Source organism: Actinoplanes sp. NPDC051513 (assembly GCF_044454685.1).
In the GTDB taxonomy this organism is placed as follows: Bacteria; Actinomycetota; Actinomycetes; order Mycobacteriales; family Micromonosporaceae; genus Actinoplanes.
Map to the genome: position 1 here is coordinate 259,345 of NZ_JBITDW010000004.1, position 113,265 is coordinate 372,609.

A 113,265-nucleotide genomic window follows, 5' to 3' on the forward strand; every position below is an offset into this window, starting at 1 on the left:
TTCCCCCCCCCCCCAAATCACCCTTCGGTCGGGGCCGGGGGGGGGGGGCCGCCGGGGGGGCGCCCCCCCCCCCCCCCCCCCCCCCCCCCCCCCACTCGAAGACGACGGAGGAAGTCGATGCGGCGAGTTCTGGCTCTGGGCGTGGCGGCCGCGGCGGCCGGCGCGGGAATGGTCGTGGCCTTCGCGCCGGCGGCCACCGCGGCGGCGGCCTGCCAGGTGGACTACAAGGTCAACCAGTGGTCCGGCGGGTTCACCGCGGACGTGAAGGTGACCAACTTCGGCACCGCGATCACGTCGTGGACGGTGTCCTGGGGCTACGCCGGCGACCAGAAGGTCACCAACGCCTGGAACGCGACCGTGACCCAATCGGGCAGCGCCGTGACGGCGACCAACGTGGCCTGGAACGGGACCCTTGCCAGCGGCGGCTCGACCAGCTTCGGCTTCCAGGGCACCTACGCCGCCGCCAACCCGGCGCCGGCCGCCTTCACCCTCAACGGCGTCGCCTGCGGGCCCGACGTGACGCCGACGACGAGCGCACCCACGACCACGCCGACGACGCCACCCACGACCACGCCACCCACGACCACGCCACCCACGACCACGCCACCCACCACCGTCCCGACCACGCCACCCACCACCGGCCCCACCACGCCGCCGGCCCAGAACTGTGTCGCGACCGCGATCTGCGACGGCTTCGAGAACCAGACCGGCGCCGCGCCCAGCGGGAACTGGGCCGTCACGTACCCCGACTGCTCCGGCGCCGGCACCGCCGCGATCGACAAGACTCTCGCGCACAGCGGCGCCACCTCGTTGCGGGTCAACGGGGCCGAGGGCTACTGCAACCACGTCTACGTGCGCAACACCGCGATCCTCGGCACGACCAGCAACGTCTGGTACGTCCGCTACTGGGTGCGGCACACCACCGCCCTGCCGGCCGCGCACGTCGCCGCGGTCGCCATGCGCGACGCCAACGACGGCGGCAAGGACCTGCGCTTCGGCGGCCAGAACGGCGCGCTGCAGTTCAACCGCGCTTCCGACGACGCCACGCTGCCCGAGCAGAGCCCCGCCGGTGTCGCCCTCTCCGCCCCGCTGCCGGTCAACACGTGGAACTGCGTCGAGTTCAAGGTCGACGGCCGCGACGGCACCATCGAGACCTGGCTCAACGGCACGTCGGTGCCCGGACTGCTCGAGGACGGCGTCGCCACCCACGACATCGACGGCCAGTGGCTCAACCGCACCTGGCGGCCCAGCCTCACCGACCTCAAGCTCGGCTGGGAGAGCTACGGCTCCGGCGCCGACACCCTCTGGTACGACGACGTGGCCGTGAGCGCGATGCGCAACGGCTGCTGAGATCCGGTTGCCGGGCCGGTCGGTGCCAACCACGATGGACCCATGCGCATCGTGCACGTGGGGCTCGGCAACTTCTTCCGGGCGCACCAGGCGTGGTACACGTCGGTCGCGCCGGACGCCGGGGAGTGGCCGATCGCGGCGTTCACCGGCCGGTCCCCGGGCGCGGCCGCGGCCCTCAACGCCCAGCACGGGCGGTACACGCTGCTGGTCCGGGGACCCGAGCACGACGAAGCCGAGATCATCGGCGCCGTGCACACGGCGTACGCGTCGAACGACCACCAAGCCTGGCGTGACCACCTGGCCTCGCCAGGCACGGCCGTCGTGTCGCTGACGGTGACCGAGGCGGGCTATCTGCGCGGCGCCGACGGCGGCCTGGACGAGAGCCGGGCCGCCGCCGACGTGAGCGCGTGGCTGCGCGGCGACCCCGTGCAGACCGTGCCGGGCCGGCTCATGGCCGGTCTCGCCGAGCGACGCCTCTCGGGCGCCGGTCCGATAGCGATCGTGCCGTGCGACAACCTGCCGGCCAACGGCGAGGCGGCCGCGAGGGTGCTGCTCGACTTCACCACGCTCGCCGAGCCCGCCCTGGTGCCCTGGATCAGGGACAACGTCTCGTTCGTGACCAGCATGGTCGACCGCATCACGCCCCGCACGACCGATGAGGACGTGCGCGCGGCGGTGACGCTGACCGGTTTCGACGATGCCGTCCCCGTGGTCACCGAGCCGTTCACCGAGTGGGTGCTCAGCGGCGTCTTCCCGTCCGGGCGGCCGCGCTGGGAGGCCGGGGGAGCGCGGTTCGTCTCCGACATCACCCCGCACGAGCAGCGGAAACTCCTGCTGCTCAACGGGGGTCACTCTCTTCTCGCGTACGCCGGGAGCGCGCGCGGCCATGAGACGGTGGCCGACGCGGTCGCGGATCCCGAGTGCCGCGCCTGGCTGGCGCAATGGTGGGACGAGGCGGCCCGCTACGTGCCGCTGCCGCCGGCGGAGATCGCGGCGTATCGGGAGGCGCTGCTCACCCGGTTCGGGAACCGGCGCATCCGGCACACGCTCGCGCAGATCGCGGCGGACGGCTCGCAGAAGGTGCCGATCCGGGTGCTGCCGGTGCTGCGGGGCGAGGTGGCGGCCGGCCGGATCCCGCCGGGCGCGGTACGGATCGTGGCCGCGTGGATCGATCATCTGCGCGGGGTGGGCGCGCCGGTTGCCGACGCGGGGGCCGCGCCGTTCCGGGAGCGTGCGGGCGACGTACGCGATGTGCTGTCGCTTCTGGCTCCTGATCTTGCTGGGGACGAGGTGCTGGTGGGGGCGGTCGAGAAGGCTACGCTCGCAGCCTGACCTCGGTGAACGCGCGCAGCACGAAGGTCGGGCGGTGGATGGGGTCGGCGGTCAGCTCCAGGTGCGGCGCGTGATCGAGCAGGGCGGCCAGGGCGGCCTGGAGCTCGATGCGGGCCAGGGGCGCGCCGAGGCAGAAGTGGAGGCCGGCGCCGAAGCCCAGGTGAGGGTTGGGGTCCCGGGCGATGTCGAAGGTGTCGGGTTCGCGGAAGACTGCCGGATCGCGATTGGCGGCGCCCAGGAGCGCTGCGATCTGCCCGCCGGCCGGAATCGTCGTGCCAGATATTTCCGTATCTGTCGCTGCTGTCCTGACGAAAAGGTGCAGGGGCGGATCGTAACGGATCATTTCCTCCGCCGCGGTGGGGACCAGCGCGCGGTCCTGCTGGAGGCGCTCGAGCTGAGCGGGATGGCGAACAAGGGCGACCACGCCGCCACCGAGGGCGTTGACCGAGGCCTCGTGGCCGGCGTTGAGCAGCAGGATCGCGGAGGCCAGCAGCTCGTCGGCATCGAGGCGGTCGGTGCCGTCGCGCACGGCGACGAGGTGGCTGATCAGGTCGTCGCGGGGGTTCGCGGCGCGTTCGGCGGCCAGGTCGCGCAGGTAATCGGCGAACTCGCGGCACGCCGTGCGGGCCGCGGCCTCCTTCTCGGGGGTGCGGGAGACCTCGTACATCCGCACGATCGCCGCCGACCAGGGCCGCAGAAGGTGGCGGTCCGGCCGCGGGACGCCCAGCAGCTCGGCGATGACGGTCACGGCGAGGGGCTCGGCGACGGCGGTGAGAAGGTCGAACTCGGGGCCGGCCTCCTGGACCAGGCGGGTGGCCTCGGCGGCGACGGCGGGCCGCAGGCGCTCGACGTGGCCACGGGCGAAGGCCTTCGCCACCAGCGAGCGCAGGCGGGTGTGGTCGGGCGGCTCGTTCTCCATCATCTGGTTGCGGTGCAGCAGGTTGAACGGCTCCCAGACCTCGGCGGGCTCGCGGTCGGTCCAGAACCGGCCCACGCGGCGATCGCGCAGGACCGCGTCGGCGGCGGCGTGGGACGCGGCCAGCCACATGCCGGTCGGCTCGTGCCGGCTCACCGGCGCCTGCTCCCTCAGCTTTGCCAGGGCCGGGTAGGGGTCGCGGATGACATCGGGGTCCTCGAAGTCGATCGGCATCTCCGCAACCTAACGTCCCCGGACGTTGCTCGTGGCTTCTAGGCTTCCCGCCATGATCGAGAAGGTGCGGGTCGCGGTGGTCGGGGTCGGGAACAACACGTCGGCGCTGGTGCAGGGGATCGCGTTCTACCGGGAGACCGGGAGCCTGATCGGGGTCAACCGGGCCGAGATCGCCGGGCTGGGCGTGGGGGACGTCGACGTGGTGGCGGCCTTCGCGCTGTCGGGCGACAAGGTGGGCAGCGACCTGCACTCGGCGATCTTCGCGCCGCCCAACAACTTTCCGCGGATCGCGTCGCTCGCGCCGTCCGGGGTGACGGTCCAACGCGGGCTGGTCGACATGGCCGAGGTGGATCGGGTGGCTTCCGTTCTCGAGGGCGTCGAGGTGGTGCTGTACTCGGCGCCCAGCGGGCGTACGGATACGGCCCGGGCCTACGCCGCGGCAGCGCTGAAGGCGGGGGCGGCGTTCATCAACACCACATCGGACGCGGTCGCGCGCGACGCGGGGTGCCTGGCGCGCTTCGAGCAGGCGGGGCTGCCGCTGATCGGAGACGACCTGGCCAGCCAGTTCGGCACGTCGGTGCTGCATCGGACGCTGTTGCGGCTTCTCGAGGAGCGGGGGCTCACGTTGGTCAGCTCGTACCAGGTGAACCTCGGGGGCACCGAGGACTTCCGCAACCTCGCGGAGAACCCGAACACCAAGAAGCAGTCGAAGGTGAACGCGGTCGGGTCGGACATCGTGCAGATGGCGCCGCTGGGGTATCTGCCGCAGCTCGGGTCGGAGAAGGTCGCCCACCTCAACATCGAGGCGCGCGGCTGGGGCGGGACGGCGGTCAGCCTCGACGTGAAGCTCAAGGTCCACGACCCGAGCGGGGCGGCGGGGGTCAACATCGACCTGCTCCGGCTGGCAGCCGACGCGCTGCGGTCGGGCCGGGGCGGGTATGTCGAGGAGGCGGCGGCACTGCTGAAGTCGCCGCCCGGCACAGCCGTCTGACGGGGGAGCGCTGGTGGCAGACCGTAGGCTCCGCTCATGCGGATCTCTATCTGGCCCGGCGCCGAGCACCCCTTCGCCGAGGTGCTGTCGATGGCCCGGCACGCGGCCGACACCGGTTGGGACGGCGTCTGGTTCGCCGACCACTTCATGCCCAACGACGAGGACGACACCGGGCCGATCCTCGAGTGCGGCTCGGTGGTGGCGGCCCTCGGCGCGGTCGTGCCGCGGGTGCGGATCGGAACGCTGGTCTACGGCAACACCTACCGGCATCCGGCCGTCGTGGCCAACATGGCGGCGACCGTCGACCACATCAGCGGCGGCCGGTTCATCCTCGGGGTCGGCGCGGGCTGGCAGGTCAACGAGCACCGCGAATACGGGATCGCGCTGCCGCCGCGCACGGAGCTGATCGACCGCTTCGGGGAGGCGGTGCAGGTCATGCTGGGCTTGCTGCGGGAGCCGCGCACCACCGTCCGCGGCAAGTACTACGACGTCGCGGAGGCGGTGTGCGAGCCGAAGCCGCTGCAGAGCCCGCTGCCGCTGATGATCGGCGCGAAGGGCGAACAGCGCATGCTCGGCATAGTTGCGAAATACGCGGACATGTGGAATGCCTGGGGCCTGCCTTCGGTGATCAAGCACAAGTCCGACGTGCTGGACAGGTTCTGCGCCGAGGCCGGCCGAGATTCCAAGGCGATCTCGCGTACGGCTCAAGCACTCGTCTCCGTGGATGCCCCGATCCCGGACGACCTCGGCGCGACCCCGGTCATCGGCGGAAGCCGGGCGAAGCTGGCCGACGCGATCGCCGAGTACCGCGAGATCGGCCTCGACGAGCTGATCGTGCCGGACGAGCTGCTCGGCGCCGGAGCGGCGAAGCTGGCCGCCATGGACACGATCCTGGAGCTGGTGCGGGGCTGAGGCGGCGCTGCTCTCCCCTTACGAAATCTAGGAATTGAGCGCGACCACCGCGCGCAGCTCCTCGTCGCGCAGCGGGCCCCGCGCCTCGGCCGCCACACATTCGGCCAGCTCCTCGCGGTTCTTGACGCCGAGCACGACCGTCGCCACGCCCGGAACCGTCAGCGCGTAGCGGTGCGCCAGCGCCGCGGGCGACTCGCCGAGCTCGGCCGCCAGCTTGCGGAACGGCTCGGCCCGCGCGAAGTCGGCCGCCGCCGGGTGACCGGCCGGCACGTCGCGGTCGAGCGACGAGGTCAGCGAGCCCGCCGCGACCGCGCGGATGCCGATGACCGGAACGCCGTTGCCGTTGGCCACCCGCAGGATGGCGTCGCCGGCCGGCGCCACGTCGCCGAAACCCCACAGGTCGCCGCTCATGTCCATGGCGTTGACGACGACCTGCGCGGCCTCGGGGCGCGGGGCCTCGCGCAGCGCGTCGAGGACGGCGTCCGGATGGCCGACGGCCGTGATGCCCCACGCCCGGATCAGGCCCTCGGCGCGCAACCGCTCGAACTCCGGCACCACCTCGTCGCGGTAGCGCTGCCAGGTGATGTTGCCGGGCCACGTCGACGATCCGTCGCGCGGGAGCAGCTGGGAGTGCAGCAGGAACAGGTCGACGTGGTCGCGGCGGAGGCGGGTGAGGCTGTCGTGCAGGCTGCGGCGGATGTCGCCCTCGCCGTCGGGCAGCTGCACCTTCGTCGTGATCATGACCTCGTCCGAGGGGCGCAGCGCCTCGCCGGCGGCGCGCTCCGACTCGGCGTCGACGCCGTAGCTGGGCGCGAGGTCGAGCATGGTGATCCCGGCGTCGAGCGCGGCCCGGACGGTCGCGACGGCCTCGGCGCGGTCGGTGCGTCCCCAGACGCCCGCGATGCCGCCGCCGCCGAGCGTGAGCGCACTGACCCGGCCGAGCTGCCCGAATTCCCTGGTGTCCATGGTGGATCCTCCCCGATGTCGTCCTGCGCTCGAACTTAGAACCTGGAGCGCGCTCCACCTCAAGCCCTCGTCATCGCGCTGCCTCCGGGGTGCAACTGGTATGCCCGCCTTAAATAGACGAACTTCTATAGTCGTGGAACCCCCGACATGAGGAGGAACCATGCATCTCCGCAGGTGGGCGGCAGCACTCCTGGCCGCCTTCGCCCTCGCCGCCGCCGGCGCCACCCCCGCCCAGGCCGCGCCGCGGATCCTCTACTACGACGCCAGTCAGGCGCAGGAGTTCGTCTCCGTCGTCAACCAGGGCGCCAGCATCTGGAACGCCCGCGTCGCGAACGTGCAGCTCAGGCCGGTCCCGGCCGGCCGCACCCCGAACATCCGCGTCCTCGCCGACAACGGCTGGCCCCGCACCCAGACCACGTCGCTCGGCAACGGCCGCTGGTGGATGGGGCGCGAGGCGGTCAACGACGGCTACTACCCGCCACGGATCGCGGCCCACGAGTTCGGGCACATCCTCGGCCTGCCCGACCGGCGCACCGGCCTGTGCTCGGATCTGATGTCGGGCAGCAGCGCGGCGGTCTCCTGCACGAACGCCAACCCCAGCGCCGCGGAGATCGCGGCGGTCGAGGCCAACTTCCGGTCCGCGGTGGCCAGGGCGCCTCAGACGTACGTGTGGCAGATCGCGAGCTGATTTCACGCGGCGGGGACCGGGCGCGACGGCACCGGGTCTCCGCCGCCTTCGTCGGTGCTCGCGCCGGTCAGCGCTGCCCAGCTTCCGGTGTCGGCCCAGGTCGAGCCGGGGTCGATGATCGGCCGAAGCAGAGCGGTGAGGGAATCGTCGAGGTGGGTGACGCCGGCCAGGTGGTCGCCGGCCACGCGGCGGGCCAGGCCGGCGAGCAGGTCGGCGACCTGGACGCGTGGGTCGGTGCGGGAGTCGACCAGGGTGACCTCGACGAGGCCGGTGCCGGCGGCGATCGTGGCGATCCGCTCGGGAGTGACGGCGGACTGGTCGTCGTGGACCACCGAGAGGGTGCCCTCGGCGGGGGCCCACAGGGCGACGGCGCGGGCGAGGGCCGGGACGACCGGCTCGAGCAGGGTGGGGAGCTTGGGGTCGGCCTTGAGCGCGGCGCGGGCAGCCGCGGCGGCCGGGAGCCGATCGCGCATCGGGCGCAGGACATCGGCGACCTCGCCCGGCGTGGTGAGCAGGTCGTCGAGGGCGGCGGCGAAGGGGGCCACGGGCTCGGGCCGGGTCCAGCGGCTGTTGGTGCGCATCAGGTCGGACGCGCTCGTGAGGAAGCGCCGCCACCGGTCGGGGCCGTAGGTGGCGGGGCCGTGGGCATGCAGGACGCGCGCGGCGTGGCGGGCGGCCGGGGTGCGGCCGGGGATGTCGGTGCCGCGCGGCGCCGGGCGCGACGAGATGGGCGACATCGGCCCGGCCTCGGGCGCGGTGAGCAGGTCGGCGAGGCGGCAGAGCGCGAAGTACACGGTGTCGACGAGGTGGACGCGGGCGGCGCCGGCCAGTGGCCCGCCGGCGGCGAGCAGGTCGTGGGCGAGAGCGGGCCGGCGCAGCAGCGCGCCGGCCTTGAGCTCGCCCCGCGGGCCGCCGTCCATCCGCTCGCGCAGGCCGGCCATCACCGCGGCGGCGGTCGCCTCGTCGACCCGGACCGAGGCGTGCGCCAGCACGGGCGCGTGGCCGCCGACGAGGTTGCCGCCGGCGAAGCCCGACTCGTCGCAGGCGATCTCGACGTGTGGCACGCCGCGCGGCCGGCCGGACGCCCACCGGCGAAGAACCACGGGCGGGTCTCCCATGCCCGCCGATGCTGCCACCGCGCCGCCGCCCCGGCGACCGAATTCCCGGCCGCGCCTGATGGGCAACGAGTTCATCACCGGCACGACCCTGCACGCCGAGGGCGGGCATCGCCTGGTCCGAGCTTGTTTGGATCGGGCGTGTCACTCTTGGTGCATGTCTGATGCGAGGCAGCGCGGCGAGACCTTCGAGTACGCGGGCGCCACCGTCGAGATGATCGACGCGGCGACATTGCTGGCGGCGGCCCGGGTCAACCCGGTTGACCTGCTGCGGCGCGCCACCTGGCCCGAGCCGGTGAGGCGCGTCGACCTGAGCGTGTCGAGCGCCGAGCGGCCCGGCGGGCCGGCGCACGTGTTCTCGGCCGCGATCAGCACGGCCGACGAGCCGTACTCGAAGGAGCGCATCCGCAGGCTGGTGCTCGGCAACGATCCGGTCGGCGTGCTGCTCGCCAAGCGCATCGAGCAGGGCGACCCGATCGCCACCAGAATCGTCGACAGCGTAGGTTCGGCGGCCGTCGCCGCGTACAAGAAGCTGGGTCTCGACAAACCCACCCAGCCGCCGGCCAATCGCCGGCCCGCCACCCTCGCCGACGCCGTCGTCGGCCTGCAGGCGACCGTGACCTACGACGAGAGCGGGACCGTCGTGCGGCTGCTCGCCGAGGTGCCGCGCGACGACGTGACCCCGGCTCACCTGCAGGCCTTCGTCGGGCTCATGCTGCAGACCGTGATCGAGCTGGCGGGGCCGGAATCGCTGTCGGGCCGGCGCTACGTGGTCAGCCGCGAGGCGATGCCGGCCAAGCCGGCCACCACGCAGTCGGTCACGCTCGACATGGTGGGCGGGCTCGCCGAGATCGTGGCCGAGCTGCGCGAGATCGCGGTGTCGTTCCGGCATCCGGAGGCGATGGCGCGGTGGGGCGCCCGCCGGCCCCAGGGCGTTCTGATGTACGGGCCGCCCGGCACCGGCAAGACGATGCTGTCCCGCGCCCTGGCCAACGAGATCGGCGCCGACTTCCGCGAGATCCGCACCCCGGAGATCCTCGACAAGTGGCTCGGCGGCTCGGAGCGCAACATCAAGCAGATCTTCCGGGACGCGCGCCGCTACCGGGTGCCGACGCTGATGCTGTTCGACGAGTTCGACTCGATCGTCAGCTACGCGGGCGCGGGCGGCGACGCGGCCAGTCAGGCGCTCAACGCGGTCGCCGGCATCTTCAAGCAGGAGATGAACGACCTGATCGAGGAGAACCCGAACGTGATCGTGGTGGCGACCACGAACTTCCCGCACCGGGTCGACGACTCGCTGATCCGGTCGGGCCGCTTCGACGTCAAGCTCAGCGTGCCGAAGCCCGACGAGGCGAGCCGGGCCGAGATCTTCCGCAAGATGATCCGGGCGCTGATCGCGGCGCACGAGCTGCCCGGCTTCCAGATGTTCGCCGACGACCTCGACCTGCAGGCGCTCGCGCACGCCAGCCACGGCATGACCGGCGCCGACATCAAAGAGGTGCTCCGGCGCGTGCAGCTGGCCAAGGCCATGCAGGACGCCCGCACCGGCGGAAATGTCGCGCCGATCTCGCAGGAAGAGCTTCTTTCTAGCGTACGAGAATTGCTTGGTCCTCGGTGACGCGGCTTTTCCACGGCAGTATCGCGGCGCTGGAAAGGACGATCAGCCCGCAGATCAGCAGCGCGACGCGGACGCTGGTGAAGGCGGCCAGCGCGCCGCCCAGGACGATGCCGATCGGCTGGGCGGTGCGCGACGAGATCGACCAGCAGGCGATGACCCTCGACAGGTAACCGTCCTCGGTGTTCGTCATGCGATAGGTCGCGAAGCTCGGGTTGAAGACGCCGGAGCCGAAAAGGGCGAGAAATTCGACGGCGATGATCAACATCAGGCCGGGTACGCCGGGCGGCATGAACGCGAGAAATGGCAGCCAAAGGGCCCGCCCGGCGCCGGCGATGAGCAGGACGCGGCGCTCGCCGAATCGGTTGTTGAGCGGTTTGAGGCAGAGCGCGCCCACGATGCCCCCGATGCAGGGCAGCCCCCAGGCGAGACCGTATTGCCAGGCGGGAAAATGCAATTCGGCGAGCATCAGCACGTTGAGCAGCGGGGAAGCGGCCATCATCGCGGCGCCGAAGATCTGCGAGTTGATGAACAGTATCCGCATCCCGCGATGTTTCACGATATAGCGCCAGCCGCCCGCTATTTCCGACAATCTGCCCTTGAAATTCGTGACCTCGCGCGGTGGCGGCGCCGGTTCGGGCGCCTTGATGCGTCGTACCCCGACGGCGGAGAGCAGGAAGCTGACCGCATCGGCCGTGAGGGTCCACCAGACGCCCAGCGCCGAGGTCAGCGCCCCGCCCAGCGGCGGCCCCGCGCTGTACGCCGTCCAGAACGTCGCCTCGAACCGCCCGTTGGCCGTCGCCCGATCTTCCGGGCCCACGAGCGCCTTGAGGTGCGAGCCGCTCGCCGACGTGAAGACGATCGCCCCGGCCGCCTGCACGACCGCCACCACGCACAGCTGCGCGTAGCTGAGGAGCCCGGCCGCCGCCGCGATCGGCACGCTGAGGATCGCCAGCGACCGCGTCAGGTCCGCCCCGATCATCACGGGCCGCTTGCGCCGGAACTCGATCCACGGCCCGGCCGGCAGGGCGAGCGCCGCCGCGGCGAGCCCGCCGAGCGCCGCGAGCAGCGACACCTGGAACTCGGGCACCTCGAGCACGAGCACCGCGACCAGCGGCATCGCGCCGTAGGCCAGGCCGGTGCCGGTCTCACTGATCGCGTACGCGGCCCACAGCCGCCGGAAGTCCTTGCCCAGCGCCACCCGGGCACCCTACCGGTGATCTACTGGACCGCCACCGCCGCCGCGCGGAAGTCCGGCTCGGCCACCGGCTTGCCGAAGTGGTAGCCCTGCGCGAACTGGTAGCCGAGCCGGTGCAGCTCGGCCGCCTGCTCGGCGGTCTCCACGCCCTCGGCCACCGCGGTCAGCCCGAGCCCGTTGCTGACCTGGATGAGCGCGGTCGCGATCACCGCGTGCCGGCCGGCCATGGTGAGGTTGTCGACGAACGACTTGTCGACCTTGAGCACGTCCACCGGCACGGTCTGCAGCAGCCCCAGCGACGAGTGCCCGGTGCCGAAGTCGTCCAGCGCGATCCGCACGCCCAGCGTGTGGATGTCCTTCACCGCCTGCACCGCCGTGCCGCCGCCGAACACCGCCGTTTCGGTCACCTCGACGATGAGGCTGCCGGCCGGGATGCCGGTCTTCTCGAGGACGTCGGCCACCACCGCCACGAAGCCCGGCTCGTTGAGCTGCCGCGCCGACACGTTCACGCTGATCCGGCTCGGCGCGTACTCGTCGTGCTCGTCCAGCCAGGCCATGAACTTGGCACACGCGGTCCGCAGGATCCACTCGCCCAGCTCGACGATCAGCCCGTTCTGCTCGGCGACCGGGATGAAATCGGCCGGGCTCACGAACCCGCGCGCCGGGTGCTGCCAGCGCACCAGCGACTCGACGTAGAGGGTGCGGCCCTCGGGCAGGCCGACGATCGGCTGGTAGACCATGCGGAACTGCCCGGTGTCCAGGCCCATCCGCATCTCGACGCCGAGCCGCGCGGCCTCGCCGGCCCGTTCGTCGAGGTCGGGGGAGTAGCGCCGGTGCTGGCGGCTGCCGCCCTCCTTGGCCGCGTACATCGCCACGTCGGCGCGGCGCAGCACCTCGACCGGGTCGTCGTGGCCGGTGGCGTCCGCGATGCCGATCGTCGCCGCGACCAGCAGGTGGTGCCCGCCGACCACGAGAGGCTCACGCAGAGCGTCGGTCAGCCGCCGCACCACCGCGTCGCCGTCCTCGGCGGTGGCGGCCGGGGCGAGCACCGCGAACTCGTCGCCGCCCATCCGGGCCACCACGTCGTGCTCGCGCAGCGCGTCGGTGAGGCGGTGCGCCACCGCGACCAGCAGCCGGTCGCCGATGTGGTGCCCGTGCAGGTCGTTGACGACCTTGAAGTCGTTGAGGTCGAGCAGGCAGACCTGGGCCGAGCCGTGCGCGACCGCCTCGGTGACCGCCTGCTCGAAGCGGCGGCGGTTGGCCAGCCCGGTCAGGTCGTCGCGCATCGCCAGGGACTCGAGGCGGTCGGCCTGCTCCTGCACCTGGCCGACGAAGCCGGCGAGGCGGGCCAGCACGAGCAGGAACAGCGCGACCGCGCCGACGCCCACCGCCAGCCAGTTGATCTCGTCGTTGCGCATGCCCTGGATGAACAGGACCGCCGGCACCAGCAGCGTGCACCCGGCGAGCAGACCCAGCCGGCCGCGCCCGATGCGGTCGAGGGCGCGCGCGGTGGCCGGCGGGGGATGGGCCGACGGGTGCAGGGCGGCGGCCGCCCAGCTCACGTAGCCGAGCAGGAAGACCGCGTTGATCAGGCTGCCGGAGTAGCTGGCGAACGTCTCGGTGAGATTCCAGACGACGTCGCCGGTCAGCGTGAGGGCGCAGCCGAGGGCAAGCAGCAGCACGCTGGGGGTGCGGCCGCCGGCCCGGGTCAGCAGGATGGTGACGACCGTGCACATCAGCACGTCGAAGGTGGGGTAGGCGACCGTGACGAGGCGCTGGGCCATCGGGGTGCCGAAGTCGCCGAGAGTCGGCTGGATGAGGAACACCCAGTAGACCAGGCCCACCGCGACCGCGATCACCGCCGCGTCGATGGCCCCGGCGAGATCCATCGGGCCGCGTGCGCGACCGCGGAAGCGGCCGGTCCGCAACATGCCGAGCCAGAGCATCGGGTACGCGAGGAAGTACAGCGCGTCGTCCCAGTACGGGTACGGGTGGGTGCCGAGGACCAGGCCGCTCACCTCGTACACGATGTCGGCCGCCACGAACGTGATGACGCCCGCCGCGAACAGCAACCACGCGCCCGCGTCGGGCGGGCGGTTGCGCCGCACCCCCACCAGGATCACCAGGAACGAGATGCCCCCGAGACCGTTGTAGACGACCGTGGAGGCGACGCTCTCCTCGGGCAGCAGGGGATAGCCGAGGCAGACCAGCACCCCGACCGCAACCCACGTCCACCATGCCCGCACGTCCAGCGAATCGGCCGCGGACGGGGCGGTATGAGAGCGGTCACGTTGCTAAGCGGGTGCGGCCCGCTCGAGGATCGCCGCCGTGTCGACGCCGGCGGGCAGCGTGCCGAACGTGTGGCCCCAGTCGCCGGCCAGGCGGGTCGCGAGGAAGGCGTCGGAGACCTCGGCGGGGGCGTGCCGCACCAGCAGCGATGCCTGCAGGAGTACGGCCATCCGCTCGACGATGCGCCGGGCCTGACCCTCGTCCGGTTTCTCGTTCGCCAGCTTTTTGACGGCGTCGTCGATTCTTCCGTCCGCGCCGGTCACCTCGGCGAGCAGCGCGTCGAGGCTGTCGGGCTCGCGGCCCAGCGTGCGCAGGACGTCGAGGGCCTGCACGTTGCCGGAGCCCTCCCAGATCGAGTTGAGCGGGGCGTCCCGGTAGAGGCGGGGAAGTCCGGAATCTTCGACGTAGCCGTTGCCGCCCAGGCACTCGAGGGCCTCGCCGACCACGACGGGCTGGCGCTTGCACACCCAGAACTTGCCGACGGCGATGGCGAGGCGCTTGACGGCCTGCTCGTCGCGGTCGACGGCGCCGGCCAGGCGCATGGCGAGGACGGTCGCGGCTTCGGACTCGATGGCGAGGTCGGCCAGGACGTTGCGCATGGCGGGCTGGTCGGCGAGGAGCTTGCCGAAGGCCTTGCGGTGGCGGGCGTGGTGGATGGCCTGGTTGAGGGCGGCGCGCATGCCGGAGGCGGAGCCGGTGACGCAGTCGAGGCGGGTCATCGCGACCATCTCGATGATGGTGCGGACGCCGCGGCCCTCGTCGCCGACCAGCCAGGCCGTGGTGTTCTCGAACTCGGGCTCGCTGGAGGCGTTGCTCCGGTTGCCGAGTTTGTCCTTCAAGCGCTGGATACGGAAGATGTTCCGTTCGCCGTTCGGCAGCACCCTTGGCACCATGAAGCAGGACAAGCCCGACTTTGTCTGGGCCAAGACCAGGAACAGGTCGCACATGGGGGCGCTGGTGAACCACTTGTGGCCGGTGAGGCGGTAGGTGCCGTCGCTCTGGGCCACAGCGGTGGTGGTGTTGGCGCGCACGTCCGAGCCGCCCTGCTTCTCGGTCATGCCCATGCCGGCCAGGAGGCCCTTCTTGGTGGCCGGAGTGCGCAGTCCCGGGTCGTACTCCGTGCTGGTCAGCAGTGGTTCATAAAGGAGCGACAAATCGGGATTCGCCCTCAGCGCCGGAATGACCGCGTAGGTCATCGAGATCGGGCAGGAATGGCCCGCCTCGACCTGCGACCAGAGGAAGAGGCCGGCGGCCCGGGCCACGTGGGCGCCCGGTTTCTCCGAAGCCCACGCCGCCCCCGCGAGACCTTCGCCCACGGCGACCGACATCAGGCTGTGCCAGGACGGGTGGAACTCGACCTCGTCGACGCGATGGCCGTACCGGTCATGGGTGACCAGCCGCGGCTCGTAGCGGTTCGCCTCGTCGGCCCACCGCTGCGGCTCCGCCGTCCCGGCGAGCTTGCCGAGCCGGTGCAGGTCGCCGACCGCCCACGGCGCGCCTTCCCGCGCGACGCCCGCGAGCAGCGCGGCATCGGCCGAGACGTCGTAGTCGACCAGGGGCGGCGGCTGGTTGAACACCTCGTGGGTCGTCACACCCCGCAATCTACTCGCCGGTAGCTTCCGGGACCACGGTCGCCGTTGCCGAGAGCCACACCGCACGCCGAAAAGGCTCCGCACGCACCTCGCGGGGTGCCGTGCCGCGAGGTACGTGCGGAGGGTCTCGGGAGCCCGCCAAAGAACCGGGCTCAAGGATCGTAGTGGGCCATCGGGGTGCACGCCTACATCTCAGCCTGTGCCAGATGTGCGCGGCACCGGGAAACGACGACGTGCGGTGGCTTAAGGAGCGTTCATCAGGGTGCGAACGACCGACACATAAGGTCGCACATGGACAGGGTCTGATGAGTGTCGGATTTCTGTCCTGCGGACAGCCCATCCGGTGCGGGTATTGATCCGAATGCGGCGTGGACTCACGCTGGTCGTTCCGACCGGTTCGGGCCGCGCCGTGACGACGTGCTCGGTGGGTGGAGAATGGCCGGGTAGCCGGCGCGGGGTCCGGGCGGACCGGCGGCGGAACGGCGACGGAGGAGAGGGCGGCGGGTGGTTACCTCGGCGGCGTCGCGAGTGGGGCGGCCTGGGGGCGATGTGCTTGCCGGGCTGGGGGAGGCTCGTGCCCTCGCGGCGGCCTCGGGGCGGGGCGACCTGGTCGGGCGGCTCGATCTCGCGGCCGAGCGGCTCCGGTCGGAAGAGGCGACGGTCGCCGTCGTCGGTGAGTTCAAGCAGGGCAAGAGCACGCTGGTCAACGCGCTGCTGCGCACCGACATCTGCCCGGTGGACGCCGACATCGTGACGGCGGTCCCGACGATCCTGCGGTACGGCCGGCCGCCCTCGGCCTACCTGCGGGTCGACGGCGCCGACGAGCCGGTGCCGATCCCGTTCGACGAGCTCCGGCGGCACATCACCGAAGGGGGCGGCGACCCGGCGCCACGCGGTGTCGAGGTCCGGCTCGATCGGCGGCTGCTGGGGGCCGGCCTGTCGATCATCGACACGCCGGGGGTGGGCGGGCTCGACTCCGCCCAGGGAAACCTGACGCTGGCGGCGCTCTCGCTGGCAGGAGCCGCGCTGTTCGTGACCGATGCGGCCCAGGAGCTGACGGCGCCCGAGGTCGAGTTCCTGCGGCGGGCGCTGGAGCGGTGCCCGCGGGCGTTCTGCGTGGTCACCAAGATCGACCTCTATGGGGAGTGGCGGCGGATCGTCGAGATCAACCAGGGGCATTTCGAGCGGGCGGGGCTGGACGTGCCGATCGTGGCGGTCTCCTCGTTCCTGCGGATGCGGGCGCAGGCCCGCGACTCCACGCAGCTCAACGAGGAGTCCGGCTTCCCGCGGCTGGTCGACCTGCTGCGGCGCGACGTGCTGGGCGCGGCGGCCGCCACCAAGGTCGCGGCGGCGCGGGCCGAGCTGAGCTTCGTGGTGTCGCAGCTGCGGGAGCGCGTCGACGCCGAGCAGGCGGTCGCGGCCGCGCCGGCCAAGTCGCCCGAGGTGGTGCGGCGGTACACCGAGAAGACGCGCCGCAGCGCCTGGCTGGCCGGCGGGTCGTGGCAGACCGTGCTCGGCGACGGCATCCAGGACCTCAGCTCCGATGTCGAGCACGACCTGCGGGAGAGGCTGCGCCTGATGCTGCGCCGCGGCGAGGACCTGATCGACGAGTCCGACCCCAAGGAGACGTGGCGCGACTTCCAGGCCTGGGCGCAGCGCGAGGCCGCGTCCGCGGCGGTCGACAACCTGATGCTGCTGGTCACCCGCACCGAGCAGCTCGCGCACGACGTGGCCGAGCGGTTCGGCCTCGAGTACGACAGCCTCGACGTCGACCTCCCGGCGCCCGAGCTGGCCCTGCGCAAGGTGGACGAGCTGGACGTGAGCTTCCGCAAGTCGGGCATGCAGCAGTTCCTCGGGGCGTTCACGGCGGCCCGGGTCACCTACGGCGGCATCTACATGATCGGGGCGGTGGGGGCGTTCTTCAGCCTCGCCCTCGCCCCGATCGGGCTGCTCGCCGGCATGACCCTGGGCCGCCGCATGATCAAGAGCGAGCGGGAGCGGCAGGTCGAGCAGCGGCGGCTGCAGGCCAAGGGCGAGCTGCGCCGGTACGTCGACGACGTCGGCTTCCACGTCGGGCGCGACTGCCGCGAGGCCATCCGCCGCACCCAGCGCTTCCTGCGCGACGAGTTCGCCACCCGGGCCCAGGCCGTCGAGCGCTCCGCCGCCGCGACCGCCGCCGCCGTCCGCGAGATCGCCGAGCTCCCGCCCGAGCAGCGCCGCCGGCGCGAGGGCCAGCTGGCCGACCAGCGCCGCCGCCTCGACCAGCTGGCGGCGTGAGCGCGTGAACCTTCTCGATCAGGTGCGGGTGCTGCTCGACCGGGCTGTCGCCGGAACGCGCGATGCCCGGCTGGCGCAGGCGCGGCGGCGCGTCGACGAGCCGTTGCGGGTGGCCATCGCCGGCAAGATCAAGGCCGGCAAGTCCACCCTGCTCAACGCCCTGGTCGGCGAGGAACTGGCGGCCACCGACGCGGGGGAGTGCACCCGCATCGTCACCTGGTACGCCGACGGCCGCACCTATGAGGTCACCGCCTACCTCGCCGACGGCAGCGCCGAGCCGCGCCCGTTCACCCGGCGCGACGGCGCCGTGCAGATCAACCTCGGGCGGCCCGCCGAGCAGGTCGACCACCTCGAGGTGCGGGTGCCCAGCAGCCGGCTGCGGCAGCACACGCTGATCGACACGCCGGGGATCGCCTCGCTCTCCACCGACGTCTCGCTGCGGACCATGGCGTTCCTCGAGGCCGAGGGGGAACGGGCCGCGCAGACCGACGCCGTGATCTACCTGCTGCGGCACATGCACGGCAGCGATGTCCGCTTCCTCGAGTCGTTCCACGGCGACGGCCTGGCCAGCGGCACCCCGGTCAACGCGGTCGGCGTGCTCTCCCGCGCCGACGAGATCGGCGGATGCCGGCTCGACGCGATGGCCTCGGCGGCGAAGGTGGCCGCCCGCTACGCCTCCGACGAGCGGCTGCGGCGGCTCTGCCCGGTCGTCGTGCCCGTAGCGGGGCTGCTCGGCGCGGCGGGCGCGACGCTGCGCGAGGAGGAGTTCCGGGTCCTCGCCGGGGTGGCGGCCGAGCCGATGGACGAGGTCGTCGAGCTGCTGCTCACCGCCGACCGGTTCGCCGCCTCGGGCGAGCACCGGGCCCGCGTGCTGCAACGGCTCGGGCTGTTCGGCGTACGGCTGTCGGTGCGCCTCATCCGCGAGGGCGCCGTCACCGATTCGGGCGGCCTGGCCCGTGAGCTCACCGAGCACAGCGGCATCGAGCGCCTGCGCGAAGTGTTCGCCGCCCAGTTCGTGGGCCGCTCCGAGGTGCTCAAGGCCCGCTCCGCGCTCGCCGTGCTCGACGAGTGCATCCCGGTGGGCTCGCCGCTGGCCGCCGAGGCCGAGCGGATCCGTGCCAGCGCGCACGAGTTCGTCGAGCTACGACTCCTGCATCAGGTGCGCTCGGGCCGGTTGCCGGGCACCGACGACCAACTGGCCGAGATGGACCTGCTGCTCGGCGGGGCGGGCGCCGCCCCGTACGCGAGATTGGGTTTGCCCAAGGACGCCGCGCCGGAGCGCATCGCCGCCGCGGCGCGGGACGCCCTCGCGAGATGGCAGTCGATCGCCGAGCATCCCTTCTCGCCGCGCGAGCTCAAAACCGCGGCCCGCGCGGTGGCCCGCAGCTGCGAGGCGATCATCTTCTCGAGAGGCTAGAACCAGCAGGGGTGACCCTCGCGCGCCCCGGGCGCCGTCAGCAGCACCTCGTCCTTGCCGTCGGCCCGCACCGCCACCACGGTCGGTTCGGGGATGTCGCCGCGTACGAACGCGAACCACGTGCCGTCCGGCGACCAGGTCGGGTCCATCTCCCGCGCCGGGTTCGAGGTGACCTGGTGCGCGTTCTTCCCGTCGATGTCGACCATCCAGATGTCGGAGGTCTTGTTGCCGTCGAGCTCCCGGGTGAACAGCACCTTCTTGCCGTCCGGCGAGTAGACCGGGTCGTTCGCGGGGCCCACCTCGGGCCCGGTGATGGGCCGCCCCGGCTCCTGCGGGTCGGCGACCTGAAGCTCGTAGATCTGCTTGATCCCGTCCTGGTCCAGCCAGTACAGGATCGAGTTGCCGTCCGGCGACCACATCGCGTCGTCCTTGACGGTCGACGAGTGGGTGAGCTGCCGGAGCTTGCGGGTACCGAGGTCGAGCACGACGATCTGGCCGGTGCCGTCGATCTTCTTCATGAAGGCGATCTTCGAGTCGTCGGCCGACCACGCCACCCGCCCGCCCGCGTCGTCGGCGACCCGGTGCCGGTCGCTGCCGTCGGCGTTCATCACCACGATCTCGCTGCTCTTGCCGTCCTGCGAGGAGTGGGTGATCGCGATCTTCTCCCGGTTGTGCGACCACTTCGGCAGCACGTCGCCCACCTGCGTGTCCGGCAGCAGCGTGCGCTTCGTGCTGCCCGGCGTGAACGAGTAGATCCTGGACTTGCGTGACGGCAGCTTCTCGCCGCCGGTGTCGACCCGGATCAGCATCGTGTCGGTCGGCATGGCCCCGGCCTGCTCCTGCGCGGCGGCCGAGACGGGCGGCGTGGTAGCCGGCGTGGTCGGCGCCGCCCCGCCCGTGCTGTCGTCCTTGTTGTTGAGCAGGATCAGCGCGGCCGTCGTGCCGCCGGCCAGCAGCGCGACGGCGAGCGCGCCCACCATGACGATCCGCGCGACGTTGCGCTTGTCGCCACCCGGCGGCGCCGGAAGCGGTGGTGGCGGCCAGGGGATATTGGTTCCGCCTTGCCCGGGTACGCCCGGGGCACCGTTCCCGGGCACGCCCGGGCCGCCCCCGGGCGATGGGGAAGCCGGGGTCGTCCCCGGGATCGCGGCGGAGCCGGCCGCATACGAGACCCCGCCCGGCGCGGCGCCCTGGCCGTAGGGCGGTGCGCCCCCGCCGCTGACGGGCGCGTTGCCGCCGTAGCCGCCGCTGACGGGCGCGTTGGCTCCGTGGCCGCCGCTGACCGGGGCGTTGCCGCCGTAGCCGCCATTGACGGGCGTGTTGCCGCCGTAGCCGCCGCTGACCGGGGCGTTGCCGCCGTAGGTCGGTGTGGCCGGCGTGGCCCCCGCGTAGTTGGACGGCCCGCCGCTGACCGGCGCGTTACCGCCATATGCGGGCGCGCCGCCGCTTACCGGGTTGTTCCCGCCGTACCCGGGCGCGACCGGGATCGCCCCGTTACCGGCCGGCGCCGCCGTCGAAAGCCCCGCCGCAGCACCCGCGGCCGCCGCCCCCGCCGCCGCGGCTCCGCCTCTCTGCGGCGACGAAACCGGCGAATACCCACCGGCGGGCATGTCCACCAATGTCGCGTTGCCGGTGCGGGCCTGCTCGGGGGAGGGCCGAGGTGGCGGCGCCGCCGCCGAGAACGGCGACCCGCCGCCCAGCACCGCGGCCGTCGCCACCGCCGCGCCCATGGCGATGCTGTGCTCCGGATGTGGATCGGCCACCACCGGCCGCTGGAACTCGGTCGACAACAGCTGCGACACCAGCGGGATCCGCGACGACCCACCCGCCAGCAGGATCGCGCTGAGCTGTGACGGCTCGACCCCCGCCCCGCGCAGCGCCCGCGCCGTGGCCGCCACCGTGTCGGACAGCGAGGGCTGGATCATCGCTTCCAGCTCGGACCGGTTCAGCCGTACCCGCGTGTGCAGCCCGGGCAGCGCGACCGGAATCATCGTCTCGGTGTCGAAGGACAGCGCTTCCTTGGCCTCCACACAGTCCCGGCGCAGCCGCGAGAGCGCCGCCATCGCCTCAGGATCGGCCGGGTCCATCCCCTCGGCCTTGCTCCCGAGCACCCCCAGCACGTACCCGAACACGGCCTCGTCGAAGTCGATCCCGCCGAGCTGCTCGATGCCCTCGGGCTCGCCGAGCACCACGAACCCGTCCCCGTCGCGGCGCAGCACCGCGACGTCGAAGGTCCCGCCGCCGAGGTCGTACACCGCCACGGTCTCGCCGCCGGCGATCCGCCGGGCCGTGGCGTGCTGCAGCGCGGCCGCTTCGGGCTCGCTGCGCATCTGCACCGTCCCAGCGTCGGCGAGGCGTACGGCCTGATCGAGCTGTTCCTTCTTGTACGGCCCCCAGTTCGCCGGATGGGTGACCATGATCGCCGCCGGCGGCGCGTCTTGCAGTTGGCTCACCGTGTCGAGCACGTGCCGCAGCAGCTTCGCCGTGAGCGCGTGGGCCGAGAACGGCGCCCCGCCCACCAGGATCGGCACCGGGTCGCCCATGCGGCGCTTGAACTCGCGCGCCAGCCGGGCCGGCTCGGACTGCCCGCGCCGCTCGGCCGCCTCGCCGATCAGCAACCCGCCGTCGGGCTTCACGAAGACCAGCGACGGGATCTCGGCGCGCCGCCCACCCAGGCGCGCGACCTCGACCCGGCCCTCCGCCCAGACCGCCGCGGCGGTGTGGGTGGTGCCGAGGTCGATCCCCAACCCGTACTGCATCCTCACGCTCCCGACCCTATGACGTGACCTGGCATTTCGGCGCGACCGTGCGCCACTGCGCGCAGTAGGCGTCCGCCTGCGCCGTTCCCTGGAAACCGTCCTGCAGCAGCACCCAGAATCCACCCTGCTCGTCGGCGAGCACATCCGACGAGAGGCTGTCGATGAGCCGCAGAGGCATGCCCTGCGCCGCCAGCTTCTGTTGCTCGGCCTGCGCCGCGGCCTTGCCCCCGTCCGCGCCCTTGTGCGGGAACACCTCGATCAACGCGTACGGCCGCCCGACGGTCACCGGGGTGACGGCCGGCTGGGTCGTCGCCGCGTTCTTCCCGCGGAACGAGAACAGGCCCTTCCCTCCGCCGTTCAGAGCGATCGCCGCGGCCGCCGCCACGCACACCAGCGCCGCGACCGTGGCCAGCACGAAGGCACGCACCACCGGCTTGCTGCGCCCGGTCGCGACCTGGGTCAGGTAGGGCTCGCGCTCCGCGTCGTACACATCGGAGACCTTGACCACCAGCGCCCAGGACCGGGGCTGCCCGGTGATCGGCCGGCCGGGTTTGGCCCGCACCGTCACCTGGGCCTTCATACCTGGTTCGAGCAGCACCGCGTCCGGTTCCACGCGCGCCGAGCCGGACGGCGGGTCGAGCTGCGCGGTGATTCGCAGGGGAGCGGCCCGCTGGGTGTCGTTGGCGAGCCACAGGTCGTACGTGTGCTTCTCGCGCCGGGCGACCAGCGACCCGGTGACCGGGACCGGCAGCGCGACCTTGAGCAGCGCGGTCGCGTAGCCGGCCGGCTCGCCGGTCGACGCCTCCTCGGCGTGCACCGTGAACGGCACCAGCGAGGAGCTCGGCGGCTGCTCGGGCGGCGTCTGCAGCACCACGGCGACCTCGACGGTCTGGCCGGGCGCGAGGCTGACCGCGGGCGGGTCGACGGTGGCCCACGCGGCGGCGCGCCCGCGGGCCAGGAAGATCCGCAGGTCGAGCGGCTGCGCGTACGGGTTGCGCAGCTGGACGGGCACGCGCGTGGGCACGCCGGGCGCCAAGGCCACCGGCTCGTCGGGCAGGGTCAGCTCCACGTCCACGATCGTCGCATCAACCCACTCACTGAAGATCGGTGACGTCGGTTAGCTGACCGCCGGGTATCTGATCGGCGAGGGCCGACACGCCCGGCTGCTGGCCGAGCGGGTTCTGCTGGCCGAGCGAGTCGAGCGGCTGCCCCAAGGGGTTGACCTGCTGGCCCAGCGTGTTGACCTGCTGGCCCAGGGGGTTGACTTGCTGCCCCAGCGGGTTCTGCTGCTGGCCGAGCGGATTCTGCTGCTGGCCGGGCTGGTGCAGCAGCGGGTTGTCGTTGGGGTCGAGCGCGTTGGACCCCGAGTGGTACTCGAGGGCGTCGCTGAAGCCGTCCGAGTCGGAGTCGGCGACCTGCGCGTTGAAGCCGAGCACCCGCTCGAGGTTGTCGTCGAGGCCGTCCTGATCGGTGTCGGTCTGCGCGAGCGGGGTGAGCGCGCCGTCCAGGTGGCCGTCGTTGTCGGAGTCGGGCGAGCGCGGGTCGAGACCCTGGGCGAGCTCGAACGCGTCGTTCAGGCTGTCGCCGTCGCTGTCCGCCTTTCGCGCGTCGGTCCCGTACGTGATCATTTCCTGCGCGTCGGTCAGGTTGTCGCCGTCGGTGTCGGCGCGCAGCGGGTCCATCCCGTAGCGGCGCTCGAGGGCGTCGCTGAGCCCGTCCCGGTCGGTGTCGGGGCCGCCGAGCTGCGGCGCGGGAGGCGGCACGAAGGGCGTCGCGGGCAGCGTCTGCGGCACCAGCGTGGACAGCGGCTGCATGACCGGGTTGGCGATCGGGGTGGCGGTGCCGTCGGAGATGCCCGGGATGATCGCCGCGAACTCGAACCGGTCGCCGGCGTTGGACTCGCGCACGCCGACCCGCGGGTTGGCGGCCTCGACGACCTTGCCGTTGCCGAGGCTGATCGCGACGTGGGCGCCCGGGGTGCGGCCGTCGCCGGGGCGCGGCTCGCGGTCGAAGGAGAACAGCAGCGCGCCCGGCGTGTTCTTCGCCTGCGCCGGATCAATCAGCAGACCTTTTTCTTTGAAGTGCAGATATTGCGCGGTGGCGCCGTCCGGGATTTTCGCGCCGGCCTGGAAAGCGGCCCACTGCGTGAATTCCGAGCAGTCGAAAACACTCGGATTGGGGTCGCTCAGTTTGACCTCGGCGCCGAACACGTAACGATCACCGATTTGCGCCTTGGCGACATCGAGGAAAGTGCCGAGAGCGGCGTTGTTGCCGGCCGGCGCGGCCGCCGGCGCCGCGAACGCGGCCAGGGTCGACGACGACGGCGAGCCGGCCACGTCGTGCAGCGCCGCGCCCGCCGGGTCGTTGCCGTCGTGGGCGGGCTTGTGGTCGCCGTAGGCGCGGGTGCCGGTGAACACGCCGCGGCCGGCGCCGTCGCCGTACGCGATCGCGGCGGCCTGAGCATCCTCTTTGAACCGGACGTAAGGCGAGCTGAGGCCGCCGTGCGTCGTCGTCCACGGCGAGATGTCCTCGCCGCGGTGGGAGATCTCGAAGGCCGCCTTCGCGTTGTCGATCGGATCGAAGAGGTTGTACTTGGTCAGGAAGTCCGGGTGGGCCTTGCCGTTGATCTGCCAGAGGCCGCGCGAGTCTTCCCCGACCGCGTTGTGTGCCTTGGAGTTGCCGTTCGACTCGGCCAGCGCGATCGCGGTCATGGTGGCCGACTCGTCCGGCGAGAAGCCGGCCCGGCGGGCGAAACCGTAAATTTGCTCGGCAGAGTACCTCGGCATGTTCCGAGAGTAGACACCGCCGTCCAGTCTTGTATATGTGGGCCACTCTGTATACGTGCCGACCGGGTTGCACGAAAGGGCAGCGAAAGGGGCAACAGAGTTGGATCAACGACAGAGCCGATCGAGCTATTGTATTGATCGACTTTTCCGGGCCATCATGTCTGGGCGGCCGCCCGCACAGCGGGCGCTGACCAGGGGGAACGCATGATCTCATCACGGCCGCCTACCGTCTGGATCGATGACAGCCATGCCATCGTCCGGCGCGGCATGGCGGCCTGCCTGCAACAGGCCGACTTCGTCGTCCGCGGCGAGAGCGCGGCGCTGTCCCCCGAACCGTCCGTCAACGACCTCGACGTGCTCGTCTTCGAATACGCGGGCACCACGCTGCGCCGCGCCGTGCGCCTGGTCGACGACCGCGGCACCCGGCTGGTCGTCACCGTCCGCGACGTCACCGAGCAGGCCGTCCGCGAGATGGTCGACGCCGGTGTCAGCGCGATCCTGCCGCACCGCACGCTGACCGCCGACACCCTGGTGACCAGCCTGCGCTCGGTCGTGGCCGGCAATGTCGCGCTCCCCGCCGACATGCTGTCCCGGCTGCTGCTGCACGTCACCCAGATCTCCCACCTGGGCCCGGCCGGGCTCAACACCCGGGAACGCTCGGTGCTGCGGCTGCTCGCCGACGGCATGGACACCCGCGGCATCGCCGAAGATCTGTGCTTCTCCGAGCGCACGGTGAAGAACGTGGTGCACGATGTCCTGACCAAGCTGAACTGCCGCACCCGCGCGCAAGCCGTGGCGGTGGCCACCCGCGAGGGCGTGATCTGACCCGGTGGTCGAGCCCTGGACCGTCCTGGCCGACGCGCTCCTGCAGCGCGAGGCCCTGATCTGCCGCCTCGCCGAGGGGCGGCCCCCGCGCGACTTCGCGGGGCTCTACGTCGCCGACGACGAGGTCGAGCGGCTGCTCGGGACGCTGCCCGGCCTCGACGGCCCCGGCGCCGAACGGGTCGAGGCGGTCCGCGCCGGCGCGGCGGCCCCGGTCGTGAAGGCCCGCGCGGCGTTCGAGTCGGCCGGCCTCTTCGGCGAGGTCACCCGCAGCGCGGGCCTTTCGCAGAGCGAGGCCGAGGTTCTCGCCCTGCTGCTCGCCGTCGAGATGTCCCCGGCGAGGCAGCGGCTGGTCGCGTACATCCAGGACTCGGTGCAGCTGCCGCGCCTGACCCTGTCCACCCTGAACCGCATCTTCTTCGAGGACGACCACGTCGGCGCGCGGGCCCTCGCCCCCGGGGGCGGCCTGGTCCGCGCGGCCCTGGCCAGGCTCACCGGCGACGGCCCGTGGGCGACACAGACCGCCGAGCCGGCCGCCCGCCTGGTCTGGCATCTCCACGGCGACGACTCACCCGACCCGGCCCTGCCGCCGGGCACCTCGACCCGGCCAGGGAGCATTTCCGACAAGGCGGAATTGCTGCTCGTGCACGGCGGCGATCGCGAGTCGCGCCTGCACGCGCTCGGCGACCGTAGCCTCCTGATCGTCGCGCCCCCCGAGACCGACGTGGCCTGGCAGGCGGTGGTGCGGGAAGCGACGATCACCCGGTCCGCCGTGGTTGTCGATCTGGCCGGTCCGATCACCCCGGCGGGCAGCGATGTGGTCCTGCGGGCAACCCACCTGGGCTGGGTCCTCTCCTCCCAGGGCGAGCAGCCCCTCGAGTCCGTCCCCGACCGCCCCTGGCGCGAGATCGCCGTCCACGACGGCGCCGCGGACACCGACGACTGGCAGAAGGCGATGGGCCGCGACCCCGACCCCGCCTACCGCCTCAGCCGCGAACAGCTGCGCCTCGTCGCCGCCGCGGCCGGCGCCGACGGCGGCCTGGTCGCCCCGGCCGTACGCCGCCTCGCCGGCGGTCACCTCGACGGCGTGGCCGTCCGCATCCGCCCCCGCCGGGCCTGGGACGACCTGATCCTCCCGCCCGAGGAAGCCACCCAGCTCCGCGAGCTGGCCTCGCGCCACCGCGAGCGCGACACCGTCTACGGCCGATGGCAGTTCCGCGCCACCGCCAGCACCGGCGTCGTAGCCCTCTTCGCCGGCCCGTCCGGCACCGGCAAGACCCTGGCCGCCGAGGTCGTGGCCGGCGAGCTCGGCCTCGACCTCTACAAGGTCGACCTCTCCGCGGTGGTCAGCAAGTACATCGGCGAGACCGAGAAGAACCTGGAACGCATCTTCGGCGCCGCGGCCGCCGGCGACCTGGTGCTGTTCTTCGACGAGGCCGACGCCCTGTTCGGCAAGCGCTCCGAGGTCAGCGACGCCCACGACCGGTACGCGAACATCGAGGTCGCCTACCTGCTGCAGCGCCTGGAGACCTACGACGGCCTGGTCGTGCTGGCCACCAACCTGCAGCGCAACATCGACCCCGCGTTCCTGCGCCGCATCTCGGTGGCGATCGACTTCGTGCCGCCCGAGGAGCCCGAGCGCCGCCAGATCTGGCAGCGCACCTTCCCGCCGACCGCCCCGGTCGCCGACGACCTCGATGTCGACTTCCTGGCCCGCCAGTTCAAGATCACCGGTGGCGTGATCAGCAACGCCGCGCTCGGCGCCGCGTTCCTGGCCGCTGCCGAGGACAGTCCGATCACCATGCGTCACGCGGTCCTGTCGGTGAAGCGCGAGTTCCAGAAGTTGGGCCGGCTGCGCACCGAGAAAGAGTTCGACCGCTACTTCGACCTGGTCAAAGAGTAGGGACGCCCATGCTGCACCTGCTGGATGAGACGCTCGAGGCGTTCCTGCGCGACGTCGTGCCGCTGCCGGCCCGCGACGTCGACATCGCCTTCGAGGCCCCGGACGGCGAGTGGTCGGCCGCGCTGTCCAGCAAGCCGACCGTCGACCTGTACCTGTGGGACATCCGCCCCAACCTGGCCGAGCGGGACTTCGGCGAGCAGATCATCGAGGAGCAGGACGGGCGTCGCTTCCGGCGGGATCCGCTGCCGCGGGTGGACTGCCGGTATCTGGTGACCGCTTGGACCAGCGAGGTGCGCGACGAGCATTCGCTGCTCGGCGATGTGCTGAACGCGCTGCTGCTGCATCCGGTGATCAGCAAAGAGCATCTGACGGGTGCGTTCGCCGAGGTGCGGCCGCTTCCGTCGTTGCGCCTGCGCAGCGGCGACGGCAGCGAGAACTCGGATTTCTGGTCGGCCCTGGGCGGCCAGCTCAAGCCTGGTCTCGATCTTGTGGTGACGGTGACCGTCGATGCCGCTCTGCGGGCTGTGGCCGGGCCGCCTACTCAGACGATCACGGTGCAGGCCAAGGACCGCTGAGAGCCCTAAACCAGCACCGACATCTTCTCGTAGTGGGCGAACGCCTCCTTGCGCTGCTTCTCCTTCTCGGCGTTGGTCAGCGCGACCGGCGCGCACGAGCCCAGCTTCCACGCCGAGGCAACCGCCGCCACGTCTTCGACAGTCGTGCAGTTGGCCAGCAACTGCTTGGTCTCGCGGTCGTACCCGAAGAACGCCTTGTCCCACGAGATGAGCCGCTCGAACTCGCCGGCCACGCCCGCCAGCGACGCCGCGCAGTGGCTGCACGGGCTCAGGTTGATCTGGATCTCGACCTTGACCAGGCCGTCGGGGCGCTCGGTGCGGAACCAGTCGAGGAACTGCCGCTCGGCGTGGCTGTCGTTGGTGTCGGGGACCGGCGTGCCCGTGTTCCAGCTCGCCAGCTTCACCTTTGTCGCGCCCTCGGGAGGCTTGAGCATCAGCAGGCCGCGCCCGCCGCCGCCCATCTTTCCGCGGCCGGGCAGCATGTTCGATGGCGGCGGCGCGATCAGCGCGGCCTTCTGCTGGCCGAACTCGTCGGGAGTCTCGCTGCCGCCGCGGCCCTTGGGCACCTTGTCGTCGTAGAAGGCTTGGCCGCCGGCAAAATCGGACGCCGCCTCGACGTCGGCGAAGTGCATGGTGACGCGCAGCCGGCAGGTGGCCATGGGGGTCTTCGCGGCCGGCGGGCCGGTCTTCTTGCCGACCTTCACCTTGGGGCTGGCCGCCGCCATCAGGAAGGAGTTGCCGGCCTCGTCGTACGGCGTGAACTCCAGCATCGACAGGCCCTGCGGGGCCAGCTCGGCCCGGATCGCGGCGAGCGCCGCCTCCATCTTCGCCTCGTCGTCGAGCCCGGACAGCGCGGCGGCCGCCTTCTCGCCGGCGATCGCGCGCACGTCGTTCGGATCGGCCGCCTTCTCGTCGGCGGGCGGGCCGCCCAGGCCGAGCGCCGACAGCGCGGACTTCCCCAGCTGCACCGCCTTGGCGAACAACCAGTCGAGGGCCTTGTCGATCAGCTCGCGTAGGTTGCCGATCAGCTCGACCAGCTTCTCGGGTACGTCGCCGAGGCCGACCTGGTTGGCGAGGAACCCGATCGCGACCGGCACCGCCGACGCGAGGCCTCTCTCCACCTTCTGCGCGCCGGCCTGCACGTTGCCGGCGGCCACCGCGGCGAGGGTGGTCACGTAGTCGTTGACGATCAGGAGGATCTCGCGGACGTACTCGATCACGGACTGGACGGCCTTGAAGAACGCGATCGAGCTGTTGACCACGGCCATGATGCCGGTCGGGTCGAGCATCGAGATCAGCTTGACGGTGGCCTTCTGGACGATCTCGCCGACGATCCAGTCCTTGACCATCCCCAGCAGCATGTCCCACAGGTTGCCGAGCTGGCTCTCCACGTGCTTCCAGATCGCGCCGACGCCGTTCTCCTGCACGTCCTTGATGAAGTCGAACGCGCCCTCGGCCATCGCCACGCCCTTGCGCAGCTTGTCGGCGACGTCCGGGCCGACGTGGTCGCCGAGCTTCTTCCAGAGCTTGTCGGCGGTGACGCCGAGGACCTGCAGCACGAGGGTGAGGATCGAGCCGAACGACAGGTCGGGCGGCTTGCCGATGCCGAGCGCGCCGAGCCCGCGGAAGATCCAGTCGGCGAGGCCGGAGAGCAGGTAGCCGACGGACCGGTCGACGAAGCCGAGGAAGCCCTGTTTGAGGGCCTCGAGCATGTTCACGAGGAACGCGACCGGGTCGCGCTTGATGTCCTCGATCGCGGCCATCGCCTTGTCGATGATGCCGCCGAGCAGGTCGGGCGGGAAGTTCATGAGCCGCAGGATCAGCGTGACGACGACCTTTAGCACTTCGCCGGCGAACTCGACGATCCGTCCTAGCGGTTCCCCGAATTTCTCCAATATCCGGACGAAGGCCCCCAGCGGATTGATCAGATCCTCGAGCGACAGCGAATCCCAGATTGCCCGGAATGTTCCGACAATCATGTCGAGGCTGATCCCGAGGCGGCCGATGGCCCCCTCGATCTGCGCGGCGGCGTCGGCTATGACGCCCGCTTCCGCCAATTTCTTGTACGTCGCCTCGCCGCCCGGCAGCAGCGCGATGAACCCGCCGATCAGGTTCTCCGCGGTGCGCGGAACCGCCTTCCCGGTGATCGGGTCCTGCCCGAGGATCACGGTCAGCAGCCGGAACCCGCGCATCTTGGCGCCCTCGCGGCTGAGCCACTCCAGCAGCGCGTCCTTGATGAGCTTCACGACCTCGGTGAGCACTTCGGACGCGAACGAGCCGATCCGCGCGATCAGCCCCTTCGCCCGCGTCGCCAAGGACGACAGGTTGGCCGCGAGCTCACCGATGTTGGCCGGCTGGATCGCCTCCCACCCGGCCTGGAACAGCGCCGACAGCTCACCGAGGATCCCGAGGAACTGCGCGATCCGCGAGTCCAGCCAGTCCGCCGTCTTCTGCAGCGTCCCGCGTTCCCGCATCTGCGCGAGCGCGTCCTGCTTGCCGATCAGCGTGAGGAAGTCGGCGAGGATCTCGACGGTCGACGCCTCGACCGGCGTCCCGCGCAGCGGGTCTTGGTGCAGCACCTTCTTGGCCAGCTCCCACACCGGGGTGCCGACCAGGTGCTTCTCGGCCAGGCCGACCGCGGCGTCGCGGATCAGCTGCACGATCGCGTCGTAGATCCCCTTCACGAACGCGAGGGCGTCGGCGTAGAGCCCGCTCACGTGGCGCCGCACGATGACGATGGCGCCTTCGGGGTCGGTGAGGTCGATCTCCTTCCACGCCTGGTCCACTTCGGCCTGGATGCGTTGCAGCGTCAGGTTGTGCTGCCGCAGCCCGTCGTCGATCATGCGGAACGCGCCCTGCACGATCCCCAGCTCGATCAGCTTGCCGGCGACGACGTTCCCGAACGGCACCAGCCCCAGCACGCCGCGGGTCAGGTTCTCGGGGCTGCGATCGACGTTCCGGTTGGCGATCGGGTCGTACCCGGCGACGACCGTCAGCATGTCGTAGCCCGGCACCGTCCGCACGAGGTCGGCGATCGCCCCCGACAGGAAGCCGCCCCCATCCCTCTGCAGCTCTGTCCTCTGCAGCTCTGTGCGGTAGATGCCGACCTGCGTCTGCTGCACCACGTGCGTCGCCTCGTGCGCCATCAGCGGCAGGTCGGCCGCCGACTCGCCCGCGCCGAGGACGATGTGCCCGCCGGCCGTGAACGCCCGCGCTCCCAGCTGCGCCGCCGCCAGCTGGGCCCGCGGGTCGTCGTGAACCTGCACGTTGCGAAGCGGCACGCCCAGATAGGCCTCGATCCGCGCCCGCACATCGTCGGGGATCGCCTTGCCGGGGCCGGGCGACGCGATCGTCCGTTCCAGGCCCGGCGGCAGCTCCGGCGGTTCCCCCGCGTCCGCCGTAGGCGTGACCAGGCGCGAAATTGCCGGCGCGGGGCGGAGTGAATCGCCGTCGACGATCCCGTCTGCGACTTTGTCGGCCTGCCGCTCGTACGCGTCATGGGGTTGCGAGACGGAAAGCTTGGGTTGGGTGAAAAGCCTTGCCATCGCCTGGTTTCCGGCCGTCAGGCCAGACATTTCCTTCGGCTTGCGGGCCACCTGGCCGGCGACGGCGACGGTCGGCCGGGACGGCTGTTCATCGGGGACCGGCCCGTGCCTGTCGGACAGCTTCACCGGCCCACCTCCAGGCTCAGCATCCTGGGCTTGCTTGCCGTTGGACAAGGCTCGAACACGATCGGTGCACCTATGGCTGCACCGGCGCACCTTATGGCCACGCGCATACGCGAGGCAGGCTCATCCATGGCGGCGAATCAGCGGCATCCAAGCGGGGGTGAGGCGATGACGCGGGTCCTCATGGGGGACTTCGAGGCCCTGCACCGCCTCGGTCTCGAGCAGATCCTGCGGGTCGACGGCATCGAGCTCGTCGACACCGCCGGCGACGACGTGCTCGACCGGCTCTGCCAGGCCCTGCCCGACGTGATCGTGCTCGACCTCGACAAGAACTCGACCGGCGATCTGGTCCACGTGATCGTGCACCGGTTCCCGCGGGTCAAGGTCGTGGCCTGCTCGTCGCAGCATCCGATGATGCGCATTTTTCCGCCGTTGCACTACGGGGAGTTCTACGAATCCGACCTTGACCCCGCGCTGCTTACCAGCGCGGTGCAGGCCTGACTAGGGGGAAGACTTCATGGCCGCGTCGTACGGAGCACCGGGCGTCTACATCGAGGAGCAACCCAGCGGCTCCATGCCCATCGAGGGGGTGGGCACCGCGGTCGCCGCGTTCGTCGGTTTCACCGAGCGATACGAGGCCGATCAGGGCGACCCGACCGACCCCTCCGGCGTCAAACCGCAACTGGTCACCAGCTGGCCGCAGTACGAACGGATCTACGGCGGCTTCGTGCGCGGCGCCGTTCTGCCGCACGCCGTGCGCGGCTTCTTCGAGAACGGCGGCGGGAAGGCGTACATCTGCCGCATCCCCACCACCGACGGCGACGGTGAGGGCTTCGGCCGCGGCAAGCCGTCGCTGACCCTGCCCACCGCCGACAAGCCCGACACCCCGAGCCTGCAGCTGTCCGCGGTCGATCCGGGCCGCAACCTCGAGGTCGAGGTCGTCCCGCCGCCTCCGGCGCCCCCGCAGGAGGGCGAGGGCGGCGACGGCGGATCGGGGCACAACGGCGCCGGCGAGTACACGCTGCGCGTCTACGAGGGCGGCACGCTGCGCGAAGAGCTGGGCGGCATCCAGTTCCAGGGCCGCAGCACCCGTACGGTCGAGAAGACGGTCAACGACCGCTCCAAGTTCGTCCGCATCGAGGTGCAGCCGCTGCAGGGCGCGTCGCTCGCCGAGCGCACTCCGGCCGCCGGCCGCTACACGCTCGAGTCGCCGCCGGTGTCCGCGAAATCGGTGACCCCGGCCGACCTCGTCGGCAACGAGAGCGACCGCACCGGCTACCAGGGCCTCGCGATCGCCGAGAACGTCACCATGGTCGCCATCCCCGACCTGATCACGGTCGCCACCAAGGACGACGGCTCGGTCGACGAAGACATGTTCCTCGGGGCGCAGCAGCAGCTCATCGACTTCTGCGAGGCCAGCCACAACAAGATGGCCATCCTCGACACCCCGCCCGGGCTCAACGCGACCCGCGCCCTCGAGTGGCGTGGCCGCCTGGGCCGCGACTCCGCGTTCGCCGCGCTCTACTACCCGAACGTGGTGGTTCCCAACCCGCTCGCCCGGCCCGGCGCCACCAACGGCGAGCTCTACCTGACCGTTCCCACCTCCGGCCACGTGGCCGGCGTGTGGGCCCGCACCGACGCGGCCCGCGGCGTGTGGAAGGCGCCGGCCAACGAGGCGCTGCGCGGCATCGTCCGCCTCGAGAACAACGTAACCAGCGGCGAACAAGACCTGCTCAACCCCGACGGGGTCAACTGCATCCGCGCGTTCGGCAGCTACGGCACCAAGGTCTGGGGCGCGCGCACGCTCGCCAAGACCGATCCGAGCTGGCGCTACATCAACGTCCGGCGGCTGTTCAACTTCGTGGAGGAGTCGATCCAGCGCGGCACCCAGTGGGCGGTCTTCGAGCCGAACGACTTCGACCTGTGGCAGCGGGTCAAGCGGAACATCACCTCGTTCCTGCGCGGCCTGTGGATGCAGGGGGCGCTGGTCGGGGCGACCCCCGAGCAGGCGTTCTACGTGATGTGCGACGAGAGCAACAACCCGGCCTCCTCGGTGGACGAGGGCAAGCTCATCGTCGAGATCGGCATCGCCCCGGTGAAGCCGGCCGAGTTCGTGATTTTCCGGATCAGTCAGTGGCAGGGCGGCGGAGCCGCAACCGAGTGATGGGGGGCCTTCGTGCCTGATTTGATGGCTACTTTCAACTTCGTCCTCGAAATCGGCGGAGTGGAGATGGCGAGCTTCCGCAAGTGCTCCGGCGTCGAGTCGGAGACCGAGACGATCGAGTACAAGGAGGCCACCAAGGACGGGAGGATGCTGATCCGGAAGATGCCCGGGGCGATGAAGTGGAGCGATATCACCCTCGAGCGCCGGATCGACGAGTCCAAGGCCCTCTGGGAATGGCGCAAGCAGGTCGAGGACGGCGACATCGACCAGGCCCGCCGGGACGGCTCGATCGTCATCAAGGACTCGATGAAGGCCGAGGTCGCCCGCTGGAACTTCGAGCGCGGCTGGGTCTCCAAGTGGACCGGCGCCGAGCTCGACGCGGGCGCCAACGAGGTCGCCACCGAAAAGGTGGTCATCACCCACGAAGGGCTCCACCGGGCATGAGCGGGCTTCAGACCGAGTTTCCCTTCACCCTGCCGAAGGGGTACGTCGACGACGACGGCACCTTGCACAAGACCGGCATCATGAGGTTGGCCTGCGCGCGCGACGAGATCGAGCCGCTGCGCGACGGCCGGGTGAAGGAGAACGAGGCGTACGCGACGGTGATCGTGCTCGCCCGGGTGGTGACCCAGCTGGGCACCGTTCAGCGGGTCACCACCAAGACGATCGAGTCGCTGTTCGTCTCCGACTTCTCGTACCTGCAAGACCTGTACCGGATCGTGAACTTCCAGGACCCGAGCATCCTCGAAACCCTGGAGCCCGGCACCCCTTTCCCGCAGACATCGGTGGAGGTGGGTTAGGGCACTACGCGCACGACGAGATCTGGCAGGAGATCGCCTTCCTGGCGTACCACCTGCACTGGGATCTCGACCGGCTGCTCGACCTGGAACACGGCGACCGTATCCGCCTCCTCCGGGAGGTGGGCGGCCTCAATGAACGCGCATGGCAAGGAGTGACGGGTGGCTGACGCGCACACGATCGATCCGCCCTTCGTCGGCAAGTTCATCTTCAAGATCGGCGAGCTGCAGATCGGCGCCTTCACCGAGGTGACCGGTCTCGCCGTCTCCGTCGACGTGGAGGAACTGCCCGAAGGCGGCCAGAACGCGTACACGCACAAGCTGCTCGGCCGCATGCGCTGGCCCAACATCGTGCTCAAGCGTGGGCTGACCGATTCGGACGCCTTGTTCACCTGGATGCTCAAGTTCAGCGGCAACGGCTTCGCCAAGGCAGAGAACAAGGTCACCCCGGAGACGGGCTCGATCAGCGTCCTCAACGCGAAGGGCCAGCCGTTCCGCACGTGGTCGCTCACCGACGTCAAGCCGGTGAAGTGGACGGGTCCGCGCCTCGCGGCGTCGTCGCGAGACCTCGCGATCGAGGAGCTGGAGGTGTGCCACAGTGGCTTCACGGTCGCGAAGTGAGGGCCGCCGCCCGCTGCTGCGGGCCGCCCGCTTCGTCGCCCGCCTCCTGCCCCGGTCCCTGCGGCCGGGGCTGACCGGTTCCACGCGCCGGGGCAGCGGTTCCACCGGGCGGGGGAGCGGTTCCACCGGGCTGGGGAGCGGTTCCACCGGGCGGGGGAGCGGCCCGGCGGTCGGCGCCGGGGTGACCGACGGGCTGCGCGTGCGGGCGCCGTGGTCCCTCGTGCGGTGGTATCGCTCGCTCGTGTCGCGCACGCCCGGCGCAGCGAACGCCGCCGGTGGCGCGGCGGGTCGATCGGCCGTCGTCTCCGGCCGGGAGCGCGCGCAGCTGCCCGGACGCTTCGTCAGCGAGCGCCATGCGGCCAACGGCCCCGGAAGCGCCGCGACCGACAGGTCCGGCCGCCGAGCGGCCGACGTGCTGGGAAATCAAGCGCTTGGCAGGCCCGGAGGCCCGGTGGTCGCCGGGTCCGGGGACCGGGGCGCCGGCGGGCTCGCGGTCGGCGGATCGGCGCGGCCGCTCCGCGTGGCCCGGGCGCCGCTGACGACGCGCGGATCGCTCGTCGGCGCGCCGCCCGGCGGGCCCGACGTGCATCCCGGGCATGACCTCGCGATGGGGCCGGGCATCGGCGCGCTGTTCACCGCGGGCGAGCGCCCGGCTTCCGGCGAGACCACGACGGCGGCGCACGGGTCCGCCGCTTCCGGCGCTTCCGGCGCGAGACCGGCGCCGGGCGCGAAACAGGCGGCTTCCGGTGGGACTGCCGATGCCGGCGGCATCCGGGCCGGCGGGCTCGGCCGACTGGGCCTCGGCGGCGGAGCCCTGGCGTCCGGCGGTCCTGTCGCCCGTGCCGCCGGCGCGAGCGGGCCGACCGTCCACGGCGAGGGCCTGCCGGGCATGGTGGGGTTCGGCCCCGGCGGCTACGGCTTGGCTTCCCTCTCGAACAGCTTCCTCTCTTCGTCCTCCACTTCGGCTCGGACCGCGGCGCCGGGGGCAGCTGTGCCCTCCACCCGGTTGCGCCGCTCGGCGCTCGGTCCCGCCTCGCCCATAGCGACCGCCTCGTCCACGGGGTTCGCCTCGCCCGCGAGGCCGTCCACGGCCGCGACCGGTCCGGCCGCCGGCTCTCCGAGCGCGATGCGGGCCGCGACCGGTCCGGCCGCCGGCTCTCCGGCCGCGATGCGGGCCGCGACCAGTCCCGCTGCCGGCTCGCCGGCCGCGGGCGGCTCGGCCGGCGGGTCCCCGGCCGGTGGGTTCGCGCCGGGCCGCCTCGGCGCCGGTGGCGTCCGGGGGCACGGCCACACCGCCGGCGATCCAGCGGGGCTCGTCACCCGGCACGGCGAGCCGCTCGCCGGCCACCCGGCCGCCGGCCCGACCGTCAGCGACCCCGACGGAGCCGCCGGGCTTCGCGTTCTCGGCGCGGCGTCGCTGCCACCGGGCAACGTCCCGGATCCGTCCGGGGCCGTCGTGGCCAGCCCGGCCGTGGGGCACCGTGTCGGACCACCCACTCCCTCGTCCGCACTCGCAGGGGCGGGCCGCACGCCGCGACAGCGCTGGGAGACCGCCGTCGCGGCACGGCCGCTGGAGGCGCCCCGCGCGCTGCCGGCCGCCTTTCACGCGATGGCGTCGGCGATCACCGGACGGGCACGGCCGCCACTGTTCACCACGGGCCCCAACACGCGTCACGCGCTCGCCGCGGCCGGGGCCCTGGGCGCGACCACGGGCACCACCGTGCACCTGCCGGCCGTGCCGACATCCGGGCCCGCCGTGTCCGCGGTTCTGGCGCATGAGCTGACGCACACCAAGAGCCCGGTGCGCAGGCCGCGGTTCCTGCTCGGCGGCATGTCGGGCCTGCTCGACGACGACGAGCGTCAGGCCCTCGCGGCCGGCCGCGAGAGTCTGTCGTCGCTCGGACAGGGCGCTTCCGGGCTGGCATCGTCGGCGCTGAGCCAGGGTTCGAGCGCCGGCGCCGGCATCGTCGATTCGCTCCCGGTGGGCGGCGGTGGGCTCGGCGCGGTCAGCGAGGTGGCTACTCGCGCCGCCCGGGCGGCCGTCATCGAGGCGGCCGGCAGCCCGATGGGCAGCGCCTTCTCCGGGCTGGCGGGCTCGGGCGGAGATGCGTTCTCGGGGATGGCGGGCGGCGCGATGTCCGAGCTTCAAGGTGCCGCGGGCAACGCCTTGTCCGGGCTGCAGAACGCGGCGGGCAGCGCCGTCGGCGACGCCGCCGAGGGCGCGGCGTCCGCGGTGAGCGACGCGGCCGGCGGCGTGAGCAACGTCGTCGGCGGGCTGCCGGGCGCGGGAGCGGCGGGGGCGGGGAAGCCCCTGGACCCGGACCAGGTCGTCGAGATCGTCGAGCGTCGCCTCCTGCGCGAGATCGAGCGCCGGGGCGGCCGTTGGGCGGGGATGTTCTGATGGTGACCGAGCGAGCGAGGCGGGGATTCTGATGGCACAGCCGACGGCGCCGGCCAAGGCGGAGCTGCGGACCGAGAACAACGAAGTGATTCCGCTGTTGTTCAATCCGGCCGAGCTGACCATCACCAAGTCCGCCTCGTGGAACTCGGCCGAGAGCAAAGGCAACAACGCGCCGCTGCTGAAGTTCTCGGCGGGTCAGCCGGGCACGCTCGCGCTCAGCATCACGCTGGACACCACCGACAAGGGGACCAGCGTCACCGAGCACACCGACAAGCTGCTCAAGCTGGTGACCGTCGACCCGAAGCTGCCGGGGTCGGACAAGAGCCGCAACAAGGCACGGCCGCCGTGGGTGACGTTCCATTGGGGGCCGTTGCACTCGTTCAAGGCGGTGGTCGAGCGGCTCACGCTGAAGTTCACCTACTTCGCGGCGAATGGGATGCCGCTGCGGGCCAAGGCCGACCTGTCGCTCAAGCAGTACGAGGACGAGGCGGTCAAGCCGCTGCAGAACCCGACGTCGCACACGCCCTCGCTGCAGACCGTGCACCGGGTCAACCACGGCGAGACGCTCGACCGGCTCGCCGCGCGGCACTACGCCGATTCGACGCGGTGGCGGCTGATCGCCGAGGCCAACAACGTGGTCGACCCGCTCGCGCTGGAGCCGGGCACGCTGCTGATCATTCCCGAGCTTCCGGTGCGGCGCCGTGGCTGAGGAGAAGCGCCGCCTCGACGGGGTCGTGCTCACCTTCGACGGCAAGCCGCTCCAACCCGAGACGTACCCGCAGGTCGCGCTCGTGCGGGTGGAGGAGTCCGTGCTGCTGCCGGACTACTTCGCGATCCACTTCGACGACGCGCATTTCGAGCTGTTCGACAAGGGGCAGTTCACGATCGGCACCCGGGTGGAGATCGCGTTCCGGGCCGAGGGCGACCCGGTGGTGGTGACCACGGGCGAGGTGACCGCGATCAGCATCGAGCCGGGCGCGTCGGGGCGGCACGAGCTGATCCTCACCGGCTTCGACCTCACCCACCGGCTGGCCCGGGTCGCGAAGTCGCGCAGCTTCCAGCGGGTCACCGACGCCGACATCGCCACCCGCATCGCCGGCGAGTACGGCCTGGACGCCGAGGTCGACGCGACCGGCGCCACCCACGACTACGTGCTGCAGGCCGGCGAGACCGACTACGCGTTCCTGCGCCGGCGGGCCGCCCGGATCGGCTTCGACGTGTGGGTGAGCGAGAAGAAGTTCTACTTCAAGAAGGCGCCCCGCTCGACCGCCACGCCGCCGAAGCTCGTGTACGGCAAGAACCTCTCGCGGTTCAGCACCCGCTTCTCGGCGGCCGAGCGCAGCGACGAGGTGGAGATCCGCGGCTGGGACAACCTCGGCAAGGAGGCGATCACCGGCCGCTCGGAGACGCTCGACCCGGGCACCGACGCGCCGGCCGCCCAGGAGTTCACCGACGCGGCGAAGCGCGCGTTCGGCCGGGTCAAGCGCAACGCCGGCCAGTTCCCGGTCACCGACCAGGCCGAGGCCGACGCGCTCGCCGGGTCGCTGCTGCTGCGCGCCTCCGGCGAGGAGGTGGTGCTGCGCGGCGAGGCGGCCGGCGATCCGCTGATCGGGGCCGGCGCCAAGGTGAGCGTCGAGGGCGTCGGCTCGCGGATGACCGGCAAGTACCGGGTCACCGGCGTCGAGCACTCGTACGGCGCGACCCGGCCGTACCTGACCCGCTTCGTCTGCGGCGGCAAGGAGCCGGCCGGCCTGGCCGACCTGACCGGCGGCGGAGGCGGCGCCATGACCGAGAAGCGCGGCTGGTCCGGCCTGGTCGTCGGGATCGTCACCAACAACGACGACCCCGAGAAGCTGGGCCGCGTACGCGTGAAGTTCCCGACCCTGTCGCAGGACGACGAGAGCGCCTGGTCGCGGGTCGCCACCCCGGGCGGCGGCAAGCAGCGTGGCCTGCAGTGGATCCCCGAGGTCGACGACGAGGTCCTCGTGGGTTTCGAGCTCGACGACACGACCCGCCCGGTGGTCCTCGGCGGCCTGTGGAACCGCAAGGACACGCCGCCCGACCCCGGCGCGGTCGGCGGGGGAGTGGTCAAGCAGCGGATGCTGGTGTCCCGCAAGGACTCCCGCATGGTGTTCGACGACGAGAAGCCTTTCGTCGAGGTCACGGTGGGCGGCACGCCGTGCCTGCTGCACCTCGAGAAGCCGGAGTCCCGGCTCGCCGGCGATCAGAAACTCGTCCTGACCGCCACCAACATCGAGATCAAGGCGACCTCGAAGCTCACGCTGTCCGGCGCCCAGATCGAGATCACCGCGTCCGGCCCGCTCACCACGTCCGGCAAGCCGATCAAGCTCAACTAGGGGGGAGGGACCACCATGCCGCAACCGGCGGCCCGCCAGAACGACCCGGTCACCGGGACCGACATCCACATCCTCATGGTCCCGTCGCCCGGCGGCCCGGTGCCCACGCCCACCCCGCTGCCCTACGTCGGCCAGCTCATGCTCCAGCTCTCCACCGACGTGATGATCAACGGCCGCCCGGCCGCCACCCAGGGCAGCAAGTCCACGCAGACCCCGCACATCCCGCCGTTCCCGTTCCAGCGCCCGCCCACCAACCAGGGCACGGTGGTCATCGGCTCGCCCACGGTCCTGGTCAACGGCAAGCCCCTGGCCCGGATGGGCGACCAGGTCGCGACCTGCAACGACCCGGTCGACGCCCCGGTCAGCGTGATCAGCGCCGGCTCGCCCGACGTCCTGGTGGCCTGAACGATGGCGAGCGACGACTTCATCGGCAACGGCTGGGCCTTCCCCGCCGCGATCAACCGCAACGGCAGCGTACGTCTCGTGACCGGCACCGAGGAGGTGGACGCGGCCATCCGCATGATCCTCTCGACCGTGCCGGGCGAGCGGGTGATGCGCCCCGACTTCGGCTGCGCCATGTGGCAGTTGCTGTTCGCGCCGCTGACCTCCGGCACCCTCGGCCTGATCGAGCAGTACGTCCGCGAGTCGATCGAGCGCTGGGAGCCGAGGGTCGAGATCGAGGGCGTGCAGGCCATCGGCGAGCAGGAGACGGGCACGGTGCACATCACCGTCGCCTACCGCGTGAAGTCCACCAACGACGTACGCAATCTGGTTTTTCCGTTCTACACGATTCCGACCGAGGAGCCGGCGCCATGAGCCTCCCTGCACCCGATCTCGACGATCGGCGGTTCCAGGACATCGTCGACGAGGCGAAACGGCGGATCAACCGGCTCTGCCCGGACTGGACCGACCACAACGTCTCCGACCCCGGCGTCGCGCTGATCGAGTTGTTCGCCTGGATGACCGAGATGACGCTGTACCGGCTCAACCAGGTGCCCGACCGGCTCTACATCAAGTTCCTCGAGCTGGTCGGCGTCGAGCTGTTCTCGGCCGTGCCGGCCCGCGCCGACCTGCTGTTCCGGCTGACCGCCCCGCGCGACGAGGCGGTCCGCGTCCCGGCCGGCACCCAGGTCAGCACCGAGCGCCGCGACGACGAGGCCCCGATCGTCTTCCTGACCGACGCCGAGATGCAGGTGACCCCGCCCAAGCTGGTCGCCTGCCTCACCCACACCGGCGAGCGCTACGCCGACCACTACGAGGAACTGCGCCGCGAGGCCGCTACCGTGCAGCTGTTCCCGACGTTGCAGCCCGACGAGGCCGTCTACTTCGGACTGCAGGACTCGGCCGCCGGCAACCTGCTGCGCCTCGACGTGACGACCGGCCCCGAGGGCGCCGGCGTCGACCCTCGACGGCCGCCGCGCGTCTGGGAGGCCTGGGACGGACAGGCCTGGAAGGACGTGCGGATCCTCGACGACACCAGCGCCGGCTTCAACAGCACCGGCGAGGTGACGCTGCTGCTCCCGATGCGGCACGAGGCGCTCGCGATCGGCTCCCGCCGGGCGTTCTGGCTGCGCTGCCGGCTCATCCAGGCGGCCGAGGGGCAGCCCGAGTACACCAACCCGCCGATCCTCGAGCAGCTCTCCGCGGTCGCGCTCGGCGGCGCCGTCTCCGCGCACCACGCCGAGCCCGCCCCCGCCGAGCTGCTCGGCGGGAGCAACGGCCGCCCCGGCCAGGTGTTCCAGGTGCGCCGCATCCCGGTGCTGCCGCGCCGGTACGACGAGACCGTCCGGGTCGTGCTGCCCCGCCACGAGCGCATCGGCGAGCCCGAGGAGCAGGAGTGGACCGAGGTCGCCGACCTGGCCGACGCCGACGAGGACGACCGCGTCTTCACGTGGTCGGGCGCCACCGGCGAGGTCCGCTTCGGGCCGCGGGTGCTCGACCGCGAGGGCCGGGTCTGGCAGCACGGCGCGATCCCGCCGATCGACTCGCAGATCTACGTGACCGGCTACCGCTTCGGCGGCGGGCGGCGCGGCAACGTCCCCGCCGACCGGCTGACGATCCTGCACACGTCGATCCCGTTCGTGGCCGGGGTGACCAACCTCGACCCGTCGACCGGCGGCGTCGACGCCGAGACGGTGGAGAACGCCAAGGTGCGCGGCCCGATGCTGCTGCGCGGCGGCCGGCGCGCGGTGACGGCCGAGGACGTCGAGCGCCTCACCCTCGACGCCGCGCCGAGCGTCGCGCGCGCCCGCTGCCTGCCGCCGACCAACCCGTCCGAGCCCGCCCGGCTGCTGGTCGTGCCCCGCATCGACGTCGCGCCGGAGAACCTCATACTCGATGATCTTGCTCTTTCCGACGAGCTGGAGGAGCAGATCAAGGCCTACCTCGAGCCCCGCCGCCTGCTGACGATGCGGCTGCGCATCGACACCCCGAGGTATCAGGGGGTCAAGGTGGTCGCCGAGGTCCGGGCCGCGCCGGGGGTACGGACGGAGACCGTACGCGAGCGAGCCGAGCGCGCCCTCTACGAATACCTCAATCCGCTCACCGGCGGGCCCAGCGGCCAGGGCTGGCCGTTCGACACCGATCTGCGGCTCGGCGATGTCTACGGCGTGCTGCACGGCTCGTTCGGGGTGCAGGGCGTCGAAGCGGTGCACTTCTTCTCCGCCGATCTGCGGCGCAAGCGCACGCTCGATCAGGTGGAGCAACGGTTGCGCCTGCTGCCGGAATCGCTGTTCATGTCGTACGAGCACCGGGTGGTGGTCCAGCAATGACCGCGCGCTCCGGCTGGCTGGCCGAGCAGCTGCCCCGGGTGATGGGCAACGACCCGGTGCTGCGCGACTTCGTCGCGGCTTTCGAGCAGGTGCACGACAGCGTACGCGAGCGGATCGACGCCATCGAATACCAGGTCGACACCGGCCTCGCGAGCCCCGAGATGCTCGCCTTCCTCGGCTCCTGGCTCGGTGTGATGCTGGAGCCGACCGACCCGGCCGACTACCGCCGGTCCCTGGTCCGCGAGGTCGGCAAGCTCCTCGGCTGGCGCGGCACCCGCTTCGGCGTGGAGGCACTGCTGCAGGCCGCCACCGGCGCGCGGGTCACCGTGATCGACGCCGGCGGCGTGTACGGCGGAGACGACAAGATCCCGCCGCCCGACCCGGTGGTGACCGTCCAGATGGACCACACCGGCCACCTCACCGAGAAGCAGGTTCTGGCGTTCCTGCAGAGCGAGCTCCCGCTCGGCGCCAAGGTCCAGCTCGACGTCCGCTTCCAGCCGCAGCCGGCCCGCGGCCGCGCCCGCCCGCCGGCCGTCTCGGAGGGAGACGACAATGCCTGAGATGTACGGCTCGGTCCGCCAGCTTCCCTGCCCCGACTGCGGCAACCCGGTCCACCCCGACCGCGACCAGCTCTGCCCGAACTGCGGGTACCCGCTGATGTTCCTGCGCAAGGGCGGCGGCACCGACGACGCCCAGGCGGTCCCGCGCAGCCCTCGTGGCGGCGACGACGCCACCGGCCTGCGGGTGATGCCCCAGCCGGTCCCGCAGCCCCGCACCGACACCCGCCAGTTCCAGCCCGGCAGTTATGGCGCCCAGCGGGGCCAGCTGCAGTGCCGCAACTGCGGCTACCCCAACGAGCAGGTCCGCGTCCGCTGCGAGCGGTGCGGGTTCGAGCTGAAGCCGGCCCGGCCGCAGGCGCGGCAGCTGGGGCCGGCCTACCAGCCGCAGGCGCCCGCCCGGCGGGGCTGGAACTGGAGCTGGCTGATCATCGTCCTGATCGTGCTGGCCGTCCTCGCCATCCTGGCCCTGGCCGTGACCCTGATCTGGGTCTACCTCGGATAGCACGGTCATCCGCCGGCGGCGGGGCCGGTCCGCTCGAAGTACCGCTCGCACAACCGTTGCCGGCGGGCGTCGCGCACCATGTAGGTCCCGAGCACCAGCTGGGTGACGCTGCGGCCGACATCCTCCCAGCGGTCGCGGAGCCGGAGCCAGGCCAGCCGGGAGCCACGCAGCGGCACGCGGGCGCCGCGCGGTGTCATCAGGCAAGGTCCCCGGTTCGCCAGCGGGCGGGTGTGCGAGGCGCTGGTGGCGAAGGTGAACCGGTCGAGCAGCTCGGCGGCCACCGCCTTGACGGTGATCGGCGCCAGGTGCCAGGCCGGGCACGGGCGGTTGGCGGCGACGCCGAACGGGATGTGCCCGCCCGACCGGTGGAACTCGGGATAGTCGAAGCACAGCACCGACCCGGACGGAATGACCGGGCCGGTGGGCAGCGTGATGGCATCGGTGGTGATCCGGTGCGCGATGCCGAACAGCGGGAAGCGGCGCGACGTCTCCTCGAAGGCCTCGTCGAGGTCGCCGCCGGCCCGCGCGGCCAGCACCATCATCAGGTGCGCGGTCGCCTCGGAGCTCTGCACGACCGCGGTGTTGAAGAACGTGCCCTGCAGGTAGAACACCTGCTCGCGCCGGTCCAGCAGCGCCGGCAGGTCGTGCGGCACGCGGTCGAGCACCCGGTCGAGATGGGCGGTGAGCCGCAGCCGCCGGTCCAGGTGCCGCAGGCCGCAGCACTTCAGCGCGGTGACCACGTCGTCGGCGTTGTCGACGATCAGCCGGCGGGCCTCGGCGCCGGCGGGCTGATCGAAGACCACCCGGTGGTACAGCTCGGCCCAGACCGGCATCACGAGGTCGCGCAGCCGCACGAGTCCGGTCCGGTCCGGCAGCGCGTCCCGTACGCAGTCGGCGGCCAGGCGCTCGGCCTGGTCGCTCGGCATCGACAGGATGCGGCGGGTGCACCGGGCGACCTCGTCGTAGCGCGGCCCGCGCTCCAGGTGTTCCTGATGGACCTCGGCGCCCGGTGACAGCCAGTACCAGAACAGGTCGGACAGCGCGGCCCCCCGGCTGCGTCCGCTCGCCGCCGGATCCGAGTAGACCCGCAGGAACTGGGAGGCATCGACCAGCTCGCCCGGCACGGTGATCCCGGCCGAGCCGTTGATCCGGGCGAACAACCACATCCGGAGCGCGACGACCACGCGGGGCAGCCAGTACGGCAGGCTCGCCGCCACCAGCACCGCCGCGCCCAGGCCAAGCGATATCTCCACACCCGGTGTACCGCCCGGGACGCGGCCAAGGATTCGCCGGAATCCATTCGCGGTCATGACGGGGTATATCTGGCATGGACTATGTCGTGATCGGGGCCGGACCGGCCGGCCTTCAACTCGCGTACCTCCTCGACCGGGCCGGTCATGACTACGTGGTGTTGGAGGCCGGGCCGACCCCGGGCACGTTCTATCGCACGTTCCCCCGGCACCGTCGCATGATCTCGATCAACAAACCGCACACCGGGTGGCACGACCCCGAGAAGGATCTGCGGGTCGATTGGAACTCGCTGCTGTCCGAGGACCCGGAGCTCCGGTTCACCCGGTACACCGGCCGCTACTTCCCGGACGCCGACGACTACATCCGCTACCTCACCGACTTCGGCCGCGGGCTCGCCATCCGGTACGGCCACCGCGTCGCCCGGGTCGACCGGGCCGGCGTGGGGTTCCGGGTGCGGTGCGAGAACGGCGAGGAGCTGACCGCCCGGCGGGTCGTCGTGGCGACCGGCTTCGGCGGGATGAACGTGCCGGCCATCGCGGGCATCGAGACCGCGGAACGCTACTGGGACGTGCCGGTCGAGCCGGCCGGGTTCACCGATCAGCGCGTGCTGATCATCGGTAAGGGCAACTCCGCCTTCGAGACCGCGGACAACCTGGTCGAGCACGCCGCGGTGATCCACGTCGCCGGGCCCCGGTCGATCAACTTCGCCTGGCGGACGCACTTCATCGGACACCTGCGCGCGGTCAACAACAACTTCCTGGACACCTACCAGCTGAAGACCCAGAACATGGTGCTCGACGGCGACATCCTGCGGATCGAGCGACGCGCGGACGACTATCTGGTCACCTTCGCGTACGCCCGGCGCGACAAGGTGGCGCGGCTCGCGTACGACCGGGTCATCGCCTGTACCGGCTTCCGGATGGACGCCTCGATCTTCGCCGACGGTTGCCGGCCCGAGCTGGTCATCAGCGACCGGTTCCCGGCGCTGACCCCGGAGTGGGAGTCGGTGAACGTGCCCGGCCTCTACTTCGCCGGCACGCTGACCCAGTCGCGCGACTTCAAGAAGCACACCAGCGCCTTCATCCACGGCTTCCGCTACGGCGTCCGCGCCCTCGTGCACATGTTGGAGCAGAAGCACCACGGCGTCGAGTGGCCGCACCGGACCCTGCCCCGGGACGCACTCGCCGACGCGGTGCTCGCGCGAATCAACCGTACGTCCGCGCTGTTCCAGCAATTCGGGTTTCTCTGCGACGTCGTCACGCCGGACGGGCGCTACTACGAGGAGATGCCCCGGGACTACGTCCCCTTCGCGGACTGCTGCACGATCGACCTCGAGTACGGCGCGGGCCACGACGCGATCGACCCCTTCGACGTGCCGGCCGGCCGGCGCTGGGAGGACGACCCGGGCCACGAGGAGCGCTATCTGCACCCGGTGGTGCGCCGGTTCCGCGACCACGAGGTGGTCGCGACCCTGCGGCTGCCCGAGGAGATCTGCAACGACTGGACCGACGAGAAGCTCTACCGCGCGCCGCTATCGGCGTTCCTCGAGGAGGCGCCGCAATGACCGTGCAGGCCGGCGCCGGCCCGGTCAACCTGCGCGAGTACGAGGCGGCCGCCCGTGCCTGCCTCGACCCGGTCCACTTCGACTACTTCGCGAGCGGCGCGCAGGACGAGATCACAGTGGCCGCGAACGAGTCCGCGTTCCGCCGCCGCTCGCTCATTCCTCGGGTTCTGCGCGGCTCGGCCGCGCCACGGCTGGAGACCAGCGTGCTGGGCACGGCCGCCTCGATGCCGGTGTGGATCGCACCGACCGCGTTCCACCGGCTGGCCTGCCCGGAGGGCGAGGTCGCGACGGGCCGCGCGGCGGCCGCCGCCGGCGTTCCGATGATCGCGGCCATGCTGTCCACCGTCACCGTCGAGGAGATCGCGGCCACCGGCGCGGCCCTGTGGTTCCAGCTCTACCTCCAGCCCGACCTCGGATTCACCGAGTCGTTGGTGCGGCGGGCCGAGGCGGCCGGTTGCCGGGCGCTGGTCGTCACCGTCGACTCGCCCGCCCTGGGGCGCAACGAGCGGGGAGACCGTAACGACTTCCACGATCTGCCCCCGGGCATCTCGTGCGCGAACATGCGCGGCGACGGCAACGTGCGTCAGGTCGTGCTGTCGCCCGAGATCTCCTGGCAGCACCTGGACTGGCTGCGCGGGGTCACCACGCTGCCGATCCTGCTCAAGGGCGTCCTGCACGCGGACGATGCCCGGCTCGCGGTCGAGCGCGGGGTGGACGGGCTGATCGTGTCCAACCACGGCGGCCGCCAGCTCGACACCACCCCGGCGACCCTCGACCGGCTGCCGGTGATCGCGGACGCGGTGGCCGGCGCCGTGCCGTTGCTGCTCGACGGCGGCGTGCGCCGGGGCACCGACGTCGCCAAGGCGCTGGCGCTGGGCGCCCGGGCGGTCGCGGTCGGGCGCCCGGTGCTGTGGGGGCTGGCGGTCGCGGGGGAGCCGGGCGTCGCGCGGGTGCTGGAGATGCTGCGCGCGGAGTTGGTGAATGCCGTGACCCTGCTCGGGGTCGCGGCGCCGGCCGAGCTGACCCGGGATCAGGTGGAGCCGTGAAGGTCATCGGCGTGGGTGTCGGGCGTACCGGGACGCTCTCGCTCAAGGCCGCGCTGGAGCGGCTGGGTCTCGGACCCTGCTTCCACGGCCGGCACGTGCTCGACCACCCGGACCGGCTGCCGTTGTGGCAGGCCGCCGCGGCCGGCGAGCCGGTGGACTGGGCCGCCGTGTTCGCGGGGTATGCCGCCACGGTGGACTGGCCGGGTGCGGCGTACTGGCGGCAGCTGATCGCCGCGTTCCCGGAAGCGAAGGTCATCCTCACCGTCCGCGAGCCCGAGGGCTGGTACGACAGCGTCGCCGCCACCATCTACCGCATGTTCGGATACGGGACGCCGGACGCGCGGGTGTCGACGGCGCGGACGGTGGTGCCTGGTCTCGGCACGTTCACCGAGTTTCATCGCCGCACGATCTGGGACGGCTTCTTCGGTGGCCGCTTCGCGGATCGCCGGCATGCGATCCGGGTCTTCGAAGAGCACAACAACGCCGTACGCGAAGCCGTGGCGGCCGACCGTTTGCTGACCATCACCCCGGGCACCGGCTGGGCGCCGTTGTGCTCGTTCCTCGGCGTCCCGGCGCCGGACGAGCCGTATCCCCACCTGAACGACCCGGAGAAGTTCTGGGCCAGGGTCGCGGCGAGGATCGGCGAGGCACGGCGGTGACCCGCGATCAGCCGGCGTCGGTGTCGGCGCCGAGCACCAGCCGCAGCCGGGCCAGCCCGCGCCGGATCCGGGTCTTGGCCGTGCCCAGCGGGATGTCCTCCCGTTCCGCTATCTCCCGGGCGGTCAGGCCGTACGCCGTGGCCAGCACGATCGCCCGCGCCTGCCCGGCCGGCAACGAGCGCAGCCCGTCCCGCAGGAGCTCGATCCGTTCATGGTCGGGCTCGTCGGTGTCGACGGCCAGCTCACCGGCCAGCCGCTCGGGTGCGACCGGACAGTCACGGCGCAGCCGGGCCGCGTCGACGGAGACGTTGCGGGCGATGGTCAGCAACCAGGTGCCGGCCCGCCCGCGGCGCGCGTCGTAGCTGGTCGCGTACCGCCATGCCCGCATGAAGGCGTCCTGGGCCACCTCCTCGGCCAGCCCGGCGTCCTGGGTCACCCGCAGCGCCAGCCCGTACACCCGGGACTGATAGCGGCGAACGAAGACCGCCATGGCCATCGGGTCGCCGGAGGCCATGCCCGCGAGGAGTGTCTCGTCGGAGTGCACCACAATAGACTTCACCCACGCGGAGCCATCCCGGTTCGATGGAGCAGCGCCGTCTTGTCGGGCTTGCCACTTGGGTTCATCGGCACATCTCGGACAGCCGTGACGGTCTTGGGCACGCTGTTGGCGCTCAACCGCGACCGCACCAGCGCGACGAGACGAGCCGTATCGGGGGTCCGGTCGCCGGCCGGCACGACGAAGGCGTGGATCGCCTCGCCGGTCAGCGGGTCGGGGGCGCCTACCACGTAGGCCTGGGCCACCTGCGGATCCTCGGTCAGCACCCGTTCGATGGCGCCGGCGTAACAGACCTCGGCGTTGACCAGGATGACGTCGCGCGCCCGGCCGGTCAGGTGCAGCATGCCGCCGGCATCAAGATGCCCGAGATCACGCGTACGCACCCAGCCGTCCACGATCACCTCACCGGTCTCTTCCGGGTCGTCCCAGTAGCCGGCCATCCGATGCGGGCTCCGCACCCGGATCTCGCCGTCCACGATGGCCACGTCGACCCCGGGCAGCGGCCGGCCCACCGAGGCGAGGTGGCCGGCCGCGATGTCCTCCGGCGTGAGGATCGCGATCACCCCGGCCTCACCCTGCCCGTACCCCTGCCAGACGATCGGCCCGAGCCGTCCGGCCGCGGCCCGCAGCAGTTGCGGGCCGGCGGGCGAACCGCCCAGCATCACCGCGCGCAGGCTGCTCAGGCCGGCCCGCGAACGCAAGAGGTCGTGCAGCCGCGCCGGCGGCATGAGCGCCGCGGTGATCCGGTGCCGCTCGATCGCTTCCGGCAGGCTGGTCGATTCCGGAAGCAGCACGGCCGTCCCCCCGACCACCAGGCACCGCCCGAGATAGGTGAACATGACCGGGCTGGCCAGGCTCTCGCTGATCAGGCACCGGGAGAAGGCGGCCAGCAGCCTGGTGAGGACGGGCGCCCATCGGTCCGGCCGATAGGCCAGGCTGATCGCGCGGTACTCGTGCGCGCACGCCTTGGGCTGTCCGGTGCTGCCGCTGGTGTAGGTCAGCCGGGCGATGTCGCCGGCGCGTCCCAGCACGGGCAACGTGCCGCCGGGATCCGGCCGGGCCAGCAGCGCGTCCGGGTGGAGTGCCGGCCGGTCGACCGGCACGTCGGCCACCACCGCGTCGAGGCGGGCGCGGTCCAGCGCCTGCGTGAGCTGCCCCGGGCTCCACCCCGGGCGGGCGGCGGCGACCCGGCAGCCCAGGGCGTGCGCCGCGAGGTGCGCCGCGTACGCCTCCGGGGACAGCGACAGGACCATGCCCACGGCGCGGCCCGGGCCCAGCCCGGCCTCGCCGAGGGCGGCGGTCATCCGGCGCACCATGGACAGGAGCTCACCGCGGGTCACCGTGCGGGCCCGCATGTGCAGGGCCGGCCGGTCAGGGGCGGCCCGCAGCGACGCGAGCACCGTCGCGGGAAACATCCCGGCCACGGTCACCGCCCGCCGGGTGCGCGTGGCCGGCGCAGCAGAAGAGCGCCGACGACCAGAACCGCGATCCCGTCGGCTACCAGCAGCCCGGCGCTGACCGGATCGATGCCGTGCGCGTGCACGTCCGCGGGCGCCGGCGCGTCACCGGCCGTGCCCGCCGACCCGATGGCTCCGGACCCGATGGCTTCGGCCGTGCCGGCGGACCGGACGGTGAAGCGCAAGGAGCCGGCCAGCTCCGCGCCGTCGGCGAGGATCACGTGATAGGCGACCGTCACCTCACCGGCGGCCGGCACGACGATCGGCTGGCTGAGCCGCTCCGGCGTGGTGCTGCGCAGGCCCCCGGCGTTACGAGCCGGCCCGAGCGCGGACACGTGCGAACCCGCCGGGTCGACCGGTCCGGTGAAGGACAGCTCGACCTCGGCCGGTGCCCGGGCGAGGGTCGCCCCGTCGGCCGGGCTGGTCGACGTGACGGCGGCCCGGCTCGGGTCTGTCGACCGTCCCACCTGCGCCAGGACCAGGCCGGCCGCGAGCGCCACCGCGCCGGCGGCGATGAGCCGCGCCGGCCGGGACATCAGCGGGCCGGCGCCCGAGCCGGGCGGGCGCAGCTGCACGACATGGCCCGCCTTTCCCGGTCGTTGGGCCGCAGGTGCAGGTAGACCGCGATCACCATCGGGATGAAGACGACCGAGTTGTAGAACAGATGCAGCTCCACGCGCGGGAAGAAGACCTGGGCCACGCTCGTCGGCGCCGCGCCGCCGAAGAAGAAGGTGTGCGTCTGCGCCTGGACGAGCAGCAGCAGGTGCTCGATGTGGTGCCAGAACTGGATGACCAGCGCGATGGTCCACCAGGTCCGTGCGCGGCCCGCGAAGCCCGGCCGCAGCAGGAACAACCCGGCCAGCATCACGACGGCGTACCCGTAATGCAGCCACTCCGACGTGACCAGCCACGGAAAGAACTGGCCGAGCACGCCCCGCGCGGCGGGGCGTGGGCGGCCAAGCACCCAGATCTGGTACGCCTGCACCAGATGCTCGGCCCAGTGGGCCACCACGATCGCCATGAAAACGTTGAGCGCGACCCGGTGATATCGCTGATTGATCGCCGCGACGGAGAACCCCCGTGGCGACGCCATGCTCACTGTCGACATGCCTCGCTACCTCCCCTTCCTGATCGGCGGTGCGGCCACCGGTAGTACCCCCGGCTCCGCCGACAGGGATTCACGCCTGCGCGATCGGGCCTCCAATCAGGACGAACCTGCGTCACCGGTGTCGGTTCGTCAGCTGGAAGATCTCGGCAAGGCGCTCCCCGGCGGCGCGCGGGAACGTGGTGAATCGGGCCGGGGTCAGCTCCGTCGCCAGCTCGGCCAGACCGGGTGTGACCAGCGACTCGCCGGGATCGTCGTCGAGGAACGCCCATCCCTGGCGCAGCACCGGCCAGAAGCCGCCGACGATACCCAGGGCCTTCGGGGTTGCCGTGTGGGTCCAGGAGAATCTGCTCTCCCGTTCCGTGCGGGGCTGCCGGGCCGGTACCTCGGGGACTGTCGCGCGCAGGAGACCGCGGTGGCCGCGGACCGTTTCCAGGTCGGCGAGCAAGGCGATGTCGTACGGGATCGGCTGCATACAGGCGACGTAGGCCCACGCCATCCGACGGATGCTCTCCACGTCCCCGATCGCGTCTCGCCCAACTCGTGGCGAACCTCGATCAACCGGGGCGCGCTCGACGACCTCGGGCCCGAAATCCGCAAGAAGGTCCGGGTCTACATGACCGACTACGTGAGCAGCATCCAGGACATCTGACCCGCACCGCCGAGATCAGCCGTTGACAGGTTGGACATGGACCGTTCACAGTATTCGCATGGCAAGTCGGTCCTGAATAGATATTCATGCCGTGCGGAGGAACGCCCATGTCGCCCGCAACCCGTCGCCGCGTCATTGTCGACACCGATGCCAAGAACGAGGCCGACGACCAGTTCGCGATCGTGCACGCCCTGCTCTCGCCCACCCTCGACGTTCGCGGGCTGATCCCGGCCCACTTCGGATGGCGCCGCAGCGACCGCAGCATGGAGGAGTCCCGCGAGGAGATCGACCTGCTGCTGCGCCTCATGGACCTCGACGGCAAGGTCGTGGTGGCGAACGGGGCGGCCACCGCGATAGCCGACGAGTCGTCGCCGCGGGAAAGCCCGGGCGCGCGGCTGATCATCGAGGAGAGCCGGCAGGACGGCACGCTCTACGTCGCGTTCCTCGGGCCGCTGACCGACATGGCCTCGGCGATCCTGCTCGACCCGGCGATCGTCGACCGGGACGTCGTGGTGATCTGGATCGGCGGGGTCGCCTACGGCGGCATCGACGCGGCGTATCCCGGCCTGGAGTTCAACCTCGGCAACGACATCGCCGCCGCCAACGTGGTCTTCGGCTCCGGGATCACGGTCTGGCAGGTGCCGTCCAACGTCTACTCCCAGGTCTCGGTCGGCTACGCCGAGCTGGAGGAGAGGATCGGCGGCACCTCCGGGCTCGCCGACTACCTGATCAGGCAGCTGGTCGAGTGGAACGCGGCCCACCACCCGGAGCCGATCGAATCCCGGTCGCTGGGCGACTCCCCGGCGATCTCCCTGATGCTCTACCCGCGCGGCGGCCAGTTCCGCACCGTGCCCGCGCCGCGCTTCGGCCGGGAGGGCCACTACCTGCCCGGTACCGGAAACCCGATCCGGGCCGTCGAGACCGTCGACGTCCGGTTCCTGCTGGAGGACATGTTTGCCAAGATCCGCCGCTTCGGGCGGCAGAAGGAGCTTTAGGTGATCACCAGACGGAAATTCCTCGGCATCGGCGGCGGCACCGCGCTCGCCGCCGGCCTTGCCGCCTGCACCGGCACGAGCAGCGACAACACCGGCGCGACGAACACTGGCTCCAAGGAGCTGCGCCTGTTCACCTACGAGGACAACTCGACGATCGACCTGCTCAAGGCGCAGATCAAGAAGTTCGACGAGCAGAACGGCACCACCACGACGGTCGACTCGCTGCCGGGCTCCGGCGCCGCCGTCTACCCCGACAAGCTGCGTACCGAGCTGCTCGGCGGCAAGGGCCCCGACGTCTGGCGGATCTGGGGTGGCCAGATCGGCGCGCCCTTCGTCAACGCGAAGCAGGCCATGGACCTCAGCAAGTACTACCAGAAGTACGGCTGGGACTCGAAGCTGAACCCGGCCGCGATCGAGGGCATGACCTTCGACGGCGTGAAGGGCGGCATGCCGTTCATCGCCCTCGGGATCGGCGGCTGGTACAGCAAGGCCGCGTTCGCCAAGGCCGGCGTCACCGCGCCGCCCCAGTCCTACGCCGAGCTCGAGGAGGCCAACGCCAAGCTGCTGAAGTCCGGCATCACCCCGCTCGCCACCGCCGGCAAGTACGGCTGGCACGTCATGCGCCTTTTCGAGTACCTGCTGGAGACGAGCGCCGGCGCCGACCTGCACGACAAGCTGCTCACCGGCGACGAGAGTTGGGACCGGCCCGAGGTGGTCACGGCCTTCACGAACTTCAAGAAGTGGCAGGACCAGAAGTGGATCCCCGAGGGCGCGGTCGGCCTCGACCCGGCCGAGGTCGAGCTCTGGTACGTGCAGGGCAAGGCCGCCTACACGATCACCGGACCGTGGACGGAAGCGCAGGGCATCCAGGCCGGCGGCAAGAAGTCCGAGGACTTCGGCGTCTTCGAGTTCCCGACCGGCCACGACCCGGTGCGGCACTCCGGCTTCGTCGAGGGCTACATGATCAACGCGAAGGCCGGAAACCCGGACATGGCGGCCGCCCTGCTCGACTTCCTCAACCAGCCCGCGACCCACCAGGCCCTCAAGATCACCGCCTCGGTGGTGGCCGGCGCCGAGCCCGACAAGGCGGCGCTGCCACTTTCGTACGAGTGGTCGCAAGGCCCCGCCAAGAAGCCCTTCTACACCATCCAGGACCAGGCCTTCCCCAAGAAGGAGGCCGATCAGTACTTCGCGATCCAGAGCGACGTGCTCCAGGGCAAGACCAGCCCCGCCGACGCCGCCAAGAAGATGCAGGACGTCATCAAGGCCTGGAAGAAATGAGGCGCGGAGGGCTGGTCGCCTGGGGGTTCGCCGCGCCGGCCCTCCTGGTCTACTTCGCGTTCCTGGTGTATCCGGCGCTGTCGTCGCTCTGGTTCAGCTTCACCGACTGGGACGGCCTCAGCGCCACGTACAACGTCGTCGGGCTGGACAACTACAAGGCGATGCCGAGCGACCCGGTGGTCGTCCAGGCCGCGATCAACAACCTGATCTGGGCGGTCGTCACGGTAGCCGTACCCGTGGTGCTGGGTCTTGCCCTTGCGGTTGTCCTCAACGGAAAGGTTCGCGGCAAGCCTTTCCTGCGCCTCATCTTCTACACGCCGGCGGTGCTGCCGCTGGTGTCGGTGGCGTCGATCTGGGGCTGGCTCTACAACCCGCAGTACGGCGCGATCAACGCGTTCCTGCGTGCGATCGGCCTGGAAAGTTTCGCCCAGCCGTGGCTGGGGCAGGACTCGACGGCGCTCGGCGCGACCATGGTGGCGGCGATCTGGCTGCGCGTCGGCTTTCCCATGCTTCTCTATCTGGCCGCCCTGCAAGGCATCAATCCCGACCTGTACGAGGCGGCGACCGTCGACGGCGCCGGAAAGTGGCAGCAGTTCTGGCACATCACGATGCCCGGCCTGCGTCCCGCGCACTACGTCGTCATCGCCCTGTCGGTGATCGACTCGTTCAAGGTGTTCGACCTGATCTACGCGATGACGTACGGCGGTCCCGGCACCGCCACCCAGGTCATGGGCACGTGGATGTACTTCAACGTCTTCCAGTACAACCAGGCCGGCTACGGCACGGCGATCGCGGTCGTGATCACGGTGGTGGCGGTGCTGGTCAGCATCCCGTACGTGCGCTCCCAGACGAAGGAGCACCCAGCGTGACTTTCGCACCCGCCGTGCCCGCCACGACGCTTCCCGAGACGGCGGCGCCGGCCGCGAACCGCCAGCGGAAGGGCGGCCTCGGCACGACCGTCGTCATGACCCTCGCCGCCCTGGTGTGGATCTCCCCGCTGGTGCTGCTGGTGATCACCGCGCTGCGCCCGCTCGCCGATTTCGTCTCGCACGGCCCGCTGTCGTGGCCGGGCGAGCTCACGTTTCGCAACTTCACCCAGGCGTGGGACATCGGAAATTTCGCGACCACCTATCGCAACAGCGCCATCGTGCTGATCCTGAAGGTTCCGCTCGGCGTCTTCGTTTCGGCCATGCTGGCGTACGCGTTGGCGAAACTTCGCATCCGGTTCGGCGCGGCCATCATGTACGCGGTTTTCCTGGGCCTGACCATCCCGATCTACATCACCATCGTGCCGGTGTTCGTGATGGCCCGCAGCGCCGGCGTCACCGACAGCCTGATCGGCCTCATCGGCCCCTACCTGGCGTTCGGCATCCCGTTCGAGGTCCTGGTCCTGCAGTCGTTCATCCGCCAGATCCCCGACGAGATCATCGAGGCCGCCCGCATCGACGGCGCCGGCGCCTGGCGGATCTTCCTGACCATCGTCCTGCCGCTTTCCGCCCCCGCCCTGGTCACGGTCCTTATCCTGGACGCCGTGGCGACCTGGAACGAGTTCCTCTTCGCGCTGATCCTGCTCAACTCGGACGCGCACAAGACGATCCCGGTCGGCCTGCTCAACTTTCAGGGCCAGTTCTCCAACAACAGCACCGGCCTGGCCGCCGGGATTCTCATCGCCGTGGTGCCGATCCTCATCGCGTACACGTTCCTGCAGCGCTGGATCGTCGGCGGCCTCACCACCGGAGCGTCGAAAGGATGAGAGCGTGGGAGGAAATTTCGCTCACGCTTTCGGCCACCGCCGACCACCCTTCTCCCTACGCCGCGATCGACGTCTGGGCCACCTTCTCACACGACGACGGCACCGTTCTGCGTCGCCCTGCCTTCCACGACGGCGGCCGGACGTGGCGGGTCCGGTTCGCCTCGCCGGTCGCTCACGGCACCTGGCACTGGCAGACCAGCGCGAACGTGCCCGACCCCGGCCTGCATTCCGGCGGCGCTTTCGAGGGCGGGGCTTTCGAGGGCGGGGCTTTCGAGGGCGGGGCCGGTGAGAGCGCCAACCCGTTCCGCCGGCACGGTTTCTGGCGCATGTCGCCGGGCGGCCGCAGCCTCGTCCACGCCGACGGCACGCCCGCCCTGCTGGTGGCCGACACGGCGTGGGCCCTGCCGTGGCGCGCCACCGAGGACGAGGTCCTCGAATACGCCCGCGACCGCGCCGCAAAGGGCTTCAACGCCGTGCTGCTCATGTCGATGCAGCCCGACATGCGCGCCACCGGCCCGCGCGACCGGAGTGCCGACGAAGGCTTCGACGTGGCTTTCGAGGACCTCCCGTCGGGCCGTCTGACCCAGCCGAACTACGCCTACTTCCAGTACCTCGACCGCCTCCTGGCCATCCTGGTCGACCACCGCATCGTTCCCGTTCTGCAGCCCGTCTTCCAAGGGTTCGGCTGGAAGGGCCTGGACGTCGCCGGCACCGTCGCGCCCCCGGCCGAATACGCGCGCTATTGCCGCTACCTCGTGGCCCGCTACGGCGCCCGCCCGCTGGTGTATCTGGTGGGCGCCGACGGCGCCGGCACCGAACCCCAGATCGAGGCCGGCGGCCGGGAGATCCACGAGGCCGACTGCTACGGCCAGCCCACCGGCATCCACTACCGCCCGCACGCCCGCGCCACCGCCCACCAATCCGCGCCGTGGCTCGATTTCCAGTGGTGCCAAACCGGCCACGGCGGCGAGCACGTTCCCGAGCGGGTCGCTGACATGGCGCGTGATACCCCGGTCAAAGCGGTGGCCAACGGCGAGCCTACCTACGAGCGCACCGGCGGACCCGACGTGGCGACCGGCTGGTGGCAGGGTCACGAGGCCTGGAGCAACCTGTGCGCGGGCGGCGCCATGGGCGTCGTGTACGGCGCCGCCAACATCTGGCAGTGGGTCCACCGCGACGGCGAGCCCGGCCACGCGCCGTATTTCCTGGTCCCCGGCGGCGGCTGGCGCGAAGCCCTGCACGCTGAGGGCTCGACCTACGTGGGGCTGGTCGGCCGCATCCTCGCCGGTCTGCCCACCACCGACATGCAGCCCGACTGGGAGACGTTCATCGCGCCGCGGGCGTTGAGCGTCCCCGGCAAGCTGCACATCATCTACCAGGAGAGCGGCGGCTGGCTCCCGATGATGCAGGAGCGGGGGACACCGTCCGCGTACCGGATCGTCGACCCCCGCACCGGCGACGTGCTCGCCACCGGCCGCCTTCGTCCCGGCGAGACCCTCGAAGCCGATCCCGCCCGGCGGCCCCGCGTGATCATCTTTCAGGACGGAGAGCCTCCGCGATCGTGACGGTCCGGTGCTCGGCCGCGGAGCGGACCGCGGCCTCGACCATGGCCAGGCTGACGATGTTGCGGGCCGCCGCGGAGTCCGGCCGACTGGTGATCGGAGCCTCGGCCGGCCCGGCGCCGGCGCCCCGGCCAGGACCCCGCCTGAGGCTGAGCGGTCGTTGCGACGGCGGCTCACCCACAGCGGTCGAGTGCGCACGTATACGGTCGGACGCATGACGACATCGGTGATCATCGACTGCGACCCCGGGCACGACGACGCGCTGGCCCTGTTGCTCGCCGTGGGCGATCCCCGCGTCGACCTGCTGGGCGTCACCACCGTCGCCGGGAACCAGACTCTCGACAAGACCACGCGGAACGCGCAGAGAATCCTCGCCCTCGCCGGGGCCGAGAAGATCCCCGTCGCGGCCGGCGCCGACCGCCCGCTGGTCGGCGACCTCACCGTGGCCGAGGACATCCACGGCGCGTCGGGGCTCGACGGACCGGAGCTCGACCTGCCCGTGGCCGACGTCGCCGGCGTGCATGCGATCGAGCTGATGCGGCGGTTGATCACCGATGCGGCCGAGCCGGTCACGTTGATCGCCACCGGCCCGCTGACCAACGTCGCGCTGCTGCTGCGCACTCATCCGCGGCTCACCCGGCAGATACGCCACATCGTCTTCATGGGCGGCTCGACCGAGCGCGGCAACACCACGCCCTACGGCGAGTTCAACATCGTCACCGACCCCGAGGCCGCCGACATCGTGCTGCGGTCGGGACTGCCGCTGACGATGATCGGGCTGAACGTCACGCACCAGGCCCTGGCCACCACCGAGATCATCGCCGAGTTCCAGGGCATGGGCACCCGGCTGGGCAGCGTCTGCGCGGAGCTGATGACGTTCTTCGCGGGCGCCTACCGCCGGAATTTCGGGTTCGGCCACCCGCCCGTTCACGACCCGGTGGCGGTCGCCGCCGTGATCGACCCGGAGATCGTGCGCAGGGAGACCGTCAACGTCACCGTCGAGCTCGCCGGGGCGTACACCCGCGGCGCGACCGTCGCCGACCTGCATCGCCGCACCAAGCGAGAGCCGAACGCGGACGTCGCGGTGAGTCTGGACGTGGACGCCTTCTGGCGGCTGCTGATGGCGGCGGTGCGGACGGTCAGTACTGCAAATACTGCCGGGTGAGTTTCGCGACCTTCTGCACCAGCGTGATGCCGCCCTCCATCGACGTGTTGTCGTGGGAGAGGACGGCCACCGAGACGTCGACGTCGTCGGCGGTCACCCGGCCGATCGTGTTCACCGCCCAGAGGCCGCCGTCGGCCGAGCGGGTGTCCCAGCCGTTCTTCACGATCGCGGTCTCGCCGGCCTTCGCGATCGACGGGATGCCCCAGTCCTGCGCCGAGCTCACCGTGCTCATCAGGGTGTAGGCGGTCTTGCGGGAGTCGGCGTCGAGCGGGCCCTTGGTGTCGACCAGCTCGGAGAGCAGCTTGATCTGGTCGTCGGCGGTGGTGCGGGTCAGGCCCCACGAGCCGTTGACGACCGTCTGGGTCAGGCCCAGGCGCTTGTTGCACTTGGTGACCCCGGTGCGGCCGCCCACCCGCTGGAACAGCGACGTCGCCGCGTTGTTGTCGCTCAGCCGGATCATCGGCTTGGCCAGGGCCATCTCGCTCGAGGTCGGCTGGCGTCCAGCGTCCTGGTCCTTCAGCAGCATGCAGGCGAGAATCTGCGCCTTCACGATGCTGGCGGTGTCGTATTTCTCGGTGCCACGGTAGGCGTACTCATCACCGGTTTTCTTGTCGAGAACCGCGACGGAGAACTCGGGCGAGGTGGTGTCGAGCTTCTTGAGCGCCGCGTCGAGGGCCTTGACCTGCTTGGCCCGTTTCGCCTTCGCCAGTTCCTCCGCGCTCGGGCCGGTGGGCGACGGGGATGAGCTGGGCGAGGGCTTGTCGCCGCGGATGACGGAGCTGGGCGAAAGGGCGGCATCTTCCCCGCCGAGGCCCAGGGCGATCAGGCCTCCGCCGCCGAGGATCACGGCCGCGGCCACGGCGAAGATCGCGATTCGGTTGCGACGCACCCGTGCATACTGCCGCAACGGCGCGCCGTCATCAAACCAGAGACCGTTCGGGGTCGAGGTCGCGGTCGTCAGACCGCCTCCTGTGGACAACGGCAAAATCTTGATGCCCACCCGCTCTACTTGACCCCACCCGCCACAACGGGCCGCACCCACAGTGACTCTGGGCCATGGCCGGGCTGCCGTGGCCATCCACGCCCCGGCCTGGCAGCCCCGGATCGCTCATGTCCCCGCCGCCGGCAACCCCCGACGCGCCCGGGCGGCCCGCTCCCGCATCACCAGCATCGGGTCTCAGCGGCTGGCCCAACCCTGCCCAACGGCTCAGTTCCAGAACCCATCAGCGGCCGTGAGCGGGTTAGGACCGGCGTCCCGACCGGAATCCCCCACCTTGACACCGAATGATCTCTAGAGCGGCCGCCGCATGACGACCCGGCGCGGTGACGGGCGGGCGATCGCGGTGAAGCCGCACGCCGCGAACAGGCCCTCGGTGCCCAGGTAACGGTCGTCCTTGTGGGGCCCCGGTCCGGCCAGCGGGAAACCCTCGACCGCGGTCGCGCCGTGGTCAGCGGCCGCCGAGACGGCTGCTTCCAGCAGGAGTTTCGTGGTGCCGGCGCGGCGTGCGCCGACGCGTACGAAAAAGCATGGCACCATCCAGACGTCGCCGTCCTCGGCGGGCTCCCGCGATTTCATCAACGGCGACCGCAGGATCCGCGCGTAGCGGGACCGGGGGCCGATCGCGCACCAGCCCAGCGGCCGGCCGTCGTCGTCGTCGGCGAGCACGCCGAACGGCTCACCGGACGAGGCGGACACCAGGTCCTCGAACCGTGTGCGGTTGAGACCGCCCCAGCCGGAGTCCATTTCCTTGGAGCTGAGCAGGAACCACATGCAGTAGCAGCCGCGCGTCGTCGAGTTGCTCTCGAAGAGCGTGCCGAGGTCGGGCAGCAGCGAGGCGCCCACTTGCCGGATCTCCACGAAAGCCAGCCTATTCCGCGCGCAGCCTCTTGAGCGCCGCCCGCACATCCGCCTCGGCGACCACCCGATCGGTGCCGGCCGCCCCCGCGCACGCCTCGTCGAGCAGGTGCGTCGCGGAGGCCGGCAGCGTCCCGAGGTGCTCCGACGCGAGCGTGGCGCAGAGCGAGAGCGCGGCGTCGTCGATGCGCACGTCGTGGTGCGCCTCGAAACGGGGGCGCGCCGCGGCGAGCATCTCGGTCGCGGCGGGCGCGCTGGGCGTGCTCACCTCGACTTTCTGAAGCAGATACGAAAGTCGTGGGTCCAGGTTTTCGTAGGCGGCCGGCGAGGCCGTCGTGATCAGCTGCAGCTCCTGCCGATCGAGCGCGGCCTGCACGAACGCGCCGAGCAGCGGGCCATGATCGCGTGGCATTCCTTCGAACGGCGCCAGCTCCTCGGTCAGCACCACGGCGTCGCGCAGGGCGGTGAGCAGCGCCGTGATCCGCCATTCCGCCTCGGCCCGCGAGTCGGCACCGACGGCGACCAGCGCGAAGTCGACGACACGCAGCTGACGACCGGACGCGGCAGCGAATCCTTCCGCCACCGCCCGCCGTCCCGCGCCCGGCGCCCCGACGAGGACCGCGCTGTTGCGGGTGCGCCGGCTGAGCACCTGAGCGAGCCGCGCGATCTCCGCCTCCCGGCCCGTGACCGGCTGCGGGTCGAGGGTGCGGGCGTACCTCTCCATCACGGGCACGGCGCGCGCGAAAGCATGCAGCGGTCCGGGCGACGGCATCGAGGTCGTCGCGGCCATGACGCGTACGGCGGGGGAAGCCGCCCGCCGCCGGATCTCCTCGAGGTCGCCGCCGAGCTCGGTGATCAGCCGGACGGCCACGCTGTCGGCCTGCCGCAGCACCCCGAGCAGCAGATGCTCGGCGCCGATGGTGCCGTCGCCGATCTGCATCGCCTCGCGCATCGCCTGCTCGAGGGCCTTCTTGACCAGGGGCGTGAACGGGACATGCCCGCTCGCCGGTTCCTGCCCGCGGCCCACGGTCTCCTCGATCTGCGCGCGGACCTGCTCGGCGGAGAATCCGACGGCGGCCTCGGCGTCGCCCTGGTCGAGCAGCCCGAGCAGCAGATGCTCGGTGCCGATGTAGTTGTGCTGAAGGAGGCGCGCCTCCTCTTGCGCCAGGACGACGGCCTGACGCGCCCGATCGGTGAACTTCTCGAACATATGGCGGCTCCCGAGCCGGTAGGGGCAGCATCGACGGTACGACAAGGCAGCGTGCTTCCGCCGTCCCGAATCGATCGATATCGTTCCGTCGTGATCGCAAAGCGGGCCATCGCCGTTGTCGCCGCCGCAGCCGTAGTCCTGTTTCTCGTTCCGGAAAGCGCGCGGGCGGCCGACTCCTCGTACCGAAGTCTCCGCAGCGCGTCCCACCCCGACTGGATGCGCGCGCTCCCGGACGGCACCAGCCTCGCGAAACTTTCCATCCCCGGCTCGCACGAGACCATGTCGATCCACGGCGGCGCGTGGACGCAGACCCAGGAGGACTTCGGCGACCGCGGCGCGACCCTTGCCGCGCAGCTCAACGCCGGTATTCGCATGATCGACGTCCGGGCCCGGGTGAACACCGGCAACACCTTCACGATCCACCACGGCGCCACCTACCAGAACGCGAACTTCGACGACGTCCTGAACCGGCTGGGCGACTTTCTCGGGGCCCATCCCGGCGAGACGGTCGTGCTCCGGCTCAAGCAGGAATGCACGGGCGAGCTCGGCTCCTGCACCGACGCGACGGGCCAGTCGTCGTTTCAAGACATCTTCGACGCGTACGGGTCGAAGCACCCGAATCTTTTCTGGAATCCCAGCGTGAGCCGTTCGGCCGCGGCGGCCATGCCGGCGCTCGGCGGCGTGCGGGGCAAGGTCGTGCTCGCCGTCATGAACGGCCCGCACGGCGGCCGGGTCGCGAGCTACGGGCTCGCCCAGTTCGACGGCTGGAACGACGGCAACTCCACGTATGTGCAGGACAACTACAACGTGCCCAACGTCGGGGCGATCGCCACGAAGCGCGACCAGGTGCGCCGCTTCCTCGACGCGACCAGCGCCGGCGACCCCGCGAAGATGTACATCAACTTCGCCAGCGGATCGAGCGTTTTCGCCCAGCCACAGTCGGTCGCCGGCGGCGCGCTGGGCGTGCCGGGCGTCAACCCGTTCCTGCTCGGCTACCTCAACGAGGGCCCCGAGGCGCACACGCCGGTCGTCCGCACCGGCGTGATCATGCTCGACTTCCCGGGCGGCGGGCTGATCGACAAGATTCTCTCGCTCAACTGACATTTGCCTCCCACCTCGCCGAACGCTGCCGATAGGGGCGTCGGGAGGGCCGATGACCGACATCACGCGGCGGGCGGCGAGGCTGCTCGAACGGGCGCAGAGCGGGCACGCCCGCGCTGTGCTGGCCGAGGCCGAGCGTGTCCTGGCGGCGTACCCGGGCGACATCGCCGACGGACCGGCCTGCATGCACTTCGTGCGGGCCATCGCCCTGGCCAACCTCGGCGACCCGCAGGCGCCGCTGCCCGCGCTCGAGCTCATGGCCCGCGCCGCCGAGCGGGAGGGCAGCCCGGGCTGGCTCGCCTGCGCGCTGGCCACCCGGGCCGCCCACCACCTGCGGCGCAACGACGCCTACGAGCTCGACGACGTGCTGCACGACCTGGTCACCGCCGAGATCGTCGCGGTCGGCGAGACCGAGCCGATCGCGGCGGTCAACGCCCGGGTCGCGGTCGCCATCGGCTACTTCGAGCTGCGCCTCTACGAGCGGGTCGGCCCGCAGTACGACGCCGCGTACGAGATGAGCCCGCCCGGCAGCGGGAACCGGGCGATGTGGCTGTTCAACCAGGCCGAGATGCACCTGTTCTGGGCGCTCGAGCTGTACCAGGTCGGGCAGGTCGCCGACGCCGAGTCGCACACCGCGCAGGCCGAGGAGTACGCGGTGCGGGCGGCGCAGGCGGCCGACGGGCCGGACGCCGCGGCCTGGCGGGACTACGCGATGCTCGCGGCGGCCTGCGCCAAGGCGGACCGGCACGATCCGGCCGGCGCGGCCGTCGCGATCGCGCAGGCGCTGGCCGCGCTGGAGGCCCGGGGGGTCAGCCCGACGGCATTGGCCTACTCGCGGCCGTTCCAGGCGGTGGCGCTCTGTCGATCCGGGCGAGAGGCGGAGGCGCTCGCGGTGATGGAGCGCGCGGTCACCGAGCTGCCGCCGGACGCCGGCTGGCTCATCGTTTCGGCCACCCACCGCACCCGGGCCGTGCTGCTCGCCGCGCGCGGATCGCAGGACGCGGCGGTCGGGCTCGCGTACGGGGACACCCTCGCCGCGGCGTTGTGGCGGCAACGTCTGCGCACGTTGCAGACGGTGGCGGCGATGAAGTCCCTCGAGCTGCTGCGGATGCAGCACGAGCAGGCGGCCCGGGCGGCGGCGCTGGACGCGCTGACCGGGGTCGCCAACCGCGGCGCCTTCGACCGGGCCGTCCGGCAGGCGCAGTCGCGGCCGTCCGACCTGGTCACGGTGCTGCTGGTGGACACCGACAAGTTCAAGCAGATCAACGATACGGCCGGTCACGCGGCCGGCGACGCGGCGCTGCGGGCGATCGCGGCGGCGCTCTCGGAGCAGCTGCGCCCGGAGGATCTGCTCGCCCGGTTCGGGGGCGACGAGTTCGCGGCGCTGCTGCCCGGCGCCGGGGTCGCGGCGGCTGTGGCGGTGGCCGAGCGCATGGTGGCCGCGGTCCGCGACATCCCGGGCTGTCCGGCGACGGTGAGCGTCGGGGTGGCGACCGGGCACGCCGCCGATCTGCCGGCGGCGCTGCGCCGCGCCGACGAGGCCATGTACCGGGTGAAGCGGCGCGGCGGCGACGGCGTGGAGTCGGTGGCGGGCCAGGCGATGCGCGCCGCCTGAGTGACGCCGGTCACGCCGGGTCACGTTCCAGCCGGCGATTCTCATCTCGCGGGCATGACGAAAATCGTGATTCTGGGCGCCGGTTATGCCGGCATGGCGGCGGCGATCCAACTGGCCGGGCGCAAGGTTCCGGTGACGCTGGTCAACGCGAGCGACCGGTTCGCCGAGCGGCTGCGGCTGCCGATGGCCGCGACCGGGCAGGAGGTCGCCGACCTGCGCATTCCTTCGCTGCTGGCCGGGACGGGCGCGCGCTTCGAGCAGGGCTGGGTCACGTCGGTCGATCTCGGCCGGCGCACCGTCTCGCTGGAGGACCGCGAGATCAATTTCGACATTCTCGTGTACGCCCTGGGCGCCGTTCCCGACACGTCGTCCGTCCCCGGGGCCGAGGAGCACGGCTACACGCTCGACGACCGGGACCTGTTGCCGTCGCGGCTGGCCGCGGCCGCGAACGTGGTGGTCGGGGGCGCCGGGCTGACCGGCATCGAATCGGCCGCCGAGATCGCTTCGCGGTATCCCTCGGCCACCGTCACGCTGGTGGGCCGGTCGGCGCCGGGCGCGACGATGAGCCCCGGGGCGAGGGACCATCTGCAACGTGCGCTGGCGAGCCTCGGGGTCCGCACGGTCGAGGGGACGATCGAGAAGGTGCTGCCCGCGGGCGTACGCGTGAACGGTGATTTTCTGCCCGCCGACGTCTTCCTCTGGGCGGGTGGCACGAAAGTTTCTCCGCTCGCCGCCGGCACGGAGACCGACGAGCGGGGGCGGATCGTCACCGACGCCGCGCTGAGGTCGGTCTCGCACCCCTTCGTGTGGGCGGTCGGGGACGCTGCGGCCATTCGCCAGCAGTACGGGATCATGCACGGCACCTGCCAGGGCGGCATGCCCACCGGCGTGCACGCGGCGCTTTCGATCGTTCGTACGCTGCGCGGAAAGCAGCCCAAGAAGTTTCGCTTCGGCTATTACCACACCCCGGTGAGCCTCGGCCGCGGCGACGGAGTCGTGCAGTTCACCCATGGTGACGACAGCCCTCGGCGGTTCTACCTGACCGGCCGGCTCGCCGCCCGCTACAAAGAGACGGTGACCGCGTCTCCCTGGCCCACCTACCGCCGCATGAAGCGGATCCCGGCGTCCGGCGTGTTCTGGCCGCACGGCAAGCGCTCATGACCGAGCCTTCGCCGGAGGCCGGTCGCGCCCGCACGGCCGAGATGTTCGAGCGGCACCGCAATCTGCTGTTCGCCGTCGCCTACCGCGTGCTCGGCTCGGCCGCCGACGCCGAGGACGCGGTGCAGGAGGCGTGGATCCGCTGGTCGGCGGCCGACCGGTCCGCGGTCGCCGACCCGAAGGCGTATCTCGCGCGCATCGTCACCAACGAGGCCCTCGCCCGGCTGCGGGAGGCCAAGCGGCGGCGGGAGGTCTACACCGGGCCGTGGCTGCCCGAGCCGATCCTCACCGCATCGCCGGCCGACCCCGAGTCCGTCTCGATGGCGATGCTCGTGGTCCTGGAGACGCTGAGCCCGCTCGAACGCGCCATTTTCGTGCTGCGGGAGGTCTTCGACTTCAGCCACGCCGAGATCGCCGACGCCGTGGGCCGGTCCGAGGAGTCGGTGCGGCAGGCGGCGCACCGGGCCCGGTCGCACGTGCGGGCGCGGCGGCCACGCTTCACGCCGACGCCCGCCCAGCAGCGCGAGGTGACGGACCGTTTCTTCGCCGCCGCCACGGGCGGTGACGTCAACGCCCTGATGGAGCTGATGTCACCTGACGTGACCCTCTGGACCGACGGCGGCGGCAAGGTCCGGCAGGCCCTGCGTCCCGTCGTCGGCGCTTCGGTGGTGGCAGCCTGGTTCGCCTCGCTGGGGAAGGTGGCCTATCAGGGCATCTCCCCGGACGACATGAGCGCCTCGCCGGCCGAGATCAACGGTGCGCCCGGCATGATCTTTCGCGCTCCCGACCGGGTGATCGCCACCATCACCCTCGAGATCAACGCGGACGGCCACGTGGTAGCCATCCACAACGTCGCCAACCCGGACAAACTGGGCGCGGTGGCAAGCGGCGGCCATTACCGGGTATAGCCGAGGGTCATGCGGCCAGTGCTACGCCAGACCTCGCCCGCCATCGGCGCGATCCTCCTGCTCGCGCCGTTCGTGCTGCTCGCGGTCATGGTCGTCGGCCGGGTCGGCTGGCTGCACCAGCTGGACCGGTCGGTCACCGACGCCCTGCATGACTTCGCGCTGAACCACCCCTGGTGGGTCGAGGCGATGACCTGGTGGAGCCTGGTCTTCCATCCGAATGCGTGGCGGCTGGCCGCCCTGGGCCTGGTGATCTGGCTGGCCCGCCGCGGCGCCCGGCCCCAGGCGTGGTGGGTCGCCGTGACGATGACCGCCGGCGGCATCCTCGGCGCCCTGCTCAAGCTGGCGTTCGGCCGCGACCGCCCCGACCTGCTCGATCCGGTGGCCCGGGCCGTCGGTTACTCGTTTCCGTCGGGCCACGCGCTGAACAACGCCCTCGGCGCCGCGGTCTTCCTGATCGTCCTGCTGCCGTTCACGGCGGATCGCCCGCGGGCCCGCTTCTGGCTGTGGGCGGGCGCCGTCGTGATCCCGCTGATCACGTGCCTCAGCCGGGTAGCGCTGGGCGTCCACTGGACAAGCGACGTCCTGGCCGGCTGGGCGCTGGGGGTCGCGATCGCTGTTCTGGCCTTTCGTTGGAAAGAGTTCCTTCGACAAAGCCGTGGCATGGATCACGCGAGAATCGGGTAGACCGCGATCCATGCCCGAGATTGCGACCGCCGCCCGGAACTATGTGGACGTCCCCCATGCCGCCGCCGTGGCCAGGCGAATCCTGCTGCCGGTCGCGGTGCTGCTGCTCGGCATGATCGGACTCGGCCTGCTGCTCACCAAGGTGCTCAACGACGTCTGGCCGTTCACCGTCGAGGACGGCATCAACCGGTCCTTCGCCGCCCACCGCACCGGCCCGCTCAACGTGCTCACCGAGATCTTCAGCCTGGTCGGCAGCACGCCGGTCATCATCGCGGTCACCGGCATCGTCGCCTTCGTCCTGCTGCGCAAGCTGCACAGCTGGCGCGAGCCGCTCTTCCTCTGCGCGGCCGTCAGCGCCCAGGCGATCGTCTTCTTCTTCGCCACCCTGGTGATCGACCGCGAGCGCCCCCACGTCGAGCACCTGGACGACTCCCCGCCCACCTCGAGCTTCCCATCGGGCCACACCTCGGCGGCGTTCGCGCTCTACGTCGGTCTGGCCCTCGTCCTCGCCCACCAGGTCAACCGCACCTGGGCCAAATGGCTGTGCTGGGCCCTGATCCTGGTGCCGGTCTGCGTGGCCGTCTCCCGCCTGTACCGCGGCATGCACCACCCGAGCGACGTGACCGCCTCGTTCGTGAACGGCGCCCTCTGCGTCACCATCATGGCCTTGGCGATCCTCGACCGGCGTGTGCCCTGGGCCCACCCGCATAAGATCGGTTCATGACCATCACCGAGACCGACCTGGCTTTCCTGCGGCGTTGTGTGGACCTGGCCCGGGAGGCCTTGGACGACGGCGACGAGCCGTTCGGCTCGGTCCTGGTGTCGGCGGACGGCAAGGTCCTCTTCGAGGACCGCAACCGCGTGAAGGACGGCGACGAGACCCGCCACCCGGAGTTCGAGATCTCCCGCTGGGCGGCCCGCAACATGACCCCGGCGGAGCGGGCGACCGCGACCGTCTACACGTCGGGAGAGCACTGTCCGATGTGCGCGGCGAGCCACGGCTGGGTGGGCCTCGGCCGCATCGTGTACGCCGTGTCGAGCGCCCAACTGGTCGAGTGGCGGACCGCCTGGGGCGCCCCGGCGTCGCCGGTCGCCGTGCTGCCCTTCACCACCATCGTCCCCGGCGCGGTCGTGGACGGGCCGGCGCCCGCCTTCGAGGAGGAGCTCCGCGCCCTGCACCGGCGCCGCATCGGGTAGCGCCGGTACGCGCCGTGACGATCAGCGCACCAGCAATGGCAGGACGGCGCGCACCTCGGTGGCCAGCCCGTCCAGGACCGGCTCGCCGCCGGCGGTGTAGGCGAGCAGCGCCTGCTGGAAGAGGCCGTCGAGCATGCCGTACGCGGCCGCCGGGGTCACCGACGGCGGGCGGCCCGACAAGGTGGCGTACCGGTCGATGACCCGCCAGATCATCGCCTCGAGGGCGGCGTCGATCTCGGTGATGGCGTTGCGCAGCGCGTCCTCGAACATGCTCTGCGTGCGCAGGTCGTACCAGAGGCGGTGCATGGGCGCCTCGTCGCGGATGGTCTGCGCCAGTTTCGCGCCGAACGCCTCGACCAGCTCGTCGGCCGAGGTCGAGTCGCGCACGACGGCGTCGTAGCGGGTGACGCAGCGTGCCTTGTAGTAGCGGACGCTGTAGATCACCAGTTCGAGCTTGTCCTGGAAGTAGTAGTGCACGACGCCGTGGCTGAACGGCGAGTTGCCGGCGATCTCGCGCAGGCTGGCCCGGGCATAGCCCATCTCACCGAGCGTGAGCAGCGCGGATTCCGCCAGCTCGTCGCGCCGGCGGTCGAACTTGTCAACCGGTCGGGTCGTGGTCACCACCTCATCGTACGGAGCTTGACAAGCGTCCAAACTTTTCTTGACAAGTGTCAAGTGTAGGCATGTGATGTAGGTCTCGTCCGAGTCCGCATGCATGTACCCCGGGAGCTTTCATGGCACAGATCGATCTCACCGGCCGCCGCGCCCTCGTCACCGGCGGCGCCCAGGGCCTGGGCGAAGGCATGGCCCGCGCGCTCGCCGCCGCGGGCGCCTCCGTCGTCGTCGCCGACCTGCAGGACGACCTCGGTCCCAAGGTCGCCGAGTCGCTCGACGGCCGCAGCGGTTTCGTGCACCTCGACGTCACCGACGACGACGGCTGGGCGGCCGCCGTCGAGCAGGCGATCGGGATCCTCGGCGGTCTCGACATCGTGGTCAACAACGCGGGCGTCGAGATCACCAGCCTGATCGTCGACCTCGACCCGGCCGCCGTCCGCAAGATGCTCGACGTCAACCTGCTCGGCACCGCGCTCGGCATCAAGCACGCCTTCCGCGCCATGCGTCCCGGCGGCGCGAGCGGCACGGGCGGCGTCGTCATCAACGTGGCCTCGGTGGCCGCGACCATCGCGTTCCCCGCCATCTCGATCTACTCGGCCACCAAGTCCGGCGTCGACCGGCTGACCCGGGTGGCGGCCATGGAATCCGGCAAGCTCGGCTACGGCGTACGCGTCAATTGCATCTATCCCGGTCTCGTGCCGACGGCGATGGGCGCCGGCCTGGCCAATGATGTGGCCAGGCTCGGGTTGTTCGGCTCGCCCGAGGAGGCGGTGGGCGCGGTCGTCGAGCTCACCCCGTCCGGCCGGTTGGGCGAGGTCGGCGACATGGCCGACGCGGTGGTGTTCCTCGCCTCCGACGCGGCCCGCTTCATCAACGGCGCGGGCCTGCCGGTCGACGGCGGAATGGGGATGTGACATGGCTGCCAAGCCCGTCGTCGTCTACGGCGCGTCCGGCTACACCGGCCGGCTGATCTGCGAGTACCTGCGCGAGTACAACGTCCCGTTCGTGGCGGCCGGGCGCGACCGCGCCAAGCTCGAGGCGTCCATGCGCGAGAACGTGGCCGGGATCGAGACCGCCGACTACGAGATCGCCGAGGTCGGCCACGACACCAAGGCCCTCGCCGAGCTGTTCGCCGGCGCCGCCGTCGTCTGCAACACCGTCGGGCCGTTCAGCGTGTACGGGCCGGAGGTCGCCGAGGCGTGCCTGGAGGCCGGCACGCACTACCTCGACACCACCGGCGAGCAGGACTGGATGATGACCTGCGACGAGAAGTACGGCGCCGACTTCGCCGCCGCCGGGCTGCTCCTGGCGCCCGGCGTCGCGCAGATGTACACGACCGGCGAGATCGCCGCCGAGCTCTGCCTGGAGAAGCCCGGACTGGACACGCTGGACATCGCGGTGTTCTGGGGCGGCAGCCCGACCATCGCGTCGACGCTGACGATCCTCGTCAACGCGGCCACCTCCGGCGCGTACCGCCTCGAGCAGAACCGCTACGAGGCCTGGGATCCCGAGGCCGGCCTGTATCAGCTGGTGCTGCCGGGGCAGCACGAGCTCGCCCTCGCCCTGCCGTGGGGCGGCACCTCGCACCCGGTCTGGTACCGCAACGACCCGCGCGTCGCCAACGTCAAGGTGCTCGGCGGCGTCTTCAACCGGGCGCTGATGAACGGCGTCCCGCAGATCGTCGCGGCCGCCGTCGAGGCCACCAAGGACATGGCGCCGGACGACCGGTACGCGGCGCTGACCGCCACTGCGGCGCAGGTGATGAACCAGATGCCGCCGCGGGAGAATCCGCGCCTGAACAAGTCGGTCGACTCCGTGCACGCCTCCGGTCCGCTCGGCCGGGCGCACTGCGTCATCTACGGCAACTCGAACTACAAGCAGACCGGTCTGATGCAGGCGTACGCCGCCTATCACCTGTTGCAGCGGCCGCCGCGGCGGGTCGGCTTCGCGTCCGGCTGCCAGGCCTTCGGCCATCGTGAGCTGCTCGGCGTGCTGGAGAGCTTCGGCCTGGTCCGCGAGCCGACGGTCACGGTCGAGCGCTGAGTCATGCGGCTCGTCGACTATCTGGACAAGGGCGCGTCGCTCGACCCGGCGGCGCCCTGCCTCACCACGGACGGCGACATCCGGACGTACGGGGAGGTGCGGCAGCTCAGCGTGCGCGTGGCGGCGGCGCTGGCAGCCCGGGGGATCGTTCCCGGAGAGCGTGTGGCGGTGCTCTCCGGGAACGATCCGACCGCGTTCACCTGCGTCTTCGGGATCAGCCGGGCCGGCGCCGTGTGGTGTCCGATCAATCCCCGCAACGAGGCGTACGAGAACCGCGAGCTGCTCGACCTGTTCGGCTGCAAGGCGCTGATCTTCGAGCGGTCGTTCGCGCCGCTGGTGGCGAAGATCCGTGGCGGGCTGCCCTCGCTGACCACCCTGGTCTGCCTCGATGCCGACGTCCCGGGCGCGCTGACGTGGGCGGAGTTCCTGTCGCCGGCCGACCCGATCGACCGGGCCGCGGTGGATGACCTCGCCATGATCGTCGGCACCGGCGGCACCACCGGACGGCCCAAGGGCGTCGAGCTGACCGGGGCCAACCTCGAGGCGATGACCGCGATCACGCTGATGAGCTATCCGTGGCCGGACCGGCCGGTCTACCTCGCGCTCGCCCCGCTCACCCACGCCGCCGGGGTGCTGTGCTTCCCCGTGCTGGCCAAGGGCGGCGAGATCGTCATCATGCGCAAGCCCGACGTGGGCGCGTTCATCGAGCTGATCGAACAGCACCGCGTGACGCACACGTTCCTGCCACCGACGCTCATCTACATGGCGCTCGCGCATTCCGCATTGGAGACTGCCGATCTGTCGTCACTGCAATGCTTCTGGTACGGCGCGGCGCCGATGTCCGCGACACGGCTGACGGAGGCGCTGCTGCGGATCGGCCCGGTCATGGCCCAACTGTTCGGCCAGACCGAGGCGCCCATGATGATCTCCGCCATGGCGCCGGCCGACCACTTCCTCCCCGGCGGCGGCATCGCGGTGTCCCGCCTGTCGTCGGCCGGCCGGCCGTCGCCCTTGGTCACCGTGGCCATCATGGGGCCGGGCGGCGACTTGCTGCCGCGTGGCGCCACCGGCGAGATCGTGTGCCGCGGCTCGCTGGTGATGCGCGGCTACCACCGCGATCCAGCGGCCACCGCGGCCGCCTCGGCGCACGGCTGGCATCACACCGGCGACATCGGCTACCTCGACGACGACAACTACCTGTTCATCGTCGACCGCGCCAAGGACATGGTGATCACCGGCGGCTTCAACGTGTACTCGACCGAGGTCGAGCAGGCCCTCATGCAGCACCCCGCGGTCCAGGACTGCGCGGTGATCGGCCTGCCCGACGACAAGTGGGGCGAGCGGGTGACGGCGATCCTCCAGCTGCGGTCCGGGGCGACGGCCGACAAACAGGAGGTCGCCGCGTTCGTCAAGGAGCGCATCGGCAGCGTGAAGACGCCGAAGCAGATCGAGATCTGGGACGATCTGCCGCGCTCGAAGGTCGGCAAGATCCTGAAGGCCGACCTCCGGGCCCGCCTGTCGGCCGGGCCCCATTGATACGCTCCGCTCATCCCTTCGCCGGCGCCAGGGCGTACGAGCTGCAGCTGAGCTCGGCCGACCCTTCGTAGTTGCAGGCCTGGTACTGGATGTAGGCGCTCTCGGCCATGTCGAGGTTGAGATCGTGGCAGTCGCCGGCGCCCAGGTCGTACTGCACGTTGTGCCAGTTGATGCCGGCGGTCAGCAGGTACCAGGCGCCCGGGTGGTGCCCGTCGGCGTCCGTGTCACAGACGAACAGATGCTCGCCGGTCGGGTTGAAGCAGGCCATCGCGCCGCCATCGGGGGAGAAGACCGCGTGGCCGCAGCTGCCGGCCGCCGCCTCGACGGTCAGCGTGGCCGTGCCGGCGGCGGCCGAGGCCGTCGTGGCGGGCAGGACGAAGCTGATGGCCGTGGCCACGGTCAGGGCAACGGCGCCCACGATACGGCGGATCCGCACAGGGAGTCTCCTCTTCGGTCGATCGAGTGCCGTCAAACTACCGGGCTCGGGCAACGTGGGCCGACCGTCCGTGCTCAGCTGGTGGAGGGCACCGCCTCGATGACGGAGAACTCCGTCGTGGTGGGCACGACGCGGGTCATGCGCAGTCCGGCCGCGCGCAGCAGGCTCTCGTACTCGTCTCGGGTGCGTTCCTGGCCGCCGGGCGCGACCAGCATGTTGAGGTCCGAGAACGCCGCCGGCAGGTCCGCGGGCGGATACGGCGGCCCGGTGAGCACCCGCTCCAGCACCAGCAGCACCGAGCCGGGCCGCATCGCGTTCCGGCAGGTGCGGGCGATGGCCAGGGCGGCCTCGTCGGGCCAGTCGTGCAGGATCGACTTCAGCACGTACGCGTCGGCGCCGGCCGGGACCGCGACGAAGAGGTCGCCGGGGTGCACCTCGCAGCGGTCGGCCACGCCGGCGGCGGCGAGCAGGGCCGGCGCGGCGGCGACGACCTGCGGCTGGTCGAGCAGATGGCCGCGCAGGTGCGGGTGGCGGCGCAGCACGGCCGCCAGCAGGGCGCCGTTGCCCCCGCCGACGTCGGCGACGGTGCTGAGCGCGCCGAAGTCGTACGCCTCCAGGACGGCCTCGGCGACGTGGCGGGACAGCGCCGCCATGGCCGCGTCGAAGGCGGCGCCGGCGGCGGGGTCGCGGGCGCGCTGCTCCCACACGCTCTCGCCGTACACGGACGCAAAGGCGTTCTCACCGGTACGGATGCTGTGCCCGAGCGCGCTCCAGGCATGCCACATTGACGCGGCGCCGGCGAACGCGGCCCAGTCGCCGAGGCCCTCGGCGCCGCCGCGCAGCTCGTCGCCGATCGCGGTGGAGGCGAAGCGCCCGCCGGGCGCCTCCGCGTAGACGCCGGCCGTGGCGAGGGCGCGCAGCAGCCGATGCAGGGCATGCGGGTCGCAGCCGGTGACCGCGGCCAGGTCGGCGACGGTGCGAGGGCCCCCGGCGAGGTGGTCCGACAGACGCAGCACCGCCGCGACGTGCAGCGCCTGCGAGATCCGGAACCCGTTGATCAGGCGGAGCAGGTGGCGGCGAGGATCAGCATGCTCGCTCATGAGGAGGATCGTCGCAGGCCGCATCCGCCACTGTCGTCGATGACCTGGGCGATATCGCTGTCCGGGCCGGTGGTGTGCTCGAACGGATGACGCGTCTGCCCGGCCGGAGAGGCAGGTCGGTAGTCTTCGACCCGAGTGACCTGGAGGGGCGTTTGGTTCTGACGGAGGAAGAAGCAGCGATCTGCGAGGCCGTCGGGCCCTGACTATGTCGAGGCGACCGAGGCCCCGATCGTCTCGTTCGCCGGCGCCGAGGACGGCGTCGGCGACGGCCGGCCGGACTGGTTCGACCTCGCGGTCCGGGTGAGGGTCGGCGGCGAGCAGGTGAACTTCCAGGACCTGTTCGTCGCGCTGGCCGCCGACCAGGAATTCCTGATCCTGCCGAACGGCCGGTACTTCACGCTCGACCGGCCCGAGTTCCGGCGGTTGCGAGACCTCATCGCCGAGGCGCGCGCCCTGCACGACGCCCCAGCCGGTGTGCTGCGGATCGGCCGGTTCCAGGCCGACGTGTGGGACGAACTGGCCGAGGTCAGCGAGGTCTCCGGACACGCGGCGGTGTGGCAGAAGGCAGTCCAGGAGCTGCAGGGCAGGAAGGCCGAGCTGTTCAGCAGTGTCCTCGACGGAGGGGAGTTCGCCACCGCGGCGTTGACCGCGGACGACATCCGAAGCCTCCTCGATTGACCGGGCCCGCCGTCACTGCTCGATCGCGGCGATGTTCTCCGCCTCGTCCGGGTCGGGTTCCGGGGTGGCCAGAAAGGCGTGCAGCACCTCGACCGCCACGTCCGGCGCGAGCCGCTTGAGGCTCATCGCCAGCACGTTCGCATCGTTCCAGAGCCGGGCGCCCCGCGCGATCCACGGGTCCCAGGCGACCGCCGCGCGCACGCCCGGCACCTTGTTGGCGGCCATCGCCGTCCCGGTGCCGGTCCAGCACATCACCACGCCGTAGTCGGCACGGCCGTCGACAACCGACTGCCCTACGAACCGGCCGAGGTCGGGCCATCCCGGCGACGCGTCCGGCCGGATGAGCTCGTGCCCGGCGCCGGTCAAGGCCCGGACGACGGCTCGTGTCGTCTCGTTCTCGTCGTCGCTCGCGAACGCCACCCGCATGCCCGCAGCCTATGCCGGTGCGGGCGGCGCTCAGCCGACCGGCGCGAAGCGCAACTTGGTCACCGCCACCGGCGTGCCGGCGCCCGCGGCCGCGGCCGGCTTGATCGTCACGTAGTCGACGCCGCCGTGCGCGGCCGCCAGCTCGGCCGGGACGACCAGACCCGGCGCCGGCTGGCGGGACAGGTCGACGAATGTCGCCTCCATCTCCAGGGAGTTGGGCACGACCGGGATCACCTGCACCGCCCCGGCCTGACCGCCCGGCAGGAAGTCGAGCAGCAGCGGCACCTCGTGGCATCTGGTCGGATCGTCCGGCGAGCTCGACGTGAGGAACTTCCGGTTGGTGGCCTGATCGGTCACCACCGCCGCGCTGCGGGCGTTCTCGCAGCCCGGCACCGAGATCGTCCCCGGGTCGGCGCTGACCAGGAAACCCTGGTTGCGGAAAGCGTCCGACGCCACGACCCCGTCCTGCGGCGTGGTCAGGTCGACCTCGCGCACCCCGCCCCCGGCCGGCGCGTTCGTGGTCGGCGGCGGCGCGTCCGACGCGGCGGCGGCCGCGGAGGTCGTAGCGGCCGGCGCCGCCGAGGCAGCCGCCGAGGTGGCCGGCGGCGCCGCGGCGCTGGGCTGCTGCTGCTGGCCCGCCGTCGGCGCCCCGGGAACGGTGGGCGCGGCCTGGGTGGCGGCCGCGGGAGCGGGCTTGTTGTTCCCGCGGGCGATCAGCGCCGGCACCGCGATCGCGGCCGCCAACACCACGACCCCGGCCGCGATGCCGCCGAATTTCGCGAACTTCGACGCGAACCGGGCTTGCTGCACGAACGAGGCCGTACCGGTGACCGGCGTGGCGCCGAGCACCTCGGGACTGGCCGTGATGGTCAGCTGGCGCTGCTTCTCGCGGTTCCACGGCAACGGCGCCGACACCGACAGCAACGCCCGCGCCGCGGCCCCGGGCGGCAGGTCGAGGTAGGCGGGCTGGAACACCGCGCTGACCCGCCGTTCCGGGTCGGTCGCGTTCAGATAGAGCCGCACCGGCGCGTTGCCGCCGTTGGAGACCTCGACGGTGAACTGGCCTGACTTTCCGCCGTTGACCACCTCGGGAGTGGTGCGCAGCGTGATCTGCTCGACGCTCGCCAGCTGGATCGGCACCTCGACGCAGCGCGAGACGTCGTGCCGGTAGGGCGACCTCACCAGCGCACCCACCACGTACGTCCCGGCGGGCGGGGGCGGCTGCACCGGCAGGGTCACCCGCACGGTGAGGGTGGCGCTCTCGGCCGGGCGCAGCTTGGCGACCTCGGGCTCGGCGCGCACGGTCGCCCCGTCGGGCAGGCCGAGCATCTCGACGCCGTAGTGCTCCACGATGTCGCTCGCGTTGCGCACGGTGACGTCGAACTGGAGGTTGTCGCCAGGGGAGGCCTCGGCCCGCTCCGGCGCGACGTTGACACGCAGCGGCAGGGTCACCGGCTCATGCTGACACCCCAGCACAAGCAGGGCTATACATCACCCGACACGAGATCTTCGAGGGTTGCTTTCGCTCCCTTGTCGTGGAGGCTTTTCAACACCGATGTGTACGCCGAGACGAAACGCTCGTTGTCCACCAGATCCCCGAAGACGTCCCGATCCTCGATGAACGCGAGCGGCTCCGACCGTTGGCGCTGCGCCGCGGCCACCAGCCGGTCCCGGAGCTGGTCGACGACCTCGATCGGCTGTCCCTGCTCGTCGACGGCCTCGTCGTAGCGGGCCCAGGAGGCCACGATCGCCGTGGACAGCAGAATGTCGCCGCCGGTTTCCAGGTTTCGCCGGATCACCGGCAGCAGCCACTTCGGGATGCGGTCGGAACTTTCCGCGCACAGTCGCGCGACCGTGTCGCGTACCTGCGCGTTGGAGAACCGGTCGATCAGCTGATGCTGATATTCCCGGAGATCGACCCCCGGGACCTCCTCGAGCGTCGGGGTGGCCTCCCTTTCCATGTACGCCAGCAGGAAGCGCGCGAAAACGGGATCCTGCGCCGCGTCGTGGACCAGGCGGTACCCGGCGAGCCAGGCGAAGTAGCACAGCCCCTGGTGGGAGGCGTTGAGCAGGCGAAGCTTCATCAGCTCGTACGGCTCGACGTCCGGCACCACCTGCACACCCACCTCCTCGAAGGGCGGCCGGCCGTTGCCGAAGCTGTCCTCGAGGGCCCATTGAGTGAACGGCTCGCACACCACCGGCCAGCCGTCGTCCACCCCGAACTGCTTGCGTACCTGCTCACGGTCGTCGTCGGTGGTCACCGGGGTGATCCGGTCGACCATGCTGTTCGGGAAGTGGACGTTCTCGGCGACGTAGGCCGCCAGGCCCGGGTCGCGCAAACGGGCGTACGCGACGAAGGACCGCCGAGCCGCCTCCCCGTTCCCCTGGATGTTGTCGCAGCTCATGATGGTGAAGGGCGGCAGCCCGCGCTCTTTGCGCCGCTCGATGGCGGCGGTGATCAGACCGAAACTGGTCTTCGGCAGCGTGCCCGGCCGCAGGTCGTGCCGGACGTCGGGGTTGTCCGCCATGAACTCGCCGGTGACCGCGTTGAAGTTGTAGCCGCCCTCGGTGACCGTCAGCGAGACGATCCGGACACCGGGGGAGGCCATCTTCTCGATCACGGCCTCGGGGTCGTCGGGGGCGTAGAGGTACTCGGCGATCGAACCGATCACCCGCGCGTCGAGCCCGCCGTCGGGCGCCTTCACCACCAGCGTGTAGAGCCCGTCCTGTGCCCGGAGCGCGTCCCGCATGCGCTGGTCGGCGGGCATCACCCCCACCCCGCAGATGGCCCAGTCGTGGGCCTTGCCCTCGCTCATCAGCCGGTCCACGTACATCGCCTCGTGGGCGCGGTGGAAACCACCCACCCCGAAATGCACGATTCCGACGGAAAGTTTCGACTGGTCGTAGGACGGAACGGCGAGATCCTTCAGGTCGGACAGCGTGGCGTTGCGCAGCGGCAGCATCTTCGGTGACCTCCCGGCGGTGGTTCGGGGATGACCCTCAGCATCCCACCGGAACCGCTAGGTCACCGATGACCGAATCCGATGATCTTGTGACCGGTCCGGGCAATGCGGGGTTTGCATGAACGGGCATTTTAGGGCAGCCTTACGAAGGTAAGGCTTACCGCACGAAGGACCGTTGCCCATGTTCGTCTGTGTCTGCTCCATGGTTCGCGAGAGCGAGGTGCGCATCGCGATCCGCTGCGGCGCGCGCACCGAGGAGTCGGTCGGCGACGCGTGCGGGGCCGGCACAGGCTGCGGGAGCTGCCTCGACCGGATCTGTGAGCTGATCGAGGAGGAGGAGTCCGACACGCTCCTGCCATACGCCGCGTAGTCCGTCCGGGACGTACGCTTACCCCAGGTTAGTCCTAATCTGGGGGTATTTGGCATGCAAGGCGACGCTCGGGTCATCGAGTTCCTCAACGAGCAGCTCACTGCGGAGCTGACCGCGATCAACCAGTACTTCCTGCACGCGAAGATGCAGGAGAACTGGGGCTTCAGCGTGCTCGCGAAGCACACCAAGGCCGAGTCGATCGACGAGATGCGCCACGCCGAGGTGCTCACCGACCGCATCCTCTTCCTCGAGGGCCTGCCCAACCTGCAGCGGCTGTTCTCGCTGCGGATCGGCGAGACGGTCAAGGAACAGTTCGAGTGCGACATGAAGGTCGAGGTGGAGGCGGTGGACCGGCTGCGCCGCGGCCTCGAGTACATGCGGTCGATCGGCGACGTCACCTCGGCCCGGATCTTCGAGGACATCCTGGCCGACGAGGAGCACCACGTCGACTACCTGGAGACCCAGCTCGGCCTGATCGAGAAGCTCGGCGAGGCCCTCTACCTGCAGAACGTCACGGAGCATCCGAAGGCGGACTGACCCCGGACGGCGCGCTGCGCTGGATGACGCCGGGTCAGGCGCTGTGCGCGGCCAGCACCGAGATCCGGCGTCCCTCGCGGCCGTCGGTCACCAGGTAGCTCGCGGTGAGGCGGCTGACCTCGCTGCCGTCCCCGCGCCGGCGCGAGAACGTCGCGCGATAGAGCGCCGACGCCGCGTTCAGCACCGTGACCTCGGCGTCGAGGGTCGCGGTGTGGTCGTAGGCCGCGTCGCGCATGCCGTCGATCTGCTGCCGCACCGCCCCGACGACCGCGTCGCCGCTGGTCAGCGCGAGGAATCCGGCGTCGGTGGTGACCAGCAGCGGGACGCCGTAGTAGGCGAGCAGCGAATCGGTCTCCCGTTCGCCTCGCCCGCACGCCTCGAAGGCCGCGAGGTACTCACCGAACCACCGTTCGACGTCGTCACCGTTCACGATCGCCGACCCTACGCGCCCTCAGGCTCGCCGAGGGCGATCGATGCCCAGCGCGTTCGGGGCGATGCGACCGGTCTCGTACGTCCACATGGCCAGCTCGACGCGGTTGCGGGCGTTCAGCTTGGCCATCAGGCTCGCCAGGTGCGTCTTCGTCGTGCTGAGGGTGATGCGCAGCTCGTCGGCGATCTCGGCGTTGGTGCGCCCCCGGGCCACGGCCAGCAACACGTCCTCCTCGCGCGGCGTGAGCGGATCGACCGGCTGCGCCGCGGCCCGCCCCGCCGGCATCGTGGCGAACGCCGCCAGCAGCCGGACCGTGACGGTCGGCGCGATCAACGCGGCACCGTCGGCGGCCGCGCGCACCGCCTGCACGAGCAGGTCCGGCCCGGCGTCCTTGAGCAGGAACCCGCGCGCGCCGCAGCGCAGCGCCCGGTACACGTACTCGTCGAGGTCGAAGGTCGTGATCAGGACGACTGCAAGAGGATCGGCGACGCCGGGCCCCGCGAGCTCCCGGGTTGCCTCCAGACCGTCCATGGCCGGCATCCGGATGTCGAACAGGCAGACGTCCGGCCGCAGCGACCGCGCGAGCCGCACCGCCTCGCGCCCGTCGGGCGCCTCGCCGACCACCTCGATGCCAGGGCCGGCCTGCAACATGATCCGCAGGCCGGCCCGGATCACCGCCTGGTCGTCAGCGATCAGCACGCGAAGGGGCACGGCCCACGATCCCCTCGAGTGGCAGCTCCGCCTCGACCAGCCAGCCCCGGCCGTCGCACGGGCCGGCCCGCAGGCTGCCGCCCAGCAGGGTCGCCCGTTCCCGCAGCCCGGTGAGGCCGTACCCGCAGGGCCGGGCGGCCGACGCCGCGCCGTCGTCCCGCACGGTGATCCGGATCGTGCCGGGCGCGGCCGAGACCCGCACCTCGACGCCGGTCGCCCCCACGGCGTGCCGGCTCGCGTTGGTCACCGACTCCTGCACGATCCGGTAGACGGCGGCGTCCACCGCCGGCGGCAGCCCGTCGACCACCCCGTCGACACCCAGGTCGATCGGCAGCCGGCCGCTCAGGCGCCGCAGGTCGGCGATGCCCGGCAGCGGGGTCAGCTCGGCCCCGGCGTCGTCGTCGCGCAGCGCCTTGACCATGGCGCGCATCGCCTCCAGCGTGCGCACCCCTTCCTCCTCGACGCCGGCCAGGGTCTCGGCCGCGCTCGCCGGATCGGCCCCGGCCAGCACCCGGCCCGCCTGGGCCCGCACGACGATGGCGGACACGTGATGGGCGACGGTGTCGTGCAGCTCCCGGGCGAAACTTTCCCGCTCACGCGATCGCATCGTCTCCAGTTCCCGCCGCCGGGACGTCGACCAGAGGCGCACGACCGCCCCGAGTGCTCCGGGAATGGCCAGGAACGAAAGGCTGCCGACGATGTCGCCCACCGGCTGAGAAATCACCGAAAGCGCGAAAGACGCCAGAATCACGGCCGATCCGAGCACGATGTCGCGCCCGGAGCCCCACCGCGCCAGCGCGTAGACGAGCACGAGGACGATCATGCCGGCGTAGAGCCCGATCGGCTGCGGGTGCCGGGCGGCACGGTCGACGAGGGTGAGCAGGATGCCCCCGCCGAAGGCGAGAACGACCATGGCAAGCGGGCGGCTCCGGCGCCACAGCACGGTGAGGCACAACCCGGCGGTCACCAGCGCGGACACCGGCCGCCACGGCACGTCAGCGCGCAGCGAGGCCTCGAGAGCCGTCGCGATCAGGCCGGCGGCCACCAGCAGCCGGTCGCGCGCGACGCGCGCGGGCGCATCCGGCGCCCGCGGCGAGTTCCACAGCGCACGCAGCTCGTCTCGAAGCACAACCTCAGCCTAGGCAGCGCCCGAAGTCACACATCGGCCGAAAGAACTAGCGCTTTCTCCGGCGTGAGAACGAGAGACGACGTCGCTCAGCGGCCGATGACCCGGACTCTCCGCTCGCCGAGTCTCATCGCATGCCCGTCATCAAGTCATCTGCACGCCCGGCCGGTGTGCTGTTCATCGTCGCGTCGATCACCGCGATTGCCGGCGGCTCGCTCCTGCTGCGGCGGGACGCTCCGCACGCCCAGCTGATCACCGGCGCCCTGCTCGAGGTCGTCCTCGCCATCGCGGTCGTGAGCCTCGCCGCCTTGCTGCTCCCGGTCCTGCGCCCCAGCAGCGACGGCGGCGCGGTTCTGTATGTCGCGATCCGCACCCTCGAAGCCGGCCTGATCCTCACCGGCGTCGTCGGCGCGCTGGCCGCGACCTCCCGGTCCGCATCGCCGACGCTCGCCCTGAGCGTCCGGGAGTGGGCCTATCACCTCGGCACCGTGCTGGTTTTCGCGGTGAGCGCGATAGTGCTCAACGCCCTGCTGCTTCGCGGGCGGCTTGCGCCGCCATGGCTGGGGTGGTGGGGCCTGGCCGGCGGTTCGCTTCTGCTTCTGCGGGGCGTGATCGACACGTACGGGTCATTGCCGGCGCCCCTGCAAGCGGCCCTCGCGGCGCCTATCGGGATCCAGGAGATGGTCTTCGCCGGGTGGCTGATCGTGCGGAGTCGCCGATGAACGCGAGCGGCGCGGCCCAGTGCCGGGACCGCGCCGCTCGCACCGTCCGATCAGGCCGCGACAGGAGCCTGCTCGGTGGCCGCGGTGGAAGCCGAACCGCCGGACATGTGGCGCAGGTACGCCGGCAGCGTCAGGAACTCGGGGCAGGTGCGCTCGGTCAGCAGCACCGTGAGCAGCGTCCGGGCCTGGCCGAAGCGCCGCGCCGCGTCCTCGTCGAGGGCGCCGGTCTCGCTGAGCACGTCGAGCTCCTCGCGCAGCATCCGGGTGACCAGGGCGGCCGAGACCGGCACGCCGTAGTCGGTCGGGGTGCTCGCGTGGATCCACTGCCAGAGCTGCGCGCGGCAGATCTCGGCGGTGGCTGCGTCCTCCATGAGCCCGCCGAGCGCGACCGCGCCGCGCCCGTCCAGCCAGGCCGCGATGTAGCGCAGCGCGACGCTGACGTTGTTGCGCAGCGCCACCTCGCTGACCTGAACGCCGACCACCTTCAGGTCGAGCAGATCCTCGCGGGTGACCTTCACGTCGTCGCGCTTGCGCACGATCTGGTGTGGCTCGTCGCCGAGCCACTGGTCGAACACCTCGCGGCAGGTCGCGACCAGGCCGGGGTGCGCCACCCAGGAGCCGTCGAAGCCGTCGCCGACCTCGCGCCGCTTGTCCTGGCGCACCTGGTTGAGCGCGCGCTTGGCGGCGACCGGGTCACGGCTGGGCACGACGGCGGCCATGCCGCCGATCGCGTGGGCGCTGCGCCGGTGGCAGGTGCGGACCAGCAGCTCGGTGTACGCCCGCATGAACGGCGACGTCATGGTGACCTGGGACCGCTCGGGCAGGACCGCATCCGGCCGGTTCTTGATCATGCTGAACAGGTAGTCCCAGCGACCCGCGTTGAGCCCGGCCGAGTGCTCGCGCAGCTCGTACAGGATCTCGTCCATCTCGAACGCCGCGGTGATCGTCTCGATCAGCACCGTGGCGCGGATCGTGCCGCGCTCGATGCCGAGCTGCTCCTGGGCGAAGACGAAGACGTCGTTCCAGAGGCGGGCCTCCAGGTGCGACTCCAGCTTCGGCAGGTAGAAGTAGGGCCCGCTGCCGTGGTCGATCTGGCGCTGCGCGCAGTGGAACATGTAGAGCCCGAAGTCGAACAGCGTGGCCGACACTGGCCGTCCGCCGATCCGCAGATGCGCCTCCGGCAGGTGCCACCCCCGGGGGCGCACCATGATCGTCGGGGTCCAGCCGTTGACCTTGTACTCCTTGCCGTCGGCCGCCGTGTAGTCGAGCGTGCCGTCCAGCGCGTCGCGCAGGTTGAGCTGGCCGAGGACCACGTTCTCCCAGGTGGGGGCGGTGGCGTCCTCGAAGTCGGCCATCCACACCTTCGCGCCGGAGTTGAGCGCGTTGATGGTCATCTTGCGCTCGGGAGGCCCGGTGATCTCCACGCGGCGGTCGAGCAGGTCGTGAGCCGGCGGCGCCACCTTCCAGGACGCGTCGGCGCGGATGGAAGCGGTGGACGCAAGGAAGTCCAGCTCGTCGGTGCGGGTCGTCCGCCGGCGCCGGCGACGCTCCAGCAGCTGCACCCGCTGCGCACCGAACTCTCGGTCCAGCGCCACGACGAACGCGACGGCCTCGGGGGTCAGGATCTCGGAATAGCGGCCCTCGGTCGTACCCGTGATGGTGACCTCTTCATTTCCCATCAGAACTGCTCCGCTTCCGTCGAGCCCTTGAGGGCAGTGGTCGAGCTGTCCGGGTTGAGCGCGGTCGAGACGGCGTCGAAGTAGCCGGTGCCGACCTCGGCCTGGTGCTTGGTGGCGGTGTAGCCGTCGGCCTCGGCCGCGAACTCGGCCTCCTGCAATTTCACGTACGCGGTCATGCCGCTCTCGGCGTAGCCGCGGGCCAGCTCGAACATCGAGTGGTTCAGCGCGTGGAACCCGGCGAGCGTCACGAACTGGAACTTGTAGCCCATCGCGCCGAGCTCCTTCTGGAACCGGGCGATGTCGGCGTCGTCGAGGTTCTTCTTCCAGTTGAACGACGGCGAGCAGTTGTAGGCGAGCATCTTGCCCGGGTGCTCCCGGTGCACCGCCTCGGCGAATTCGCGCGCGAACTCGAGGTCCGGTCTTCCGGTCTCGACCCAGAGAAGATCGGCATAGTCCGCGTACGCCACACCGCGCGCGATTGCCGGGGCGGGGCCGCTCGTGACGCGGAAGAAACCTTCGGCCGTGCGCTCGCCGGTGAGGAAGGGCTTGTCCCGTTCGTCGACGTCGGTGGTCAGCAGGTCGGTCGCGAGCGCGTCGGTGCGGGCGATGACCAGGCTCGGCACGCCCAGAACGTCGGCCGCGAGGCGAGCGGCGTTCAGCGTGCGGATGTGCTGGCCGGTCGGGATGAGGACCTTCCCGCCGAGATGGCCGCACTTCTTCTCGCTGGCCAACTGGTCTTCCCAGTGCACGCCCGCGGCGCCGGCCACGATCATGGCCTTCATCAGCTCGAACGCGTTGAGCGGGCCACCGAAGCCGGCCTCCGCGTCGGCGACGATCGGGGCGAGCCAGTCACGGTCGTACCGGCCGGCGGCGGTGTCGATCTGGTCGGCCCGCATGAGGGCGTTGTTGATCCTGCGGACCACCGCCGGCACCGAGTTGGCCGGGTAGAGCGACTGGTCCGGGTAGGTGTTCCCGGAGAGGTTGGCGTCGGCCGCGACCTGCCAGCCGGACAGGTAGATGGCCTTGAGGCCGGCCCGCACCTGCTGGACCGCCTGGCCGCCGGTCAGGGCGCCCAGCGCGTTGATGTAGTCCTCGCTGTTCAGCAGCTCCCACAGCCGCTGCGCGCCGCGCTCGGCGAGCGTGTGCCGCTCCTGGACCGTGCCGCGGAGCTTGACCACGTCCTGTGCCGTGTAGCTGCGCTTGATGCCCAGCCACCGGGGATCGCCGGCCCACGCCCTGGTGAGGTCCGATGCGGTACCGCCCCTGACTTCGGTCAGCTGATCTGTCATGACGAACGTCCTTCCCGTACCTGTCGCTTACTTCTCGGCGGAAGAATTTGACTGTCGCGCACTCCGCAAGGGGTCAGGGAGGCGTTTGTGACGAGAAGAAGTGCAGAATTTCTGTTAGGGTAAAACCCGTGACCGCTTCACTTTCCGATGGCTCCGTTGACCTCGTCACCCTCGGGCAGCGCCTGCGCCACCAGCGCAAATCGAAGGGCCTGACGCTCGAGCAGCTCAGCGAGGCGGTCGGCCGGGCGCCGTCGCAGCTGTCGCTGATCGAGAACGGCAAGCGCGAGCCGAAACTGTCGGTGCTGCAGGCGATCGCCGCGGCCCTCGGCGTTCCCCTGCAGGATCTGCTGCGGGCCGAGGCGCCCAGCCGGCGCGCCGGGCTCGAGATCGAGCTCGCTCATTTCCAGCGCGAACAGACGTACGCGAGCCTGGGTCTGCCCCTGGTCCGCGGTGGCCGCAGGCTGCCGGCGGATGCGCTCGAGGCCCTCGTCGGTCTGCATCGCGAGCTGTCGCGGGTGCTTGCCGAGCAGAGCGCCACGCCCGAGGTGGCCCGGAAGGCGAACGCGCAGCTGCGGGTCGACATGCGCGAGCGCAACAACTACTTCGCCGAGATCGAGGAGGCGGCCGCCCGCATCCTGCAATCGGTGCGGTACACGACCGGCCCGCTGTCGCAGCGCGGCATCCTCGACATCGCAGCGTCACTGGGCTTCTCACTGCACTACGTGAACGACCTGCCCGGCTCGACACGCTCGGTCACCGACCTCAAGAACCGGCGGATCTTCCTGCCCCAGGTGGCCAGCGGCAAGGGCCACGACCCGCGCGCGGTGGTGCTGCAGACGCTCGGGCATTTCGTGCTGGGCCACAACGACCCGTCCGACTACGGCGACTTCCTGCGCCAGCGCGTCGAGGCCAACTACTTCGCCGCCGCGCTGCTCATGCCCGAGAAGTTCGCCGTCGAGTTCCTCCGCGAGGCGAAGGCCGACCGCGCCCTCGCGATCGACGACTTCCGCGACGCTTTCGGCGTCTCCTACGAAACCGCGGCCCACCGCTTCACCAACCTGGCGACCCACCACTTCGGCATCCCGGTGCATTTCACCCGCGTCCACGAGAACGGCATCGTCTACAAGGCGTACGAGAACGACGGCGTCCGCTTTCCCTCGGACGTGACCGGCGCGATCGAGGGCCAGCCGATCTGCCGCAAGTGGGCGTCCCGCACCATCTTCCAGGCCGACGACCCGTACTCGTCCTTCTACCAGTTCACCGACACCTCGGCCGGAACGTACTGGTGCACCGTCCACATCGAATCCACGCGCTCGGGCGAGTTCTCGGTGACGGTCGGCACGCCGTACGAGCACGCGCGCTGGTTCCGCGGCGGCGACACGACCCGCCGGACCGTCTCACGCTGCCCCGACCCGGACTGCTGCCGACGCCCGCCGGCCGACCTGGTGAACCGCTGGTCGGGCAGCGCGTGGCCGAGCGCCCGGGTGCACTCGCATCTGCTGGCCGCGCTGCCGCCGGGCACCTTCCCGGGCGTCGACAACCAGGACGTGTACGAGTTCCTGGAGCGGCGCGCCTGGGCCGGCGACCGTGACCGGTCATAGAAATTGGCTATGACCCCGGTCGGCAGGTGACCGCTACCGGCGAAAGCCCGCGAGCCAGAGTCTTGATGGGTGCCGTTCCTCCTGCTGGCCCTGGGTCTCGCCGCCGTCGCTGCCGGCGCCCTGATGCCGGTTGTCGGCGCGCCGATTTTCGCGGTGGTCGGCGGTGTGGTTTTCAGCCGCTGGGCAAAGAAGCGAAACGGCGGGGAGTGGCTCGATCTGGCGAAGGGGCCGGTCCTGCGGCTCTCGATCGTGCTGCTCGGGGCGCAACTTTCGCTGGGCGAGGTGGCGAAGGTCGGCGCCGGGTCGCTTCCGGTCATGCTGGGCACGCTCGCCGTCTGCCTCGGCCTCGCCTGGCTGGCCGGTCGCTGGCTGGGCATCCCGCGCGATCTGCGCACGCTGGTCGGCGTGGGCACCGGGATCTGCGGCGCCTCGGCGATCGCGGCGGTGACGCCGGCGCTGAAGGCGAAGAGCAGCGATGTCGCGTACGCGATCTCCACGATCTTCTTCTTCAACATCGCGGCGGTGCTGGTCTTTCCGTGGCTCGGCCACGCGCTCGGCCTCGGCCAGCAGGAGTTCGGCCTGTTCGCCGGGACGGCCGTGAACGACACGAGCGCCGTGGTGGCGGCGTCGGCGAGCTACGGCCCGATCGCCGCGCAGCACGCCGTGGTGGTCAAGCTCGTGCGCACGCTGATGATCATTCCGGTGGTGATGGTGCTCGGGCGCGGAAACAAAGCCCCCAAACCGTGGTTCCTTCTTGCCTTTGTTTTCGTGGCCGCGGTGCCCGTACCGAAAGAAATTGCCGCAAGCCTGCACCAGCTCGCCATGCTCTGCATCGCGGTCGCCCTCGCGGCCGTCGGTCTCTCGACCGACGTCGCGGCGCTGCGCCGGGCCGGCGCGAGACCGCTGCTGCTCGGCCTCATCCTCTGGGTTGCGGTGAGCGCCACCAGTCTGCTTCTCCAGACGTACGTGTGACAGACTGCGCCCGATGCCCCTGCCGCCCTGGATAAGCGACCTACCGGCCCTTGACCTGCTGTTGTCGGTCGCCGAGACCGGCAGTGTCGGACGCGCCGCCCAGGCGCACGGGATCAGCCAGCCCAGCGCCAGCGCCCGCATCGCCCGCCTCGAAAGACGTCTGGGCGTGCCGCTTCTGGTGCGTTCCCGTCGTGGCAGCCTGCTGACTCCGGCCGGGCAGGCAGTCGCCGTCTGGACGCAGCAGGTGGTCGAGGCCGCGCACACGCTGGCCGACGGGGTGCGGACGTTGCGAGCCGACCAGGAGGCCCGGCTGCGCGTCGCCGCCAGCCTCACCATCGCCGAATACATGCTCCCGGCCTGGCTGCTGACCGTGCGCCGCACTCATCCGGGCACGGAAATTTCCGTCGGGGTTTCCAACAGCGCCGGGGTCTGCGAGATGGTGCGCGCCGGCGGGGTGGATCTGGGTTTCGTGGAGTCGCCGGACATTCCCGCCGGCCTGAGCCGCCGCCAGGTGGGCGACGACCGGGTGGCGCTGGTGGTGTCGGCCGGCTATCCGCTCGCGGCGCGGGCCGGACAGGAAATCCCGGTCACCGACATCCTGGAGCAGCCCCTGTTGCTGAGGGAACCGGGATCGGGCACCCGCGACACCTTCCTGAACGCGGTCGGCGGGAAGGCCCCGCATGCCACCAGTCTCGGCTCGACCACGACGATCCTCGCCACCACCCGGGCCGGCGGCGGCATCGGCGTGGTGAGCAGCCGGGCCACCGCGGCGCCCGTCGCGGCCGGGGAACTGGTCGAGTTGACCGTGCGTGGCCTCGACCTGACCAGGCCGCTGCACGCCGTCTGGCTGGGCCGCGCGCCCACGGCGCTCGCCGAGGACCTGCTCGCGGCTATCGGCCCGAGGTGACCCGCTTCACGAAGCCGCCGAGGTTGGTCATGGCCCGGTCGACGCGCTCGTCGAGGCCGAGCGTCTCCTCCTGGCGTACCAGACGGCCCCGCGGCTGCCGCTTGCCCCGTAGGTACAGCGAGCACGCCAGATCGCTGCAGATGTACTCGCCGACCGTGTTGCCCTGACGCCCGGCCGGCCCGGCCAGCGGCGCCACGAAGAGGGTCACGCCGTCCGAGGTGTGACCGGTGTAGCAGATGCGGCACATGCTCGACCGCATCGCGCCGGTGCGGCGGGAATCGGGCCGGCGCAGGACGATGCCGTGCAGATCGGCCGTGACGATCAACGCGCGCTGGGGAGCGCCGGGGTCGGTCCAGCCGAGGAAATCGAGGTCGCCCCAGGGCGCGGCGGCGAGGTCCGGCATCTTGATCCGGCTTGCCTCGCCCTTGGAGCAGTTGGCGAAGGAAGCGCGAATCTGCTGCTCGGTGAGTGGTTCCATCCGGCGAACGTAACGGATCACCCCGATCCGGGCAGCTCAATAACCCATCCAACCGCCCCGCCCGCCGCCCATGAACGGCCTGAAGGCTCAACCAATCGAAAATCTTCGTTGGGTCTATTTACTGTTAACACTCTTTAACTTATGTTTGGCCCCACGAGCAGCTTGCATCGACCCCCATCGACGCAAGCGGCCGCATCCCCCATGAAGAGACGGAGTACTTCATGAGACGCAGATTCATCCTTCCCGCACTGACCGTCGCCGTGACCGCCGCCTCGCTCCTGGTGGCCGTCGCCCCCGCATCCGCACACGGCTACATCTCGTCACCTCCCAGCCGGCAGGCCAACTGCGCCAGCGGGGCCGTCGCCAACTGCGGCGACATCATCTACGAGCCGCAGAGCGTCGAGGCCCCCAAGGGCTCGATGCAATGCAACGGCGGTGGCTCCCGGTTCGCCGTGCTCAACGACAACAGCAAGGCGTGGCCGGTCGCCGGCGTCGGCCGGACCGTCACCTTCAACTGGGTCCTCACCGCGCGGCACTCGACCAGCACGTGGGAGTACTTCATCGGCAACACGCTGCTGGCGTCCTTCAACGACGGCGGCGCGCAACCCGGCGCCACCAAACAGCACACCGTCAGCATGGGAAGCTTCAGCGGCAGGCAGACCATCCTCGCCCGCTGGAACATCGCCGACACGATCAACGCCTTCTACTCCTGTGTGGACGTGAACATCGGCGGCGGCAGCACCACGCCCACCACGCCGCCCACCACGCCGCCGACCACCAGGCCCACCACCGCGCCGACCACCGCCCCGCCGACGACCGCGCCGAGTGGGACGTGGAAGGCCGGGACGTCCTACGCCGTGGGCGCCGTGGTCACCTACAACGGCGTCTCCTACCGCTGCCGGCAGGCGCACACCGCCATCGCCGGATGGGAGCCGCCCAACGTGCCCGCCCTGTGGCTAGCCATCTGATCCGCCTCGCGCTGATCCTGGCGCTGGTCGCCGGCTGCTCCCCGGAGCAGCCGGCGACCGCCCCCGCGCCCGCCTTCAATGCCACCGACGTGATGTTCCTGCAAATGGCCCTGGCACAGATCGTCGAGGGCGACCAGGCGGCGGCGCTGACGGCCGGGCGCGCCGCCGACGCGCGGATCCGCGACGTGTCGACCGAGTTGCGCGCGCAGTGGAAGGACGAGTCGGGCACGATGCAGCGCTGGCTGCTCGGCTGGCAGCAACCTTTGACGGCGGATCCCTCCGCGGGAGCGCACGCGGGCCACGGCGACCTTCATGCCCTGCGGGCGGCCGACATCGAAGAGTTGCGCTCGGCGTCATCCGGCCCGGTTTTCGATCGTACGGCGGTGAGCCTGCTCCTGGGCCATCTCGGCAACTGCGTCGAGACGTCGCGCATGGAGGAATCCGGCGGCGCCTACCCGCCCGCGAAGGCCCTGGCCACGACCGTCACCCGGCGACGGCAGGCCCAGGTGCAGCGGCTGCTGGCCCTCGCCGCCGCTCAGTGACCGCACATGGAGACGGCCGGCCGCCCCGGGAGATCACGCGGATGTCGCGGATCTACAACCTAGGCCGACCGGCCGTCACCTAAGCCCGGCAACGCCCTCGCGGAGGCCGCCGAGCCGTTTTTCATCAGAGCGGACGGATGTTCTCCGCCTGGAGGCCCTTGGCGCCCTGCGCGACGTCGAACTCGACGCGCTGGTTCTCCTCGAGGGTGCGGAACCCGGAGGTTGCGATGGCGGAGAAGTGCGCGAACACGTCAGCGCCGCCGTCGTCCTGCGTGATGAAGCCGAATCCCTTGTCCCCGTTGAACCACTTGACCGTACCGGTGGCCATTTCTTCTCCCTGCGGAATCGTGAGACGCCGCACCTTGCGACGCCTCGGATCGCGGTATTGATCGCCCCGGAGAATCCGGATGTGCTGACGTAACAAAAAACGCCTGACGGGCTCGGAGACCCACCAGGCGTCGAAACGTCCAAGGAGACCAAAACTGCAACGGGGCCCAACCTAGCACGACCGGGCCGCGTTCGGGCGACCGACGCCTGGTCAATCACCACCCCGTGCGGGAATCTCGCTCACGCGCGCCGCTACCGTGAGGGCATGCCCGAGCTGATCACCCCTACGACCCGCCTGCACGCCGCGTGGCTCGAGTCGCGGGACGAGTGGGGGCGTGGCGTCCACCAGGACGGCGCCGGCATGCGGCCGCACGACGACCACGACTCGGCCGACGGGTTCGCGAAGTGGGTGCGGCGGCTGCACGCGGAGGAAGACCTGGCGGTGCCGCCGGCCCGGGACTGGGTGCACTGCACCCACCGATGGATGGTCGAGGGGGACCGCGTCCTCGGGGCGATCTCGCTGCGGCACGGGCTCAACCACTTCCTGATCAACGTGGGCGGGCACATCGGGTACGGGGTGCGGCCCTCGGAACGGCGCAAGGGGCTCGCCAGCTGGGCGCTCGGGCTGATGCTCGAGCAGGCGCGACGGCTGGAGCTTCCGCGGGTGCTGATCACGTGCCGGCTCGCGAACGTCGCGTCGGCTCGCACGATCGAGAAGGCGGGCGGCGTGTTCGAGGACGAGCGCGGCTCGGGCGACGACCGAGTGCGGCGGTACTGGATCACCCTCTGACCGACGCGCGGCTCACGACGAGACGGGCGGCTCGCAACGAGACGGGCGGCTCGCAACGAGACGGGCGGCTCACGACGAGCCGGGCACCTCGCAACGAGACGGGCGGCTCACGACGAGCCGGGCACCTCGCAACGAGACGGGCGGCTCGCAACGTGGCGGGCGGCTCAAGGCGTGGCGGGTGGCTCAAGGCGTGGCGGGTGGCTCAAGGCGTGGCGGGTGGCTCAAGGCGTGGCGGGTGGCTCAAGACGAGGCGGGCGGTTTGCGCCGGCGTGGCGGGCGGGGCTGGGCGGCCGGGCGGCGGTCGGGTCGTTGCCCGGGCGGGAATGAGCCGGTGTTGCGCGCCGTGGGCGGCGGAGGCGGCCCGGGCGGCTGGTTGCCGCCGGCCGTGGGCGGTGGCTCGGCTCCCGCGCCGCCGGTCGGGGGTTTCTCGCCCGCGCGGGGCTCGTCGCTGGCCGGCGGCTGATTCTCCTCGGCGCCGGGCTGCCGTGACCGCCGGCTGCCGCCCTGCGCGGGAAGCACGGGCCGATGGGGACGACGCCCTTTGCCGGACGAGGGCGCCCCGGAAGCCGGCGCGCCACCGCCCGGTCCGTCAGCCGATGGCGCCGCCCCGGCGGATCGCCGCGCCGAGCCATCGCCCGACGGTATCGTTCCGGTGGGGCGCTGCGCCGAGCCATCGGTCGGCGCTGTCGTTCCGGCGGGCCGGTGCGCCGCGCTGTCGGCCGGCGGTGTCGTTCCGGTGGGGCGCTGCGCCGAGAGCGGCGGCCGAGGATCGCCGGGAGCGCGCCGCTGCGGCCAGATGCGCACCTCGAAGCCGGTTCGCCGCGCTCGGCGCCAGAGCAGGGGAACCCCGAACGGCACCACCAGGACGGCGACGATCAGCGCGGGCAGCCAGTACCGGATGCCGCCCGCGATCACCAGCCACGCCAGCAGGACCGCCGAGACGAGCCCCATCGCGAGGTGGCGCCGCTGATTGCTGCGCGCCGCGGCGGGCACGACAAAGACCACGTGCAGCGCGAGGAGTGCGGTGAGAAGGGTACGGACGGGGATGTAATCGCCGACCCCGACCACGAGGAGAACGGCGATGAAAGCTGCCGTCCAGTAGCGGAACGAGCCGGCCGGCAGCAGCAGGAAAGAGATGATCACCCAGATCGAGATGATCACCGTCACGGGAGCATCGAATCCGCTGATGTTTCGAGCGTAAGGGAGATCAGCGGAACCTACATTCGCTGAGAAGAAGTAATAGTGTGCCACTTTGCTGAACGCTGAGTGACGTGTCGATCTCCCAACGCGACAATCGGCCAAATTCCGTACAGATGCTGCAGCAGCTCGTTCACCGCCGGCTCGTCTTCTCTCAGCCAGCTGTCAGCCGAACGCATCTTCCGGAGCCGCGCGGCGTGTGGCAGGTTCTAAGGTCCGGGGATCCGATCGGGGGGAACGACAGATGCCGCGTAGGGCCGCGATGCTCCTGGTCGCGACGATCGTGGCCGGCGCGCTCGGCCTGGCCGCCCCGGCACATGCGGCCATCCCGTACGGTCCGTGCCAGCCCGACGGCCCGGCATCGGCCGACAACGCGATCGCCTCCGCCCTGCGGCCGGCGATGTCCGGCCGGCGGCTGGGACGCTCGGTGACCGGCTACAGCATCTCCTGCGCGCGGGCGATCGTGGCCAACGTCCAGGCGCGCAACCTGAACCCGCGGGCCGCGGTGATCGCGGTGACCGTGGCCATCGCCGAGAGCAGCCTGCACAACTACACCGTCGCGGTCGACCACGACAGCCTCGGGCTCTTCCAGCAGCGGCCGTCCAAGGGCTGGGGGCAGCCCGGCCAGCTCACCGATCCCCGCTACACCACCCAGGCGTTCCTCAGCGCGATGCTCCGCAAGCACACCGGCGACGGCTGGATGTTCGGCGACATCGGGCAGATCTGCCAGCGCGTCCAAGGATCGGCCTTTCCGGAGGCGTACGGGCCGGAGATCCACGACGCGTCGCTCATCGTGGCGTACCTGTGGAGCCGGACGGCCGAGCCCGGCGCCGCGACGCCGGCGAAGCCGAAGCCGGCCGGGCCGTTCCAGAACGTCCTGATGGCCGCGGCCACCGGGTGGGGGCCGACCGGCGACCGGCACGACGTCAGCGTCGCCGACTGGAACGGCGATCGCCGCCCCGATCTGATCGTGGTGCAGCACTCGGCGACCACGACGGGCCGGACCGAGGTCTCGATCCTCGACGGGAAACCCAGCATCCCCGGCGCCGACTCCAGCTTCCAGCGCCTGCTGCTGCGGACGGCCACCCCGCTGGGCGTTGAGGCCGCCCCGCACACGAACGCGTACACGATGGCCGACTGGAACGACGACGGCCGGCTCGACCTGGTGGCGATCCAGAAGTCGGGCACCGCGAGCGGCCGCACCGAACTGCGCATCCTCGACGGCGCGACCAGCTTCCAGACCTTCCTGCTGCAGACCGCCACCGCGCTCGCACCGACCGACGACCGGCACGACATGTCGGTCGCCGATGTGAACGGCGACAACGTGCCCGACCTGATCGTCGTCTACCGGTCCGACACGGCCAGCGGGAAGACCGAGGTCCAGATCCTGGACGGCGCGGCGGCCTTCCAGCGCGAGCTGCAGCACACCGCCACCGCGCTCGGGCCCGCCGACGCCCGGCACGACCTTTCGGTCGCCGACTGGAACGGCGACGGCCGCCTCGACCTGGTCGACGTGCAGAAGTCCGGCACGAAGAGCCGCAAGACCGAGATCCGGGTCCTGGACGGCGCGGCGAACTTCGGCCGCGACCTGAAGAAGACCGCCACCGCGCTCGGCCCGGCCGACGCCCGCAGCGACCTCTCGCTCGCCGACTGGAACGGCGACGGCCGCCTCGACCTCGTCGTGGTCCAGAAGTCGGGCACCGCGACCGGCCGCACCGAGGCACGGGTGCTCTCCGGCGCTTAGCATTCGGGCCGGCTCAGCGGACGGGCCGGCTCAGCCGACGGGCCGGCTCAGCCGACGAGGCGGCGTTCCCAGGCCCAGGCGGCGATCTCGACCCGGCCCCGCGCGCCCAGCTTGGTCTGCACGCTCCCGAGGTGCGTCTTCACCGTCCCGATCGAGATGAACAGCTCGGCGGCGATCTCGGCGTTGGTCAGGCCCCGCGCGACCAGCTTCACCACGTCGAGCTCGCGGGGCGACAGCCCGCCGTCGTCGGTGACCGGCTTCGGCAGCGAGAGGTGCTCGAGCAGCCGCACCGTGATCTTCGGGCTGATCAGGGCGTCGCCCGAGACCGCGGCCCGCACGGCCTCGACCAGCAGCGCCGGGCCCGAGTCCTTGAGCAGGAAGCCGGCCGCGCCGTTGCGCAGCGCCTGGTGCACGTACTCGTCCAGGTCGAACGTGGTCACCACGACCACCTTCACCGGGTCGGCGACGCCGGGGCCGGCGAGCAGGCGCAGCGCCTCGAGGCCGTCCATCTTGGGCATGCGGATGTCGAGCAGGGCCACGTCCGGTTTGAGCTTGCGGGCGAGCGCCACGGCCTCGACGCCGTCGGCGGCCTCGCCGATCACCTCCATGTCGGGCTGCGCGCCGATGATCATTCCGAAGCCGGTGCGGACCATGGCCTGGTCGTCCGCGATCAGCACCTGTATCACTGGACCACCTTCACGTTCAGCGGGAACGCGACGTCGACCACCCAGCCGCCCTCGATGCCGGGCCCGGCCGTGAGGCGGCCGCCGACCGCGCGGACCCGTTCGGTCAGGCCCACGAGACCGTACCCCGAGCGCTCGCGGGGGCCGGCCGGACGTGCCGTGCCGTCGTTCGCGACCCGTACCAGCAGCCACTCGGGGGTGCGCCGCACCCACACGTCGGCCACCCGGGCGCCGGTCGCGTGCTGCCGGATGTTGGTGAGGGCCTCCATCACCACCCGGTACGCCGAGGTCGACACCTCCACCGGGATCCCGTCGATCGTGCCGTCCAGATGCAGCCGGCCGACCGGGCCGCCGGCCGCCGTGAACTGCTCGAGCAGCGGCCCGAGGTCGTGCACGCCGGCGACCGGGGCGAGCGGCGCGTCGGGCTTGGACTCGGGATCGCGCAGCACGCCGACCATCCGGCGCATCGACGCCATCGTCTCGGCGCCGGCCTGCTCGATCTGGTCGAGCGCCTTCAGCACGCGCTGCGGGTCCTGCTCGGCGATGAACTTCGCGCCCTGCGCCTGCACCACGATGCCGGTGACGTGGTGGGCGATGAAGTCGTGCAGGTCACGCGCGAACTCGGCGCGCTGCTCCGCCCGTACGGCGTCGACGGCACGCTGCCGGGAGCTCTCCACCAGGCGCAGGTAGACGCCCAGCCCGGTGGCCGCGGCCGCGGCCAGCGCCTGGATCAGGCCGAAGATCACGAACTCGGACGACTGGCCGCCGCGCAACGGCAGGAAGCTCACCGCCGCGCCCGCGCTGATCACCGCGCCGACCGCCCAGCCGGGATGGGCCCGGCGCGCCACCACGAACAGCACCCCGAGCAGCGCCAGCGACTCGGCCAGGCCCCAGCTGCCGTACTCGGGGTGGGAGACCGCCACGACGAAGGTGACCACGATGGACGTGAGGCTCAGCCAGATCGTCGCCTTGGCCAGCGACCTCGAGTTCTGCTGGTGGGCGGGCAGCCAGATCGCGGCCGCGCCGATCGCCAGCAGGATCCGGATCAGGCCCAGGACCTCCCAGCCGGACTGGGTCAGCAGGCGGCCCTGCGCCACGTCGAACAGGCCGAGGAAGGCGAGCACGATGAGGGCGCCCGCCTGGCCGAGGCGCAGCAGGATGATCCGGTTCGGGTTGGTCTGCATTGTGACCCAGCGTAATGGCAGGTCAGGCGCTCCCCATCGGCCGAAAGACAGATCCCCGAACCTGGGAGATCCCTGACCGGCGGCCGATGTGCCACCGGACCGGCTGCCCCCAGACTTCGTCCCGTCTTTCAAATAAGGAGCGAAGATGCAGACCCAGTACCCACCGGCCGAGCAGGACGCCCTCGCCGCGGTCGCAGCCGTCGACCTGGTGAAGGTCTACGGCAGCGGCGACACGGCTGTACGCGCGCTGGACGGGGTGACCGTCGGCTTCACCCGCGCCCAGTTCACCGCGATCATGGGCGCGTCCGGCTCCGGCAAGTCGACGCTGATGCACTGCCTTGCCGGCCTCGACACGGCAACCTCGGGCCAGGCCCTGCTCGGCGGCACCGACCTGACCCGGCAGAGCGACCGGGTGCTCACCAAGGTGCGCCGCGAGCGGATCGGCTTCATCTTCCAGTCGTTCAACCTGCTGCCGCAACTCACCGCCGAGCAGAACATCCTGCTCCCGCTCGAGCTCGCCGGCCGCAAGCCCGACCGGCACCTGTTCGGGCACCTCACCGAGTCGCTCGGCATCACCGGCCGGCTCAGCCACCGGCCCAGCGAGCTCTCCGGCGGCCAGCAGCAGCGCGTCGCCGTCGCCCGCGCGCTCGTCTCCCGCCCCGAGGTGGTCTTCGCCGACGAGCCCACCGGCAACCTCGACTCCCGCTCGGGCGCCGAGGTGCTGTTGTTCCTGCGCAACTCGGTGCGCGAGCTCGGCCAGACCGTCGTGATGGTCACCCACGACCCGGGCGCCGCCGCGTACGCCGACCGGGTCGTGCTGCTCGCCGACGGCAAGGTCGCCGGCGAGATCGACCACCCCGACCACGCTTCGGTCACCGCGGCCCTGCAGTCCCTGGCGGCGCAGCGGTGAGCGCGGTTCTTCGCACCCAGCTGCGCGGGGTCGCCCGCCGGCCCGCCCGGCTGCTGCTGACCGGCCTCGCCGTGCTGGTCGCGTCGTTCGTCGTCTACGCCACCGTGCTCGCCCAGCAGATCACCGAGCGCAGCGTGCTCGACGGGCTCAGCGGCACGCCCGAGGCGGTCGGCCTGGTGGTCCGCCAGGGCACGGTCACCACCGGGGAGCTCGCCGCGATCGGCAAGATCCCGGGAGTGGCCGAGACGGCCGGACGTGTCGACACCGGCGGCCAGGTCGGCAACGAGTACCTCCAGATCTCCGCCGACTCGTCGGCCGGTCCCCTCGCGATCACCCAGCTGACCTCCGGGCGGCTGCCGAAGGGGCCGGACGAGATCGTGGTCACGCCGCGCACGGTCGAGCGGCTCGGGCTCAAGGTGGGCTCGACCGCGAAAGTCTCCCTGCGCTACGACGAGGACGGAAAACCCCTGGCGCCGTCGACGCTCACGGTGGTCGGCGTGGTCACCGGCCGCGATGACTACGGTTTTCAGGCGTACGCGTCATTGCCCGCCGTTTCGGCGATGAGCGGCTCGAACCTGCTCAACCAGATCGACGTGCGGCTGGCCGCGGGCGCCGACGCCGGCGGCGTACGCAAGCAGATCGAAACAATCGTCGCGAGCGGAACCACGACGGTGAAGGACGGTGAGCGACCGCAGGTCGCGGCCGGAAGCGACGTGCGACTCGAGGAGGCGCGGCAGAAGGTCAACGACGTGGACAGCGTCTTCGAGGTGATCGCGCTGTTCGTGGCCATCGCGGTCGTCGCGGCCGGGCTGGTCGCGGCCTCGACCTTCCGGATCGTCTTCGCCCAGCGGATGCGGCAGCTGGCGCTGCTGCGCGCGGTCGGCGCGGGCCGGGGCGGCATCACCTGGTCGCTCGCCTTCGAGGGCTTGCTGACCGGGCTGGCCACCGGCCTGACCGGCGTGCTGCTCGCGCTCGGCGCCGGCCACCTCCTGCCGCGGATCGCCGCCGCGTTCGGGCCGGACATCGCCTCGCCCGGCCTGCCGATCATGCCGGCCCTGCTGACCGTGCTGCTCGCGGTCGTCGTGACGGTCATCGCCGTGGTGGCGCCGGCCTTCACCGCCGGCAAGGTGTCGCCGCTGGAGGCGCTGCGCGGCGCCGGGGTCACCGGCAGCCGTCGCGACATCGGCAAGCTGCGCTGGGTCGCCGGCGTGCTGCTGGTGATCGGGGCCGGTCTGCTGGCCGCCTTCGTGGTCCGGAACCTGCCGGGCCGCGACCCCAAGAACTACGACCCGAGCGTCAACCTGCTCGCGATCGTGGCCTCCGGCGGTCTCGCCTACCTGGCGCTGATCGCGCTCGGCCCGGTGCTGGTGCGCCCGGTGCTGTTCATCCTGGGCGCGCCGATCCGGCGTTCGGGCCCGGTCGGGCGGCTCGCGGCCGGGGGAGTGGGCGGGGCGCCCCGCCGGGCGGCCGCGGTCTCGGTCGTCGTGGCGCTCGGGGTCACGCTGATCGCCGGCACGCTGGTGGGCGGGGCGTCGATTCGCATACTCGCCGAGCGGGAGAGCAACTCGTCGTCGCCGGCCGACTTCGAGATGACCACCAACGACACGCTGATCGGCGCGGACACGGTGCGTCAGCTGCAGGGACGGCGCGAACTGTCGCATGTGGCGCCCTACCGGCGGCTCTCGGTGAAGGTCGCCGGCAACGAGAGCGACCTGGACGCGGTGGACGTGTCCTTCTCGGCCGTGCCCCGGCTGGGCAAGCTCGACGTGGTGGCCGGCAAGCTCTCTTCCCTGGGGCCCGGTCGCGTGGTCATCTCCGGGTTCATGTCCGATATGACCGGTCTTTCGGTCGGGGATTCGCTGACGGTCTCGCAGGGGAAGCGCACAGTGCCGCTGACCGTCGCCGCCAAGCTGCCCGACTCGGCGCCGCTCGGCGCGGCCATGGTCCTCGAACCCGGCGATCTCACCAAGCTCGGCGCCCCCGCCTCGTACAGCGGCCTGCTCGCCGACGCCGCGGTCACGGGGGAGAAGGGCCGCACCGACGGCCGGAAGGCCCTCAGCGACGCCATCGGCGGCCGGCCGTGGGCCATCGCGGTCCTCGCCGACCAGCGCGACGAGATCAACAAGGAGCTGACCGTGCTGCTCGCGATCGCCCTCGGCCTCATCGGACTGACGGTGCTCATCGCGGTCGTCGGCGTCGGCACCACCACGGCCCTGTCGGTCGTCGAGCGGGTCCGCGAGTCGGGCCTGCTGCGGGCAGTCGGCCTCTCCCAGGGTGCGCTGCGCACCATGCTCACCACGGAATCCGCCCTCTACGGGGTCATCGGCGCCGGCCTCGGCCTGGTGCTCGGCGTCCCGTACGCGTGGCTGGCCGTCCAGGCACTGGGCGTCAACGCGCCGCTCACCCTGCCCATCGCTCAGCTGGCGCTGGTCTTCGCGATCCTCGTGCTGCTCACCGCGGCCGCCGGCGTCCTGCCCGCGCGGCGCGCGGCCAAGGTCAGCCCCGTGGTCGCCCTGGGCGCGGAGTAAAAGCCCCGATCGCCGGCCGCCTTCTTGCCCCTGGCGGCCGGCGATCGGCTATACAGCCTTCTATGTGGCCACTCTTCGATCTGCGGATCCGCCATCGCGACGTGCTCCTGCGAGCCGTACGCGAGGCGGATCTGCCGTATCTGTGCGCGGTTCTGCCACCCGACGTGGGGCACGACCCGCGGCTGGCACTGTTTCCTTCGCAATCGCCCATCGAGAACGAGCGGCGGCTGCTCCGCATGGGGTACTGGAAAGCGTGGGGCACCTGGGACCCCATGTCGTGGGAACTGCACCTCGCGGTTCTCTTCGAGGACACATTGATCGGGGTGCAAACCCTCGAAGGCGAGAACTTCCCAGCCTTGCGCACGGTCGACTCGGCGTCGTGGCTGGTGCCTTCCGCCCGCGGACGAGGGCTCGGCGTGCAAATGCGTACGGCGGCCTTGGCCTTCGCTTTCGACACGCTCGGCGCGACGGCGGCGATAAGCTCGGCCACCTTCGCGAACGCCGCGTCCTTGGGCGTCTCCCGCCGGGTGGGCTATGTCGACAACGGCATCAGCCGCATCGTCGACACCGGCGGCGACGTCGTCGAGTTGCAGCATCTCCGCCTGACGGCCTGGCCCGGCGCCGACGTCACGGTCACCGGCTTCGAAGGGTGCGAGCCATGGTTCGGAACGGAGTGACCCTGAGGGCGGTGGACACAGCCGACCTCGACGTCTTCTACGCCCAGGCCAACGACCGCTCGGCCATCGCCCGCGCCAATGTTCCGCCGCGCTCGAAGCCCGAGTTCTACGCCCATTGGCGCAACCGCATCCTCGGCGACGCCACGGTCCTGGCCCGCACGATCTGCGCCGGCGACGCCGTGGCCGGCTACGTCGTGTCGTGGTGGCAGGACGACCACCGGACCGTCGGCTATTGGCTGGGCAGCGATTTCTGGGGACGAGGGGTGGGAACGGCGGCCCTGCGGCAATTCCTGTCGCTGGAGGTGACGCGGCCGCTGTACGCGGACACGGACGTCGGGAACACCGCTTCGCGGCGCCTGCTCGAGCGATGCGGTTTCAGGGTGGTCGAGACCCGCCACGCCGACGTCGACTACGTCATCCTCGTTCTGGACTGACTCGGTCACGTTCCCGTGAGGTGGCGGGCCAGGCGGAGGCTCAGCGCCGCCAGGGTCAGCGTCGGGTTGGCCGCCGGGGAGGTCGGGAAGACCGAGTTGTCGCAGGCGTACAGGTTGTCGTAGGCGACGAAACGCAGGTCGGCGTCGACCACGCCGAGCGTGCCGGCAGCCATCCGCAGGGTGCCCACCTCGTGGGCCACGCCGCCCAGCCGCGCGGTGGTCAGGTCGAGGTTCTCGCCGGCGATCGGCTGGGCGCCGAAGCCGTCCAGGACGTGCTTTCCGAGGCCGCGCACCTCGTCCCGCAGGGCGTCGCCGATCGGATAGGGCTGGACGTCGACCCGCACCGGGAGGTGCGGCGGACCGGTCAGCTCGACCCGGTTGCCGGCCACGAGCGGGGCGTGGAACAGGAAGACGATCTCGCCGAGGGTGGCGTCGCCCTTCTCCTCGCGGTGCCGGCGCAGGTTGTCGGGGTCGATGTAGCGACCCTGGTTGAAGTCGGCGCCCAATTCGAGCACAACGTTGTACGGATGGTCGGCGACCGTGGTGTCCCGGTGCCGCGACCACACCTTCGCCGACGACCGGGCCGGCGCCCACGGTGATCCGGCCGGGATCGAGAAATGCGTGTAGAGGATCGGATGGTCGGTGATGCCCCGGCCGATGAGGCCGCCGGGGTCGTCGAGGCCGGACTGCAATGCGATCTTGGCTGATTCGATGGTGCCGGCGCAGAGCACGACCTGGCGGGCCCGGTACGTGCGCGGCTGCCGGGCGAGCAGGTCGTAGCACTCGACGCCGGTGGCCCGCGAGCCCTCGACGAGCACCCGCTGGACGGCGTGGTTGAGGTTGACGGTGGGCGCCCCGAGCAGGCGGTCCTCGGTGAGCAGGTCGGCGGTGGAGAACATGCCGCCCGGGATCGACAGCGGCGTGTAGCCCTCGTACTGCACCGCCACCGGCGCGTCGAGGTGGTCGTAGTCGGGCAGCAGCGTGGCCAGCCGCTGCTTGACGTCCTGCTGGAACGTCGAGCCGAGGGGGCCGTTGCGGTTGAGGGCGTCCTCGGCGAGCCGGTACCCGGTGCTCAGCAGGTACTCGCGGACCGGCTGGGGCCAGCCGGCCAGTTCCCACGCGCCCATCCGCGGGATCAGCCCGCCCCAGAACACCGTGCGTCCACCGAGGTTGAACGCCTGGGCGCCGGCGAAGAGCGAGCCGGGCGCGTTCACGTAGTTCGCGAAGCTGAAGTCCGGGTAGAGGCCCCAGACGTGTTTGTCGAACTTACCGATCCGCAGCCGGCGGGGCAGGTTGGCGACGTGGGTCGGGAACAGGTACGACCCGGCCTCCAGCACCAGCACGTCGGCGCCGGCGTCGCTGAGCTGGTCGGCGAGCAGCCCGCCGCCCATGCCCGAGCCGACCACGATGACGTCGTACGTGTGCCGCTCGTCGAGCGCGGGCCGGAAGAACAGCTGCTGCACGCGCCCGTTCTCGGTGACCACGGCCGGCATGGGGTCGAAGCGGACGTCCCGGTCGTCGTAGTCGAACGGTCCGCCGTCGGCCGGGCGGACGACCAGATTGGGCCCGTCCATCCAGGTGCCGTCCAGCACGAACTTGAACTCGAACCGGTCGGTGTCGTCGGCCACGGCGAACTGCCACGCCCCGCCGGTGTACGAGCCCGGCCGGTCCTGCCAGCCGTCGGCGGCGGCGCGCAGCACCACGGACTCGTCCGGCGGATGCAGCTCGGTGAAGAAGCGCACTTCGAACATGCCGTCCAGTGCACTCCTGAAAGCCTCGCCGCGCTGTCCTAGATCCGTTAGCGAGGGGGCGGGACGGCTCGAAGATCGACTTGCCGCTATTCTTCCGCGCGGCTGCGGAGGGGGACCGGCGTGAATCGGCGTTTGGCTGTGGGTATCGGTGCGAGCGTGGCGGTGCTTGCCGCGGGCGGCGCGACGGTGGTGATCGCCTGGCCGTCGGCGACGCCGGAGGCGGCATCGGGAGTGACCGTGCTGGCGCCCGACCCGAACCCGCCGGCGCCCGAGATCGAGGCGCAGGTCGACACGCTCGACATCGCGCCCGCCGACGACAAGGCCGAGTCGGTCGACGTCCCGCAGCGCTCGACCGAGCGGTTCAGCCTCCTCGGGATCAGCTGGACCGACCCGAAGGCCGCGCCGCGCGGGGCCGTCGAGGTACGCACCCACAGCGTCGCCACCGGAAAATGGACCGCCTGGCAGACCCTCGAGACCGGTGAGGGCGGCGCCGACGGCTCCGAGGGCGGGCGCGGCGCCACCGAGCCGATGTGGGTCGGCCCCTCGGACGGTGTGGCGGCCCGGATCGCCGGCGGGAAGCTCCCCCGGGGGCTGCGCCTCGACCTCGTCGACCCGGGTGAGAAGGGTGGCCGCGGCGGCGGCGAGCCCGACCCGGGCGTGTCGGAGACGCCTTCGGACGAGCCGACCGCGACGCCGACGCCCAGCCCGGAAGCCACCAGCCCGGAAGCCACCAGCCCGGAAGCCACCAGCCCGGAGACGACGGCGCCGACGACCGACGCCACCGCGACCGGGACCGCCGCCACGACGGCGCCGACGACCGCCACGACCACGACGACGCTGCCAACGACCGCGTCGGCCACGAAGCCCACAACGGCGCTGCCGACGCCCACCTCGACCGCGGCGCTGGCCACCCCGCTACCGAACTACGTCAGCCGCGCCCAATGGTCGGCCGACGAGCGTCTCGTCACCGATCCGATCAGCGTCGCCTCCGAGGTGCGCGTGCTCTTCGTGCACCACACCGCCGAGACCAACGATTACTCGTGCGCGGACTCGCCGAAGATCGTGCGGGCGATCCAGAGCTACCACGTGAAGAGCAACGGCTGGTCCGACATCGGCTACAACTTCCTGGTCGACAAGTGCGGCACGCTCTTCGAGGGCCGCAAGGGCGGGGTCACCAACGCGGTCATCGGCGCGCACACCTACGGCTTCAACACCAACTCGGCCGGCATCGCGGTGCTCGGCAACTACAGCACCGCGGCGTCGCCGCCGGCCGCCGAGCTGACGATCGCGCAGGTCGCCGCGGCCCGGCTGGGCGCCTACGGCCACAACCCGAACACGACCGCGCAGCTCACCGAGGGCGCGCCGGACGGCAAGTTCAAGCAGGGCCAGGTCGTCACGTTCCAGCGGGTCTCGGGGCACCGCGACGGCGTCAGCACCGAATGCCCGGGCAACAACCTCTACGCCCGCCTCCCGTCGATCCGCGCGCTCGCGCTCAACGTGGTCTCCGGCCTGACGGCCAGGACCTTCGGCGGCGGCTCCGCCGTGAGCGGCGTCTATTACACGCGTACGGCGGTGACCGCCAACTGGCAGGTCGGAACGCCCTCGGAATACCTGGCGCGGTTCGAGGTGCTCGTCGACGGCAAGGTGGCCAAGACCGCGCCGGCGAGCGCCCGCAGCGCCGCGATCACGCTGACGGCCGGGACTCATACGATCGCGATCCGCGCCGTACACATCTCGGGCGCGACGGCGACGACCAGCGCGACCAAGGTGGTCGCCGATGCCACCGCGCCCACCTTGGTCGCTCCCGCCGTCGCGTTGCGCGGCGGCGCCTACAGCACCACCTACGCGCCGGTGATCGTCGCCTACCGCGCCGCCGACAACGTGAAAGTTTCGTCGCTCGCTTTCACCGCTCCCACCAAAGCCGGCGTCTCGCCGACCTCGACGTCGTGGAACACGGGCATGCGGCCCGGCGCGGCCACCACCTTTACAGTGACCGCGAAGGATTACTCGGGCAACGCGCGCACGGCCACGGTCCAGCGCAAGACCGTGCTGACCGCCGAGACCTCCGCCAAGCGCACCGGGACGTGGAGCACGCGCACGGGCTCGGCCTATCTGAGCGGCAAGGCGCTGGCGGCGACAAAGGCGAACACCAAGCTTTCGTACGCCTTCAGCGGGCGGTCCGTCGCCTTGCTCTTCTCGCGGGGCGCCAAGACCGGAAAGGCCCACATCTATCTGGACGGCAGGAAGCTGGCCACGATCGACACCAAGCAGTCGGCCACGGCCTACCGGCAGGCCCTCTGGACGCGCACGCTGACCCCGGGCAAGCACACCGTCATGGTCGTGGTGGCCGGCACCAGCGGACGCCCGACAGTGGTCTCGGACGGCCTCGCCTACATCCCCTGAGATTCAGCCGCGCCGCCGCGCCTGCCCGCGCCTGTCCGCGGGCGGCGTGGCGTCGGCCGCCGGCGGCAGCGTGAACCAGAAAGTCGCCCCGCTGCCGTTCTCACCGTCGGCCCAGATCTCCCCGCCGTGCCGCTCGACCGCCCGGTGCACGGTGGTCAGCCCGATCCCGGTGCCCGGGAACTCATCGGCGCTGTGCAGCCGCGCGAACGGGCGGAACAGCTCGCCCGCCTTCCCGGCGGGGAACCCGGCCCCGTTGTCGCGTACGAAGAACCGCTCGCCCGACGCCCCGATCTCGACGGCCGGCGTCGCGACCTTGCCGGTGAACTTGACCGCGTTGTTGACCAGGTTCTCCAGGATCACCCGGACCAGGCCTTCGTCGGCGTCCGCGGTCATGCCGTCCTGCACGTGGAACGCCACCCGGCGGGAGGGGTCGCGCGCCTCGACCTCGCCGACCACCTGCCACGCCGTCGCGGTCAGGTCGAACGACTCGCGGCGCAGCTGCCCGCGACTGGCCCGGGCCAGGATCAGCAGCGACTCCACCAGGTCGGCCATCCGCCCGGCCGCGGCCTGGATCCGGCCGAGCCGGCGGCGCGCCTCGGGGCTGAGCGGGTCGTCCTCGTCGTCGAGCATGTGCTCGGCGAAGCTGCTGATCACCTGCAGCGGCCCGCGCAGGTCGTGCGAGACCGAGCCGGAGAACGCCTCCAGCTCTCGGTTGCGCCACTCCAGCTCCTCGACCAGCGCCGCCCGGGTCTCGGCCAGCTGCCGCGCCGCGCGCTCCTCGGCCGCGTCCAACTCGCGGCGCATCAGCTCCTCGCGAATGCGCCGGCTCTCGTCGTGCGATTGCTTGCGCCTGATCTGCGTACGGACGTGCGCCCGCAACGCCTCCGCGCCCGAACCCGAGCGCACGTAGTCGTCGGCGCCCGCCGCGAGGCAGGCGAGCATGTCGTCGTCGTTCTCGCCGGTCATCACCACCGGCGTCTCGCCAATCACCGGCACGTCCTTGATCCGGCGGCAGGCGTCGCGGCCCAGATCGCCGTCGAGGCCGAGCCCGAGCACGATGCAGTCGACCGGCTGGGCGGCGAGCAGGTCCAGGGCATCCTCGATGCGCGGCGCCGCCACCACGTCGTAGCCCTCGGCGCGCAGCGAGTCGGCGAGCTCGGTCAGCCCGTCGCGGTCCGGGGTCAGCGCGAGCACCTTGCTGGGCCCGTGCAGGCTGCCGGTCATCTCGATCGGCAGCTGGTCGGCGCTCTGCCGCAGCACCGCGTTGAGCTTGGCCGGCACGATCGCCAGGTTCTGCTGCTTGCGGACGAACGCGTCGGCGCCCGCGTCGAGCATCTGCAGCTCGGTGGCGTAGTCGTCGGCGGCGGTCATCAGGATGCACGGGATGTCACGCAGCGCCGGGTCGAGGCGCACCCGCCGGATCACCGTGGCGCCGTCGATGCCGGGCATCACCCCGTCCACGATGATCGCCTGCGGGCGGCGGTCGGCGGCGATCCGCAGCCCCTCCTCGCCCGAGGGCGCGGTCACCACCGCGTAGCCCTCCGGCTCGAGCAGGTCGCGGATCTGCTCGCGGAACGTCATGCTGTCGTCGATCACCAGCACCGTGATCCGGTCCTCGGCCACGGTGGGCGCCTCGCCGAGGAGCTGCCGTACCCGGGCCACCACGTACGCGGCGTCGTACGGCTTGCCCACGTATTCGTCGGCGCCGGTGCGCAGCCCGGCCAGCCGCGACGCCACCTCGTCCTCGGTGGACAGCAGCACGGTGACCACGCCCGACCGGCCCGGCGTGCGGCGCAGCTCGGTGAGCAGTTCCAGCCCGTCCGCGTCGGGCAGCAGCACGTCCAGCACCGCCGCGTCGAAGCCGTCGGCGGCGAACGCGGCCCGCGCCTGCTCGCCGCTGGCGCACAGCAGCGTCGCGTAGCCGTTCGCCGTGAACGCGTCGTGCAGGTCCATCCGCACGGTCAGGCTGTCGTCGACGATCAGCACCCGGTGGCTCATCGGCGGCCTCCGACGGGCTGCAGCTCGACGAGCCGGGCTGCCATCCGGGCCGGGGACAGCACCGACGCGGCCGCGCCCAGCATGGCGGCCTCGCGAGGCATGCCGTACACGACGCAGCTCGCCTCGTCCTGCGCGAACGTCATCGCGCCGCGCGCGCGCATCGCCAGCAGGCCCTCGGCGCCGTCCCGGCCCATGCCGGTGAGCAGGCAGCCGGCCGCCGCCGGCCCGAGCTCGACGGCCACCGACTCGAACAGCACGTCCACCGAGGGGCGGCAGGAGTGCCGGGGCGGCATGTCGCTCAGCCGCAGCAGTCCGTCGCGGACGAGCAGGTGACGGTCGGGCGGGGCGAGCACGACCCGGCCGGCGACGGCCTCGATCGGCGTCCAGTCCCGGGCGTAGCTGACGTCGCGCCCGGTCTGCCCGCCCAGCCAGTCGGAGAACGCCACCGCGAACGGCTCGCTCGCCGCGATGTGCTGCACGCACAGCACCGGCGGGCGGAAGCCGAGCGGCAGCGTGCGCAGCAGCTCGCTGAGCGCGCGCGGCCCGCCGGTGGAGGCGCCGACCGTCACGAGGCGCAGGGAGTCGGCGGACGGGGGGCCGGCGGGGGGCTCCGGCGTGGCGAGCCGCCCGTCGAGACGGGCGCGCGGGTGGGTGATCACCCGGATGCGGGACACCAGGCGTACGGCCGAGCAGAGCCGCCGCCCCCAGTCGGCGTCGCTCGTGTCCCCGCGGGGCTTCTCCAGGACGTCGACCGCTCCCGCAGCCAGCGCGTTGTAGGTGCTGAACAGCTCCTGCCGGTCGGCCGAGGAGACCACCAGGATCGGCGTCGGGTGCTCGGCCATGATGTGCTCGGTGGCGACCAGCCCGCTCATGGTCGGCAGCATCATGTCCATGGTCACCACGTCCGGCCGCAACCGGCCGACCATCTCGACCGCCTGACCGCCGTCGGTCGCCTCACCGACGATGTGCAGGTCGGGGTCGGCGGCCAGGGACTCGCGCAGGTGACCGCGCATCGTCGCGGAGTCCTCGACCAGCAGGACGCGGATCATCAAAGGATCAGCCTCCGGATGTGCGCGAGCAGTTCCTCCTGGTTGAACTCTCCCTTCACGACGTACGCGGCCGCTCCGGCCTCCTCGCCGCGCCGCCGGTCCTCGGTGGAGGCCCGGGAGCTGACCAGGATGGCGGGCACCGCGGCGAGCGCGGGGTCGGCCCGGGTGCGCTCGACGAACTCGAAGCCGTTCAGCCCGGGCATGTCGATGTCGGTCAGGAACAGCCCGTAGTCGCGGGCGTGCGCCATCTCGAGGCCCTCCTCGGCGGAGGCGGCCAGGTCGACCTCGTACCCGGCCGACTCGAGGATGCTGCGCTCGAGCATCCGGGTGGTGAGCGAGTCGTCGACCACCAGGATCGGCAGCCGCGACTCGAACTCCTCCGGCGGCAGCCCGCCGCCGTCCGGGTCGCGGCCGGCCGCCGCGACCAGGCCGTGCGCGTCCAGCACGAGCCGCGGGTTGCCGTCCATGTCGATGCAGACGCTGCCGATCACCGGCGTGGCCGGGGCGAGCTCGGGCAGCGGCCGGGCGACCAGCGTGGTGGTGCCGGACAGCCGGTCCACGCCGATCGCGACGGTCCGGTCGTCGGCGGAGAGCACCACGGCGACCGCGCCGGTCACCTGGCTCGCGCAGACCGGGTAGTCGCCGGCGTACGTGAGCGTGCGGGTCAGCGGCAGGAACGGCACGACCTGGCCCTCGTGTGCGATCCGGCCGCTGGCGACGGCGGTCGCCGCCTCGTCGCGGGGCAGCCGCACGCAGCGTCGTACGGCGTCCATCGGCATCGTCGCGATCGTGCCGCCGGCCTCGACGAGGAGCCCGTTCATGCTCAGCAGGGTCAGCGGCACCACGATCTCGACGGTCGCGCCCCGGCCCGGCCGGTTGACGACCGACACCGTCCCGTTCAGCTGGGCGGCCACGTCCCGGGCCACGTCCATGCCGATGCCCCGGCCGGCCACCTCGGTCACCGTGCCCGACGTGCTGATCCCGCCGTGCAGCACCAGCTCCACCAGCTCCTGCGGCCCGGGCTCGGCGCCGGGCGCGAGCAGGCCGCGGGCCTCGGCGGCCCGGCGGAGCGCGGTCAGGTCGAAACCGCCGCCGTCATCCGTACATCGGAAATGCGCCCACCGGCCGCGACGCTCCACCTCGACGGTGACCGTCCCCTCGGCCGGTTTTCCGGCCGCCCGCCGCCGCGGCCCGGGCTCGATGCCATGCACCACCGCGTTGCGGACCACGTGCAGGAACGCGCCGTTGACCTGAGTGAGCAGGTGGGGGCCCATCCGGGTCTCGCCGCCGTGCGCGGCGAAGCGCACCCGCTTGCCCTCGGCCTCGGCGGCGTCGTGCACCGCACGGTGCAAGGCGGTGAAGATGGTGCCGGCCGCGACCAGGCGCAGGCCCTCGGCGCGGCCGCGCACCTCGTCGAGCTCGCGTTCCACCTGGTCGACCGCGTCGGTCCAGCGGCGGCCCAGCGCGCCCAGCTCGGAGGCGAGGCGCTGGGCGGTGGCGCGGGCGTCGGCGGGGTCGCGGCCGGAGCGCAGCCGCTCGCCGAGCGCCTCGACGCCGTGATGCAGTCGCGCCAGGGTGTCCCGGCCTTCGCGCAGCGGGGCGATGCGGGCGTTGGCCTCGCCGATCGCGCCGAGCAGCTCGTCCAGGTCGGCGGTGACCGCCCGCGGGGCCGGCTCGTCGTCCTCGTGCCGCTCGGCCGGCCCCTCCGCGGCCGGCTCGACCGCCGCCTCGGCCTGCGCGGGGATGTGAGCCTGAGCAGGCGGCTGCTCGAGCGCGGCGACGAACCGGGTGATCTCGTCGTTGAGCCGCAGGAGCTCGCGCACCTCGTCCGCGGCGATCGGGATCGCGTCGTCGCGGTGGGGTACCAGAAGCTCCTCGAACTCATGTGCCCGGTCGGCGATCTCGATCTGCTTCACCACCCGCGCCGCGCCCTTGAGCGTGTGCGCGAACCGCAGCAGCCGCGCCACCAGGTCCGGCCCGGGCTGCTGGTCCAGGTCGAGGACGGCCGCGCTGATCTGGTCGACCAGCTCACGCGCCTCGATCCGGAAATAGCGCAGCGGATCCGGGGCCTCGGCCATCTCAGTGCCGCCCGGTGCCGACCAGGTCGAGCAGGTCGCCGGAGAGCGAGCTCAGGTGGGCCGCGGTCTGCTTGGTCTGCACGGCGCTCGCCTCGGTCTCCCGGCTCGCCCGGGCTGTGTCGGAAGCGGCCGAGCTGACCTGCTCCACCGCCGTGCTCTGCTGTTTCGTGGACAGCTCGATCTCGCGGGTCGCGTCGCTGGTCGTGGCGACCAGCTGCGCGATGCGCCGGAAGGAGCTGGTCGCGTCGTCGAACTGCCGCGAGCCCGTGTCCACCGCCTTGGCGCCGATCTCGGTCGCCATCACGGTGGTGTTCACCGCTCCGCGTACGTCCTCGATCAGGGTCCTGATCTCCTTGGCCGACCCGGCCGTCCGGTCGGCGAGCTTGCGGATCTCCTCGGCCACCACCGCGAACCGCCGCCCCCACTCACCGGCCCCGCTCGCCTCGATGGTCGCGTTGATCGCCAGGATGTTGGTCTGCTCGGCGAGCTCCGACACCAGGTCGACGACCACCCCGATCTGCTGCGACTTCTCGCCGAGCGCGAGCATGTGCTGCACGATCTGGTCGACCTGGGTGCGGATCGCGGTGATCGAGGCCCGGGTCTGGTCGATGGTGGCGTCGCCGGACCGGGCCGCGTCCGCGGTGTCCTCGGCGACCTTCGAGACCCGCTGGGCGCTGTCCGCGATCTGTCTCGAGGTGATCAGCAGCTCGCTGATCGTCGTGGTTATCTCGTTCATCGCGCTCGACTGGTCGCGCCCGCCGGACGCCTGCTGGGCCGCGGCCGCCTCGAGCTGCGCCGACGAGCTCTGGATATGGCCGACCGCGGCGCCCACCTCGCGGCGCAGGTCGCGGCTGAGCCGCCAGGCCACCGCGGCCGAGGCAGCGGTCAGGATGAAGCTGAGCCCGATGATGAGGATGATCGCCCAGGTGGCCCGGCTCGACGACTCGGCGCGCTTGTCGTTGACGATCTTCTTGATGCGGTTGACCAGGACGAGGATCGCGGCCTGCACCGCCTCCCGTGCCTCCTTGGCCCCGTCGACCCTCAGCTGGCTGACGTCGTTCAGCGAGGTGAGCGCCTCGCGCTTGGCGATCACCTCTTCGATCACGCCGGCGTGCTTGGCCTCCACGGCCGAGACGTTGTCCAGCAACTTCAACGCGCCGGAGTCGTCGAGCGTGTCCCGCACCCGGACGACCTGCTGCAGGAAGGTCGTGCGGTCCTGGTTGACCGTGTTCAGCCACTCGGGGGTGCCCGAGAGCAGGTAGGCGCGATAGTCGCCGATCCGGCGCTCCATCAGCGCGTTCAGCGTCTGCGACTCGATCAAGCTGGACGACGCCGTCTTGACCACCTCGTCCTTGGTGACCAGCACGTACCGCAGCGCCAGCACCGAGGTGGCCGTCATCAGCAGGGTGAGCGTCAGGGTCAGGCTGACCCCGGCCGCGAGTTTGGCGCCGAAGGTACGTCCCGCCATCATGGTGCCGCCTCCTCGGTGGATGGGGTGTGCCCGGCCAGCGCGTGCACCACGGCGCGGGTCGCCGACACGTCGACGAGCGGGCGGGAGAAGCCGTCCAGGTCGACCATGCCGCGCAGGCAGCCCCGCCGACCCGCGGCCGCGTCCTCCGCGACGATCGCCGCCGCGGCCACCCGCACGTGCCCGTCCAGCTCGTGGAACGCGAGGCCGAGCGGCGGCGTGCCGAGCGCGAGGACGAGCCAGCGCGGGCGGTCGGCGACCGGGTGCCCGAGCAGGGCGGCGACGTCGTAGACCGGGACGACGGTGCCGGCGAACCCGGCCAGGCCCATCAGCGCGGGCAGGGGTCCGGGCAGCGGGGTGACCGGGCGGTCCGGGTACAGACCCTGGGTCTGGGCGAGGCGCAGGGCGTACGGGCGGCCGCCGGCCCGGATCGCGAGCAGCTCGACGTGCTCCTCGTCGTGGCGGCGCACCGGCTCGGCGAACGAGCGGTCGAACTCCTGCCGCAGGCTCGCGATCCGGGTCGCCGCGTCGCCGGCCGTCGTGGTCATCGGGTGGCCCCGCACGCGTCCAGCTCGGCCCGGCACAACACGGTCAGCGCCATCCGCCCGAACCCGCCGCCGAACAGCAGGATGCGCAGATCGTCCTCGCCTGCCAGCAGGGTCAGCGCGCGCTCCAGCTCACCGGCCGCGATCCGTTCGTCGCCCCGCCGCCGGGCCAGCTGCCCGAGCCGCAGTCGCGGAAGAGCGAAGACCGGATCGAGGTACGCCGCCAGGCGGTACTGCCCGATCGCCTCCTCGACCGTGCCGGCGACCTCCAGGCAGAGCCCGCGCAGCTGGTGCGCGTCCGCGTTGAGGCCGTCGTCGTCGATGAGCCGCCGGGCCGTCTCGGTGGCCTCCTCGAGCCGTCCGGACAGGGCGAGCAGCACGCCGCGCAGCAACCGGTCCCGCGGTCGTTCGGGCGTGGGCGGGCGCTGGCTGAGCAGCGCGAGCGCGTCGGCGAACCGCTCCTCGCCGAGCAGCACGACCGCCTTGTTGTAGACCTCGTCCGGCGGGGGCGCCGGCTCGGCCCAGGCGGTGGCGGGCCGCTGCGCCGGGGGCGCGCCGGTCATGACACCGACAGGCCGGCGGTAATAGAACGCCTCGTGCGTGTGACGCAGCTCCAGCCCGGCCGGGCAGGGGCCGAGCGAGTCGGTGTGGCCGAGGAACAGGTAGCCGCCGGGGACGAGCGCCGACGCCATCCGGTCCACCAGCGAGGACGCGACCCCGGGGGTGAGATACATGAGCAGGTTGCGGCAGAAGATCACGTCGTACTGGTCGGGGCGCCACAGCTCCTCGTCCGGGTCGGCCACGTTGTAGCGGCGGAACTGGGTGATCCGCGCGGCCTTCTCGTCCACGCGGTAGCCGGCCCCGTCTTGGTGGAACCAGCGGGTGCGTACGTTGTCCGGGGTCTCTCGCAGCGACCACCCGGAATAGCGGTTGGCCGCGGCGAGGCCCAGCATGACCGGATTGGCGTCCACGCCGATGACGCTCACGAGCCAGTCCTCGCCCGGCAGCGCCCCGCGGA

At 71.5% G+C, this 113,265-nt stretch carries 102 protein-coding genes (1 of these 102 only partly in view); 60 read left to right on the top strand and 42 right to left on the bottom strand.

Annotation, left to right across the window (positions count from 1 at the left end):
• The first annotated feature begins 117 nt into the window (after positions 1-117).
• A complete protein-coding gene (locus tag ACIA5D_RS15690) occupies positions 118-1,350 on the top strand; it encodes a cellulose-binding domain-containing protein (protein ID WP_396030602.1) in 1,233 nt (410 codons plus the stop codon).
• Between the two features lie 42 nt (positions 1,351-1,392).
• Positions 1,393-2,682 (top strand): mannitol dehydrogenase family protein, encoded by a 1,290-nt coding sequence (locus ACIA5D_RS15695; RefSeq protein ID WP_396030603.1) that lies wholly within the window; start codon positions 1,393-1,395, stop codon positions 2,680-2,682.
• Here the strand turns inward: ACIA5D_RS15695 and ACIA5D_RS15700 are convergent.
• Positions 2,666-3,832, bottom strand: coding sequence for a cytochrome P450 (locus tag ACIA5D_RS15700; protein ID WP_396030604.1), 1,167 nt, complete (start codon positions 3,830-3,832; stop codon positions 2,666-2,668). The genes ACIA5D_RS15695 and ACIA5D_RS15700 overlap by 17 nt on opposite strands.
• Before the next feature lie 52 nt (positions 3,833-3,884).
• Between ACIA5D_RS15700 and ACIA5D_RS15705 the strand changes: the two genes are divergently transcribed.
• Entirely contained in the window at positions 3,885-4,823 is a 939-nt protein-coding gene (locus tag ACIA5D_RS15705) for an inositol-3-phosphate synthase (protein ID WP_396030605.1), read from the top strand.
• Positions 4,824-4,859: 36 nt separating this feature from the next.
• A complete protein-coding gene (locus tag ACIA5D_RS15710) occupies positions 4,860-5,735 on the top strand; it encodes an LLM class flavin-dependent oxidoreductase (protein WP_396030606.1) in 876 nt (291 codons plus the stop codon).
• A 27-nt stretch (positions 5,736-5,762) separates the two neighbouring features.
• Here the strand turns inward: ACIA5D_RS15710 and ACIA5D_RS15715 are convergent, their stop codons facing one another.
• Positions 5,763-6,701 (bottom strand): aldo/keto reductase, encoded by a 939-nt coding sequence (locus ACIA5D_RS15715; protein ID WP_396030607.1) that lies wholly within the window; start codon positions 6,699-6,701, stop codon positions 5,763-5,765.
• 160 nt (positions 6,702-6,861) lie between these two features.
• On the opposite strand from ACIA5D_RS15715, the gene ACIA5D_RS15720 reads away from it, so the two are divergent.
• On the top strand, positions 6,862-7,389 hold the full coding sequence (locus tag ACIA5D_RS15720; protein WP_396030608.1) for a snapalysin family zinc-dependent metalloprotease: 528 nt from the start codon (positions 6,862-6,864) through the stop codon (positions 7,387-7,389).
• 2 nt (positions 7,390-7,391) lie between these two features.
• Here ACIA5D_RS15720 and ACIA5D_RS15725 read toward each other — a convergent pair whose 3' ends face one another.
• Positions 7,392-8,507 carry a hypothetical protein gene (locus tag ACIA5D_RS15725; protein WP_396030609.1) on the bottom strand — a complete coding sequence of 372 codons (1,116 nt, stop codon included), beginning with the start codon at positions 8,505-8,507 and terminating at the stop codon, positions 7,392-7,394.
• Positions 8,508-8,661: 154 nt separating this feature from the next.
• Here ACIA5D_RS15725 and ACIA5D_RS15730 point away from each other — a divergent pair, with 154 nt between their 5' ends.
• On the top strand, positions 8,662-10,122 hold the full coding sequence (locus tag ACIA5D_RS15730) for an ATP-binding protein (protein WP_396030610.1): 1,461 nt from the start codon (positions 8,662-8,664) through the stop codon (positions 10,120-10,122).
• Here ACIA5D_RS15730 and ACIA5D_RS15735 read toward each other — a convergent pair.
• Genes ACIA5D_RS15735 through ACIA5D_RS15745 form a run of 3 tightly spaced genes read right to left on the bottom strand, consistent with a single transcriptional unit; the run spans position 10,091 to position 15,198 of the window.
• Entirely contained in the window at positions 10,091-11,320 is a 1,230-nt protein-coding gene (locus ACIA5D_RS15735) for an MFS transporter (protein WP_396030611.1), read from the bottom strand. The two genes, ACIA5D_RS15730 and ACIA5D_RS15735, sit on opposite strands and share 32 nt — an antisense overlap.
• Positions 11,321-11,340: 20 nt before the next feature.
• On the bottom strand, positions 11,341-13,563 hold the full coding sequence (locus tag ACIA5D_RS15740; protein WP_396030612.1) for a putative bifunctional diguanylate cyclase/phosphodiesterase: 2,223 nt from the start codon (positions 13,561-13,563) through the stop codon (positions 11,341-11,343).
• A 48-nt stretch (positions 13,564-13,611) separates the two neighbouring features.
• Positions 13,612-15,198 carry an acyl-CoA dehydrogenase family protein gene (locus ACIA5D_RS15745; protein ID WP_396030613.1) on the bottom strand — a complete coding sequence of 529 codons (1,587 nt, stop codon included), beginning with the start codon at positions 15,196-15,198 and terminating at the stop codon, positions 13,612-13,614.
• A gap of 549 nt (positions 15,199-15,747) precedes the next feature.
• On the opposite strand from ACIA5D_RS15745, the gene ACIA5D_RS15750 reads away from it, so the two are divergent.
• Both ACIA5D_RS15750 and ACIA5D_RS15755 read left to right on the top strand, forming a co-directional pair.
• Entirely contained in the window at positions 15,748-17,475 is a 1,728-nt protein-coding gene (locus ACIA5D_RS15750) for a dynamin family protein (RefSeq protein ID WP_396030614.1), read from the top strand.
• 4 nt (positions 17,476-17,479) lie between these two features.
• Complete coding sequence (locus ACIA5D_RS15755) at positions 17,480-18,892, top strand: dynamin family protein (RefSeq protein WP_396030615.1); 1,413 nt, start codon at positions 17,480-17,482, stop codon at positions 18,890-18,892.
• Here the strand turns inward: ACIA5D_RS15755 and ACIA5D_RS15760 are convergent.
• The 3 genes from ACIA5D_RS15760 to ACIA5D_RS15770 are packed head-to-tail and all read right to left on the bottom strand — an operon-like array spanning position 18,889 to position 24,437.
• Positions 18,889-21,651 carry an Hsp70 family protein gene (locus tag ACIA5D_RS15760; RefSeq protein ID WP_396031004.1) on the bottom strand — a complete coding sequence of 921 codons (2,763 nt, stop codon included), beginning with the start codon at positions 21,649-21,651 and terminating at the stop codon, positions 18,889-18,891. The genes ACIA5D_RS15755 and ACIA5D_RS15760 overlap by 4 nt on opposite strands.
• A gap of 16 nt (positions 21,652-21,667) precedes the next feature.
• Positions 21,668-22,720 (bottom strand): hypothetical protein, encoded by a 1,053-nt coding sequence (locus tag ACIA5D_RS15765; RefSeq protein WP_396030616.1) that lies wholly within the window; start codon positions 22,718-22,720, stop codon positions 21,668-21,670.
• 25 nt (positions 22,721-22,745) lie between these two features.
• Positions 22,746-24,437 carry an NlpC/P60 family protein gene (locus ACIA5D_RS15770; RefSeq protein WP_396030617.1) on the bottom strand — a complete coding sequence of 564 codons (1,692 nt, stop codon included), beginning with the start codon at positions 24,435-24,437 and terminating at the stop codon, positions 22,746-22,748.
• A gap of 204 nt (positions 24,438-24,641) precedes the next feature.
• Between ACIA5D_RS15770 and ACIA5D_RS15775 the strand changes: the two genes are divergently transcribed.
• The 3 genes from ACIA5D_RS15775 to ACIA5D_RS15785 are packed head-to-tail and all read left to right on the top strand — an operon-like array spanning position 24,642 to position 27,737.
• A complete protein-coding gene (locus ACIA5D_RS15775; protein ID WP_396030618.1) occupies positions 24,642-25,262 on the top strand; it encodes a LuxR C-terminal-related transcriptional regulator in 621 nt (206 codons plus the stop codon).
• A gap of 4 nt (positions 25,263-25,266) precedes the next feature.
• Positions 25,267-27,162: an ATP-binding protein gene (locus ACIA5D_RS15780; protein ID WP_396030619.1), complete on the top strand. Its 1,896-nt coding sequence runs from the start codon at positions 25,267-25,269 to the stop codon at positions 27,160-27,162.
• An 8-nt stretch (positions 27,163-27,170) separates the two neighbouring features.
• Positions 27,171-27,737: a DUF4255 domain-containing protein gene (locus ACIA5D_RS15785; RefSeq protein ID WP_396030620.1), complete on the top strand. Its 567-nt coding sequence runs from the start codon at positions 27,171-27,173 to the stop codon at positions 27,735-27,737.
• Between the two features lie 5 nt (positions 27,738-27,742).
• On the opposite strand, the gene ACIA5D_RS15790 is transcribed toward ACIA5D_RS15785, so the two are convergent.
• Positions 27,743-31,408: a DUF4157 domain-containing protein gene (locus tag ACIA5D_RS15790; RefSeq protein WP_396030621.1), complete on the bottom strand. Its 3,666-nt coding sequence runs from the start codon at positions 31,406-31,408 to the stop codon at positions 27,743-27,745.
• Positions 31,409-31,573: 165 nt separating this feature from the next.
• Between ACIA5D_RS15790 and ACIA5D_RS15795 the strand changes: the two genes are divergently transcribed.
• From ACIA5D_RS15795 to ACIA5D_RS15860, 14 genes are read left to right on the top strand one after another with little or no spacing between them, the layout of a single operon-like run.
• Positions 31,574-31,906 carry a hypothetical protein gene (locus ACIA5D_RS15795; protein WP_396030622.1) on the top strand — a complete coding sequence of 111 codons (333 nt, stop codon included), beginning with the start codon at positions 31,574-31,576 and terminating at the stop codon, positions 31,904-31,906.
• Between the two features lie 16 nt (positions 31,907-31,922).
• The gene (locus tag ACIA5D_RS15800; protein WP_396030623.1) at positions 31,923-33,569 is read left to right on the top strand and encodes a phage tail sheath family protein; all 1,647 of its coding nucleotides are present in this window, start codon (positions 31,923-31,925) and stop codon (positions 33,567-33,569) included.
• 24 nt (positions 33,570-33,593) lie between these two features.
• Entirely contained in the window at positions 33,594-34,013 is a 420-nt protein-coding gene (locus ACIA5D_RS15805; protein ID WP_396030624.1) for a phage tail protein, read from the top strand.
• Positions 34,010-34,369, top strand: a complete 360-nt coding sequence (locus ACIA5D_RS15810; protein ID WP_396030625.1) for a hypothetical protein — start codon at positions 34,010-34,012, stop codon at positions 34,367-34,369. The genes ACIA5D_RS15805 and ACIA5D_RS15810 overlap by 4 nt, the downstream gene beginning before the upstream one ends.
• Positions 34,351-34,536 (top strand): DUF6760 family protein, encoded by a 186-nt coding sequence (locus ACIA5D_RS15815; protein ID WP_378972607.1) that lies wholly within the window; start codon positions 34,351-34,353, stop codon positions 34,534-34,536. The genes ACIA5D_RS15810 and ACIA5D_RS15815 overlap by 19 nt, the downstream gene beginning before the upstream one ends.
• Entirely contained in the window at positions 34,529-34,987 is a 459-nt protein-coding gene (locus tag ACIA5D_RS15820; RefSeq protein WP_396030626.1) for a phage tail protein, read from the top strand. The genes ACIA5D_RS15815 and ACIA5D_RS15820 overlap by 8 nt, the downstream gene beginning before the upstream one ends.
• Positions 34,965-37,388 (top strand): DUF4157 domain-containing protein, encoded by a 2,424-nt coding sequence (locus ACIA5D_RS15825; RefSeq protein WP_396030627.1) that lies wholly within the window; start codon positions 34,965-34,967, stop codon positions 37,386-37,388. The genes ACIA5D_RS15820 and ACIA5D_RS15825 overlap by 23 nt, the downstream gene beginning before the upstream one ends.
• A gap of 31 nt (positions 37,389-37,419) precedes the next feature.
• Positions 37,420-38,097, top strand: a complete 678-nt coding sequence (locus ACIA5D_RS15830; protein ID WP_396030628.1) for a LysM peptidoglycan-binding domain-containing protein — start codon at positions 37,420-37,422, stop codon at positions 38,095-38,097.
• The gene (locus tag ACIA5D_RS15835; protein ID WP_396030629.1) at positions 38,090-39,745 is read left to right on the top strand and encodes a VgrG-related protein; all 1,656 of its coding nucleotides are present in this window, start codon (positions 38,090-38,092) and stop codon (positions 39,743-39,745) included. The genes ACIA5D_RS15830 and ACIA5D_RS15835 overlap by 8 nt, the downstream gene beginning before the upstream one ends.
• 15 nt (positions 39,746-39,760) lie before the next feature.
• Positions 39,761-40,150 (top strand): PAAR domain-containing protein, encoded by a 390-nt coding sequence (locus ACIA5D_RS15840; protein ID WP_396030630.1) that lies wholly within the window; start codon positions 39,761-39,763, stop codon positions 40,148-40,150.
• 3 nt (positions 40,151-40,153) lie between these two features.
• Positions 40,154-40,561, top strand: coding sequence for a GPW/gp25 family protein (locus tag ACIA5D_RS15845; RefSeq protein ID WP_396030631.1), 408 nt, complete (start codon positions 40,154-40,156; stop codon positions 40,559-40,561).
• The gene (locus tag ACIA5D_RS15850) at positions 40,558-42,516 is read left to right on the top strand and encodes a putative baseplate assembly protein (protein WP_396030632.1); all 1,959 of its coding nucleotides are present in this window, start codon (positions 40,558-40,560) and stop codon (positions 42,514-42,516) included. The genes ACIA5D_RS15845 and ACIA5D_RS15850 overlap by 4 nt, the downstream gene beginning before the upstream one ends.
• The gene (locus tag ACIA5D_RS15855; protein WP_396030633.1) at positions 42,513-43,076 is read left to right on the top strand and encodes a phage tail protein; all 564 of its coding nucleotides are present in this window, start codon (positions 42,513-42,515) and stop codon (positions 43,074-43,076) included. Before ACIA5D_RS15850 ends, ACIA5D_RS15855 begins: the two co-directional genes overlap by 4 nt.
• Positions 43,069-43,578, top strand: a complete 510-nt coding sequence (locus ACIA5D_RS15860; RefSeq protein WP_396030634.1) for a hypothetical protein — start codon at positions 43,069-43,071, stop codon at positions 43,576-43,578. Before ACIA5D_RS15855 ends, ACIA5D_RS15860 begins: the two co-directional genes overlap by 8 nt.
• A 5-nt stretch (positions 43,579-43,583) precedes the next feature.
• On the opposite strand, the gene ACIA5D_RS15865 is transcribed toward ACIA5D_RS15860, so the two are convergent.
• Entirely contained in the window at positions 43,584-44,831 is a 1,248-nt protein-coding gene (locus ACIA5D_RS15865; RefSeq protein WP_396030635.1) for a cytochrome P450, read from the bottom strand.
• A gap of 74 nt (positions 44,832-44,905) precedes the next feature.
• On the opposite strand from ACIA5D_RS15865, the gene ACIA5D_RS15870 reads away from it, so the two are divergent.
• The 3 genes from ACIA5D_RS15870 to ACIA5D_RS15880 are packed head-to-tail and all read left to right on the top strand — an operon-like array spanning position 44,906 to position 48,098.
• Positions 44,906-46,393: an NAD(P)-binding domain-containing protein gene (locus ACIA5D_RS15870; protein ID WP_396030636.1), complete on the top strand. Its 1,488-nt coding sequence runs from the start codon at positions 44,906-44,908 to the stop codon at positions 46,391-46,393.
• A complete protein-coding gene (locus tag ACIA5D_RS15875; RefSeq protein ID WP_396030637.1) occupies positions 46,390-47,439 on the top strand; it encodes an alpha-hydroxy acid oxidase in 1,050 nt (349 codons plus the stop codon). The genes ACIA5D_RS15870 and ACIA5D_RS15875 overlap by 4 nt, the downstream gene beginning before the upstream one ends.
• Positions 47,436-48,098 (top strand): sulfotransferase family protein, encoded by a 663-nt coding sequence (locus ACIA5D_RS15880; protein ID WP_396030638.1) that lies wholly within the window; start codon positions 47,436-47,438, stop codon positions 48,096-48,098. Before ACIA5D_RS15875 ends, ACIA5D_RS15880 begins: the two co-directional genes overlap by 4 nt.
• Positions 48,099-48,105: 7 nt before the next feature.
• Here ACIA5D_RS15880 and ACIA5D_RS15885 read toward each other — a convergent pair whose 3' ends face one another.
• The 5 genes from ACIA5D_RS15885 to ACIA5D_RS15905 all read right to left on the bottom strand — a co-directional run bounded on the left by ACIA5D_RS15885 (position 48,106) and on the right by ACIA5D_RS15905 (position 51,715).
• On the bottom strand, positions 48,106-48,657 hold the full coding sequence (locus ACIA5D_RS15885) for an RNA polymerase sigma factor (RefSeq protein WP_396030639.1): 552 nt from the start codon (positions 48,655-48,657) through the stop codon (positions 48,106-48,108).
• The gene (locus ACIA5D_RS15890) at positions 48,654-50,069 is read right to left on the bottom strand and encodes a class I adenylate-forming enzyme family protein (RefSeq protein WP_396030640.1); all 1,416 of its coding nucleotides are present in this window, start codon (positions 50,067-50,069) and stop codon (positions 48,654-48,656) included. Before ACIA5D_RS15890 ends, ACIA5D_RS15885 begins: the two co-directional genes overlap by 4 nt.
• 11 nt (positions 50,070-50,080) lie before the next feature.
• Entirely contained in the window at positions 50,081-50,686 is a 606-nt protein-coding gene (locus ACIA5D_RS15895) for a copper resistance CopC family protein (RefSeq protein WP_396030641.1), read from the bottom strand.
• Complete coding sequence (locus ACIA5D_RS15900; RefSeq protein ID WP_396030642.1) at positions 50,647-51,219, bottom strand: hypothetical protein; 573 nt, start codon at positions 51,217-51,219, stop codon at positions 50,647-50,649. Before ACIA5D_RS15900 ends, ACIA5D_RS15895 begins: the two co-directional genes overlap by 40 nt.
• A gap of 112 nt (positions 51,220-51,331) precedes the next feature.
• The gene (locus ACIA5D_RS15905; RefSeq protein WP_396030643.1) at positions 51,332-51,715 is read right to left on the bottom strand and encodes a hypothetical protein; all 384 of its coding nucleotides are present in this window, start codon (positions 51,713-51,715) and stop codon (positions 51,332-51,334) included.
• Between the two features lie 260 nt (positions 51,716-51,975).
• Between ACIA5D_RS15905 and ACIA5D_RS15910 the strand changes: the two genes are divergently transcribed.
• The 6 genes from ACIA5D_RS15910 to ACIA5D_RS15935 all read left to right on the top strand — a co-directional run bounded on the left by ACIA5D_RS15910 (position 51,976) and on the right by ACIA5D_RS15935 (position 58,624).
• Positions 51,976-52,863, top strand: a complete 888-nt coding sequence (locus ACIA5D_RS15910; protein WP_396030644.1) for a nucleoside hydrolase — start codon at positions 51,976-51,978, stop codon at positions 52,861-52,863.
• Positions 52,864-54,144, top strand: coding sequence for an ABC transporter substrate-binding protein (locus ACIA5D_RS15915; protein ID WP_396030645.1), 1,281 nt, complete (start codon positions 52,864-52,866; stop codon positions 54,142-54,144). It abuts the gene before it with no gap.
• A complete protein-coding gene (locus ACIA5D_RS15920) occupies positions 54,141-55,013 on the top strand; it encodes a carbohydrate ABC transporter permease (RefSeq protein WP_396030646.1) in 873 nt (290 codons plus the stop codon). The genes ACIA5D_RS15915 and ACIA5D_RS15920 overlap by 4 nt, the downstream gene beginning before the upstream one ends.
• Positions 55,010-55,897 (top strand): carbohydrate ABC transporter permease, encoded by an 888-nt coding sequence (locus ACIA5D_RS15925; protein ID WP_396030647.1) that lies wholly within the window; start codon positions 55,010-55,012, stop codon positions 55,895-55,897. The genes ACIA5D_RS15920 and ACIA5D_RS15925 overlap by 4 nt, the downstream gene beginning before the upstream one ends.
• On the top strand, positions 55,894-57,462 hold the full coding sequence (locus ACIA5D_RS15930; protein ID WP_396030648.1) for a DUF4038 domain-containing protein: 1,569 nt from the start codon (positions 55,894-55,896) through the stop codon (positions 57,460-57,462). Before ACIA5D_RS15925 ends, ACIA5D_RS15930 begins: the two co-directional genes overlap by 4 nt.
• A 211-nt stretch (positions 57,463-57,673) precedes the next feature.
• Positions 57,674-58,624 (top strand): nucleoside hydrolase, encoded by a 951-nt coding sequence (locus ACIA5D_RS15935; RefSeq protein WP_396030649.1) that lies wholly within the window; start codon positions 57,674-57,676, stop codon positions 58,622-58,624.
• Here the strand turns inward: ACIA5D_RS15935 and ACIA5D_RS15940 are convergent.
• The 3 genes from ACIA5D_RS15940 to ACIA5D_RS15950 all read right to left on the bottom strand — a co-directional run bounded on the left by ACIA5D_RS15940 (position 58,599) and on the right by ACIA5D_RS15950 (position 61,689).
• Entirely contained in the window at positions 58,599-59,513 is a 915-nt protein-coding gene (locus ACIA5D_RS15940; RefSeq protein WP_396030650.1) for a serine hydrolase, read from the bottom strand. The two genes, ACIA5D_RS15935 and ACIA5D_RS15940, sit on opposite strands and share 26 nt — an antisense overlap.
• A gap of 402 nt (positions 59,514-59,915) precedes the next feature.
• The gene (locus ACIA5D_RS15945) at positions 59,916-60,482 is read right to left on the bottom strand and encodes a hypothetical protein (RefSeq protein ID WP_396030651.1); all 567 of its coding nucleotides are present in this window, start codon (positions 60,480-60,482) and stop codon (positions 59,916-59,918) included.
• A 10-nt stretch (positions 60,483-60,492) separates the two neighbouring features.
• On the bottom strand, positions 60,493-61,689 hold the full coding sequence (locus ACIA5D_RS15950; RefSeq protein WP_396030652.1) for a Clp protease N-terminal domain-containing protein: 1,197 nt from the start codon (positions 61,687-61,689) through the stop codon (positions 60,493-60,495).
• A 90-nt stretch (positions 61,690-61,779) separates the two neighbouring features.
• Here ACIA5D_RS15950 and ACIA5D_RS15955 point away from each other — a divergent pair, with 90 nt between their 5' ends.
• The 7 genes from ACIA5D_RS15955 to ACIA5D_RS15985 are packed head-to-tail and all read left to right on the top strand — an operon-like array spanning position 61,780 to position 68,352.
• Positions 61,780-62,790: a phosphatidylinositol-specific phospholipase C gene (locus ACIA5D_RS15955; RefSeq protein ID WP_396030653.1), complete on the top strand. Its 1,011-nt coding sequence runs from the start codon at positions 61,780-61,782 to the stop codon at positions 62,788-62,790.
• Between the two features lie 52 nt (positions 62,791-62,842).
• Entirely contained in the window at positions 62,843-64,405 is a 1,563-nt protein-coding gene (locus tag ACIA5D_RS15960) for a diguanylate cyclase (protein WP_396030654.1), read from the top strand.
• A 54-nt stretch (positions 64,406-64,459) separates the two neighbouring features.
• Entirely contained in the window at positions 64,460-65,566 is a 1,107-nt protein-coding gene (locus ACIA5D_RS15965) for an NAD(P)/FAD-dependent oxidoreductase (protein WP_396030655.1), read from the top strand.
• Complete coding sequence (locus tag ACIA5D_RS15970) at positions 65,563-66,471, top strand: RNA polymerase sigma-70 factor (protein ID WP_396030656.1); 909 nt, start codon at positions 65,563-65,565, stop codon at positions 66,469-66,471. Before ACIA5D_RS15965 ends, ACIA5D_RS15970 begins: the two co-directional genes overlap by 4 nt.
• A 9-nt stretch (positions 66,472-66,480) precedes the next feature.
• Positions 66,481-67,155: a phosphatase PAP2 family protein gene (locus ACIA5D_RS15975; protein WP_396030657.1), complete on the top strand. Its 675-nt coding sequence runs from the start codon at positions 66,481-66,483 to the stop codon at positions 67,153-67,155.
• 10 nt (positions 67,156-67,165) lie between these two features.
• Entirely contained in the window at positions 67,166-67,879 is a 714-nt protein-coding gene (locus ACIA5D_RS15980) for a phosphatase PAP2 family protein (protein WP_396030658.1), read from the top strand.
• The gene (locus tag ACIA5D_RS15985; protein ID WP_396030659.1) at positions 67,876-68,352 is read left to right on the top strand and encodes a nucleoside deaminase; all 477 of its coding nucleotides are present in this window, start codon (positions 67,876-67,878) and stop codon (positions 68,350-68,352) included. The genes ACIA5D_RS15980 and ACIA5D_RS15985 overlap by 4 nt, the downstream gene beginning before the upstream one ends.
• 21 nt (positions 68,353-68,373) lie before the next feature.
• On the opposite strand, the gene ACIA5D_RS15990 is transcribed toward ACIA5D_RS15985, so the two are convergent.
• Positions 68,374-68,973, bottom strand: a complete 600-nt coding sequence (locus ACIA5D_RS15990; RefSeq protein WP_396030660.1) for a TetR/AcrR family transcriptional regulator — start codon at positions 68,971-68,973, stop codon at positions 68,374-68,376.
• Between the two features lie 113 nt (positions 68,974-69,086).
• On the opposite strand from ACIA5D_RS15990, the gene ACIA5D_RS15995 reads away from it, so the two are divergent.
• The 3 genes from ACIA5D_RS15995 to ACIA5D_RS16005 are packed head-to-tail and all read left to right on the top strand — an operon-like array spanning position 69,087 to position 72,546.
• Positions 69,087-69,881, top strand: a complete 795-nt coding sequence (locus ACIA5D_RS15995; RefSeq protein WP_396030661.1) for an SDR family NAD(P)-dependent oxidoreductase — start codon at positions 69,087-69,089, stop codon at positions 69,879-69,881.
• Position 69,882: 1 nt separating this feature from the next.
• Complete coding sequence (locus ACIA5D_RS16000) at positions 69,883-71,010, top strand: DUF5938 domain-containing protein (protein WP_396030662.1); 1,128 nt, start codon at positions 69,883-69,885, stop codon at positions 71,008-71,010.
• Positions 71,011-71,013: 3 nt separating this feature from the next.
• Entirely contained in the window at positions 71,014-72,546 is a 1,533-nt protein-coding gene (locus ACIA5D_RS16005; protein ID WP_396030663.1) for an AMP-binding protein, read from the top strand.
• Positions 72,547-72,556: 10 nt separating this feature from the next.
• Here the strand turns inward: ACIA5D_RS16005 and ACIA5D_RS16010 are convergent, their stop codons facing one another.
• Together ACIA5D_RS16010 and ACIA5D_RS16015 are read right to left on the bottom strand one after the other, a co-directional pair.
• Positions 72,557-72,982 carry a hypothetical protein gene (locus tag ACIA5D_RS16010; RefSeq protein ID WP_396030664.1) on the bottom strand — a complete coding sequence of 142 codons (426 nt, stop codon included), beginning with the start codon at positions 72,980-72,982 and terminating at the stop codon, positions 72,557-72,559.
• Between the two features lie 74 nt (positions 72,983-73,056).
• Positions 73,057-74,082 (bottom strand): methyltransferase, encoded by a 1,026-nt coding sequence (locus ACIA5D_RS16015; RefSeq protein WP_396030665.1) that lies wholly within the window; start codon positions 74,080-74,082, stop codon positions 73,057-73,059.
• A 321-nt stretch (positions 74,083-74,403) separates the two neighbouring features.
• Between ACIA5D_RS16015 and ACIA5D_RS16020 the strand changes: the two genes are divergently transcribed.
• The gene (locus ACIA5D_RS16020) at positions 74,404-74,760 is read left to right on the top strand and encodes a hypothetical protein (protein ID WP_396030666.1); all 357 of its coding nucleotides are present in this window, start codon (positions 74,404-74,406) and stop codon (positions 74,758-74,760) included.
• 12 nt (positions 74,761-74,772) lie between these two features.
• Here ACIA5D_RS16020 and ACIA5D_RS16025 read toward each other — a convergent pair whose 3' ends face one another.
• Genes ACIA5D_RS16025 through ACIA5D_RS16035 form a run of 3 tightly spaced genes read right to left on the bottom strand, consistent with a single transcriptional unit; the run spans position 74,773 to position 78,149 of the window.
• Positions 74,773-75,186, bottom strand: coding sequence for an RpiB/LacA/LacB family sugar-phosphate isomerase (locus ACIA5D_RS16025; protein WP_396030667.1), 414 nt, complete (start codon positions 75,184-75,186; stop codon positions 74,773-74,775).
• Positions 75,187-75,216: 30 nt separating this feature from the next.
• Entirely contained in the window at positions 75,217-76,638 is a 1,422-nt protein-coding gene (locus ACIA5D_RS16030) for a hypothetical protein (protein WP_396030668.1), read from the bottom strand.
• A 32-nt stretch (positions 76,639-76,670) separates the two neighbouring features.
• A complete protein-coding gene (locus tag ACIA5D_RS16035; RefSeq protein ID WP_396030669.1) occupies positions 76,671-78,149 on the bottom strand; it encodes a mannitol dehydrogenase family protein in 1,479 nt (492 codons plus the stop codon).
• A gap of 181 nt (positions 78,150-78,330) precedes the next feature.
• On the opposite strand from ACIA5D_RS16035, the gene ACIA5D_RS16040 reads away from it, so the two are divergent.
• Both ACIA5D_RS16040 and bfr read left to right on the top strand, forming a co-directional pair.
• On the top strand, positions 78,331-78,519 hold the full coding sequence (locus tag ACIA5D_RS16040) for a bacterioferritin-associated ferredoxin (protein WP_396030670.1): 189 nt from the start codon (positions 78,331-78,333) through the stop codon (positions 78,517-78,519).
• Positions 78,520-78,573: 54 nt separating this feature from the next.
• A complete protein-coding gene (bfr, locus tag ACIA5D_RS16045) occupies positions 78,574-79,056 on the top strand; it encodes a bacterioferritin (protein WP_396030671.1) in 483 nt (160 codons plus the stop codon).
• Positions 79,057-79,090: 34 nt separating this feature from the next.
• Here the strand turns inward: bfr and ACIA5D_RS16050 are convergent, their stop codons facing one another.
• From ACIA5D_RS16050 to ACIA5D_RS16060, 3 genes are read right to left on the bottom strand one after another with little or no spacing between them, the layout of a single operon-like run.
• On the bottom strand, positions 79,091-79,486 hold the full coding sequence (locus ACIA5D_RS16050) for a hypothetical protein (RefSeq protein WP_396030672.1): 396 nt from the start codon (positions 79,484-79,486) through the stop codon (positions 79,091-79,093).
• 21 nt (positions 79,487-79,507) lie between these two features.
• Positions 79,508-80,197 (bottom strand): response regulator, encoded by a 690-nt coding sequence (locus ACIA5D_RS16055; RefSeq protein WP_396030673.1) that lies wholly within the window; start codon positions 80,195-80,197, stop codon positions 79,508-79,510.
• Positions 80,172-81,326 carry a histidine kinase gene (locus ACIA5D_RS16060; protein ID WP_396030674.1) on the bottom strand — a complete coding sequence of 385 codons (1,155 nt, stop codon included), beginning with the start codon at positions 81,324-81,326 and terminating at the stop codon, positions 80,172-80,174. The genes ACIA5D_RS16055 and ACIA5D_RS16060 overlap by 26 nt, the downstream gene beginning before the upstream one ends.
• 131 nt (positions 81,327-81,457) lie before the next feature.
• On the opposite strand from ACIA5D_RS16060, the gene ACIA5D_RS16065 reads away from it, so the two are divergent.
• Positions 81,458-82,045: a DUF4386 domain-containing protein gene (locus ACIA5D_RS16065; RefSeq protein ID WP_396030675.1), complete on the top strand. Its 588-nt coding sequence runs from the start codon at positions 81,458-81,460 to the stop codon at positions 82,043-82,045.
• Between the two features lie 50 nt (positions 82,046-82,095).
• On the opposite strand, the gene aceB is transcribed toward ACIA5D_RS16065, so the two are convergent.
• Positions 82,096-83,724 carry a malate synthase A gene (gene aceB, locus ACIA5D_RS16070; protein ID WP_396030676.1) on the bottom strand — a complete coding sequence of 543 codons (1,629 nt, stop codon included), beginning with the start codon at positions 83,722-83,724 and terminating at the stop codon, positions 82,096-82,098.
• Entirely contained in the window at positions 83,724-85,013 is a 1,290-nt protein-coding gene (gene aceA, locus ACIA5D_RS16075; protein WP_396030677.1) for an isocitrate lyase, read from the bottom strand. Before aceA ends, aceB begins: the two co-directional genes overlap by 1 nt.
• Before the next feature lie 128 nt (positions 85,014-85,141).
• Here aceA and ACIA5D_RS16080 point away from each other — a divergent pair, with 128 nt between their 5' ends.
• From ACIA5D_RS16080 to ACIA5D_RS16090, 3 genes are all read left to right on the top strand, one after another.
• Positions 85,142-86,614, top strand: a complete 1,473-nt coding sequence (locus tag ACIA5D_RS16080; protein ID WP_396030678.1) for a helix-turn-helix domain-containing protein — start codon at positions 85,142-85,144, stop codon at positions 86,612-86,614.
• Between the two features lie 69 nt (positions 86,615-86,683).
• Positions 86,684-87,586, top strand: a complete 903-nt coding sequence (locus tag ACIA5D_RS16085) for a YeiH family protein (RefSeq protein ID WP_396030679.1) — start codon at positions 86,684-86,686, stop codon at positions 87,584-87,586.
• Positions 87,587-87,599: 13 nt separating this feature from the next.
• Complete coding sequence (locus ACIA5D_RS16090) at positions 87,600-88,493, top strand: LysR family transcriptional regulator (protein ID WP_396030680.1); 894 nt, start codon at positions 87,600-87,602, stop codon at positions 88,491-88,493.
• Here ACIA5D_RS16090 and ACIA5D_RS16095 read toward each other — a convergent pair.
• A complete protein-coding gene (locus ACIA5D_RS16095; RefSeq protein ID WP_396030681.1) occupies positions 88,477-88,971 on the bottom strand; it encodes an FBP domain-containing protein in 495 nt (164 codons plus the stop codon). The genes ACIA5D_RS16090 and ACIA5D_RS16095 overlap by 17 nt on opposite strands.
• A 221-nt stretch (positions 88,972-89,192) precedes the next feature.
• Between ACIA5D_RS16095 and ACIA5D_RS16100 the strand changes: the two genes are divergently transcribed.
• Positions 89,193-89,939, top strand: a complete 747-nt coding sequence (locus tag ACIA5D_RS16100) for a lytic polysaccharide monooxygenase (RefSeq protein WP_396030682.1) — start codon at positions 89,193-89,195, stop codon at positions 89,937-89,939.
• Complete coding sequence (locus tag ACIA5D_RS16105; RefSeq protein ID WP_396030683.1) at positions 89,924-90,481, top strand: DUF305 domain-containing protein; 558 nt, start codon at positions 89,924-89,926, stop codon at positions 90,479-90,481. Before ACIA5D_RS16100 ends, ACIA5D_RS16105 begins: the two co-directional genes overlap by 16 nt.
• Before the next feature lie 124 nt (positions 90,482-90,605).
• Here ACIA5D_RS16105 and ACIA5D_RS16110 read toward each other — a convergent pair whose 3' ends face one another.
• On the bottom strand, positions 90,606-90,809 hold the full coding sequence (locus ACIA5D_RS16110) for a cold-shock protein (protein WP_396030684.1): 204 nt from the start codon (positions 90,807-90,809) through the stop codon (positions 90,606-90,608).
• 264 nt (positions 90,810-91,073) lie between these two features.
• On the opposite strand from ACIA5D_RS16110, the gene ACIA5D_RS16115 reads away from it, so the two are divergent.
• A complete protein-coding gene (locus tag ACIA5D_RS16115) occupies positions 91,074-91,598 on the top strand; it encodes a GNAT family N-acetyltransferase (protein WP_396030685.1) in 525 nt (174 codons plus the stop codon).
• A gap of 240 nt (positions 91,599-91,838) precedes the next feature.
• On the opposite strand, the gene ACIA5D_RS16120 is transcribed toward ACIA5D_RS16115, so the two are convergent.
• Entirely contained in the window at positions 91,839-92,765 is a 927-nt protein-coding gene (locus ACIA5D_RS16120; RefSeq protein WP_396030686.1) for a hypothetical protein, read from the bottom strand.
• A gap of 274 nt (positions 92,766-93,039) precedes the next feature.
• On the opposite strand from ACIA5D_RS16120, the gene ACIA5D_RS16125 reads away from it, so the two are divergent.
• Complete coding sequence (locus tag ACIA5D_RS16125) at positions 93,040-94,539, top strand: FG-GAP repeat domain-containing protein (protein WP_396030687.1); 1,500 nt, start codon at positions 93,040-93,042, stop codon at positions 94,537-94,539.
• 47 nt (positions 94,540-94,586) lie between these two features.
• Here the strand turns inward: ACIA5D_RS16125 and ACIA5D_RS16130 are convergent, their stop codons facing one another.
• Both ACIA5D_RS16130 and ACIA5D_RS16135 read right to left on the bottom strand, forming a co-directional pair.
• Positions 94,587-95,225: a response regulator gene (locus ACIA5D_RS16130; protein WP_396030688.1), complete on the bottom strand. Its 639-nt coding sequence runs from the start codon at positions 95,223-95,225 to the stop codon at positions 94,587-94,589.
• Complete coding sequence (locus ACIA5D_RS16135) at positions 95,222-96,406, bottom strand: sensor histidine kinase (RefSeq protein ID WP_396030689.1); 1,185 nt, start codon at positions 96,404-96,406, stop codon at positions 95,222-95,224. Before ACIA5D_RS16135 ends, ACIA5D_RS16130 begins: the two co-directional genes overlap by 4 nt.
• 145 nt (positions 96,407-96,551) lie before the next feature.
• Between ACIA5D_RS16135 and ACIA5D_RS16140 the strand changes: the two genes are divergently transcribed.
• From ACIA5D_RS16140 to ACIA5D_RS16155, 4 genes are all read left to right on the top strand, one after another.
• Positions 96,552-97,316 (top strand): ABC transporter ATP-binding protein, encoded by a 765-nt coding sequence (locus ACIA5D_RS16140; protein ID WP_396030690.1) that lies wholly within the window; start codon positions 96,552-96,554, stop codon positions 97,314-97,316.
• Complete coding sequence (locus tag ACIA5D_RS16145) at positions 97,313-99,844, top strand: FtsX-like permease family protein (protein ID WP_396030691.1); 2,532 nt, start codon at positions 97,313-97,315, stop codon at positions 99,842-99,844. The genes ACIA5D_RS16140 and ACIA5D_RS16145 overlap by 4 nt, the downstream gene beginning before the upstream one ends.
• Positions 99,845-99,906: 62 nt before the next feature.
• Complete coding sequence (locus ACIA5D_RS16150; protein WP_396030692.1) at positions 99,907-100,521, top strand: GNAT family N-acetyltransferase; 615 nt, start codon at positions 99,907-99,909, stop codon at positions 100,519-100,521.
• 11 nt (positions 100,522-100,532) lie between these two features.
• Positions 100,533-100,955, top strand: a complete 423-nt coding sequence (locus tag ACIA5D_RS16155; protein ID WP_396030693.1) for a GNAT family N-acetyltransferase — start codon at positions 100,533-100,535, stop codon at positions 100,953-100,955.
• Between the two features lie 5 nt (positions 100,956-100,960).
• On the opposite strand, the gene ACIA5D_RS16160 is transcribed toward ACIA5D_RS16155, so the two are convergent.
• Positions 100,961-102,706 carry a GMC oxidoreductase gene (locus ACIA5D_RS16160; RefSeq protein WP_396030694.1) on the bottom strand — a complete coding sequence of 582 codons (1,746 nt, stop codon included), beginning with the start codon at positions 102,704-102,706 and terminating at the stop codon, positions 100,961-100,963.
• Positions 102,707-102,862: 156 nt separating this feature from the next.
• On the opposite strand from ACIA5D_RS16160, the gene ACIA5D_RS16165 reads away from it, so the two are divergent.
• Positions 102,863-105,109: a peptidoglycan recognition protein gene (locus ACIA5D_RS16165; protein WP_396030695.1), complete on the top strand. Its 2,247-nt coding sequence runs from the start codon at positions 102,863-102,865 to the stop codon at positions 105,107-105,109.
• A 3-nt stretch (positions 105,110-105,112) separates the two neighbouring features.
• Here ACIA5D_RS16165 and ACIA5D_RS16170 read toward each other — a convergent pair whose 3' ends face one another.
• The 6 genes in view from ACIA5D_RS16170 to ACIA5D_RS16195 are tightly spaced (at most 1 nt apart) and all read right to left on the bottom strand, a layout consistent with a single transcriptional unit that may run on beyond the window.
• Positions 105,113-107,107, bottom strand: a complete 1,995-nt coding sequence (locus ACIA5D_RS16170; RefSeq protein ID WP_396030696.1) for a response regulator — start codon at positions 107,105-107,107, stop codon at positions 105,113-105,115.
• Positions 107,104-108,156, bottom strand: coding sequence for a chemotaxis-specific protein-glutamate methyltransferase CheB (gene cheB / locus ACIA5D_RS16175; protein WP_396030697.1), 1,053 nt, complete (start codon positions 108,154-108,156; stop codon positions 107,104-107,106). Before cheB ends, ACIA5D_RS16170 begins: the two co-directional genes overlap by 4 nt.
• The gene (locus tag ACIA5D_RS16180; RefSeq protein ID WP_396030698.1) at positions 108,156-110,234 is read right to left on the bottom strand and encodes a response regulator; all 2,079 of its coding nucleotides are present in this window, start codon (positions 110,232-110,234) and stop codon (positions 108,156-108,158) included. Before ACIA5D_RS16180 ends, cheB begins: the two co-directional genes overlap by 1 nt.
• Position 110,235: 1 nt before the next feature.
• The gene (locus ACIA5D_RS16185; RefSeq protein WP_396030699.1) at positions 110,236-111,705 is read right to left on the bottom strand and encodes a methyl-accepting chemotaxis protein; all 1,470 of its coding nucleotides are present in this window, start codon (positions 111,703-111,705) and stop codon (positions 110,236-110,238) included.
• The gene (locus tag ACIA5D_RS16190; protein ID WP_396030700.1) at positions 111,702-112,250 is read right to left on the bottom strand and encodes a chemotaxis protein CheW; all 549 of its coding nucleotides are present in this window, start codon (positions 112,248-112,250) and stop codon (positions 111,702-111,704) included. Before ACIA5D_RS16190 ends, ACIA5D_RS16185 begins: the two co-directional genes overlap by 4 nt.
• Positions 112,247-113,265, bottom strand: partial view of a CheR family methyltransferase gene (locus tag ACIA5D_RS16195; protein WP_396030701.1) — the 3' portion only. It continues 370 nt past the right edge of the window; only the last 1,019 of its 1,389 coding nucleotides appear in the window; its start codon lies off the right edge, out of view; its stop codon occupies positions 112,247-112,249. The genes ACIA5D_RS16190 and ACIA5D_RS16195 overlap by 4 nt, the downstream gene beginning before the upstream one ends.

What these genes read in the sequence shown, in the direction of transcription:
- ACIA5D_RS16015 (WP_396030665.1), bottom strand. Translation starts at nt 74,082, where the DNA reads ATGAGCGAGCATGCTGATCCTCGCCGCCACCTGCTCCGCCTGATCAAC.
- ACIA5D_RS16040 (WP_396030670.1), top strand. Translation starts at nt 78,331, where the DNA reads ATGTTCGTCTGTGTCTGCTCCATGGTTCGCGAGAGCGAGGTGCGCATC.
- ACIA5D_RS16185 (WP_396030699.1), bottom strand. Translation starts at nt 111,705, where the DNA reads ATGATGGCGGGACGTACCTTCGGCGCCAAACTCGCGGCCGGGGTCAGC.
- ACIA5D_RS15850 (WP_396030632.1), top strand. Translation starts at nt 40,558, where the DNA reads ATGAGCCTCCCTGCACCCGATCTCGACGATCGGCGGTTCCAGGACATC.
- aceA (WP_396030677.1), bottom strand. Translation starts at nt 85,013, where the DNA reads ATGACAGATCAGCTGACCGAAGTCAGGGGCGGTACCGCATCGGACCTC.
- ACIA5D_RS16170 (WP_396030696.1), bottom strand. Translation starts at nt 107,107, where the DNA reads ATGAGCCACCGGGTGCTGATCGTCGACGACAGCCTGACCGTGCGGATG.
- ACIA5D_RS16025 (WP_396030667.1), bottom strand. Translation starts at nt 75,186, where the DNA reads ATGCGGGTGGCGTTCGCGAGCGACGACGAGAACGAGACGACACGAGCC.
- ACIA5D_RS16065 (WP_396030675.1), top strand. Translation starts at nt 81,458, where the DNA reads ATGCCCGTCATCAAGTCATCTGCACGCCCGGCCGGTGTGCTGTTCATC.
- ACIA5D_RS15855 (WP_396030633.1), top strand. Translation starts at nt 42,513, where the DNA reads ATGACCGCGCGCTCCGGCTGGCTGGCCGAGCAGCTGCCCCGGGTGATG.
- ACIA5D_RS15695 (WP_396030603.1), top strand. Translation starts at nt 1,393, where the DNA reads ATGCGCATCGTGCACGTGGGGCTCGGCAACTTCTTCCGGGCGCACCAG.
- ACIA5D_RS15860 (WP_396030634.1), top strand. Translation starts at nt 43,069, where the DNA reads ATGCCTGAGATGTACGGCTCGGTCCGCCAGCTTCCCTGCCCCGACTGC.
- ACIA5D_RS15890 (WP_396030640.1), bottom strand. Translation starts at nt 50,069, where the DNA reads ATGTTTCCCGCGACGGTGCTCGCGTCGCTGCGGGCCGCCCCTGACCGG.
- ACIA5D_RS15905 (WP_396030643.1), bottom strand. Translation starts at nt 51,715, where the DNA reads ATGGCGTGGGCCTACGTCGCCTGTATGCAGCCGATCCCGTACGACATC.
- ACIA5D_RS16090 (WP_396030680.1), top strand. Translation starts at nt 87,600, where the DNA reads ATGCCCCTGCCGCCCTGGATAAGCGACCTACCGGCCCTTGACCTGCTG.
- ACIA5D_RS15775 (WP_396030618.1), top strand. Translation starts at nt 24,642, where the DNA reads ATGATCTCATCACGGCCGCCTACCGTCTGGATCGATGACAGCCATGCC.
- bfr (WP_396030671.1), top strand. Translation starts at nt 78,574, where the DNA reads ATGCAAGGCGACGCTCGGGTCATCGAGTTCCTCAACGAGCAGCTCACT.
- ACIA5D_RS15720 (WP_396030608.1), top strand. Translation starts at nt 6,862, where the DNA reads ATGCATCTCCGCAGGTGGGCGGCAGCACTCCTGGCCGCCTTCGCCCTC.
- ACIA5D_RS15760 (WP_396031004.1), bottom strand. Translation starts at nt 21,651, where the DNA reads ATGCAGTACGGGTTGGGGATCGACCTCGGCACCACCCACACCGCCGCG.
- ACIA5D_RS15840 (WP_396030630.1), top strand. Translation starts at nt 39,761, where the DNA reads ATGCCGCAACCGGCGGCCCGCCAGAACGACCCGGTCACCGGGACCGAC.
- ACIA5D_RS16140 (WP_396030690.1), top strand. Translation starts at nt 96,552, where the DNA reads ATGCAGACCCAGTACCCACCGGCCGAGCAGGACGCCCTCGCCGCGGTC.
- ACIA5D_RS15730 (WP_396030610.1), top strand. Translation starts at nt 8,662, where the DNA reads ATGTCTGATGCGAGGCAGCGCGGCGAGACCTTCGAGTACGCGGGCGCC.
- aceB (WP_396030676.1), bottom strand. Translation starts at nt 83,724, where the DNA reads ATGGGAAATGAAGAGGTCACCATCACGGGTACGACCGAGGGCCGCTAT.
- ACIA5D_RS15910 (WP_396030644.1), top strand. Translation starts at nt 51,976, where the DNA reads ATGTCGCCCGCAACCCGTCGCCGCGTCATTGTCGACACCGATGCCAAG.
- cheB (WP_396030697.1), bottom strand. Translation starts at nt 108,156, where the DNA reads ATGATCCGCGTCCTGCTGGTCGAGGACTCCGCGACGATGCGCGGTCAC.
- ACIA5D_RS16005 (WP_396030663.1), top strand. Translation starts at nt 71,014, where the DNA reads ATGCGGCTCGTCGACTATCTGGACAAGGGCGCGTCGCTCGACCCGGCG.
- ACIA5D_RS15795 (WP_396030622.1), top strand. Translation starts at nt 31,574, where the DNA reads ATGACGCGGGTCCTCATGGGGGACTTCGAGGCCCTGCACCGCCTCGGT.
- ACIA5D_RS16035 (WP_396030669.1), bottom strand. Translation starts at nt 78,149, where the DNA reads ATGCTGCCGCTGCGCAACGCCACGCTGTCCGACCTGAAGGATCTCGCC.
- ACIA5D_RS15710 (WP_396030606.1), top strand. Translation starts at nt 4,860, where the DNA reads ATGCGGATCTCTATCTGGCCCGGCGCCGAGCACCCCTTCGCCGAGGTG.
- ACIA5D_RS16100 (WP_396030682.1), top strand. Translation starts at nt 89,193, where the DNA reads ATGAGACGCAGATTCATCCTTCCCGCACTGACCGTCGCCGTGACCGCC.
- ACIA5D_RS15920 (WP_396030646.1), top strand. Translation starts at nt 54,141, where the DNA reads ATGAGGCGCGGAGGGCTGGTCGCCTGGGGGTTCGCCGCGCCGGCCCTC.
- ACIA5D_RS15705 (WP_396030605.1), top strand. Translation starts at nt 3,885, where the DNA reads ATGATCGAGAAGGTGCGGGTCGCGGTGGTCGGGGTCGGGAACAACACG.
- ACIA5D_RS16125 (WP_396030687.1), top strand. Translation starts at nt 93,040, where the DNA reads ATGCCGCGTAGGGCCGCGATGCTCCTGGTCGCGACGATCGTGGCCGGC.
- ACIA5D_RS15875 (WP_396030637.1), top strand. Translation starts at nt 46,390, where the DNA reads ATGACCGTGCAGGCCGGCGCCGGCCCGGTCAACCTGCGCGAGTACGAG.
- ACIA5D_RS15950 (WP_396030652.1), bottom strand. Translation starts at nt 61,689, where the DNA reads ATGTTCGAGAAGTTCACCGATCGGGCGCGTCAGGCCGTCGTCCTGGCG.
- ACIA5D_RS15845 (WP_396030631.1), top strand. Translation starts at nt 40,154, where the DNA reads ATGGCGAGCGACGACTTCATCGGCAACGGCTGGGCCTTCCCCGCCGCG.
- ACIA5D_RS15980 (WP_396030658.1), top strand. Translation starts at nt 67,166, where the DNA reads ATGCCCGAGATTGCGACCGCCGCCCGGAACTATGTGGACGTCCCCCAT.
- ACIA5D_RS15800 (WP_396030623.1), top strand. Translation starts at nt 31,923, where the DNA reads ATGGCCGCGTCGTACGGAGCACCGGGCGTCTACATCGAGGAGCAACCC.
- ACIA5D_RS15900 (WP_396030642.1), bottom strand. Translation starts at nt 51,219, where the DNA reads ATGTCGACAGTGAGCATGGCGTCGCCACGGGGGTTCTCCGTCGCGGCG.
- ACIA5D_RS16110 (WP_396030684.1), bottom strand. Translation starts at nt 90,809, where the DNA reads ATGGCCACCGGTACGGTCAAGTGGTTCAACGGGGACAAGGGATTCGGC.
- ACIA5D_RS16190 (WP_396030700.1), bottom strand. Translation starts at nt 112,250, where the DNA reads ATGACCACGACGGCCGGCGACGCGGCGACCCGGATCGCGAGCCTGCGG.
- ACIA5D_RS15770 (WP_396030617.1), bottom strand. Translation starts at nt 24,437, where the DNA reads ATGCCGAGGTACTCTGCCGAGCAAATTTACGGTTTCGCCCGCCGGGCC.
- ACIA5D_RS15935 (WP_396030649.1), top strand. Translation starts at nt 57,674, where the DNA reads ATGACGACATCGGTGATCATCGACTGCGACCCCGGGCACGACGACGCG.
- ACIA5D_RS16115 (WP_396030685.1), top strand. Translation starts at nt 91,074, where the DNA reads ATGCCCGAGCTGATCACCCCTACGACCCGCCTGCACGCCGCGTGGCTC.
- ACIA5D_RS15690 (WP_396030602.1), top strand. Translation starts at nt 118, where the DNA reads ATGCGGCGAGTTCTGGCTCTGGGCGTGGCGGCCGCGGCGGCCGGCGCG.
- ACIA5D_RS15805 (WP_396030624.1), top strand. Translation starts at nt 33,594, where the DNA reads ATGGCTACTTTCAACTTCGTCCTCGAAATCGGCGGAGTGGAGATGGCG.
- ACIA5D_RS15985 (WP_396030659.1), top strand. Translation starts at nt 67,876, where the DNA reads ATGACCATCACCGAGACCGACCTGGCTTTCCTGCGGCGTTGTGTGGAC.
- ACIA5D_RS16160 (WP_396030694.1), bottom strand. Translation starts at nt 102,706, where the DNA reads ATGTTCGAAGTGCGCTTCTTCACCGAGCTGCATCCGCCGGACGAGTCC.
- ACIA5D_RS16180 (WP_396030698.1), bottom strand. Translation starts at nt 110,234, where the DNA reads ATGGCCGAGGCCCCGGATCCGCTGCGCTATTTCCGGATCGAGGCGCGT.
- ACIA5D_RS15995 (WP_396030661.1), top strand. Translation starts at nt 69,087, where the DNA reads ATGGCACAGATCGATCTCACCGGCCGCCGCGCCCTCGTCACCGGCGGC.
- ACIA5D_RS16000 (WP_396030662.1), top strand. Translation starts at nt 69,883, where the DNA reads ATGGCTGCCAAGCCCGTCGTCGTCTACGGCGCGTCCGGCTACACCGGC.
- ACIA5D_RS15715 (WP_396030607.1), bottom strand. Translation starts at nt 6,701, where the DNA reads ATGGACACCAGGGAATTCGGGCAGCTCGGCCGGGTCAGTGCGCTCACG.
- ACIA5D_RS16150 (WP_396030692.1), top strand. Translation starts at nt 99,907, where the DNA reads ATGTGGCCACTCTTCGATCTGCGGATCCGCCATCGCGACGTGCTCCTG.
- ACIA5D_RS15725 (WP_396030609.1), bottom strand. Translation starts at nt 8,507, where the DNA reads ATGGGAGACCCGCCCGTGGTTCTTCGCCGGTGGGCGTCCGGCCGGCCG.
- ACIA5D_RS15870 (WP_396030636.1), top strand. Translation starts at nt 44,906, where the DNA reads ATGGACTATGTCGTGATCGGGGCCGGACCGGCCGGCCTTCAACTCGCG.
- ACIA5D_RS15970 (WP_396030656.1), top strand. Translation starts at nt 65,563, where the DNA reads ATGACCGAGCCTTCGCCGGAGGCCGGTCGCGCCCGCACGGCCGAGATG.
- ACIA5D_RS15930 (WP_396030648.1), top strand. Translation starts at nt 55,894, where the DNA reads ATGAGAGCGTGGGAGGAAATTTCGCTCACGCTTTCGGCCACCGCCGAC.
- ACIA5D_RS15965 (WP_396030655.1), top strand. Translation starts at nt 64,460, where the DNA reads ATGACGAAAATCGTGATTCTGGGCGCCGGTTATGCCGGCATGGCGGCG.
- ACIA5D_RS15830 (WP_396030628.1), top strand. Translation starts at nt 37,420, where the DNA reads ATGGCACAGCCGACGGCGCCGGCCAAGGCGGAGCTGCGGACCGAGAAC.
- ACIA5D_RS15700 (WP_396030604.1), bottom strand. Translation starts at nt 3,832, where the DNA reads ATGCCGATCGACTTCGAGGACCCCGATGTCATCCGCGACCCCTACCCG.
- ACIA5D_RS15975 (WP_396030657.1), top strand. Translation starts at nt 66,481, where the DNA reads ATGCGGCCAGTGCTACGCCAGACCTCGCCCGCCATCGGCGCGATCCTC.
- ACIA5D_RS15960 (WP_396030654.1), top strand. Translation starts at nt 62,843, where the DNA reads ATGACCGACATCACGCGGCGGGCGGCGAGGCTGCTCGAACGGGCGCAG.
- ACIA5D_RS16135 (WP_396030689.1), bottom strand. Translation starts at nt 96,406, where the DNA reads ATGCAGACCAACCCGAACCGGATCATCCTGCTGCGCCTCGGCCAGGCG.
- ACIA5D_RS16095 (WP_396030681.1), bottom strand. Translation starts at nt 88,971, where the DNA reads ATGGAACCACTCACCGAGCAGCAGATTCGCGCTTCCTTCGCCAACTGC.
- ACIA5D_RS15810 (WP_396030625.1), top strand. Translation starts at nt 34,010, where the DNA reads ATGAGCGGGCTTCAGACCGAGTTTCCCTTCACCCTGCCGAAGGGGTAC.
- ACIA5D_RS15785 (WP_396030620.1), top strand. Translation starts at nt 27,171, where the DNA reads ATGCTGCACCTGCTGGATGAGACGCTCGAGGCGTTCCTGCGCGACGTC.